Origin of the sequence: Marininema halotolerans (assembly GCF_900116235.1) — a bacterium.
In the GTDB taxonomy this organism is placed as follows: Bacteria; Bacillota; Bacilli; order Thermoactinomycetales; family DSM-45169; genus Marininema; species Marininema halotolerans.
This window is the reverse complement of the sequence record NZ_FPAA01000001.1, coordinates 230,686-346,028: the sequence shown is the minus strand read 5'-3', so window position 1 is coordinate 346,028 and position 115,343 is coordinate 230,686. Positions and strand designations below refer to the sequence as shown.

Annotated in this window: 117 protein-coding genes and 1 riboswitch (2 of these 118 only partly in view); of the genes, 104 read left to right on the top strand and 13 right to left on the bottom strand. The window is 46.2% G+C overall.

What is annotated here, in order from left to right; translation table 11 throughout:
• The 4 genes from rho to CHX35_RS01730 form a co-directional block, all read left to right on the top strand.
• Positions 1-263: the 3' portion of a transcription termination factor Rho gene (gene rho / locus CHX35_RS01745; RefSeq protein WP_425435289.1), read on the top strand. Its footprint begins 988 nt before the window's first position; only the last 263 of its 1,251 coding nucleotides appear in the window; its start codon lies beyond the left edge, outside the window; its stop codon occupies positions 261-263.
• A 281-nt stretch (positions 264-544) separates the two neighbouring features.
• A complete protein-coding gene (gene rpmE / locus CHX35_RS01740) occupies positions 545-742 on the top strand; it encodes a 50S ribosomal protein L31 (protein ID WP_091832895.1) in 198 nt (65 codons plus the stop codon).
• Positions 743-836: 94 nt separating this feature from the next.
• The gene (locus CHX35_RS01735) at positions 837-1,442 is read left to right on the top strand and encodes a thymidine kinase (protein ID WP_091832892.1); all 606 of its coding nucleotides are present in this window, start codon (positions 837-839) and stop codon (positions 1,440-1,442) included.
• 29 nt (positions 1,443-1,471) lie between these two features.
• Entirely contained in the window at positions 1,472-1,963 is a 492-nt protein-coding gene (locus CHX35_RS01730; RefSeq protein WP_091832889.1) for a hypothetical protein, read from the top strand.
• 106 nt (positions 1,964-2,069) lie between these two features.
• Here CHX35_RS01730 and CHX35_RS01725 read toward each other — a convergent pair whose 3' ends face one another.
• On the bottom strand, positions 2,070-3,092 hold the full coding sequence (locus CHX35_RS01725; RefSeq protein ID WP_091832886.1) for a CPBP family intramembrane glutamic endopeptidase: 1,023 nt from the start codon (positions 3,090-3,092) through the stop codon (positions 2,070-2,072).
• Between the two features lie 280 nt (positions 3,093-3,372).
• Here CHX35_RS01725 and prfA point away from each other — a divergent pair, with 280 nt between their 5' ends.
• From prfA to spoIIR, 3 genes are all read left to right on the top strand, one after another.
• The gene (gene prfA, locus CHX35_RS01720; protein WP_091832883.1) at positions 3,373-4,440 is read left to right on the top strand and encodes a peptide chain release factor 1; all 1,068 of its coding nucleotides are present in this window, start codon (positions 3,373-3,375) and stop codon (positions 4,438-4,440) included.
• A 62-nt stretch (positions 4,441-4,502) separates the two neighbouring features.
• Positions 4,503-5,399, top strand: a complete 897-nt coding sequence (gene prmC, locus CHX35_RS01715; protein WP_176391826.1) for a peptide chain release factor N(5)-glutamine methyltransferase — start codon at positions 4,503-4,505, stop codon at positions 5,397-5,399.
• Positions 5,400-5,497: 98 nt separating this feature from the next.
• Complete coding sequence (gene spoIIR, locus CHX35_RS01710; protein WP_091832877.1) at positions 5,498-6,193, top strand: stage II sporulation protein R; 696 nt, start codon at positions 5,498-5,500, stop codon at positions 6,191-6,193.
• Between the two features lie 69 nt (positions 6,194-6,262).
• On the opposite strand, the gene CHX35_RS01705 is transcribed toward spoIIR, so the two are convergent.
• A complete protein-coding gene (locus CHX35_RS01705) occupies positions 6,263-6,769 on the bottom strand; it encodes a hypothetical protein (protein WP_091832874.1) in 507 nt (168 codons plus the stop codon).
• A gap of 120 nt (positions 6,770-6,889) precedes the next feature.
• On the opposite strand from CHX35_RS01705, the gene CHX35_RS01700 reads away from it, so the two are divergent.
• Positions 6,890-7,396 (top strand): GNAT family N-acetyltransferase, encoded by a 507-nt coding sequence (locus CHX35_RS01700; protein WP_091832871.1) that lies wholly within the window; start codon positions 6,890-6,892, stop codon positions 7,394-7,396.
• 53 nt (positions 7,397-7,449) lie between these two features.
• Complete coding sequence (locus CHX35_RS01695) at positions 7,450-8,505, top strand: L-threonylcarbamoyladenylate synthase (RefSeq protein ID WP_091833452.1); 1,056 nt, start codon at positions 7,450-7,452, stop codon at positions 8,503-8,505.
• 62 nt (positions 8,506-8,567) lie between these two features.
• Here the strand turns inward: CHX35_RS01695 and CHX35_RS01690 are convergent, their stop codons facing one another.
• From CHX35_RS01690 to CHX35_RS01680, 3 genes are all read right to left on the bottom strand, one after another.
• Positions 8,568-8,987 carry a hypothetical protein gene (locus CHX35_RS01690; protein WP_091832868.1) on the bottom strand — a complete coding sequence of 140 codons (420 nt, stop codon included), beginning with the start codon at positions 8,985-8,987 and terminating at the stop codon, positions 8,568-8,570.
• A 199-nt stretch (positions 8,988-9,186) separates the two neighbouring features.
• The gene (locus CHX35_RS01685) at positions 9,187-9,573 is read right to left on the bottom strand and encodes a hypothetical protein (RefSeq protein ID WP_091832865.1); all 387 of its coding nucleotides are present in this window, start codon (positions 9,571-9,573) and stop codon (positions 9,187-9,189) included.
• Positions 9,574-9,885: 312 nt separating this feature from the next.
• Complete coding sequence (locus tag CHX35_RS01680) at positions 9,886-10,545, bottom strand: TetR/AcrR family transcriptional regulator (protein ID WP_091832862.1); 660 nt, start codon at positions 10,543-10,545, stop codon at positions 9,886-9,888.
• 153 nt (positions 10,546-10,698) lie between these two features.
• On the opposite strand from CHX35_RS01680, the gene CHX35_RS01675 reads away from it, so the two are divergent.
• The 19 genes from CHX35_RS01675 to CHX35_RS01585 all read left to right on the top strand — a co-directional run bounded on the left by CHX35_RS01675 (position 10,699) and on the right by CHX35_RS01585 (position 25,723).
• Positions 10,699-11,670: an aldo/keto reductase gene (locus tag CHX35_RS01675; RefSeq protein WP_176391825.1), complete on the top strand. Its 972-nt coding sequence runs from the start codon at positions 10,699-10,701 to the stop codon at positions 11,668-11,670.
• 103 nt (positions 11,671-11,773) lie between these two features.
• Complete coding sequence (locus CHX35_RS01670) at positions 11,774-12,508, top strand: SDR family oxidoreductase (RefSeq protein ID WP_091832859.1); 735 nt, start codon at positions 11,774-11,776, stop codon at positions 12,506-12,508.
• A gap of 128 nt (positions 12,509-12,636) precedes the next feature.
• Positions 12,637-13,200: a manganese efflux pump MntP gene (locus CHX35_RS01665; protein WP_091832855.1), complete on the top strand. Its 564-nt coding sequence runs from the start codon at positions 12,637-12,639 to the stop codon at positions 13,198-13,200.
• 10 nt (positions 13,201-13,210) lie between these two features.
• Positions 13,211-13,927 (top strand): ZIP family metal transporter, encoded by a 717-nt coding sequence (locus tag CHX35_RS01660; protein ID WP_091832852.1) that lies wholly within the window; start codon positions 13,211-13,213, stop codon positions 13,925-13,927.
• 253 nt (positions 13,928-14,180) lie between these two features.
• Positions 14,181-14,822 carry a low molecular weight protein arginine phosphatase gene (locus CHX35_RS01655; protein WP_091832849.1) on the top strand — a complete coding sequence of 214 codons (642 nt, stop codon included), beginning with the start codon at positions 14,181-14,183 and terminating at the stop codon, positions 14,820-14,822.
• A gap of 76 nt (positions 14,823-14,898) precedes the next feature.
• Positions 14,899-15,348, top strand: coding sequence for a ribose 5-phosphate isomerase B (gene rpiB / locus CHX35_RS01650; protein WP_091832847.1), 450 nt, complete (start codon positions 14,899-14,901; stop codon positions 15,346-15,348).
• Positions 15,345-15,911 (top strand): TIGR01440 family protein, encoded by a 567-nt coding sequence (locus tag CHX35_RS01645; RefSeq protein ID WP_091832844.1) that lies wholly within the window; start codon positions 15,345-15,347, stop codon positions 15,909-15,911. The genes rpiB and CHX35_RS01645 overlap by 4 nt, the downstream gene beginning before the upstream one ends.
• A gap of 108 nt (positions 15,912-16,019) precedes the next feature.
• Complete coding sequence (locus tag CHX35_RS01640) at positions 16,020-17,267, top strand: serine hydroxymethyltransferase (RefSeq protein WP_091832841.1); 1,248 nt, start codon at positions 16,020-16,022, stop codon at positions 17,265-17,267.
• Positions 17,268-17,358: 91 nt separating this feature from the next.
• Positions 17,359-17,988 (top strand): uracil phosphoribosyltransferase, encoded by a 630-nt coding sequence (upp, locus tag CHX35_RS01635; RefSeq protein ID WP_091832838.1) that lies wholly within the window; start codon positions 17,359-17,361, stop codon positions 17,986-17,988.
• 340 nt (positions 17,989-18,328) lie between these two features.
• Positions 18,329-18,544, top strand: a complete 216-nt coding sequence (locus CHX35_RS01630) for an AtpZ/AtpI family protein (RefSeq protein WP_091832835.1) — start codon at positions 18,329-18,331, stop codon at positions 18,542-18,544.
• Positions 18,545-18,675: 131 nt separating this feature from the next.
• Entirely contained in the window at positions 18,676-19,068 is a 393-nt protein-coding gene (locus CHX35_RS01625; RefSeq protein WP_091832832.1) for an ATP synthase subunit I, read from the top strand.
• A 9-nt stretch (positions 19,069-19,077) separates the two neighbouring features.
• Positions 19,078-19,827 (top strand): F0F1 ATP synthase subunit A, encoded by a 750-nt coding sequence (gene atpB, locus CHX35_RS01620; RefSeq protein WP_091832828.1) that lies wholly within the window; start codon positions 19,078-19,080, stop codon positions 19,825-19,827.
• 61 nt (positions 19,828-19,888) lie between these two features.
• On the top strand, positions 19,889-20,119 hold the full coding sequence (gene atpE, locus CHX35_RS01615) for a F0F1 ATP synthase subunit C (protein WP_091832825.1): 231 nt from the start codon (positions 19,889-19,891) through the stop codon (positions 20,117-20,119).
• 103 nt (positions 20,120-20,222) lie between these two features.
• A complete protein-coding gene (gene atpF, locus CHX35_RS01610) occupies positions 20,223-20,711 on the top strand; it encodes a F0F1 ATP synthase subunit B (RefSeq protein ID WP_245838573.1) in 489 nt (162 codons plus the stop codon).
• A complete protein-coding gene (locus tag CHX35_RS01605; protein ID WP_091832822.1) occupies positions 20,708-21,253 on the top strand; it encodes a F0F1 ATP synthase subunit delta in 546 nt (181 codons plus the stop codon). Before atpF ends, CHX35_RS01605 begins: the two co-directional genes overlap by 4 nt.
• 28 nt (positions 21,254-21,281) lie before the next feature.
• Positions 21,282-22,796, top strand: a complete 1,515-nt coding sequence (atpA, locus tag CHX35_RS01600) for a F0F1 ATP synthase subunit alpha (RefSeq protein WP_091832819.1) — start codon at positions 21,282-21,284, stop codon at positions 22,794-22,796.
• A 64-nt stretch (positions 22,797-22,860) separates the two neighbouring features.
• A complete protein-coding gene (gene atpG / locus CHX35_RS01595) occupies positions 22,861-23,733 on the top strand; it encodes an ATP synthase F1 subunit gamma (protein ID WP_091832818.1) in 873 nt (290 codons plus the stop codon).
• 147 nt (positions 23,734-23,880) lie between these two features.
• On the top strand, positions 23,881-25,290 hold the full coding sequence (atpD, locus tag CHX35_RS01590) for a F0F1 ATP synthase subunit beta (RefSeq protein WP_091832815.1): 1,410 nt from the start codon (positions 23,881-23,883) through the stop codon (positions 25,288-25,290).
• Positions 25,291-25,318: 28 nt separating this feature from the next.
• Positions 25,319-25,723, top strand: coding sequence for a F0F1 ATP synthase subunit epsilon (locus CHX35_RS01585; protein ID WP_091832812.1), 405 nt, complete (start codon positions 25,319-25,321; stop codon positions 25,721-25,723).
• A 186-nt stretch (positions 25,724-25,909) separates the two neighbouring features.
• Here CHX35_RS01585 and CHX35_RS01580 read toward each other — a convergent pair whose 3' ends face one another.
• Positions 25,910-26,236 carry a DUF2834 domain-containing protein gene (locus tag CHX35_RS01580; RefSeq protein ID WP_091832809.1) on the bottom strand — a complete coding sequence of 109 codons (327 nt, stop codon included), beginning with the start codon at positions 26,234-26,236 and terminating at the stop codon, positions 25,910-25,912.
• A gap of 461 nt (positions 26,237-26,697) precedes the next feature.
• Here CHX35_RS01580 and CHX35_RS01575 point away from each other — a divergent pair, with 461 nt between their 5' ends.
• The 10 genes from CHX35_RS01575 to CHX35_RS01530 all read left to right on the top strand — a co-directional run bounded on the left by CHX35_RS01575 (position 26,698) and on the right by CHX35_RS01530 (position 35,688).
• Positions 26,698-27,072: an NADH-quinone oxidoreductase subunit A gene (locus CHX35_RS01575; protein ID WP_091832805.1), complete on the top strand. Its 375-nt coding sequence runs from the start codon at positions 26,698-26,700 to the stop codon at positions 27,070-27,072.
• Positions 27,063-27,581, top strand: a complete 519-nt coding sequence (locus CHX35_RS01570; protein WP_091832802.1) for a NuoB/complex I 20 kDa subunit family protein — start codon at positions 27,063-27,065, stop codon at positions 27,579-27,581. The genes CHX35_RS01575 and CHX35_RS01570 overlap by 10 nt, the downstream gene beginning before the upstream one ends.
• The gene (locus CHX35_RS01565) at positions 27,578-28,384 is read left to right on the top strand and encodes an NADH-quinone oxidoreductase subunit C (protein WP_091832799.1); all 807 of its coding nucleotides are present in this window, start codon (positions 27,578-27,580) and stop codon (positions 28,382-28,384) included. Before CHX35_RS01570 ends, CHX35_RS01565 begins: the two co-directional genes overlap by 4 nt.
• A 50-nt stretch (positions 28,385-28,434) precedes the next feature.
• Positions 28,435-29,400, top strand: coding sequence for an NADH-quinone oxidoreductase subunit NuoH (gene nuoH, locus CHX35_RS01560; RefSeq protein WP_091833443.1), 966 nt, complete (start codon positions 28,435-28,437; stop codon positions 29,398-29,400).
• A gap of 88 nt (positions 29,401-29,488) precedes the next feature.
• Positions 29,489-29,926 (top strand): NADH-quinone oxidoreductase subunit NuoI, encoded by a 438-nt coding sequence (nuoI, locus tag CHX35_RS01555; protein WP_091832796.1) that lies wholly within the window; start codon positions 29,489-29,491, stop codon positions 29,924-29,926.
• Positions 29,926-30,438 carry an NADH-quinone oxidoreductase subunit J gene (locus CHX35_RS01550; protein ID WP_091832793.1) on the top strand — a complete coding sequence of 171 codons (513 nt, stop codon included), beginning with the start codon at positions 29,926-29,928 and terminating at the stop codon, positions 30,436-30,438. The genes nuoI and CHX35_RS01550 overlap by 1 nt, the downstream gene beginning before the upstream one ends.
• On the top strand, positions 30,438-30,743 hold the full coding sequence (gene nuoK, locus CHX35_RS01545; protein ID WP_091832790.1) for an NADH-quinone oxidoreductase subunit NuoK: 306 nt from the start codon (positions 30,438-30,440) through the stop codon (positions 30,741-30,743). Before CHX35_RS01550 ends, nuoK begins: the two co-directional genes overlap by 1 nt.
• Positions 30,744-30,783: 40 nt before the next feature.
• Positions 30,784-32,652, top strand: coding sequence for an NADH-quinone oxidoreductase subunit L (nuoL, locus tag CHX35_RS01540; RefSeq protein ID WP_091832787.1), 1,869 nt, complete (start codon positions 30,784-30,786; stop codon positions 32,650-32,652).
• Between the two features lie 2 nt (positions 32,653-32,654).
• Complete coding sequence (locus tag CHX35_RS01535; RefSeq protein ID WP_091832784.1) at positions 32,655-34,163, top strand: complex I subunit 4 family protein; 1,509 nt, start codon at positions 32,655-32,657, stop codon at positions 34,161-34,163.
• Positions 34,164-34,167: 4 nt separating this feature from the next.
• Positions 34,168-35,688 (top strand): NADH-quinone oxidoreductase subunit N, encoded by a 1,521-nt coding sequence (locus CHX35_RS01530; protein WP_091832781.1) that lies wholly within the window; start codon positions 34,168-34,170, stop codon positions 35,686-35,688.
• Between the two features lie 123 nt (positions 35,689-35,811).
• Here CHX35_RS01530 and CHX35_RS01525 read toward each other — a convergent pair whose 3' ends face one another.
• Positions 35,812-36,159 carry a hypothetical protein gene (locus tag CHX35_RS01525; RefSeq protein WP_091832778.1) on the bottom strand — a complete coding sequence of 116 codons (348 nt, stop codon included), beginning with the start codon at positions 36,157-36,159 and terminating at the stop codon, positions 35,812-35,814.
• A gap of 147 nt (positions 36,160-36,306) precedes the next feature.
• Here CHX35_RS01525 and CHX35_RS01520 point away from each other — a divergent pair, with 147 nt between their 5' ends.
• The 5 genes from CHX35_RS01520 (at position 36,307) to fabV (ending at position 41,218) form a co-directional block, all read left to right on the top strand.
• Positions 36,307-36,549, top strand: a complete 243-nt coding sequence (locus tag CHX35_RS01520) for a DUF1146 domain-containing protein (RefSeq protein WP_091832775.1) — start codon at positions 36,307-36,309, stop codon at positions 36,547-36,549.
• Positions 36,550-36,635: 86 nt separating this feature from the next.
• Positions 36,636-37,373 carry a YwmB family TATA-box binding protein gene (locus CHX35_RS01515; RefSeq protein WP_176391824.1) on the top strand — a complete coding sequence of 246 codons (738 nt, stop codon included), beginning with the start codon at positions 36,636-36,638 and terminating at the stop codon, positions 37,371-37,373.
• An 18-nt stretch (positions 37,374-37,391) separates the two neighbouring features.
• Positions 37,392-38,699 (top strand): UDP-N-acetylglucosamine 1-carboxyvinyltransferase, encoded by a 1,308-nt coding sequence (gene murA / locus CHX35_RS01510; protein ID WP_091832769.1) that lies wholly within the window; start codon positions 37,392-37,394, stop codon positions 38,697-38,699.
• 156 nt (positions 38,700-38,855) lie between these two features.
• Positions 38,856-39,896, top strand: coding sequence for a stage II sporulation protein D (gene spoIID / locus CHX35_RS01505; RefSeq protein ID WP_245838572.1), 1,041 nt, complete (start codon positions 38,856-38,858; stop codon positions 39,894-39,896).
• A 131-nt stretch (positions 39,897-40,027) separates the two neighbouring features.
• Entirely contained in the window at positions 40,028-41,218 is a 1,191-nt protein-coding gene (gene fabV / locus CHX35_RS01500; RefSeq protein WP_091832765.1) for an enoyl-ACP reductase FabV, read from the top strand.
• Between the two features lie 141 nt (positions 41,219-41,359).
• Here the strand turns inward: fabV and splB are convergent, their stop codons facing one another.
• A complete protein-coding gene (gene splB / locus CHX35_RS01495; RefSeq protein ID WP_091832762.1) occupies positions 41,360-42,385 on the bottom strand; it encodes a spore photoproduct lyase in 1,026 nt (341 codons plus the stop codon).
• A gap of 349 nt (positions 42,386-42,734) precedes the next feature.
• Between splB and CHX35_RS01490 the strand changes: the two genes are divergently transcribed.
• From CHX35_RS01490 to fabZ, 6 genes are all read left to right on the top strand, one after another.
• Positions 42,735-43,409 carry a M23 family metallopeptidase gene (locus CHX35_RS01490; RefSeq protein ID WP_091832759.1) on the top strand — a complete coding sequence of 225 codons (675 nt, stop codon included), beginning with the start codon at positions 42,735-42,737 and terminating at the stop codon, positions 43,407-43,409.
• A 178-nt stretch (positions 43,410-43,587) separates the two neighbouring features.
• Positions 43,588-43,881, top strand: coding sequence for a sporulation transcriptional regulator SpoIIID (gene spoIIID, locus CHX35_RS01485; protein ID WP_091832756.1), 294 nt, complete (start codon positions 43,588-43,590; stop codon positions 43,879-43,881).
• Positions 43,882-44,268: 387 nt separating this feature from the next.
• Complete coding sequence (locus CHX35_RS01480; RefSeq protein WP_091832753.1) at positions 44,269-45,168, top strand: DNA-directed RNA polymerase subunit beta; 900 nt, start codon at positions 44,269-44,271, stop codon at positions 45,166-45,168.
• Positions 45,169-45,286: 118 nt separating this feature from the next.
• Positions 45,287-45,808: a CDP-diacylglycerol--glycerol-3-phosphate 3-phosphatidyltransferase gene (gene pgsA, locus CHX35_RS01475; RefSeq protein ID WP_091832751.1), complete on the top strand. Its 522-nt coding sequence runs from the start codon at positions 45,287-45,289 to the stop codon at positions 45,806-45,808.
• 87 nt (positions 45,809-45,895) lie between these two features.
• Positions 45,896-47,179, top strand: coding sequence for an NAD-dependent malic enzyme (locus tag CHX35_RS01470; RefSeq protein WP_091833437.1), 1,284 nt, complete (start codon positions 45,896-45,898; stop codon positions 47,177-47,179).
• A 230-nt stretch (positions 47,180-47,409) separates the two neighbouring features.
• Positions 47,410-47,847, top strand: coding sequence for a 3-hydroxyacyl-ACP dehydratase FabZ (gene fabZ, locus CHX35_RS01465; protein WP_091832748.1), 438 nt, complete (start codon positions 47,410-47,412; stop codon positions 47,845-47,847).
• 103 nt (positions 47,848-47,950) lie between these two features.
• On the opposite strand, the gene CHX35_RS17945 is transcribed toward fabZ, so the two are convergent.
• The gene (locus CHX35_RS17945) at positions 47,951-48,079 is read right to left on the bottom strand and encodes a hypothetical protein (RefSeq protein ID WP_281252039.1); all 129 of its coding nucleotides are present in this window, start codon (positions 48,077-48,079) and stop codon (positions 47,951-47,953) included.
• 186 nt (positions 48,080-48,265) lie between these two features.
• Here CHX35_RS17945 and wecB point away from each other — a divergent pair, with 186 nt between their 5' ends.
• The 17 genes from wecB to CHX35_RS01380 all read left to right on the top strand — a co-directional run bounded on the left by wecB (position 48,266) and on the right by CHX35_RS01380 (position 69,553).
• Positions 48,266-49,339, top strand: coding sequence for a non-hydrolyzing UDP-N-acetylglucosamine 2-epimerase (wecB, locus tag CHX35_RS01460; protein ID WP_091832744.1), 1,074 nt, complete (start codon positions 48,266-48,268; stop codon positions 49,337-49,339).
• 46 nt (positions 49,340-49,385) lie between these two features.
• Complete coding sequence (locus CHX35_RS01455; protein WP_091832741.1) at positions 49,386-50,606, top strand: glycosyltransferase family 4 protein; 1,221 nt, start codon at positions 49,386-49,388, stop codon at positions 50,604-50,606.
• Positions 50,607-50,974: 368 nt separating this feature from the next.
• Positions 50,975-52,012 carry a Gfo/Idh/MocA family protein gene (locus CHX35_RS01450; RefSeq protein ID WP_091832738.1) on the top strand — a complete coding sequence of 346 codons (1,038 nt, stop codon included), beginning with the start codon at positions 50,975-50,977 and terminating at the stop codon, positions 52,010-52,012.
• The gene (locus CHX35_RS01445) at positions 52,009-53,124 is read left to right on the top strand and encodes a DegT/DnrJ/EryC1/StrS family aminotransferase (RefSeq protein WP_091832735.1); all 1,116 of its coding nucleotides are present in this window, start codon (positions 52,009-52,011) and stop codon (positions 53,122-53,124) included. The genes CHX35_RS01450 and CHX35_RS01445 overlap by 4 nt, the downstream gene beginning before the upstream one ends.
• A gap of 111 nt (positions 53,125-53,235) precedes the next feature.
• A complete protein-coding gene (locus CHX35_RS01440; RefSeq protein WP_091833434.1) occupies positions 53,236-54,543 on the top strand; it encodes a nucleotide sugar dehydrogenase in 1,308 nt (435 codons plus the stop codon).
• Between the two features lie 71 nt (positions 54,544-54,614).
• Positions 54,615-55,355 (top strand): acyltransferase, encoded by a 741-nt coding sequence (locus CHX35_RS01435; protein WP_091832732.1) that lies wholly within the window; start codon positions 54,615-54,617, stop codon positions 55,353-55,355.
• A 20-nt stretch (positions 55,356-55,375) separates the two neighbouring features.
• Complete coding sequence (locus tag CHX35_RS01430; RefSeq protein WP_091832729.1) at positions 55,376-56,839, top strand: lipopolysaccharide biosynthesis protein; 1,464 nt, start codon at positions 55,376-55,378, stop codon at positions 56,837-56,839.
• Between the two features lie 6 nt (positions 56,840-56,845).
• Positions 56,846-58,258 (top strand): O-antigen ligase family protein, encoded by a 1,413-nt coding sequence (locus CHX35_RS01425; RefSeq protein WP_091832726.1) that lies wholly within the window; start codon positions 56,846-56,848, stop codon positions 58,256-58,258.
• Positions 58,231-59,385 (top strand): glycosyltransferase family 4 protein, encoded by a 1,155-nt coding sequence (locus CHX35_RS01420; protein WP_091832723.1) that lies wholly within the window; start codon positions 58,231-58,233, stop codon positions 59,383-59,385. Before CHX35_RS01425 ends, CHX35_RS01420 begins: the two co-directional genes overlap by 28 nt.
• Before the next feature lie 44 nt (positions 59,386-59,429).
• Positions 59,430-60,689, top strand: a complete 1,260-nt coding sequence (locus CHX35_RS01415; protein WP_140413517.1) for a glycosyltransferase family 4 protein — start codon at positions 59,430-59,432, stop codon at positions 60,687-60,689.
• Positions 60,690-60,857: 168 nt separating this feature from the next.
• Positions 60,858-62,312 (top strand): NAD-dependent succinate-semialdehyde dehydrogenase, encoded by a 1,455-nt coding sequence (locus CHX35_RS01410; RefSeq protein ID WP_091833431.1) that lies wholly within the window; start codon positions 60,858-60,860, stop codon positions 62,310-62,312.
• 385 nt (positions 62,313-62,697) lie between these two features.
• A complete protein-coding gene (locus CHX35_RS01405; protein ID WP_091832716.1) occupies positions 62,698-63,621 on the top strand; it encodes an NAD-dependent epimerase/dehydratase family protein in 924 nt (307 codons plus the stop codon).
• 183 nt (positions 63,622-63,804) lie between these two features.
• Positions 63,805-64,455 carry a sugar transferase gene (locus CHX35_RS01400; protein WP_091832713.1) on the top strand — a complete coding sequence of 217 codons (651 nt, stop codon included), beginning with the start codon at positions 63,805-63,807 and terminating at the stop codon, positions 64,453-64,455.
• A 679-nt stretch (positions 64,456-65,134) separates the two neighbouring features.
• Complete coding sequence (locus CHX35_RS01395; protein ID WP_091832710.1) at positions 65,135-66,589, top strand: lipopolysaccharide biosynthesis protein; 1,455 nt, start codon at positions 65,135-65,137, stop codon at positions 66,587-66,589.
• Between the two features lie 266 nt (positions 66,590-66,855).
• Positions 66,856-66,970: riboswitch (SAM riboswitch) on the top strand.
• A gap of 71 nt (positions 66,971-67,041) precedes the next feature.
• Positions 67,042-68,055, top strand: coding sequence for a methionine ABC transporter ATP-binding protein (locus CHX35_RS01390; RefSeq protein WP_091832707.1), 1,014 nt, complete (start codon positions 67,042-67,044; stop codon positions 68,053-68,055).
• Positions 68,048-68,704: a methionine ABC transporter permease gene (locus CHX35_RS01385; RefSeq protein WP_091832703.1), complete on the top strand. Its 657-nt coding sequence runs from the start codon at positions 68,048-68,050 to the stop codon at positions 68,702-68,704. The genes CHX35_RS01390 and CHX35_RS01385 overlap by 8 nt, the downstream gene beginning before the upstream one ends.
• A 57-nt stretch (positions 68,705-68,761) precedes the next feature.
• Positions 68,762-69,553 (top strand): MetQ/NlpA family ABC transporter substrate-binding protein, encoded by a 792-nt coding sequence (locus tag CHX35_RS01380; RefSeq protein WP_091832700.1) that lies wholly within the window; start codon positions 68,762-68,764, stop codon positions 69,551-69,553.
• Between the two features lie 82 nt (positions 69,554-69,635).
• Here CHX35_RS01380 and CHX35_RS01375 read toward each other — a convergent pair whose 3' ends face one another.
• Complete coding sequence (locus tag CHX35_RS01375) at positions 69,636-70,280, bottom strand: YigZ family protein (protein WP_091832697.1); 645 nt, start codon at positions 70,278-70,280, stop codon at positions 69,636-69,638.
• 160 nt (positions 70,281-70,440) lie between these two features.
• On the opposite strand from CHX35_RS01375, the gene CHX35_RS01370 reads away from it, so the two are divergent.
• A complete protein-coding gene (locus CHX35_RS01370) occupies positions 70,441-70,740 on the top strand; it encodes a hypothetical protein (protein ID WP_091832694.1) in 300 nt (99 codons plus the stop codon).
• 100 nt (positions 70,741-70,840) lie between these two features.
• Here CHX35_RS01370 and CHX35_RS01365 read toward each other — a convergent pair whose 3' ends face one another.
• On the bottom strand, positions 70,841-71,881 hold the full coding sequence (locus CHX35_RS01365) for an LCP family protein (protein ID WP_091832691.1): 1,041 nt from the start codon (positions 71,879-71,881) through the stop codon (positions 70,841-70,843).
• Between the two features lie 273 nt (positions 71,882-72,154).
• Here CHX35_RS01365 and CHX35_RS01360 point away from each other — a divergent pair, with 273 nt between their 5' ends.
• The 15 genes from CHX35_RS01360 (at position 72,155) to CHX35_RS01285 (ending at position 89,398) form a co-directional block, all read left to right on the top strand.
• The gene (locus CHX35_RS01360; RefSeq protein WP_176391822.1) at positions 72,155-74,089 is read left to right on the top strand and encodes a S8 family peptidase; all 1,935 of its coding nucleotides are present in this window, start codon (positions 72,155-72,157) and stop codon (positions 74,087-74,089) included.
• Positions 74,090-74,369: 280 nt separating this feature from the next.
• A complete protein-coding gene (locus tag CHX35_RS01355; protein WP_091832684.1) occupies positions 74,370-76,064 on the top strand; it encodes a right-handed parallel beta-helix repeat-containing protein in 1,695 nt (564 codons plus the stop codon).
• Positions 76,065-76,436: 372 nt separating this feature from the next.
• Positions 76,437-77,636 (top strand): methionine adenosyltransferase, encoded by a 1,200-nt coding sequence (gene metK / locus CHX35_RS01345; protein ID WP_091832678.1) that lies wholly within the window; start codon positions 76,437-76,439, stop codon positions 77,634-77,636.
• 127 nt (positions 77,637-77,763) lie between these two features.
• Complete coding sequence (locus tag CHX35_RS01340) at positions 77,764-78,153, top strand: glycosyltransferase family protein (RefSeq protein WP_091832675.1); 390 nt, start codon at positions 77,764-77,766, stop codon at positions 78,151-78,153.
• A gap of 34 nt (positions 78,154-78,187) precedes the next feature.
• A complete protein-coding gene (locus CHX35_RS01335; protein WP_091832672.1) occupies positions 78,188-79,888 on the top strand; it encodes a helicase-related protein in 1,701 nt (566 codons plus the stop codon).
• Positions 79,885-80,592 (top strand): ComFC family protein, encoded by a 708-nt coding sequence (locus CHX35_RS01330; protein ID WP_091832669.1) that lies wholly within the window; start codon positions 79,885-79,887, stop codon positions 80,590-80,592. The genes CHX35_RS01335 and CHX35_RS01330 overlap by 4 nt, the downstream gene beginning before the upstream one ends.
• A 150-nt stretch (positions 80,593-80,742) precedes the next feature.
• Positions 80,743-81,015 (top strand): HU family DNA-binding protein, encoded by a 273-nt coding sequence (locus tag CHX35_RS01325; RefSeq protein WP_176391821.1) that lies wholly within the window; start codon positions 80,743-80,745, stop codon positions 81,013-81,015.
• 277 nt (positions 81,016-81,292) lie between these two features.
• The gene (locus CHX35_RS01320) at positions 81,293-82,063 is read left to right on the top strand and encodes a basic amino acid ABC transporter substrate-binding protein (RefSeq protein WP_091832663.1); all 771 of its coding nucleotides are present in this window, start codon (positions 81,293-81,295) and stop codon (positions 82,061-82,063) included.
• 266 nt (positions 82,064-82,329) lie between these two features.
• Positions 82,330-83,022: an amino acid ABC transporter permease gene (locus CHX35_RS01315; protein ID WP_091832660.1), complete on the top strand. Its 693-nt coding sequence runs from the start codon at positions 82,330-82,332 to the stop codon at positions 83,020-83,022.
• Positions 83,009-83,731: an amino acid ABC transporter ATP-binding protein gene (locus tag CHX35_RS01310; protein WP_091832657.1), complete on the top strand. Its 723-nt coding sequence runs from the start codon at positions 83,009-83,011 to the stop codon at positions 83,729-83,731. Before CHX35_RS01315 ends, CHX35_RS01310 begins: the two co-directional genes overlap by 14 nt.
• Positions 83,732-83,857: 126 nt before the next feature.
• Positions 83,858-84,058, top strand: coding sequence for a cold-shock protein (locus CHX35_RS01305; RefSeq protein ID WP_091832654.1), 201 nt, complete (start codon positions 83,858-83,860; stop codon positions 84,056-84,058).
• 200 nt (positions 84,059-84,258) lie between these two features.
• On the top strand, positions 84,259-84,816 hold the full coding sequence (gene hpf, locus CHX35_RS01300; RefSeq protein WP_091832651.1) for a ribosome hibernation-promoting factor, HPF/YfiA family: 558 nt from the start codon (positions 84,259-84,261) through the stop codon (positions 84,814-84,816).
• A 213-nt stretch (positions 84,817-85,029) separates the two neighbouring features.
• A complete protein-coding gene (secA, locus tag CHX35_RS01295) occupies positions 85,030-87,582 on the top strand; it encodes a preprotein translocase subunit SecA (RefSeq protein ID WP_091832648.1) in 2,553 nt (850 codons plus the stop codon).
• A 102-nt stretch (positions 87,583-87,684) separates the two neighbouring features.
• Positions 87,685-88,792 (top strand): peptide chain release factor 2 gene (gene prfB, locus CHX35_RS01290; RefSeq protein ID WP_140413516.1). Its coding sequence is split into 2 segments (ribosomal slippage): positions 87,685-87,756 and positions 87,758-88,792, totalling 1,107 coding nucleotides; the frame shifts between segments, so codons are not numbered across the junction.
• Positions 88,793-88,951: 159 nt separating this feature from the next.
• Entirely contained in the window at positions 88,952-89,398 is a 447-nt protein-coding gene (locus CHX35_RS01285; protein WP_091832645.1) for a hypothetical protein, read from the top strand.
• A 227-nt stretch (positions 89,399-89,625) separates the two neighbouring features.
• Here the strand turns inward: CHX35_RS01285 and CHX35_RS01280 are convergent, their stop codons facing one another.
• The gene (locus CHX35_RS01280) at positions 89,626-90,411 is read right to left on the bottom strand and encodes a DUF1963 domain-containing protein (protein WP_091832642.1); all 786 of its coding nucleotides are present in this window, start codon (positions 90,409-90,411) and stop codon (positions 89,626-89,628) included.
• 209 nt (positions 90,412-90,620) lie between these two features.
• Here CHX35_RS01280 and CHX35_RS01275 point away from each other — a divergent pair, with 209 nt between their 5' ends.
• The 14 genes from CHX35_RS01275 (at position 90,621) to CHX35_RS01210 (ending at position 106,338) form a co-directional block, all read left to right on the top strand.
• On the top strand, positions 90,621-91,760 hold the full coding sequence (locus CHX35_RS01275) for a conserved virulence factor C family protein (RefSeq protein ID WP_091832639.1): 1,140 nt from the start codon (positions 90,621-90,623) through the stop codon (positions 91,758-91,760).
• A gap of 532 nt (positions 91,761-92,292) precedes the next feature.
• Entirely contained in the window at positions 92,293-93,078 is a 786-nt protein-coding gene (locus tag CHX35_RS01270) for an enoyl-CoA hydratase/isomerase family protein (protein ID WP_091832636.1), read from the top strand.
• 216 nt (positions 93,079-93,294) lie between these two features.
• Entirely contained in the window at positions 93,295-93,492 is a 198-nt protein-coding gene (locus tag CHX35_RS01265; RefSeq protein ID WP_091832633.1) for a hypothetical protein, read from the top strand.
• A 372-nt stretch (positions 93,493-93,864) separates the two neighbouring features.
• A complete protein-coding gene (locus CHX35_RS01260) occupies positions 93,865-94,143 on the top strand; it encodes a c-type cytochrome (RefSeq protein ID WP_176391820.1) in 279 nt (92 codons plus the stop codon).
• Positions 94,144-94,435: 292 nt separating this feature from the next.
• The gene (gene argC, locus CHX35_RS01255) at positions 94,436-95,467 is read left to right on the top strand and encodes an N-acetyl-gamma-glutamyl-phosphate reductase (RefSeq protein WP_091832627.1); all 1,032 of its coding nucleotides are present in this window, start codon (positions 94,436-94,438) and stop codon (positions 95,465-95,467) included.
• 39 nt (positions 95,468-95,506) lie between these two features.
• Positions 95,507-96,748, top strand: a complete 1,242-nt coding sequence (gene argJ, locus CHX35_RS01250) for a bifunctional glutamate N-acetyltransferase/amino-acid acetyltransferase ArgJ (protein WP_091833425.1) — start codon at positions 95,507-95,509, stop codon at positions 96,746-96,748.
• Between the two features lie 23 nt (positions 96,749-96,771).
• A complete protein-coding gene (gene argB / locus CHX35_RS01245; protein WP_176391819.1) occupies positions 96,772-97,575 on the top strand; it encodes an acetylglutamate kinase in 804 nt (267 codons plus the stop codon).
• Positions 97,544-98,728, top strand: a complete 1,185-nt coding sequence (locus CHX35_RS01240; protein WP_091832621.1) for an aspartate aminotransferase family protein — start codon at positions 97,544-97,546, stop codon at positions 98,726-98,728. The genes argB and CHX35_RS01240 overlap by 32 nt, the downstream gene beginning before the upstream one ends.
• Positions 98,706-99,770 carry a carbamoyl phosphate synthase small subunit gene (locus tag CHX35_RS01235; protein ID WP_091832618.1) on the top strand — a complete coding sequence of 355 codons (1,065 nt, stop codon included), beginning with the start codon at positions 98,706-98,708 and terminating at the stop codon, positions 99,768-99,770. Before CHX35_RS01240 ends, CHX35_RS01235 begins: the two co-directional genes overlap by 23 nt.
• Complete coding sequence (gene carB / locus CHX35_RS01230) at positions 99,763-102,996, top strand: carbamoyl-phosphate synthase (glutamine-hydrolyzing) large subunit (protein ID WP_091832615.1); 3,234 nt, start codon at positions 99,763-99,765, stop codon at positions 102,994-102,996. Before CHX35_RS01235 ends, carB begins: the two co-directional genes overlap by 8 nt.
• Positions 102,993-103,958 (top strand): ornithine carbamoyltransferase, encoded by a 966-nt coding sequence (argF, locus tag CHX35_RS01225; RefSeq protein ID WP_245838571.1) that lies wholly within the window; start codon positions 102,993-102,995, stop codon positions 103,956-103,958. The genes carB and argF overlap by 4 nt, the downstream gene beginning before the upstream one ends.
• Before the next feature lie 328 nt (positions 103,959-104,286).
• Entirely contained in the window at positions 104,287-104,736 is a 450-nt protein-coding gene (locus CHX35_RS01220; protein ID WP_140413515.1) for a hypothetical protein, read from the top strand.
• Between the two features lie 13 nt (positions 104,737-104,749).
• Positions 104,750-105,091, top strand: coding sequence for a hypothetical protein (locus tag CHX35_RS01215; RefSeq protein ID WP_091832610.1), 342 nt, complete (start codon positions 104,750-104,752; stop codon positions 105,089-105,091).
• The gene (locus CHX35_RS01210) at positions 105,088-106,338 is read left to right on the top strand and encodes a glutathionylspermidine synthase family protein (protein ID WP_091832608.1); all 1,251 of its coding nucleotides are present in this window, start codon (positions 105,088-105,090) and stop codon (positions 106,336-106,338) included. The genes CHX35_RS01215 and CHX35_RS01210 overlap by 4 nt, the downstream gene beginning before the upstream one ends.
• Before the next feature lie 58 nt (positions 106,339-106,396).
• Here CHX35_RS01210 and CHX35_RS01205 read toward each other — a convergent pair whose 3' ends face one another.
• On the bottom strand, positions 106,397-106,915 hold the full coding sequence (locus CHX35_RS01205; protein WP_091832605.1) for an acyl-CoA thioesterase: 519 nt from the start codon (positions 106,913-106,915) through the stop codon (positions 106,397-106,399).
• A gap of 240 nt (positions 106,916-107,155) precedes the next feature.
• On the opposite strand from CHX35_RS01205, the gene CHX35_RS01200 reads away from it, so the two are divergent.
• The 8 genes from CHX35_RS01200 to CHX35_RS01165 all read left to right on the top strand — a co-directional run.
• Complete coding sequence (locus tag CHX35_RS01200) at positions 107,156-107,611, top strand: SRPBCC family protein (RefSeq protein ID WP_091832602.1); 456 nt, start codon at positions 107,156-107,158, stop codon at positions 107,609-107,611.
• Positions 107,612-107,765: 154 nt separating this feature from the next.
• Positions 107,766-109,028: an argininosuccinate synthase gene (locus tag CHX35_RS01195; protein ID WP_091832599.1), complete on the top strand. Its 1,263-nt coding sequence runs from the start codon at positions 107,766-107,768 to the stop codon at positions 109,026-109,028.
• A complete protein-coding gene (gene argH, locus CHX35_RS01190) occupies positions 108,979-110,382 on the top strand; it encodes an argininosuccinate lyase (RefSeq protein ID WP_091832596.1) in 1,404 nt (467 codons plus the stop codon). Before CHX35_RS01195 ends, argH begins: the two co-directional genes overlap by 50 nt.
• Before the next feature lie 352 nt (positions 110,383-110,734).
• A complete protein-coding gene (ftsE, locus tag CHX35_RS01185) occupies positions 110,735-111,421 on the top strand; it encodes a cell division ATP-binding protein FtsE (RefSeq protein WP_091832593.1) in 687 nt (228 codons plus the stop codon).
• Positions 111,411-112,304 carry a permease-like cell division protein FtsX gene (ftsX, locus tag CHX35_RS01180; protein ID WP_091832590.1) on the top strand — a complete coding sequence of 298 codons (894 nt, stop codon included), beginning with the start codon at positions 111,411-111,413 and terminating at the stop codon, positions 112,302-112,304. Before ftsE ends, ftsX begins: the two co-directional genes overlap by 11 nt.
• 32 nt (positions 112,305-112,336) lie before the next feature.
• Positions 112,337-113,458, top strand: a complete 1,122-nt coding sequence (locus CHX35_RS01175; protein ID WP_091832587.1) for a murein hydrolase activator EnvC family protein — start codon at positions 112,337-112,339, stop codon at positions 113,456-113,458.
• 276 nt (positions 113,459-113,734) lie between these two features.
• On the top strand, positions 113,735-115,201 hold the full coding sequence (locus CHX35_RS01170) for a S41 family peptidase (RefSeq protein WP_091832584.1): 1,467 nt from the start codon (positions 113,735-113,737) through the stop codon (positions 115,199-115,201).
• Between the two features lie 87 nt (positions 115,202-115,288).
• On the top strand, positions 115,289-115,343 hold the 5' end (the start) of the coding sequence (locus CHX35_RS01165; RefSeq protein ID WP_091832582.1) for a PDZ domain-containing protein. Its footprint extends 1,091 nt past the window's final position; 55 of the gene's 1,146 nt are visible here — the first part of the coding sequence; it begins with the start codon at positions 115,289-115,291; its stop codon lies beyond the right edge, outside the window.

The following is a 115,343-nucleotide window of genomic DNA, read 5'->3' as shown; positions in this document are numbered from 1 at the left end:
ATCTTGAATTGCACCTGGATCGCCGTCTATCTGAACGGAGAGTCTTCCCTGCAATTGATATTCGACGTTCAGGTACCCGTCGTGAAGAGTTATTGCTTACCGAAGATGAAATGGATAAAATTTGGAGCTTGCGTCAAGCCCTTGCTGAAGGGCAAGAGAATACGGAAAGTATCCTCAAAAAGCTAGCGCATACCCGAAACAATGAAGAATTCCTCGCAACATTAGAAAACCACTCGGATACTCGTCATTCTTCCTCTGCATAAATGAAGATGCTACTGTTACCGATCTCTTTCATCGTATGGATAGGGTATTTCAACGAAGGATTCTACTGTGGAATTAGGCCTTACCATGGTTAGAAAATCCAAGGTAGGGATTTGTCTGAAGAGGCAATAGAGGAAACCTTTCGTAATGAATCGGTTTTCTATTTTGTTCCGAATGAGTTAGACAATGACGATGGTTGCTCCAACCTGTATTACATGCTATACTCAATAGTGTTTGCATTTGAGCGTGCAAAAGTTTGGACCCGGAAAAGAGGTGAGAATCTATGAAAGCAGCGATTCATCCTGAATATAAACAAACAACGGTCACCTGTGCTTGCGGAAACACCTTTGAAACGGGTTCCACGAAAGAAAACCTGCGCGTGGATATCTGCTCTGCTTGCCATCCTTTCTACACTGGTAAACAGAAGCGTGCAAGTGCTGGTGGACGCGTGGATCGGTTCAAAAAGAAATACAACATGTAATACAAATAGATATTGGTTTTTAGGAGAGAACAGGCAAGCATCGCCGCTTGCCTGTTCTCTTTATGGAACTATATAGGGGAGGATCGAACTGGCTATGAATATGATTGCCAGGGATGGATGGATCGAGATCATCTGTGGTGGGATGTTCTCGGGGAAGAGTGAAGAGTTAATTCGTCGGATTCGACGAGCGCGTATTGCTCGTCAAAACGTATCGGTTTTTAAACCTGTGATTGATGATCGCTATCGATTGGACGCGATCACTTCCCACAATGGAATCCATGCTGAGGCGGACACCATTGACCAAGCAAAAGAAATATTAGCCAAACTAACCACCGGTACGGATGTAGTGGCAATTGATGAGGTTCAATTTTTGGATGAGGCAGTTGTTGAAGTTGCTCAATCCCTTGCGGATCAAGGTATTCGGGTAATCTGTGCCGGATTGGATCAGGATTTTCGAGGCCGTCCCTTTGGACCGACACCTGCGTTGCTTGCTGTGGCGGAATATGTTACGAAACTTCAGGCAATTTGCATTCAATGTGGGGGAGCTGCTAGCCGCACACAACGGTTGGTTCAACCTACCCCTTCTGACTCTGAAGAATCCGTGATACAAGTCGGTGCTTCAGAGCAATACGAAGCCCGTTGTCGCCATTGCCATCAAACGAACCGGCAATCATTGCCGGAGAACTTTTCATCTTCCTGACGCAAACTAGCGTTAGGGAGGTGTTTTTTATGTGGGGAAGAATCCTAATGATCTTGTTAACGGGTCTCTTTGTATGTACGACGGGTTGTGCCAAGACGAACATGAGTGGTCAAGAAAAGAGTTACGATCATAAAGAAAAGTTGGGCACCGAATCCAATCGTCGTTTTGAAACCAATAATTATGATTACATGCATGATGATGGGCGCTTTGGCATTCGAAACGCGAGTCCTAACTTGGATACAAGTGATTGGGCTCAACCAACCGATATGGATGATAAAGCACGAGTGGAACGCTCGATATTGCAAATGGATGGCGTCAACAATGTTGAAGTGAAAATTTTGGGGGGGCATTTAGCAATCCGTGTTATGCCTACTAAGGATATTGCCCAATCCGATTATGAAAAGCTTCGTCGGAGGGTATGGGAGCGCATTCAAAAAGAGATGCCCCGCTATGAGATACGGGTTCGTGTAGGGAGAAGTCGCTGGGATCCACGATCGTATTTACCTTGGTGGAATGGGTGAGCTCGTGCCTGAGCAATTAACAGGCTCGGGCTTTTTTGTGGATCAAAAAAGAATAAGGCAGAATCCTTATAGGATTCGCCTTATTCTTTGGCTGGATTCGCTGTCGTTATGTTGAAAAAAAAGCAATCATTCCGAGGGTCATATTATAGGTAGCGTGAACCACCATCGTAGTGCTTGTGTTATACCGATTGCGTAAAAAGCCAAGAGCGAGACCCACAACAAAAACGATGGCAGTTGAAATACTAAATCCATAATTGCTATGGACGATCGCAAAGATAAAGGCAGTAAACACTACACCAAAGCGGGGTTGGAGAGCGCCACGAAAAATGGATTCTTCCCCTAAGGCTGCTGATAAACCAAGTGTTAAAATGCCGGCTACTGAGCCATACAGCGGTCCGAGCATATCTTCAGTAAGCTTTCCAACCTGTGGATCGGTACCAATGCCAATCAGTTGTCCTAAATGTTCAAGGATGGGGCCAACAGTAACTAAGAGGAGACCTGAACCCAAACCGATGGCGATCTCTTTTAGGGAAGGTTTTACAAGTCCTAAGCGAGCCAATGCCTGTGTAAAAGTACGACGACCACTTAACCACCCAACACCCATCATGGCAATAAAGAAAAAGCAAATTTGCTGTGTCCATAATGGAACAATGGGATTTCCCTCGGTGGATTCAGTCGAGAGTTTCGCCATATTTTCTATCCCAAAGGATAGGAAAACAAAAAAATAAGCGATCACAAACATTAAAATCGAGAGGGAAGTGGAATGAACGCGATTCTTTATATCCAGGGAAAATGGGAGCGCCACACCTCGTCGAATGATGGGGATAAATAAAAGGAAACCCAAGATTGCAGGTGCGATTAAACTCCAGCCCATAAGGGATATTCTTGGACCCATATCAAAGGGAAGGGAAATTGTATCAATGGCGTTAGATGACGCCATTATGAGAAAAAGTAATCCACTCATTAATAAAAGTAAAAAGCCTAGGCCAAGCAGAATAGAAGAGGTAATGACCCAACCCATACCGGAACCCTCTGATTGATTTCGACGGGCTTCTCCTTTATTGGCTAACCATAGGACGAGAATTAAAGGAATGAATTGAAGAATGGTTAAAAGTACATCAGAAATCATTGAATTGTCTCCTTATCAGCGGGATTTTTCCGGGATAAGTACTTTTGGGAAAATGGAAAGGAATCCGGTTGCTTCCACTTCGTTAAAATGATCATACCATAGAAGGAGTTAGGGAAAGCACATCTTTGAAGCAATCGCGCTGTTATTCCCTGGGAAATAGGACTTTTGACGGTGAACAGGGGGTTCACCTATAATAAACATAGTGATTTTAATTACGATAGGAATGATCCATCGGTCGATGGTGACGGGGATCTCATCAGACGTTTAGGAGTGAAGCAGTGTGTTGGAGCGTTTAGAATCGATCCGCAATCGTTATGAGGAATTGAACAGGCTATTGAGTGACCCGGATACACTTTCTGACTCAAAAAAGTTACGGAAATACTCGAAGGAACAATCGGATTTAGAACCAAAATACCATGCATATTGTGAGTATAAGGAAGTCAGCGCCCAGTATGCCGATGCGAAAGAAATGCTTGATCAGGAGAGTGATCCTGAGATGGTGGAGATGGTAAAGGGTGAGCTAGTTACCCTGGAGAAACGCAAAGTGGAATTAGAAGAAGCGATACGCATCTTGCTGTTGCCGCGCGATCCGAATGATGATAAAAATGTCATTGTGGAAATTCGTGGGGCGGCGGGTGGAGATGAAGCAGCCTTGTTTGCAGCGGATCTCTATCGGATGTATACCCGCTACGGTGAGCGGCAAGGATGGAAATCAGAAGTGATGGAAGCCAATGCGACTGGGATGGGTGGCTTTAAGGAAATTATTTTTTCGGTGCAAGGTCAAGGCGCTTATAGCCGCTTAAAATATGAAAGTGGTGCACATCGAGTACAGCGCGTTCCTGCAACCGAATCAGGTGGGCGGATTCATACCTCTACAGCGACGGTAGCGATGTTGCCAGAAGCGGAAGAGGTCGATATTGACATTCACGATAAAGATATTCGCATCGACACCTTTTGTTCCAGTGGTCCTGGGGGGCAAAGTGTCAATACAACCAAGTCTGCTGTGCGGATCACCCATATCCCCACCGGAGTGGTCGTCTCTTGTCAAGATGAAAAATCTCAGATTAAAAATAAAGATAAAGCCATGCGAGTGCTTCGTGCACGGTTACTTGATCGTAAACAACAAGAGGAAGCGGCACGAATGGCTGATGCACGTAAAACCCAAGTAGGAACTGGGGATCGAAGTGAGCGAATTCGTACTTACAATTTTCCACAGAGCCGAGTGACGGATCATCGCATTGGGCTGACTTTACACAAGCTGGATATGGTATTAGATGGAGAACTCGATGAGGTAATTGATGCCCTTGTCCTTGAGGAACAATCAGCGTTACTAAAAAATGCGGAATAAGCTTTCCGTAGGGTCGATCCAGGCAGATGCCTGGTTTTATTTTGTTGATGGGAGGGATAAAGGTGGCGGATAAGAAGCCATGTACATTAAAGGAAGTTTGGCATCAGGCTGGTCAACGATTAATTAACGCGGGCTGTGAGGGAGGCACTTTTGAAGCAGAAGTGATGCTTCGTACTTTACTCGGATGGGAGCGGTCCCAATTTTTTCTTCAGCTAGCGACTATTTTTCCAGAATCCTTAGAGCAGAAACTTGATGGATGGATTCATGCTCGGATCGAGGGTGTGCCTTTACAACACTTGACAGGGCAGCAGGAATTTTATGGGCGATCCTTTGTGGTCAGTCCCCATGTATTGATTCCACGTCCCGATACCGAGATTTTGGTGGAAAGTATCCTGCATCAAGCGGATTCACTTTCTAAACGCAATTCCCCTCTCCACTTTGTTGATGTAGGAACAGGGAGTGGAATCTTGGCGATTACACTCGCCGCAGAATGTCCGGAATGGAAGGTTACGGCTATCGATTGTTCCGCCGAAGCTCTTATGGTAGCAAAAATCAATGCTGAACGGCATGGGGTGGGTGATCGAATTCAATTTCTTCAAGGAGAGTGGTTAATGCCATTACAGGCGTCCCAACAGAAGGTGGACATGGTGGTTTCTAATCCTCCTTACATTCCATCCATTGAAGTGGAGAAGTTGGATGGTGAAGTGAAGGATTATGAGCCCCGTCTCGCTCTAGATGGGGGCGAGGATGGGCTAAACCCCTACCGAATCCTTCTTCAACAAATTCCACAGATTCTTAGGCGTCCTGGTTACGTTGCCTTTGAAATTGGTTGGGATCAAGGGGTAGCCGTCACCGAACTTGTGAATGCCCTCTCTTGTGTAAAAAACACCAAGGTGATTCCAGATCTTGCGGGTCGAGATCGTGTGGTTACCTTTTCAATGACGGACTGTGAATCGTAGAAACTCGATAGAGAATGGTTTTTTTCGTGTATTTTATGATTAAACTTCCCCTGGGTTGTCCATACTGACGGAAGAGACCGAATGGGGAGGATTTGATCATGAATTTTCGCACTATTATTTTCTTCATCCTTAGTTTAGGTGGCGTGTTCTTCTTACTTGTTGGACAAGGGGAAGGGTTTTTATCTGGAGAAGAAGCGGTTACGGTATCAGCAGAAGGAAAACAAAGCATTCCTAAACAAGCGATTCGCCTTCGTATTTTGGCCAATAGTGATCGCACCCAGGACCAATGGTTGAAGCGTCAGGTGCGAGATGCCATTTTGAAAGAGATGGGAACCTGGGCGCAAAAGCCAAACACCATTGAGGAAGCTCGTAGAATGGTACGTACGCACCTCCCAATCTTACAACAAATTGCAAAAAATACAGTGGATAAGCATGGCTATTCGTATCCTGTAAAAATGGATTTTGGTAAAGTACCTTTTCCAACGAAATTATATGGGGATCAAATTTATCCCGCTGGAAAATATGAAGCACTGTTGGTGACGATTGGTGAAGGGAAAGGGGACAATTGGTGGTGTGTACTATTTCCTCCTCTCTGCTTTGTCGATATGAGCAATGGCGATGCCGTACCGAAAGATGAGAAAGGGGGGGCCACTACACAAGCGTTGGCTTCTAATCAAGCGTTAGCCGCCCCAATGCAAGAAGTTGCTTCTTCCGATCAGAATAAAAATACCCTTGAAGTTCGGTTGTTTTTCTTAGATTCGTTAGAGGAATTTTTCTCCGGTTTATTCAGTTAAAAAGAATCCCCTTTTCCAGAGCAACAAGGAAGGGGGGATTCTTTACTTGCGAGTGAGGAGATTATGAATTTAGGGGGTATCTTCGGATACCTCCGTGCGAATGCGTACCTCGCCTCGATCACCATTGATTTGACCAAGGGGAAATACCTCGGTTCGTATTTGTTCACTATGGGTAAGAAATGAAAAATCACGGCGATCCAATAATCTTCGTCGCTGATGTAGTTCTGCCGTACCTCGAAGTTGAACTTGACCGTCCATAAGGAAACTGGCGCGCATCCAGGATTTTAAGATTAATGAACCAGAACGAATCTCACAGGGCCATGTTGACGGAAGAAGTGGCCCCCCTGAAGGGCGAACACGGACATCATAGGTTAAACGATGACTTTGATGATCCCAGTAAAACTTTCCAGCTTCTTGTCCTCGCGCGTTGTGAACAGAGGAAACGGCCTCCCGACTGATCGCGAGTAGTTCAATGAAAATCGAAATGCTTATCAATGGGGTGTTTTGTTTTGTGAAATTCCCTCCCCGTAAGAACCATCGTTCGTTTCCACGTTGAAATTCATCGGGTACCGACATGGGTTCACCTCCTATTACGTTGTTGCTTCTATAGTTTGAGGAGAGAAAGTGCGGTTTACCCGAGGAAATTCCTGCCCTGCCTTCATTAATCAGTTCTAAAAGGGACAAGCAGGGCATAAGGTGGAAAGAGAAGAATTAGGCTGGGAAGGGGTGTATGACTTGTTTACAGTGCGTAGAGCGAAACCGGAAGATATCTCGGAGATTGAAAAATTGTTGCTTCACGCTGGTTTGAACGAACGAGGGATCGAGGAACATTTGCCTTTCTTTTTAGTCGTAGAAGATCCCACATTCGAACCAACACGATTGGTTGGAACAGCAGGCATGGAGGTATATGGAAACCGTGGGTTATTGCGTTCCTTTGTCATGGAAAATCACTCTTGGAATGCAAAATCAGCCTTGGAGTTAATTGAAACCGTGCTTGCCTTTGCGAAGAAAAGTGGATTAACGGAGGTCTATTTATTAGCCGGGATATCAGGCAATATTTTTGAGCATTTTGGTTTTCGGCCGGTGGTGTGGGAGGAAGTTCCATTAGAGATACGGGAATCGAACCACCTCTATCAATCAGAGATGGCAGGAAAAGAGTTGGTCGTATTTAAGGGTGAGCTGGTAACTAGTGGATCAAGTTGATTGTGGTATGATGATAAAAATGAAGCGTCAGAGATAGAAAGGGCTAGGGATTGATGAAGACGAAGTTGTGGCGAGTCAATGAACAATGGGATGAGGCAAAATTACTTGACGATCCAAGTATTCAAGAAGCAGCTGCCCTGATACAACAGGGGCGGCTAGTGGCTTTTCCTACAGAAACGGTGTATGGCTTAGGAGCGAATGCTCGCTCTGGGGAAGCGGTGACTTCGATCTTTACAGCGAAGGGGAGGCCATCGGATAACCCACTGATTGTACATATTGCTGATACGAGTGCCCTTGATGATTGGGCAGAGATGCCCTCGCAAGGGACTACCTTATTGCAAAGGTTTTGGCCGGGGCCACTCACATTGGTGATTAGGCATAAAGGGACTTTGGCACAAGAAACAACAGCAGGCTTGACAACGGTAGGCGTGCGGATTCCCTCTCATCCGGTGGCACGGGCGTTGTTGCGCTGTGCAGCTGTGCCTGTCGCTGCTCCCAGTGCCAATCGCTCAGGGAGGCCGAGCCCAACTACTGCGGAACATGTATGGCAGGACTTAGCAGGACGAATCGATGGAATCGTTGATGGTGGGATGACCGGTGTGGGTGTAGAATCTACGGTGGTAGATGTGACAGGGGAGGTTCCCGTGTTGCTCCGCCCAGGAGGCATTACCTTGGATCAATTGCGCTCGGTTGTTGGAGAGGTGCAAGTGGATCCAGGCCTTGAACGAGAAGGTGAAGTACCACGTTCTCCAGGTATGAAGTACCGTCATTATGCTCCCCATGGCCAGATGTGGTTGGTTGCTGGAAGTGGGGATAAGCAACGTACAAAAGTGAAGCAATTAGCTAACGAAGCCATTCAACAGGGAAAACGGGTGGCGATTCTGACCACAGTGGAGAATAAAGATGCCTATCCCACAGGGCATGTCCTTTCACTAGGTAGTCGTGAAAATCCTGCCTCCGTCGCTCAAGGGCTCTATGCGGCGTTACGTACCTGTGATGATATCGGAGTGGATATCATCTACGCAGAAGCATTTCCTGTGGAAGGCCTGTATCATTCCGTAATGAATCGTTTGCTGAAAGCGGCAGAGGGGCGGATAATCATCGATTAAAAATAATGAAAGGGAGATTCCATCGAAGGTGGGATCTCCCTTTCATTAGATAGGCTTGATGATTATCGATTTTTCGATCTGAAAAAAGTGGACTTTAGATCGGCGCTTTGCGCAACCACATAGACAAGCCGATCCTTTAGATTGGCAACGACTGGATCCATTGCTTGAAATACTCCTGTAGCAATATTGGTTAAGCTCGGAGAATAATTGACACGAAAGACGGGATACGGAAAGCAGTTAGCTGGAAGAGGTACTCCTTTTTGCGCGAGGGTATGTTGATTCCATGCGGCCCCTATCGTTTCATTAAAAATTCGACGGATGATTTCTTCATTTACAGCAAATTCCTCAACGGGTTCCCCTCCTCTTTCTAAATCTTGGACACCTAAACAAATACGTTGGAGCGGATTTTGGGTTAATCGTTTAAGTGATGTCAGGTATCTTGGGGTGGCGAGCTCTATTTCGATTGTACCGATGATGGCCATGTTAAGGTCTCCCTTCCTATGTTGTGTTGATAATACATGTACGTCTAACCAGGGGGAAATGATTGGGCATGGATGAATGAGCGGATACCCTGTATCGATGGATATTTATTTTGCGTTCTTATGTAGACATTGTTGGAGAAGAATAAAACCCGTAATTCCTATTTAAAAGAAATTATGGGCTTATTAAAATTATGCAGGGCTAGCTAAAGCGAGTGACTCTGACATCTTCGCATTGAGCCGTTACAAAAACGAGTTGATTACCCATTTCTGTGATAATCGGTTGCATTGCTCCAAATACGGCGGTGGCAATATTGTTTAAAGTGGGGTCATAGTTGACTAGAGCTGTCGGATAAGGGAAGCAATTCGCTGGAAGAGTGATGCCCCTCTGGGCTAAAGTATGTTGATTCCATGCCGCACCAATGGTTTGACCGAAAATTTGACGAATCAATCCATCGGCTACACTCTCCCCTACTCCAGCAATGCCTAAAGCGATTCGCCGTAAGGGTTTTTGGGATAATCTTTTAAGTGAAGTATAGTATCTCGGCGTATCGAATGCGAAGTCAATGGTTGTGATATTTCTTGCCATGATGTGTTCGATCCTTTCACTTGGTACTCTGTTGCTGGGTTATAGTATGTTGATAGAAGTGAATAAGTTTGGACATTCTTGTAACATATCAAATATTCTGATAGTTAAGTATCGGGGGTACTTTGAGGTTTCGATGTCATATGCCGATGATTACAGCAGTCAAGTATAAAAAATTTAGGCGTATCTACTATTGAGATGGTATATAAAAATGTAACCATTATAAAGATAGATATAAATGTTATTATACCCCTATGTAATGGTTTAAATAATAAAAGAGAGCGGATATCCGCTCTCTTTTATTATTTAAAATCATTACAGCCCCAAAGTAACTTTATTTGCCATATAACGAATATAGGATTCCATGGCATCATCATCGACGGCTTCGAGCTGGTCATCCTTAAAGAGTTGAAATTTTTTCAGCTGATAATACTCCCGTAGAGCTTCTTCGAGGGTTAAACCCTGCTGAAGAAGATAAATGGGATCCACAATCTTACGCAATACGATTTCATCTTGCAACATGAACATTTGGGCATGGATAGGATGAAAAATGTCTTCTGCCACGCCATTTGCATAAAACTTCTCGAGGTTGTGTCTACGCTCTGCTTGTGCATGGGAAATTTTCTCAAAACCAACTGGATGAATGTCCTTTAAATCAGCCAGAAAGTTTTCTGTTACATAAAAAGCGATTAACAGGGATTGTTCAAACACCTTTTGAAAACGTGTACCATGGGGAGTTTGATCATTCATGATCAACTCATCAATATGTTGAATGTACTTCACATACGTATCGACAACTTCACTAACGATATCTGCCTTTGATGAGAAGTATTTATATAATGTAGCTTTACTTATATCCATAATACGAGTAATTTCATCCATTTTCAAGGATGCAATCCCGTGTTTTCTAAGGGTGGGAATCAACTTTTGAATATACTTCTCACGTTGTTTATTCCCTTCCATTTCTTTTGGCATAAAGATACCCCTTCCTGTACATCGTAACCATTATAGCAAATTTAAACGTCGTTGACCAACGACACTAAGTGAACTTTTTTTATTAAAAGTGTTTACTTAGTGTTCTTGGTGTGTTATTCTGTCCATGCTTGAAATTTTAAGGAGGGAATCAATTTGAAGATCGTTAACTTGGGGACACAAGGGCTCAAGGTTTCCCAACAAGGGTTAGGGTGTATGGGCATGTCCGAGTTTTATGGCGATACAGATGAAACCCAAGGCATTCATACGATTCATCGAGCGATTGAGCTAGGTGTCACGTTTTTAGATACAGCAACCGCATATGGATATGATGATGAAGGGCCAAGCTCCAATGAACGTTTGCTTGGCAAAGCATTAAAAGGGAAGCACGACCAAGTCGTCATTGCCACCAAATTTGGTCCCCTCCGTTCCAAAACGGAACATTTAGGGCTTGATGGCTCTCCTGAGAATGCGAGGAAAGTATGCGAACAGAGCCTTAAAAACTTGGGGACAGATGTGATCGATCTTTACTATTTACATCGTGTCGATCCCAATATTCCGATTGAGGAAAGTGTTGGTGGGATGGCTGACCTTGTGAAGGAAGGGAAGGTTCGCTATTTAGGTTTGAGTGAAGTGACCGTGGATCAACTAAAACGAGCACAAGGGGTTCACCCGATCTCAGCAGTTCAAACAGAGTACTCCTTGTGGTCGCGAGATGTTGAGGAAAATGGGGTATTGCAAGCCTGTCGAGAATTAGGTGTCGGCTTTGTACCGTATAGCCCACTCGGTCGCGGTTTTCTAACCGGGAGTCTAAAGGATCGTGGTCAACTCAAAGAAGGCGACTGGCGATTGCATAATCCACGTTTTACTGACGATGCCTTTGCAAGCAATCTTAGAATTGTAGAAGGCATCGAGAAAATGGCAGCGGAGAAAGGGTGTACCCCCGCACAACTTGCGTTGGCCTGGGTTCATGCTCAAGGGGAGGACATGGTTCCCATTCCGGGAACGAAGCGGATAAAGTACCTCGAGCAAAACATTGCTGCCTTGGATGTTCAACTAACCCATGAAGATGTACAACATCTTCAGACGTTGGCTCCGGTTGGCCAAACTGTAGGAGAAAGATACTGAGTTTGGTAGCCAAAGAAATTACATGAAATCAATGGGATCCATCTGTTCGACTTAAGAACGGTTGGTTGATATAAATATCAAAGGGAAAAAGGAGCAGTCATCCATGTCTAAAGTAGCGATTATTACAGGTGCAAGTAGTGGAATTGGTCATGCAACAGCTTTAGAGTTAGCGCAACGGGGCTTTCCGGTGATGTTAGCTGCTCGGCGGGAAGAACGGCTTAAAGAACTACAACAAGAAATCGAGGCGATTGGGGGGAAAGTCTCCTATCGCGTGGTGGATGTTACCTCTTACGCTGAAATGGAAGCCTTGGCAAAGGCAACCGTTGATGAGTTTGGTAGGGTGGATATCTTAGTGAACAATGCAGGGGTGATGCCGATTTCATTCCTTAATAAACGAAAGATCGATGAATGGGATCAGATGATTGATGTGAACATCAAAGGGGTCTTGTATGGAATTGGGGCCGTTCTTCCTTATATGGAAGCTCAAAAATCAGGTCACATCATCAACATTTCTTCTGTCGCGGGTCATATTGTAGGGCCTGGTAGTTCGGTATATAGTGGGACGAAATATGCAGTTCGAGCAATTACAGAGGGACTGCGTCAAGAAATGAAGTTCGGTCAGAATGTCCGTACCACGATTATTTGTCCAGGTGCTGTAGAGACAGAACTAACCAACACCATCACGGATAAAGACCTTGATAGAATTCGGGAACAGTTTAAGAATATGAAGGTCCTGGAAGGCAAAAACATCGCAGATGCCATTGCCTATGCAATAGAGCAACCCGAGCATGTTGATGTAAACGAAATTATTGTTCGCCCGACAGCACAATCGATGTAAGTTGGATGATCAAGCAAGGGCCTTAACCTAAGGCCCTTGCTTTTTTTGTGCTTTTGAATGCATGTTCTTTTTGGACAATCCCGTGCATAACCTTGTCACAGACAAGCAGGGTGGAGGGAGAGTAGGGGATGGAATTGTCCACGCCTCAGTGGGGGCAGCTTGTCACTTTATTGATGGTCGCTGTAGCCCTGGGGATGGACGCTTTTTCCCTGGGAATCGGAATTGGCATGCGTGGGATTTTACAGAGGCAAATTGTAGTGATCAGTGGAACCATTGGACTTTTTCACATATTGATGCCTTTAATGGGGTTTGCGATCGGTCGCTATTTGGGGAAGGTAGTGGAAAACATCGCTGTGATGACAGGTGGCGGAGTCCTTTGCTTCCTGGGGATCAATATGATTTGGAACGCTTTTCGCAGTGAAGAAGAGGCTCGGGTGATCAATACAAGATCAATGATGGGAGTCTGCCTCTTTTCGATTAGTGTGAGCTTAGATTCATTGTCAGCGGGTCTTTCCCTTGGATTGTTTTCAGCGGATATTTGGTTGACCGTTATCCTTTTTGGCATGATGGGCGCAATAATGGCGGGAGCAGGACTTTTTTTAGGGCGTCATGTTGGCACATGGATTGGCGACTACGGAGAAGCGGTTGGGGGAGTGATTTTATTTTTCCTCGGTCTGCGTTTCCTATGGTGAGGGAGAGTTTATGACAGAGTCCCTGTGGCTAAGTACGGCGGTTGGTATGTCTGCATTCCTAGGCGTTGGGATCGTCCTCGTATGGCGCAACCTGTCAAAACGATTAATTGCGTGCTCCCTTAGCCTATCGGCTACAGTAATGTTGAGTGTTGCCCTTTTCGACCTATTACCCGCAGCGGTGAGTGCACAGGGAGGGTTTGTCCACTTAGGGCTTGGGATGGGAGCCGCATTAATAACGATGCTGGGTCTACATCGTATGTTGGATTCCCAGCAAGAAGTGGAGAATCCTTATAATCGACTCGGTGGCTACCTTGCCGCTGCGATTGTTGTCCATAATATCCCTGAGGGTGCCGTGATCGGAGTGGGTTACGGCGCAGAGCCAGAACTTGGTTTCACCCTGGCCATAGCGATGGCGATTCACAATATTCCTGAGGGAGTGGGGTTGGCGGCTCCGTTACTTGCAGGGGGTCGTTCACCGATAACGATTTTAGGCATTAGTTTGATCGCGGGAGGGGCATTGCCCTTTGGTACATGGTTAGGGGAAATCTTTTTAACGGATTCACCCGATTCCGTCGCAGCAGGCTTGTTTTTTGCCGCAACGACAATGATTTGGGTCGTCGTAAAAGAAGTGATGCCAAGGTCTTGGCAAATTGAGCCAAAGGCAAGTGCATGGGGATTCGGTCTAGGGTGTATGCTTTCTTGGGTAATTCATCTTTTTCATCATTGAGAAAACAGGGAAGCGATGAATCGGATTACTTTTTCTCCTTTTAAGGGATAATAAAAGGCAATTTGAAACGTAACGGCCGTAAGGCCGTTTCTATTTGTGTAAAAGGCGGTAAAGGATAATGAGGGGAAGCCATTTGAATCAAAAGCACTTTTCTTTGATACAGTGATGAGATGAGTACGCTGTTGTGTTCAACATCGTTGCGATGAATTACAATCAAGATACAAGGGTGGCTCGAGCAAGGAGGTAACGGGATATGAAAAAGGTGCTCTTTGTCTGTACGGGTAATACATGTCGTAGCCCAATGGCAGCAGCGATGTTTGAGAAAATGGCTGAAGAAGCTGGCTACGATGTAAACGTGCGCTCCGCAGGTGTATCCGCATTTCCTGGAGGAACTGCATCAGAGCATGCAATCAAGGTATTACGAGGACGAGGGATCGATGGGACATTGCACCGTTCCAGTCCGCTAACCCGAGAATGGGTAGAATGGGCGGATCATATTTTTACAATGACAAGGGATCACCGACGGATGGTTGTATATACGTTCCCTGAAGCAGCGGATAAGGCGGATACTTTGAAGGGCTATGTACAGGGAAGCACTTCGGTATCCCGATTGGATCAATTGGTTGCTGAATTTGAAGCCAAACGAGCTTTATTAACAAATAGCAATTTGGCACAGGGCTCTCCCGAACGAATGCAAATGGAAGTTGAAGTGAAGCGACTGGAAGAATCCTTGCAAAAGGAATGGCGACGATCTGCTGCGATGGAAGGAGATATCGTTGATCCCTTTGGGGGCAATCTGACAGAGTATCGACGCTGTGCTGAAGAAATCGAAAAATTATTGCTGCAGATTCTTGCAGGCTGGAAGCAAGAAGAGGAGAACCCTCCATCTTCATAATGGAATTTTGGTACGATGGAAAAGAAGATTTTTAAACGTGAATGATAATGAACAGCTTATTCAGGGGGTTGTAACGATGAAAGTGATTATGGGATCCGATCATGGTGGGATTCAATTGAAAGAAGCGCTCAAGACGGTGTTAGATGAATTGGGCGCGGAGGTTGAGGATGTCGGGTGCAATTGTACCGATTCCGTGGATTATCCCGATTATGCTGAGCCCGTGGCAGAACGAGTAGCAGCTGGTGAATTTGATCGAGGAATCCTGGTCTGTGGTACAGGAATCGGGATGTCGATCGCAGCCAATAAAGTAAAGGGGATTCGCTGTGCAGTGGTGAGCGATGAATTTTCTGCTCAGATGAGTCGAGAACATAACGATGCCAACATCTTAGCGCTTGGTGAACGGGTAGTGGGCGCAGGTCTAGCAGCAAAAATTCTTCGTACCTGGCTAACGACGGAATTTACTGGAGGTCGGCATAGTCAACGTATCACTAAAATTGACCGAATTGAGGGAAGGGAAGAAGGGTGAGGAGTGGGTTTCATCACGAGATTCGAGAACGCGTTATACAAGTAACAGAAGAGCTTTTAGCAGAGATACCACTGGGTCCAGGTCAAGTGTTAGTCATGGGCGTTAGCACCAGTGAAGTGGTAGGGAGCCGCATAGGAACCGATGGAAATGATGAGGTTGCTACTGCGATTCTAGAGGGAGCCAACCATGTGCAGGTACGGCATGGTTATCACCTTGCCTTCCAATGCTGTGAGCATTTAAACCGTGCATTGGTTGTGGAAAGGGATACTGCCAGCGTGCTAGGGTTGACAGAAGTGAGTGCAGTTCCTGTTTACCATGCAGGAGGAGCGATGGCATCGCGGGCATTTCGCGGGTTTACCAAGGGGATGCTGGTGGAATCCATTCAAGCCGATGCAGGGATCGATATTGGAGAGACCATGATTGGTATGCATCTAAAGCCCGTCGCGGTTCCCGTACGTCCCACTCTGCGTCAGATCGGGGAGGCCCGGGTGGCTATGGCACGGACACGTCCTCGTCTAATCGGTGGTGCACGCACCATCTATGTATTGGATAAGGAAGATTAATTTAATTAAAGGGGAGTTCCATAAACCGATCCCCGAAAGTTCATAAGGATCTGTTACAATGAAGCGTGACATCACCATTTTGCATGGAGAGATAGAGGGGGAATTTAGTTGGAACATGTACGGCAAACGGATCCAGAAGTTGCAGCGGCGATAAGCCAAGAATTGGGTCGGCAACGAGGGAAAATCGAATTGATCGCATCGGAAAACTTTGTCAGCCGCGCAGTATTGGAAGCCTTAGGTACCGTGCTGACCAACAAATATGCAGAAGGGTATCCTGCTAAGCGGTACTATGGTGGCTGTGAATTTGTGGATGAGGTAGAGGATTTAGCGCGAGAGCGTGCGAAAGAACTGTTTGGTGCGGATCATGCCAATGTTCAACCCCATTCAGGTGCGCAAGCAAATATGGCGGTTTATTTTGCGGTATTGGAACCAGGTGATACCGTACTCGGCATGGATTTGGCGCATGGTGGACACCTCACTCATGGAAGTCCGGTAAACTTTTCGGGTAAGCTGTATAATTTCGTAAACTATGGCGTTGATGAGACGACGCATCATATTAACTACGATAAGGTAAGGGAAATGGCAGTCAAGCATCAACCGAAAATGATTGTTGCAGGTGCGAGTGCTTATCCGCGTACGATCGACTTTGCTAAAATGAAAGCGATCGCTGATGAAGTAGGCGCGATGCTCATGGTGGATATGGCCCACATTGCGGGCTTGGTAGCCACAGGGAATCACCCAACTCCAGTTCCTTATGCTGACTTTGTCACGACCACCACCCATAAGACGCTTCGTGGTCCCCGTGGGGGAATGATTCTTTGCAAAGAAAAATATGCAAAGGCGATTGATAAGTCCATTTTCCCTGGTATCCAGGGAGGACCCTTAATGCATGTCATCGCTGCCAAAGCAGTGGCATTCAAAGAGGCACTGGGGGATAATTTCAAAACATACTCCAAACAAATTGTCGACAATGCCAAGCATTTGGCTGAAGCACTTATGGAGCGTGGCTTTGACATCATTTCTAAGGGAACGGATAACCACTTGATCCTGATTGACGTTCGTAATACCGGTCTTACTGGAAAAAAAGCAGAACATCTCCTCGATGACGCAGGAATTACTGTCAACAAAAATGCAATTCCCTTTGATCCGGAGAGCCCCTTTGTTACAAGTGGAATCCGCATTGGTACAGCGGCTGTCACCTCACGTCATATGAATGAAAGTGCCATGATAGAGATTGCGGATATTATGGCGCAAGTCCTTAAAAACCCTGAGGATGATCAAGCGCAACAACAAGCCCGCCAGCGGGTGGCGGAACTCACAGCAAAATTCCCCTTATATGCTGATATGGAGATCTAATTCGAGCAATATTAAGAAAGCACACCCTCGTAGGGGATCTGCGTTGGGGTGCTTTCTTTCGAGTGAATGAAGGCGATTGGAGGCTTCTCTTTTGAGTAACGTATATGTATTTGACCACCCTCTTATCCAACACAAGCTTACTTATATTCGCGATAAAGAGACAGGAACCAAAGAGTTCCGAGAATTGGTGGACGAGGTGGCCGCGTTAATGGCCTATGAAATTACCCGAGACATGCCATTGGAGGGAGTAACCGTAGAAACACCCGTCATGGAGGCTTCTTGCAAGGTGTTATCAGGGAAGAAGTTAGGTCTTGTTCCGATACTCCGGGCAGGACTTGGGATGGTGGATGGCATACTACGCTTGATCCCCGCGGCAAAGGTTGGGCATATCGGGCTTTACCGTGACCCTGAAACCCTTGAAGCCGTTCAATATTATGCAAAGATGCCTTCGGACATTGGGGAGAGAGAGCTGATCGTGATTGACCCCATGTTGGCCACCGGCGGATCGGCTTCTGAGGCCATTCGTATGATCAAGGAAATGGGAGCGAAAAATATTCGGATGATGTGCCTAATTGCCGCCCCTGAAGGAATCGAACGGTTGCAGAAGGATCATCCCGATGTCGATATCTATGTCGCTGCGGTGGATGAAAAGTTGGATGAAAAGAGTTATATTGTACCCGGACTCGGTGATGCAGGAGATCGTCTCTTTGGTACCAAGTGAAGTGTGAATAACCTTCTTCTTTTCCGGTGAGAAATTACCGAAGAGAGAAGGTTTTTATTTTATTCAGGATGAATTTTTCTTGCGAATAAAAAGAAGAGGTTACGTGCTTACTAGTCTGAGAAGAACCTGATTCAGTTAGGAGAATTTGGGGTCAATCGTTTCTCCCTGGTATTTGTGACAATGTGTTCATAATCCTAGGCCGGGAAAGCGTTGACATGGCGCAGAATCCTTCGGTAGTATTAAACAGGGAACACTTATGGGTCTAAGGGACTACGCACCGTGAAGGCGCTCCAACCAATTGCAACACCTCCCATTCTATGAATGAAGCGTGGTGTGTGATGTGAACAAAAAGAGTGACAACCCCTGGAAGATGGTAGCGGTCCTCAGTGCTTTAGGTATTGAGGTCGTCATCCTTACGCTTGCAGGGGCTTGGACGGGAAAAACCTTAGATGCACAGTGGGAAACGGAGCCGGTCTTCCTAGCAGTTGGAGTTCTCGGAGGATTGGCGATCAGCTTTATTGGTGCGGCCTTTACCATCCGGTCCTTTTTGAAATAGAGGAAAGCCGTTCTGTCCCAATAGGTGTCCCGACAGTGTTCCGCCCCGTTTGGCCAGTTGTTAGGGAAGTGCCCTCTTTTCGGTAGAAACCCCTGGGATTCAAGGGACATGACGACAAGGGATGATTAGCCATGGAAGCATTGGATCTCAGAAGACGCCGTATTACGATTCTCTCAATCATTCCTCTTATTATTTTTTTGCTACTTTGGATGATCACACCTTATCAACCCTTTTTTGCCGGATTGACTTTGGGTGCAGGCATCAGCCTGTGTAATATTCTCTACCTAGCCAGGCGGATTCGCATCATCGGCGAAGTGGCGGCGGCAGGTTCCCAGCCTCGGTCGGGAACGGGACTTCTCACCCGAATCCTGTTGGTGGCCTTCGGCATTGGCCTCACTTTCCGCTATCCAGAGTGGTTCGACTATCGCTCGTTCCTACTCGGTTTGCCGATGAGTTATGTGCTCCTAATCATTGTGGAATACTGGAGCATAGGCAAGGAAAGATTATCCAATAGAAAGGGGTGAGCTAAACAAATGGAAGCAACACCGAAGGTGGAGTTTCTCGGTCTCACCTTTGACGTCACGGTTATTGCCGGTTCCCTATTCACTGCTGCGTTAGTTCTATTGATTACCATTCTTGGAACTCGTGGTAGGGCGATGCGGCCTGGCAAGTTTCAAAACTTCGTGGAGATGGTCCTGGAGTTTATCCGCGGCGTCAACAACATGAGCTTTGATTCAAAGAAAGCAGAGCGGTACATTGGGTTTTCCTTAACACTATTCCTCTTTATCTTTATCGCTAACCAGTTGGGCGTTCTGTTGATGATCTCCGCAAAGGTTGATGATCCGATCCCTTGGCTTGGTTTGACAAAAGAGGTGTTGGAATCATCCCACGATGAAGTTGCATTTTTCAAATCACCGACGGCGGATATTAATGTTGCCATTGCGTTGGCACTGGCAATCACGCTCTATGCGCACTTTATGGGGATGCGTAAAAACATAAAGGGATACCTTTCCCATTATGTGAAGCCTTACTTCTGGATGCTGCCCCTCCATCTGATTGATGAGTTGGCAAAACCCGCTACCCATGCCATGCGGCTATGGGCAAACATCTTTGCTGGGGAAGTGCTCATCGTGATCCTGCTGGGTTTCGCCAAACCGCTGATCACAGGTGCACCTTTGTTGGTTTGGATCGCATTTTCACTCTTCGTCGGTACGATCCAAGCATATATCTTTACCGTGCTAGCAACGGTATACATTTCACAAAAGATTTCCGACGAACATTAATTTCGATATGGCCCGCTGTTTCCTAGAAAAAAAGCGGTTTATAAAAAGGAGGATGCAACAAATGGAATTAGGAATTCTCGCAGGTGGAATCATGATCGGTCTTGCTGCATTGGCTGCTGGTATTGGTAACGGTATCTTGTTCAGTCGCTACTTGGAAGGAATTACTCGTCAACCTGAAGCGCAGAGTCGTCTCTTTGGTCAAGCGATGATTACCCTTGGTCTTGTTGAAGCGTTGCCAATTATCGCTATCGCTTTTGGTATCCTGCTACTCTTCAGAGTCATCGGAGTATAAGGCAGAAGAAGTCGCCAATAGGCGGGGGAGTGTTGATCCCCGCCTTGCTTGATGTAATGCTGGGTAGCACGAAGAGCAACGGGATCGAAGGGAGTGAACTCTGTTGTTATCATTAAACTTGGGTACGATGTTGACCCAACTTGTTATTGTTCTCGTCTTGATGTTTCTCGTCACCAGATTTGCGCTGAGACCGATGCTCAGCACCATGCAGAAACGGCAAGATCACATTGAAGAACAGATTTCTTCTGCTGAAAACAACCGCAAAGAAGCGGAGAAGTTGTTAGCTGAGCAACGTGAGGCACTAGACGCGGCTCGCGTTGAAGCAAAGGAGATCCTTGAGCGCTCCAAAGTACAAAAGGATCGTGAAGCGACTGAAATCATTCGTGAAGCAGAAGAACGTGCCAACCGCATGGTGAAGGATGCTTCCTCGGAGATCAACCGAGAAAAAGAAAAAGCCCTAGCTGAACTACGTGATGAGGTGGGTCGTCTCTCGATCTTACTCGCTTCCAAAGTGATGGAAGAGGAGATGAATGAGAGCCAGCAAGCCAAGCTGGTGGACCGTTACCTTGAACGGGTAGGCGAATTACAATGAGCCAATCCATCGTAGCAAAACGGTATGCAAAGGCATTGTTTCAAGTTGCCTCTGAGAAGGGTCGTCTCGATGAAGTGGCACAAGAGTGGCAAAGTGTTGTGGATGCACTTGACCATCATCCAAAGTTGATTGGGTGGCTCACTCATCCCCGTGTGGCGGCGGAAGAGAAGAAAGTTCTCTTTGGTAAACTATTTGCCAATCTATCCGATACGACTCGCAACCTACTGTTCTTACTCATCGACCGTAACCGTGAAGATGTGATTGAAGCAGTGGGGACCGAGTATACGAAGTTGGCACATGAAAGTAAGGGAGTCGCGGAGGCAGAGGTGGTTACTGCCCGTGCCCTAACAGAAGAAGAAGAAAAAGAATTGATTGCCGTATTCCAAAAACAGATTGGAAAGTCACTGATTGTAAAAAATCGTGTGGATTCTGATCTATTGGGCGGCGTGATTGTAAAGATTGGCGATCGTCTCTATGACGGTAGCCTTGCCGGCAAATTGGAGCGGTTTAGAAAACAACTAACCAGCTCCCGCGCAGGCTAACTCGGATCGGAAGGATAGGGGTGAAACCATGAGCATCAAACCTGAAGAGATCAGCTCGCTGATTAAACAGCAGATCGAACAGTTTCAAGGGGACATCGAAGTCGTTGACACGGGGACCGTTATTCAAATCGGTGACGGGATTGCTCGTGTCCATGGACTTGCAAACGTTATGGCTGGTGAGCTCTTGGAGTTCAACGGTGGCGTCATGGGTATGGCGCAAAACTTGGAAGAAGCCCACGTTGGTGTAGTAATTCTTGGACCCTACACGGATATCCGTGAAGGCGATCAAGTAAAGCGGACGGGCCGCATCATGGAAGTGCCTGTTGGGGATGCACTCCTTGGTCGTGTTGTGAACCCGCTTGGTCAGCCAATCGATGGCAAAGGCCCAGTGGAAACCTCCGAATACCGTCCAATTGAATCCCCCGCACCGGGTGTTATGGATCGGAAATCGGTTCATGAGCCCATGCAAACCGGGATCAAAGCGATTGACTCCCTCATCCCAATCGGCCGTGGCCAGCGGGAGTTGATCATTGGTGACCGCCAGACGGGTAAAACGACAGTGGCTGTGGATACGATCATCAACCAAAAAGATGAGGATATGATCTGTATCTATGTCGCCATCGGTCAGAAACAATCGACGGTGGTTGGCGTCGTTGAAAAACTGCGCAAAGCGGGTGCGATGGATTATACCATCGTTGTATCGGCGAGTGCATCTGAGCCTTCACCGCTCCTTTACCTCGCACCTTATGCTGGCTGTGCAATGGGTGAGTATTTCATGTATCAAGGCAAGCATGTTCTCGTTGTATACGATGACCTGACAAAACAGGCAGCTGCCTATCGTGAACTTTCACTCTTGCTCCGTCGCCCGCCAGGTCGTGAAGCGTTCCCTGGGGATGTTTTCTATCTGCACTCCCGGCTCCTTGAGCGTGCAGCGAAGCTCTCCGATGAAAAGGGTGGCGGCTCCTTGACCGCACTTCCCTTTATCGAAACCCAAGCAGGCGATATCTCCGCTTATATTCCAACGAACGTGATCTCTATCACCGATGGACAGATCTTCCTCGAGACGGATTTATTCCACTCCGGGGTACGTCCTGCTGTTAACGTCGGTACCTCCGTATCCCGGGTAGGTGGGGATGCACAGGTTCAGATCATGCGCAAAGTAGCCGGCCCGCTAAGAGGTGAATTGGCTCAGTTCCGCGACCTTCAAGCCTTCGCTCAGTTTGGTTCTGATTTGGATAAAGCAACCCAAGCGAAGCTGGCTCGTGGGGAGCGTCTCGTTGAGATCATGAAGCAGGGTGAAAGCGCTCCGCTCGCAGTCGAGAAGCAGGTGCTTTCCATCTATGCGGCTACCCGTGGGCATCTTGACGATATCGCTGTCGAGGATGTTCGCCGCTTTGAAGCCGAACTTCTTTCCTTTGCCGATGCCGAGAAGTCCGATCTGATGCGCAAAATCCGTGAGGAGAAGAAGCTCACCGAAGAGATCGAATCCGGTATGAAGGAAGCGATTACGGACTTCAAGAAGGGGTTTGCTCCTTCTAACTGACGGCCTAGCTGTCTCCACTGAACACGGGTCGGCATGACCGACGGAGGAAAGGCGGTGAACTACCATGGCAGAAAACATGCGGGATATTAAGCGGCGGATCGGCTCCACTCAGAACATGAAGCAGATCACCAAAGCGATGAAATTGGTTGCCGCTGCAAAACTGCGTCGGGCGCAAGAGCAAGCGCAGGCATCCCGGCCTTACACGGATAAGATGCGGGAAGTAATCGCATCCGTCGCCGCTGGTGCAAAAGGAATTCAACATCCCATGTTGATTTCCCGTCCAGTAAAGAAAACAGGGTACCTGGTGATCTCTTCTGATCGAGGTCTAGCAGGTGGATTTAATGCGAACCTACTCCGTTCCTTGATGAAAAATATTAAGGAGAAGCATCAAAGCCCTGAGGAGTATGGGATCTTTGTGATCGGACGCAAAGGTCGCGACTTTCTAAAACGGCGGGAGTATCCACTTATTGCAGAGGTTACGGGTCTTTCTGATTCCCCTCAATATGCGGATATTAAACCCATTGCACAGCAAGCTGTTCAAATGTTTGCTGAGGGTGCCTTTGATGAGCTTTATCTTGTCTATAATGAGTTCATCAATCCGGTAACCCAGCGACCTGTTCAAAATCGCCTCTTGCCATTAGCGGAAGTAAAGGCAGAGGAAGAGTCAACAGGGATCCAAGCACTTTACGAATATGAGCCTTCACCTGAAGAAGTACTGGAAGTGATTCTGCCTCGTTATGCAGAAACCCTCGTTTACAGTGCACTTTTGGAGTCGAAGGCCAGTGAGTTTGGTGCACGGATGACAGCCATGAGCAGTGCGAGCGATAACGCCACGGATATGATTGCTAAATACACGCTTCAGTACAACCGGGCGCGTCAAGCAGCGATCACCCAAGAGCTGGCGGAAATCGTCGGCGGAGCGAATGCCCTAAGCTAAAGCTTCTGCTTTGTTAAATAGAACGGATCGGAGGCGAGTAGGTTCGTCTTCGATCAACCAACTGTTTGTTATCACGTTCTGTGCTAGGCATGGGACAAGAGAATCTGCTGGCGAACATTTGCTAGTGGACTTTAAGGAGGGAAACGGATGAGCACCGGACGCGTCAGCCAGGTAATGGGCCCAGTCGTCGACATCGAGTTCGATCGTGGTCACTTGCCGGAGATCAACAACGCGATTACCATTCAACAAAAAGCGAAATCCGAGAACGAATCGGATATTAACCTGACTGTGGAAACGGCCCTCCATTTGGGGGACAACATGGTACGTTGTATCGCCATGTCTTCCACCGATGGTTTGGTCCGTGGAACAGAAGCGATCGACACAGGAAAAGCTATCACGGTTCCTGTAGGTCGCTCTACCCTGGGCCGCGTTTTCAACGTAGTGGGTGACCCCATCGATGAGAAGGGCGAGGTCACTTCGGAGACCAGCTACTCCATTCATCGTTCGGCTCCAAGCTACGAAAACCTCTCTACCCAAGAAGAAATTCTCGAAACGGGAATTAAGGTCGTTGACCTCCTAGCACCCTACGCCAAGGGTGGTAAAATTGGTCTCTTCGGTGGTGCGGGTGTAGGTAAAACTGTTCTCATTCAGGAGTTAATTCACAACATCGCGCAAGAACATGGTGGTCTTTCTGTTTTTGCTGGTGTGGGTGAGCGTACCCGTGAAGGGAACGACCTCTATCATGAGATGAGTGATTCTGGCGTTATTGAAAAGACCACCATGGTCTTCGGTCAGATGAACGAGCCGCCAGGTGCCCGGATGCGCGTAGCGCTTACAGGTCTTACGATGGCGGAATACTTCCGTGATGAAGAAGGGCAAGACGTACTCTTCTTCGTGGATAACATCTTTCGCTTCACCCAAGCGGGTGGTGAAGTGTCCGCGCTTCTCGGCCGGATGCCTTCTGCGGTAGGTTATCAGCCCACCTTGGCAACGGAAATGGGTCAGCTCCAAGAGCGGATCACCTCGACCAAAAAAGGATCGGTTACGTCGATTCAGGCGATTTACGTGCCTGCGGATGACTACACGGACCCAGCACCAGCTACCGCCTTTGCCCACTTGGATGCGACCACCAACTTGGAGCGTTCCTTGGCAGCAAAAGCGATTTTCCCAGCTGTGGATCCATTGGCATCCACCTCTCGGATTCTCTCCCCAGCGGTTGTCGGACAGGAACACTACGACGTCGCTCGCGGAGTACAGCAAATCCTGCAACGTTACAAAGAGTTGCAAGATATCATCGCCATCTTGGGTATGGATGAACTTTCGGAAGAGGATAAACAGATCGTTGCCCGTGCACGTCGCATCGAGAAATTCCTCTCCCAGCCAATGAACGTGGCTGAACAGTTCACCGGCCAACCTGGTAAATATGTACCAGTAAAAGACACGGTGCGAAGCTTCAAAGAGATCTTGGAAGGGAAGCATGATGACCTTCCTGAAGATGCTTTCTATATGGTTGGTAGCATTGAAGAAGCGGTAGAAAAGGCGAAGCAGCTCGCTTGAGGCTAGGAGCTGAAAGGAGAGAATGTCCATGAGTACCACGCAATTGGACATCGTGACACCCGAGAAGAAAGTGTACTCGGATCAGGTAGACATGGTGACCGCCCGGGCAGCCGAAGGGGATATCGGGATCCTTGCGAACCATGCCCCCTTTATCAGCCCGCTTCAAGTGACTGCGGTCAAAGCGAAGAAAGATGGTCAGGACATCCTTATTGCCATCACTGGTGGCTTTATGGAAGTGCATGACAACAAGGTTACCATCCTTGCTGAAACGGCAGAACTACCATCCGAGATCGATGTGGATCGAGCCATTGCCGCTAAAGAGCGCGCCGAAGAGCGACTCGCTGGCAAGAAACAAGAAAACGTTGATTTCGAACGCGCACAACTTGCACTGCAACGAGCTGCCGTTCGGATTAACGTTGGGAAAAGCCGTTAAAAGGATTTTCTATAAGGTTAGGAAAAAGACAGGTGGGATACTCCCCGCCTGTCTTTTTATTTATTGCGGATGTCGGGTGTTGTTGGTTAGTCGTTCGGATGGAGCAAAAAGACGGATTCCTCTAAAAAAGGCAGTGCAAATAACTGAGGTCAGTCCAATCGAGTCGACATAACAAACGTCTATCTTTTAAACTTTATGAGCAGATCGGTTAATATAAGAGTGCCTAAAATATAAAAATAACGGAAAAGCTGCTGATAAGCCAGTTACGAATAGAACTACAAGACAAATCCACTTCTCTTTTATGTTATATTTGCGTGATTCGTTGAACATAAAGATTATAAAAACAAAACAAGATAGTAAAAAATCAGCTACGAAAGAAGACGAAACGGGGTTATCAAATAACAAAGTGACTATTAATTTAAAATCAAAATCATTTGTTATAAGAAACTGCGAAAAGATGTAATAAGGGAGGATTGTGCCCACTACCACTAGAAATAGATAAATTTTTCTCATTTTTTATACTCCTTTACAGATCGTGATGGTCGGTTAGCCTTTCTATCTCTTCATACTTGCTCATCCATCTATTCGGGGGAATTCTTTTAAAAACCTTTTTCATTCCTCCTACAATGGCGAATTTCTCCCAATGTAACGAGTATAAAAATTAGGGGATCGACAAAATGAATCGGTTGGCTAAGCCGGATGTTAAAGGTTCCCTCATTAAGGGATGTTCGAAGGGTATGCGCTAGTAATTAAGATCATTCCTGCTATAATCATACTTCTGTTCTATCACTTGTTCGGTTTAAAGTGGTTCGATGAGGCATTATTTGATATAATCAGAACTGGACGAAAAATGGTAGTCCTAAAGTTTGTATTATCTCCCCTGTAAAAGGCCTAGAGTTGTGGTGGGTCGCTTCGAATCCCTGCCTTATGGGGAGGGTGATAAGGTGTGTGCAACGAGAGGATGGAGGGGTACGATGACGTATACCGCAAGTTATTTGGCGGTGGCTGTTTTTTTCCTCTTGGGTCTAGCCTTACCGGTAGTGGCGTTGACGGCGGGGCGTTTTTTGCGTCCTGATAAACCTTCAGCGGAAAAGTCCATCTCCTATGAGAGTGGGGTTGATCCTACTGGGGATAGCTGGGTTCAGTTTAATGTACGTTATTACCTTTTTGCGCTACTCTTTGTCGTTTTTGATGTGGAGACGGTATTTCTTTATCCCTGGGCGGTCGTATATGATGCGTTGCGAGCCGATATGGGCTTATTTGTCCTGGGTGAGATGCTGTTCTTTGTCTTCTTTTTAGTGATTGGTCTCGCATACGCCTGGAAAAAGAAGGTGTTGGAATGGACCTGAAACTGGAGGGAATCTCCCCTGAATTAGAAGCGGAAATCAAACGGAATGTCTTTACCACCACATTGGATCAGGTGAAAGCCTGGGCCCGTAGTAATTCCCTCTGGCCGATGACCTTTGGGTTGGCTTGTTGTGCAATTGAGATGATGGGTACGGGTGCGGCCCACTATGATTTGGATCGGTTTGGCTCCTTCTTTCGAGCTTCCCCACGTCAGTCAGACGTGATGATTGTAGCGGGAACGGTGACGAAAAAGATGGGGCCTTTATTGCGCCGTCTCTATGATCAGATGCCAGAACCCAAGTGGGTGATTGCGATGGGTTCCTGTGCAACAGCAGGTGGCCCCTATGTAAAGTCCTATGCGGTGATTAAAGGGGTGGACCAGATTGTACCTGTGGATGTTTATATTCCTGGGTGTCCACCTAATCCTGCGGCGTTAATTTATGGGATCAATAAGTTGCAGGAGAAGATTCGCTATGAGGCAAGGACCGGACAGGGGGTAACTGAGCAGTGACGAAGGAAGAAGAAAATCAATCGAATAAAAAATCAAAATCATCAGTCGATAAAGAAAAAAACCGCTTTTCGTCTCGTCAAGGTGAAGAGAAGCAGGCGTCTGTCGAACAAGCGGGTTCTGAGGAAGAAGCTTTCAAGGAATCCCCTTCAAAACAAGAAGAAAAACCAGCGGCAAGGGTTTCGCCACAAGTGAATTCCGCGAACCCTTCGGAGCTAAAAAGGAAAGCGGCAGCGGCTGCAAAGGAGGCAGCCTCCTCCAAAGTAAAGGCGGGAGCTGCTCGTAAGCGGCCGGTTGTAAAGCCAGTCGCAGAGCCATTGGAGCCTTCACCGAAGCAACCCTTACTCGATACCTTTCTACACCGAGTAAAGGAGGAATTGGGGGAGGAAGTGGTACTTGAAGGGTTTATCAATCGGTTAAACGGACACTTGCCAACCATGATCATCCCTGCAAGTCATTGGCGCGAAGTTGCCTATTTTCTGCGTGATGAAAAAGATTTTGCCTTCGATTATGTGCAAAATTTTTCTGGGGTGGATTATGAGACGCATATGGAAGTGGTCCTTCATCTGTACTCCTTAGCCAACCAGAACCGCCTGTGTATTCGAGTGAAAACCGAGCGGGAATCGCCGGATGTTCCCTCGGTGGTAGAGGTTTGGCCTGCGACAAATTGGCACGAACGAGAGACTTATGATTTGCTCGGGATTCAGTTTTCAGATCATCCGAACCTCTGTCGGATTCTCATGCCGGATGATTGGGTTGGGTATCCGCTACGAAAAGATTATCAGCCTTACGATCAAGAGATCTAAGGAATGCTATTTATCCATGGAACGGGGAGGTGGGTGTCACTTTGCATGCCATGACCTTCATCGGGCCAGTGATTCTGCTGGGCGTTGTGCTTGGTTTCGTCACGATGGCCATTCTCTTTGAACGGAAAGTGATCGGATGGATGCAGGGGCGTCATGGTCCGAATCGTGTAGGGCCATGGGGAGTTTTGCAATCGGTTGCGGATGTTTTGAAGTTGTTACTGAAAGAGGATATTATTCCGCATCAGGCGGATCGACCGCTTTTTAAGTGGGCACCAATCATTGCTTTTGTGCCAGCCTTTGCAGTACTTGCGGTGATTCCCTATACACCCACGGTGTACTTTGCTGATATCGGAGTAGGACTTCTCTACTATATAGCCATTTCAAGTATCACGACGATTGGAGTACTTGCAGGGGGATGGGCCTCCAACAATAAGTACGCACTTCTTGGAGCAATGCGTTCCGCAGCGCAGATGATCAGTTATGAGATCCCGTTGGTGATGGCGGTGATCGGCGTCATCATGAGTGTAGGTTCTTTAAACTTGATGACCATTGTAGAGGCGCAGAAGAACCTGTGGTTTATCCTTCCACAATTTATTGGGTTTGCTGTGTTCTTTGTCGCATCGTTGGCTGAATTAAACCGAACACCCTTTGATTTGCCCGAAGCAGAGTCGGAGCTGGTCGCTGGGTATCATGTGGAGTACACAGGCTTTCGCTTCGCCTTTTTTATGCTGGCAGAGTATGTCTATGTGTTTGCCATGGCAGGACTGACAACGGTACTGTACCTTGGCGGCTGGAATCCACTCTTTGGGATGACGTTTATCCCACCGATCATTTGGTTTGTTTTCAAGTTCTCGCTGATCGTTTTCTCTCTCTTTTGGATAAGGGCGACACTTCCCCGAATACGGATTGATCAATTGATGCAGCTTGGCTGGAAAGTCCTTCTCCCACTCGCATTAGCCAATATCTTTCTCTCTGCGATCCTTAAGGAAATTCCTTGGATTGGACAATTTTATTGATCGGAATACCCTGACAAAAGGGGATCAAATCCGACACTTTCTCAATTGCCTACACATTCAACGACTATGGGTACAAGGAGGATGAGCGATGAAAGGTTTGCTCAAAGGGATGGGCGTTACGCTGAAAACCATGACAAAGAAGAAAGTGACACACCATTACCCTGATGAACCCTTACCATTGCCGGATCGGTTTCGTGGCATACAACATTTTGATCCGGAAAAATGCATCGTGTGCAATCAGTGTGCACGGATATGTCCCACTGACTGTTTGACATTGACAGGCCGAAAACACCCGGATCCAAGTAAACGTGGCAAAATTATTGATACCTATGATATCAACTTTGAGATTTGTATCCTGTGTGATCTTTGTACAGAAGTCTGTCCTACCGAGGCGATTGTGATGACCAATCACTTTGAGATGGCTGCCTATAGTCGTGATGATCTATTTAAAAACATGGAATGGCTCCATGATAATAATCGCCATATTCGTAAGGAGAACAACCTCAATGCAAAGGGGGTGAAGTGATGGTGGTCACTGGAGAGTCCATTGCCTTCTTTGTTCTTTCCATGATGGCAATTGGTGGCGGGATGATGATGATTAGTGCAACAAAGGTGGTTCATATGGTATTGTCGCTCGCATTCAGTTTGTTGAGTATTGCCGGGATCTATGTGCTCTTGCATGCTGAATTTTTAGCGGTGGTTCAAGTGTTGATTTATACGGGCGCCATCTCCATTTTAATGCTTTTTGGAATCATGTTGACAAAACACCATGTTACTGAAGAAGATGATCAGTCGCCTCGGCGATGGCATCCCTTCCTTAGTTTTTTAGGGGTAGGGGCTCTCTTTGCCATCATCATGGGGGTGATCTATCAGACTCCCTTTGCCAATAACGAGGAAGTAACCCAATCCTACTCGTTAGAAGCATTAGGAAAGGCCGTATTTAAGCAGTATGTGATTCCCTTTGAACTTACCTCGATCCTGTTGTTAGTTGCTCTAGTAGGAGCAGTGATTCTGGCGAAAAAGGAGGCCGATTCCTAATGCCAGCGACGTCATATCTTGCCCTGGGTGCGATTTTATTTTGTATTGGTCTTTATGGCGTATTGACGAAGAGAAATGCCGTGCTTGTGCTTTTTTCCATCGAGTTGATGCTGAATGCTGCCAATATTAATCTCGTCGCCTTCTCCAAATTTGGATTATATGCGAATCAGATGGGGCAGGTTTTTACACTGTTCACGATCACCATTGCTGCAGCAGAGGCGGCAGTCGGAATTGCGATTTTGTTTGCCCTCTATCGTAATCGGAATACAACCCATGCGGATGAATTCGATACGATGAAAGGCTGAATGTCCACGCTTTCACTTTGATTGAAGGTCGGGTGATTCCATGTCAGATTTTGCGTGGTGCATACCACTGTTTCCGTTGTTGGCCTCACTCCTGTTGACGATGGGTGCCCGTCGTTATTCGGATGGTGTGGCTTCGTTGATCGCTTCTTGCGCCGTATTCATTTCAGCGGCGATTTCCATCGGTGTGTTGATGGAAACGTTGAATACAGTTGTTCCCACCGTTCATCATTGGCGCTGGCTTTCCTTTGGCGATCAGTCGATTACGGTTGGAGCAGAAGTTAACCAATTGAACGCCCTTATGCTGGTCATTGTGAGTCTCGTCAGCTTTTTAGTCCATCGATATGCCCGTGGCTACATGGCAGGGGATCGACGGATGGCTACGTTTTATGCCTATTTGTCTCTCTTCACGTTTTCGATGTTGGGCCTCGTTATTTCGCCGAATCTATTGCAATTGTATGTTTTTTGGGAGCTGGTAGGTGTGTGCTCCTTTCTGTTAATTGGTTTCTGGTTCTATAAACCTGAAGCAAAACGGGCGGCAAGAAAGGCATTCATCCTGACTAGAATCGGCGATGTAGGCCTTTTTATTGCGGTAATCCTTACCTTTTGGCAGGTTGGAAGCTTTGAGTGGGAAGCAATTTTTGCCGCGATTTCCGCGAACAAGATACCACCGGAGATGATCACCCTCATTGCGCTACTCATCTTTGTGGGAGCCGTGGGGAAATCCGGCCAGTTTCCACTACATAGTTGGTTACCCGATGCGATGGAGGGGCCTACCCCTGTGAGTGCACTGATCCACGCTGCGACGATGGTAGCGGCAGGGGCTTACCTGGTGGCTCGGGCATTTCCTATATTTGCGGCATCGGATGTTGCACTCGGTACGGTCGCTTATGTGGGTGCCTTTACCGCGATTTTTGCAGCAACAATCGGATTGGTACAAAACGATATTAAGCGAATTCTTGCTTGGTCAACCGTGAGCCAGTTAGGCTATATGATGCTTGCCCTCGGTTCTTCTGGCTATGTTGCGGGTATCTTTCATTTGACCACCCATGCCAGCTTTAAAGCGCTTCTCTTTTTAGCAGCAGGAGCCATCATCACGATGCTTCATCATGAGCAGGATATCCGTCGAATGGGTGGGTTGTGGAAAAGCCAACGAAGGATTGGTTGGTTGTTTTTAATCGGGTGCCTTGCGATCACGGGGATTCCGCCGTTTTCAGGATTTTTCTCAAAGGAAGAGATTCTTACTGCGGCCTGGTTAAGCGGGCGGGTGGATTTATTTTTGGTCGGAGTGGTTACCGCTTTTCTTACCGCTCTTTATATTTTTCGTCTCTTCTTTCTCGTATTTATGGGGGAAGAACGGGGGAAGATTGCGCCAAGTCAAATTCCGCGGGTGATGATTTGGCCAATGGTGTTGCTTACCATTCCAGCGATCGGGGCAGGATTCCTGGCATGGATACCTGCCCATGGATTTAGTGACTGGTTAACGAAAGGAACAGGCATATTGGCTGCACCCCAAGGGGAAGCACCTGGTTGGATCCCGCTTTTAACCCTTTTGCTTTCTTTAGCAGGGGTGGGTGTGGCATGGCTTCGATATGGGCGTGGAGCCGTCACGATACCGTCACAATCCCAAAGCGTTACTGGAATCCATCACCTGCTCAGCCGTGCTTATTTTGTGGATGATCTTTATCGATGGGGAATTGGGAAGCCCTATCGTTGGCTAAGTATCTTACTGTCATGGGTGGATCAACAAATCATCTCTGGAATCGTCTCGGGGGTTGGTGCGTTGTTTCAGGCTGGAGGGCGAATCGGATCCCGAATGCAAAATGGGCAAGCCCAGACCTATGCCCTCGTGAGTCTACTTGGATTGGTGATCGTGATTGTGGGACTGACTGCGGGGAGGTGGTTTGGTTGAACATGTGGCTGAGTGGCATGCTATTTTCACCGTTGATAGGTGTTGTCGTCCTTTTATGCTTACCAAGGAAACGAGGTCAGTTGCACCGTGTGATGGGGTTATTCGGTACATTGCCTCCGTTACTTCTCGCCTTCTATATCGCCTTTCAGTACAACATTCAGCAAGGCGGCATCCAATTTCGCGAGCATCTACCCTGGTTCAGCATTCCATTAGGTCAAGGACAATCGTGGGAGTTTGCTTATCAATTGGGTGTTGACGGATTATCCCTCTCCCTGATCATCATGACGGTGATCATTACGGCATTAGCAGCGATCGCCTCCTTTGTCATTAAAAAGAGAGAAAAAGGGTACTTTCTTCTCTTTCTATTGTTGGAAGTAGGGGTATTGGGTGTATTCTGTGCACGTAACCTTTTTCTCTTTTTCATCTTCTTTGAAATCACATTAGTAACCATGTTCTTTTTAGTTGGGATTTGGGGTCAGGTGAATCGCGAGCGTGCAGCGAATCAATTCCTTCTTTATAATGGTGTCGGCTCCGCTTTGATGTTACTTGGCTTTATTGGGATCCAGTCACTCTTTCAGACGATGGATATGGATCAATTGCTTGGGATTATGAGTAATCAGCAAATGATGCTCGCCCTTGCCCACAATGAAATGGCACAACGGGTGTTGATGGGATCCTTTGTATGCATCGTCCTCGCCTTCGCCATAAAGCTTCCCATATTTCCTTTCCATACCTGGATGGTCAAGGTACATACCGAGGCCCCGCCGGCCGTGGTGATGATCCATTCGGGTATCCTACTAAAGATGGGAGCGTATGGATTGATTCGGTTTGGCGTAGAGCTATTTCCTGCGCAGGTCAAAGAGATTGCCTTTATTTTGGCCATCTTGGGATTGATCAATCTGTTAGTTGGGGCGGTGCTTGCCTTTAAGCAGACGGAGTTAAGGCGCATTCTTGCCTATTCCAGTGTGAGCCATATGGGGATCATCCTATTTGGCATCGCTTCGCTCAATCTATCGGGATTAACGGGTGCGGTTTTCCAGACGGTGTCCCATGGTTTTATTTCCGCTCTATTGTTCTTCTATATCGGTCGACTGTATGAGCGGACGCGGACAACGGATATCACAGAGTTAGGTGGACTTGCTGCACCGATGCCCGTGATGACAGGAATCCTTCTGATTGGAGGTTTAGCACTGCTTGGATTGCCAGGTATGTCTGGTTTTATCTCTGAGTTTCTGGCATTCCTGGGTCTTTTTCATACACAGCCCACGATTGCCGTTATCGGGACAATGGGGCTTGTATTCGCTGCGGTTTATACCTTACGAGCCGTTTTGACGATTGGATATGGACCGACGGAACCCCGCTGGCAAAAATTGACCGATGCTCGTTGGACGGAACTTATCCCCATGCTCACAATGGTTGGGGGAATCCTCCTGATCGGGATATGGCCAGCTGTATTGGGTGATCCCATCCAGTCCACGCTCACCCAAATTGTCGCCCGAATAGGAGGGTAGAGGGATGAAAACATTGATCGACTTCGATTGGACCGTTATGGCTCCCGAATTAACGATTGCAGGGATGGCAGCCCTCTTATCGGTCATCGACCTGTTTCTCCATCCGAATAAAGATCGCCGGTTTTTCATGTGGCCGACACTGATTGCGATTGGAACGGCAATCGGGTTTGTGGCTACGCAATGGGGAAAGCCAGCGTATCAGATATTAGCGGATACGTATCGGGTGGACGATTTTGCATTCGTCTTTAAAATGATCCTCCTTATCGGAACGGCACTGGTTGCGGTCATCTCCTATGGAGCTTTTCGAAGGGAGAAGGGGTTTGCAGAGGGGGAGTATTATTATCTCCTTTTAGTGGCCCTCTTGGGTGGCATGGTGATGACTTCCTCTGGGGATCTCATCACGCTCTTTGTCGGATTAGAGCTCCTTTCCATCGCCACCTATATTCTCGTTGGGATGCGAAAGCGCGCCATTACTTCCAATGAGGCCGCTTGGAAGAATGTTGTATTAGGTGGGGTAGCGTCCGCTTTTATTTTGTATGGCATGTCCTTTTTATACGGGCTTACTGGGAGTACCAACCTCTTCACGATGAAGGAGCGGTTAGGGGAAGCCCTGACAAGTGGGTACGACCTATATGCATGGTTGGCGTTGTTTTTGATCGTATTTGGCTTTGGTTTCAAAGTAGCGGTCGCCCCATTTCATATGTGGGTACCCGATGTGTATCAAGGGGCACCTACACCCATCACCGCTTTTTTAGCGGTTATCTCAAAAACCGCTGCTTTCGCATTGATGTTGCGGGTTTTCCTTACCGGCTTTTTACCGTTGTTTCAGGGGGGTGGAGGAACCCTCGTCGATGAGGAAACGGGAGGGAGGCTTCTTCTGACTATGGCGGGACTTTCGATGATCCTTGGGACGGTGATCGCCTTGCGCCAACAAGATGCCAAGCGGTTGCTCGCCTACTCCAGTATCGCCCAAGCAGGGGTTATCCTCGTTCCCATGGCGACATGGGGACCCTTTCTCTTTCCCAGTACCGTATACTATCTAGTGGGTTATTTATTTACAACACTCGGTGCATTTACCGTATTAATGCTGATTGAAGGAGATGCAGGAGATAGCAAACTGTCCTCCTTTGCGGGTCTTTCCCGGCGCGCTCCCCTTACCGCTGGGGCGATGGCCCTCTTCCTCCTTTCGTTAGCAGGGATTCCCGTAACCGTTGGCTTCTTTGGCAAGTTTTATATCTTGATGAATGCGATCGTGACCGGATCCCCTGAGCACTGGGCAATGTATCTCATTGCTGGCATCATGTTAATGACCACGGTTGCCTCCTATTTCTACTACTTTGGGATTATTCGCATGATGTATTTCCGTCCCCCTCAACGAAGAGAAGGTTTACGGGTTCCAGTCGGTGCCATGATGGTCATTGGCATCGCATTTATTGCGACCCTCGGTCTCGGTTTAATGCCTCAGTGGATATTGGGTATCCTGGGGAATTTGGATTGGGGAGCAGCCTTATCGCCAGTGAAGTGACGGAGTAATTTTTGTGGTCGGACCATAAATATAAGCCGCTGATGGGCGGCTTTTTCTGTGGTCAGATGGACCGGTAATCATCCACCCTTTATATGCTTTTGCATTACCTACAAGACTTTCTGCTTATTTTGTTGCTTCTTGGAGATGAATGACACGATAAAACATCCACTCTAAAGCGGTTAATAGGAGCCCCATTGTGAGAGCCGCAGAGTGGCTGATGAAGAACCATGGAATGGCGTAGGAGATACCGAGTAGTACCCATGCGTATAAAATAAGATCGATCAATAATAAGGTTGAGAGGCTACGGGCGGGGGTAAGGAGATAATAAACCGCAGTGCCGACAAAGGAGAGACAAAGAGCGATCATGACCAAAATTTGCGGTGGTCGTGAAGCAATCTCTGAAAGTAAACGGTCGGCCAATACTAATACCATCCAGCAACTAGCCCAACGAACAAGGAAGGAGAGGATCATCCAATAATGCCTCCATGGTTGTGATTTAACCGTAGTATACCACTAGATTAGTATCCGATGTCATTAATAGGAAATCGTTGCGTTCAGTTTCGATTTGAGGTAGCATTGGAATATCTTGAATTCAACTATACAAGGAGTGCATGGGATATGGATGGAGCGACGGGCTTCGCTATGACTGCACTCGTCAATATTGTAATTTCTCTTGCCTGTATTGCTTTTTGTTGGTGGATGTTGCAAAATATCCGCTTGGATGTGTTTATGCGAGAATCCCAAGGCGCAAAAGGAAAGGCCTTGTTAGTCGTACTTTCGATTGTACTTGGCCATGGGTTAGCTGTGTTTATAATTGATTACACAAGTTGGTCCCGACTGCTTCCGCATTTAGTCGGTTAGGGACTCCCTGGAACATTCTCGGTTGACCGTATATCCCGTTGATCCCTCGTACAGAATGGTGGAAAAAGGGTTGGGAGACGGTAATGATGAGAACACGAGAGTGGATTCGTAGGGGACTAATCCTTGTGTCGGCTGTTTTTTTGCTTGCGACGACCCCACAACCACAGGCTGAAACAACATTGACAGAAGCACTGATTAAAGCGGGTGCTACACCTGAAAAATACATGTTGCATCATGGCAGTCGAATGCCTAATTCAATCTCCTTGAAAAGCCTTCCCCATCAAGTGGATCGCCTTGCAAAGGATTTTGGCTTAGGTACGATGCATAAAGCGCCGGTGGCTGAGGGTCTCAGGTGGACAGCTGAGGGCACATGGGGACGAAACTTGACCGTGGAATGTAACGTTATTGTTGATAAGCCAGAGGACGCCTATGTAAAACCATATCTATCCATTCAAGTAAAGGGGCATGGGCGTCCCGATGAAGGGCTGATTCTTGCCCGGGACCACATGATTCAAATTCTCCGACAGTATCATATTCAACCTCGCACTCATTTTTCTATCCAAGGTACTTTATCCAAATTGACTGATTCCTATGGGCAAAAAGATAAGACGATCCAGCAAGTGCTCACACGGCTTGGGGCACGAAAAGTGGAGTCCATGAATACGGATCGTACGACCAGTGTGTCCGCGTATACTCCTCTTTTTTCCGGGGGGCTGGTAACTAAAGGTGGAGAGATGAATGTCCAGGCGGCTGCCAAGGTAGCTACCGATGACCGACATGTAATCTTGACCCTGGGTACCCCGATTATCACGATTGAATATTAGTTCGCGGAGGGAATAGCTTTGGAAAAAATCATTGTTCGGGGCGGCAATCGCCTCAAAGGACGCGTTCGTGTACACGGAGCGAAAAACGCGGTCCTGCCTCTGATCGCAGCCTCCATCTTGCCATCCCGAGGAAATCTTGTTATTCAAGATGTTCCGATGTTGGAGGATGTAAAAACCATTTCAGAAGTACTCAGAAGCTTGGGCGTGCAGGTTGACCTAGATGAGGAACGCTCAACGATTCAAATTAATGCGGAAGCATTGACTAGCACCGAAGCTCCCTATGAATTGGTTCGTAAAATGCGAGCTTCTTCATTGGTAATGGGTCCTCTTCTTGCGCGAAAAAAGCATTGTCGGATTCCTTTGCCAGGTGGATGTGCAATCGGAAGTCGTCCCATCGATCAGCACCTTAAAGGATTGAAAGCTTTAGGTGCGGAATTTGAAATTGGGCAGGGCTTTATTGAGGGACGTGTGCCTGATCGTTTGCGTGGAGCTAAAATTTATTTGGATGTGGCAAGTGTAGGAGCCACCCAAAACATTATGATGGCGGCGGCTCTTGCTGAGGGTCGAACCATTATCGAAAATGCTGCATGTGAACCCGAAAACGTCGACTTAGCTAACTTTATCAATGCGATGGGTGGACGGGTTCGTGGTGCCGGCACGGATACGATCCGCATTGATGGTGTCGACTTTTTACATGGAACAGAATACTGTGTGATTCCGGATCGTGTAGAAGCAGCTACCTATATGGCAGCCGCTGCGATTACCCGTGGCGAAGTGTTTGTAGAAGGTGCCCTCTCTGATCACTTAAAACCCGTGATCGCAAAGATGCGTGAAATGGGTGTTGAGGTATTGGAGGGTGAGAATGGGATCCATGTACGGGCAGAAGGGGATTTAAAGCCGGTCAATGTGAAAACCCTACCCCATCCTGGATTTCCAACAGATATGCAGTCGCAAATGATGGCTCTTTTGCTTACTGCGAATGGTAACAGTACGTTAACGGAGACGGTTTTTGAAAACCGTTTTATGCATGTGGAAGAAATGAAACGAATGGGTGCCAAGATGAAAATCGACGGTCGCACAGTGATGATGGAGGGCGGACATTCCCTCTCTGGTGCAACGGTTCGTTCTACCGATCTACGTGCAGGGGCCGCGTTGGTATTGCTTGGCTTGATTGCAGAAGGTGTTACCGAAGTGACAGATCTGTTTCATATTGACCGAGGCTATGTGGACTTAGTCGGGAAGCTTCGTGGTTTGGGTGCGAAAGTGGAACGTATATCAGAGGAAACAGGTCAGGAACGGATGCAAGATCAGCACTCATACGCATAACCTATTTGCTTACAAAATACCGCAGATCCCTGCGGTATTTTTATTTTTGTAACACGGGGTAGCCAACTTTTTTGCTCAGCAACTTCTACCGTTTCTTGATTCGACATAAGGTGGTAAAAGAGGTTGTCCTTATGCGACAAAGAGGAGGCGAAAGGGTTGCACAAAGGAATGTTCTTGGTGGGGTTGCTATTAGTTGGGGTGATGGTTGCGATACCAGCACTGCTGGTACATCATACAGCGAGTCCAACTCTTGTCGAGCAAGGGACACAAAGTAAGGGCGGCATGAAAAAGTCTAGTTTAGAGAAGAACGACGTGTTAAATGAGCCCAGTGTTACCGTTTACCTCAGCCACGAGAAACGAAGGATTACTTTACCTTTGGAGAGGTATATTCGCGGGGTAGTGGCAGCAGAGATGCCTGCGGACTTCCATGTGGAAGCGTTAAAAGCACAAGCGCTTGCTGCGCGTACCTATATAGCCAATCGCCTATCAAAGAATAGTTTTCCCGATATGAAACAATGGGGAACCAAGGCGAAGGGTGCACAGGTAACCGATACCGTACAACACCAGGCCTTTGTAACGGACACCGTATTACGGGAAAAATGGGGAGCAAAGTACGATGCCTTATCAAAGCGAGTCAATGAGGCAGTCGCATCAACTGGGGGTGAAGTCATCCAATATAACGGGAAACCCATTTATGCTGCTTTTTTTTCTACGAGCAATGGTTATACCGAGAACTCAGAGGATTATTTCACCGAAAAGATGCCTTACTTGCGCAGTGTAGCATCTCCCTGGGATCGTCAGTCCCCGAAGTATGAAACGAAAAAAACCTTTAGTCTCGCTGAATTGACCCAACGCATTCAAAAATCGACTGGGAAACAAATTGCGATGGCTACCTCCACGGGAAATGGCATCATGCAGGTAAAGGATCGAACACCTGGAAATCGAATTGGTCAGCTTCGCATTGGGGATCAGCTTTTTACTGGTCGTCAGGTGAGAGAAGCGCTTGGGCTTTCGTCCTCGGATTTTTCCTGGAAAGTAAAGGGGAAGGATATTACTTTTACAACGAAAGGGTACGGGCATGGTGTCGGGATGAGTCAGTGGGGCGCTAACTTGATGGCCCAGCAGGGAAAGAGTGTACAGTCGATCATCAAACATTACTATCAAGGGGTGGCCATAGCGAAAGGAAATTGGAAATAGATCGTCCATCTTTTGCTCAGTGGAGGATTCTCCCTGTCATGAAATTATGATCAGGTACTAATTTTGTGGTACAATCATGGCAGTGAACGAGGAGTTTGTGTCACCACTTTGCAGAAGAGGGGATTATCGACATGATCATCCAACCGAAATTCCGCGGATTCATCTGTACGACAGCTCATCCCGAAGGATGTGCAACCCATGTTCGTGAACAGATTAACTATGTGAAAAATCAACCTTCCATTCAGGGGCCGCGCAATGTTTTGGTGATTGGGGCATCGACTGGCTATGGATTGGCCTCACGAATTAGTGCAGCCTTTGCTGCTAAAGCTGCCACTGTGGGGGTCTTTTTTGAAAAGCCTGCCTCAGGTAAACGAACAGCGACTGCAGGTTGGTATAATACCGCAGCATTTGAAGAAGAAGCCCACCGCGAAGGGTTGTATGCAAAAAGTATTAATGGGGATGCTTTTTCCAATGAGCTAAAACAGGAAACCATTCATTTAATTAAACAAGATTTAGGACAAGTTGATTTAGTGATCTATAGCCTTGCATCGCCCAAACGGAAGCACCCTGTAACAGGGGAAGTCTTCTCTTCGGTACTTAAGCCGATTGGCGAGTCCTATACGAATAAAACTGTTGATTTTCATACAGGAACGGTATCAGAGGTGAGCATTGAGCCTGCCAATGAAGATGAAATTAGGCAGACGGTTGCTGTAATGGGTGGAGAAGATTGGGAGATGTGGATCGATGCCTTGGACAAAGCGGGTGTACTCGCAGAAGGGGCGACTACCCTTGCTTACTCTTACCTTGGTCCATCCTTGACGTGGCCGATCTACCGCGATGGCTCGATTGGGAAAGCCAAGATTGATTTAGATGCGACATCTCATCGATTGGATCGTCGTTTAAAGGAACAGGGTGGGCGTGCTTATGTCTCAGTAAATAAAGCGGTTGTGACCCAATCCAGTTCTGCCATTCCTGTTGTTCCACTTTATATATCCATTCTCTTTAAATTGATGAAAGAACAAGGAACCCACGAAGGTTGTACAGAACAAATCTACCGTTTGTTGGCAGAACGTTTATATGGCGGAGAAGCTACAGTCGATGAAGAGGGGCGCCTCCGCATTGATGATCTTGAGATGAAGCCAGAGATACAAGATGCGGTTACCCGTCTCTGGTCAGATGTAAAGACGGAAAATATTAAGGATATCTCGGATCTGAAAAGTTACCGCGAAGAGTTTTTCCGCCTATTTGGTTTTGAATTTGAAGGGGTAGACTATGGGGCGGATGTTGATCCGGAGGTAAAGATACCGAGCATCAACGAATAATGAGTGCGGGTCATACAGTGATAAGAAATTAATACAGCCCAAGGAGCGGGATGGATTAACATAGATCCTACACCTTGGGCTGTTCACTGTACACTTTTTAAGATCTGCGGGTGTCAACACACGATTAGAACGGGAAGGCGTTCATGTAAAATAGCTGATTTCACTCGCAGGAAAATACTTAGTAATCACGTTTTCAAGGTGATCCCTTAGTTGTTGCATTTGATCCTTTGGATAGACGTATTTTGAGCGTCCATATCGTCCCCATTTTTTTTGACGCTCTTCTTCGTTCATATTTAGCTTGGTTTTGGGATAGCGCTCTTGTATGATGTTCTTGGCTGTTTTGGTAAACCGATGGGTAATTAACTCAAAATGAAGGTCAGACAGGGCGTCATCGGGTAGGCTCTCACGTAATTTGCGAAAAAGTTCCTCATACCCCTCTTCCCATCCTTCATGGATCATGATGGGAGCGACGATAAAGCCAAGGGGATAGCCTGCTTGTGCTACTTTACCAGCGGCTTCAATTCGCTCGTTTAAAGGGGAGGTGGATGGTTCGAAGTATTTAACCACATAATCCGTATTAATGCTAAAGCGGAAGCGTGTGTGTCCATGATGCTTTGCGTCCAACAGGGGATCCACATGGCCAAATTTGGTGACAAAACGAAGGCGACCGAGTTCTTGCTCGCCCATAAATTCCACGGCTTTTTTTAATGAGCCCGTTATATGTTCAATCCCCACAGGATCTGAAGTGCATGCAGCTTCAAAACGGGTAATTTCAGGAGCTCTTTCGTCGATATATTTTTTAGCGGCTGCAAAGATTTCCTCTAGATTAACATAGGCTCTCACATAGGGGCGATTGCCCATGGTTGTTTGCAGATAGCAATAGTGACAGTGTCCCATACATCCTGTTGCAAGGGGAATTGCATACTCAGCCGATGGCTTTGACTGGTCAAAGCGCAAAGTTTTTCGCACCCCGATGACGAGGGTGTTTTTTGCATTGCGATACTTTTGTAGTTCGGTCTCGCCAGGTATCCCTCGTACTTGATTATGGGAAGTGGTTCGTGAGATTGGTATACCAGAATCTTTATAGCGTTGATAAATTTCTTGCCCTAAAGGATATTCAAGGGCGCGGGGTTCAAAAAAGAGTAGATCGGGTTCGAAGGGTTTCATTGTTATCACCTGCAGTTAGCATAACCTGCTTCCCTGTGGTGATACGGTCATATCTACATCCCAAATATGGTAAACGTATTGCTTGGTACGATGACCCAGCTGTTTTTTATACCAAGTTACTTTTCTCTTTTAATTTTGTTGCAACAATTACCTGAATACTTAAGTAGGGCGCTCAAATGTATTCATACAAAAATAGAATGCTTTAATTAATCAATGCGCTTTAAAGGGGTGTTTCACCCTTCTCATTACCAAACTAATAATCTATCGACGAAAAAAATATGAAAATAATTGTTTGGTTGGTATGAAAGTTTGATTTTGTGTCGAGAATGGTTGCTGAGGTGATAACCTAATGAAACCAGAAGACAATAAACCGGTAAAGCCGGTCCGTAAAGTCTCCAGTCTCAAGTGGAAACGCCTCTTTGCTAAAAAGTGGTTTTTCCCAGCTGTCTATCTTGCGACTGCAGCACTTATCCTAAGTCTGGTATGGTGGTATCAAGGCGCCCAAAACTCCGGCGTAAATAAGACCAATACCAGCTGGGAAGATTCGTTCAAACAGGAAGAACCCACAATTGGCAAGAGCGAACACATGAAGTCTCCAACAAAAGAGATTTCAAAAACGGTTGAGTCCATGGGTTACTATGATGAAGCTGCTTCTGAAAAGTCAAAAGAGGCTGCTCTTGTAAAATATTCTAACACCTATTGGCCTCACCCGGGTCTGGACTATGCACGAAAAGATGGGAAGTCCTTTGACGTATTGGCGGCGATGGGCGGTAAGGTTCTCCTTGTAGAAGAGAACCCGTTAACGGGACATCAAGTAGAAATTCGTCACAACGACGGAGTCGTGACGATCTATCAAAGCTTAGCTGACGTGTCCGTTAAAAAAGGGGATACGGTTTCGCAAGGGGATACGATTGCAAAAGCGGGTCGCAATAACTTTGAAAAAGAAGCAGGGATTCATCTGCACTTCGAAGTTCGAAAAGATGGTGAGTCGGTTAACCCTGCGCAATATCTAGGGAAACAGTAATTCGATTTTCTAGGATTGATTCATCGCCACCTCCTTTTGAGGTGGTTTTTTTTTGGTGCTTTCGGCTGAATAGACGGAAAATTTGCCTGAAAACGGCTTGTCACGGCCTGTCAGGTGAGAATAACCGCTGACACGTCTCATATAATGTACCAGACATTGAGAGAGGGAGGCGAGGGGAGTGCACGATTACATCAAAGAGCGGACAATCAAAATTGGTCGCTATTTCGTGGAAACCCGGAACACCGTCCGCACGATTGCCAAAGAGTTTGGGGTTTCCAAGAGTACAGTACACAAGGACCTAACCGAGCGACTACCCGAAATCAACGCCGAATTGGCCAACCAGGTTAAAGAAATATTAGAGTACCATAAGTCAATCCGTCATTTACGAGGTGGCGAAGCCACAAAGATTAAGTATAAACGTACTCGTCCCCAGAAAGAAAATAAGGATTTAGAGACGACGATTAAGGTTTAAATGAAATAAAGGCATCGTAACCTCGCCTGCTCTTGTAGGAAAAGAGTGAAATTTTCCGGGCTCCGGTTGAAATACATAGCGATGGAAGGACCGGTTCCAAAGGGCCGGTTCGCCGGTCCCGGCAAGGTGATAAACAACCATTGATGGAGATGAGGATGCACCCTCGTTTCTTTTTGCTAACCAAATAGGGAAAGGATGTAATTTCCTGGAGTGGATGACTTAGAGTGTAGACTTGTACTTCCAGTTACGATATATTTTATCTATGGAGCAAGTGCAACTGACAGGATTTATCAAGCCGTACATATAGAAGAATGCGGTTTTTCGGTTGGACGAGCTACCCGATGTTTGCGTTAACCAACTTTTTGCTGCTCGGAGAGGATAACCAACATGCAGGGGAACGATGACAAGCAACCCCGTGTGCGGGAAGACGGCAAAGCGGATAAGCAAAGGGTGGCCTCCCACGAGGGCGGGGACAAATCGCTGCCTCGGCGGGAGGGCTCTCACGTCCCTGAAGCCGAGAAGGAAACAGACTTTCCCACAGTGCGGGATGACATGAAATTAGCAGACCATAAGAAAGCGATGGATGTTCCGATGGAGGACCCTAAAGCGGCATCAAATAGAGACGTTCACGAGGGTCAACGGGAGGGAGCCACAGTGTCCCAATCCAATGATGATGAGAAGACATATGCCTCGGAGAAGGCGCATCACTCTCACGAGGATGATCATCAGGATCAATCACAAGCTCATGAACAGGTCTCTTCTACAGAGAAAAACTGGGATGATCTCAAAGTGGATCAGAAGGATGGTATAAAGAATCACGATCAAGATGACTGGAATGAACCACTCCAGAATTGGGAAGGTCATTTGGATCAAGACTGGGGTGTCTCTCCAGAATCAGAAATGGATGAAAACCGTCCCAAACCTGTTGGTGAATTAAAATGGAAAAAAGAAGAGGCTGTGGGGGAGAACGAGGAGATCGTCTCTGCCATGGATCAACAAGAAGAACTCCCGTCTGACCCAAATCCTTCTCAAAAGGATAAGGATGACGAAAGTAACTTTTCATCACCCGAACCAGAGGATCCATGGACCGAGGTCGAACCACCTGGGAAAACCAAGAGGACGCGGCGTAAGGTGTTAATGTTTACCTTGGTTTGGCTGCCTGTGTTATCTCTTGGTATGCTGATTGGTGGTGTGCTGATCGGATACAGTGTGATTGGCGAAGGATCAGCTGGCGATGTATTTAGTACCCAGTTGTGGGAGCACTTATACAATTTGATTTACGGGTAAAGGGGTATGAAGAAAGCCCGGTCATGCTATCCAATGGATGGCTTGGGCGGGATCTTTTATGGTTGGGCAGTGCTGTTAGTGTGGGGCGGATCATGAAAAGTAGGGAGGAGGGATCCCGATGAATGTGCCCAACCTGCTTACCATTTTTCGGATCGTTCTCATCCCAGTGTATTTAGGTTTATTTTTCTCCGATTTACCGAATCGTCTGTTGTGGGCATTCGGTGTATTACTATTAGCAGGGTTAACGGATGTGTTAGACGGTTATTTAGCCCGCCGTCATCAGCAGGTGACTCAGATAGGTGTCATGCTGGATCCCCTTGCGGATAAACTGATGATGTTAGCCGTGTTTCTTTCCTTATTGATTTCCCAAATGATCAGTATCGCTGCTGCTGCTGCGATATTTACCCGTGATGTGGGGATGATTTTATTGTCTGCGTTTTTTCACTTTCGTGGCAAGTTAACCGTCCCTGCTAACTTAATGGGAAAATTGACAACCGTGTTATACTACGTAGCCCTCTCGCTCTTAATGTTTGAATTCCCAGTGGGGAGCGAATTCTTATGGGGTGTAATTATTTTCTCCTTCATAACATCATTAATCTATTTGCTACAATTTAAGATGTTGAACCAACGAACGATGTAAAGAAGGGTATCGAGGGATGCCCTTTTTTTCTGGAAATCTTTACCGGGGGTGTCAGTGTTGGCTGAGAAGAATGTCATTCGGGCGTTGATGGTACAAACGCCCTCTTTGCCTGGGAATTTAGGCAGGGTAGCAACAACAATTGGACAGATCGGAGGCGATATTGGGGAGATCGAAACGGTTCAGGTAGGTCCTACATGGACGATGCGTAATATCACCGTTCATTGTGATAGTGAAGCACATTTGCAGGAAATATTGGAGGCACTCACGCTACTGGAAGGCGTCATTATTCACGCAGTTTCAGATGATGTGCTTCAAGCGCATGAAGGTGGAAAGATCCATATGAAAAGCCGTCTGGATATCCGTTCGATCTCAGATTTGCGACGAGTATATACGCCAGGGGTCGCTCAGGTGTGTCGTGAGATTGAGGAGGATCCAGAAAAGGCACGGATTTATACAAGCATAGGGAATACCGTTGCCATTGTAACCGATGGCACTGCGATTTTAGGGTTGGGAGACATTGGGCCTGTTGCAGGAATGCCTGTAATGGAAGGCAAAGCCGCACTATTTGACCGATTTGTAGGGATTAGTGCCATTCCGATTCTTTTGGATACAAAAGATCCCGATGAGATTGTACGGACGGTAAAAAATATTGCACCAGGCTTTGGGGGGATTTTGCTAGAAGATATTGGATCTCCGCACTGCTTTGAGGTGGAAGAACGATTAAAAGAAGAGTTGAACATCCCCGTCATGCATGATGACCAACATGGTACCGCCGTAGTTACCTTGGCAGCGGTTATTTCAGCTTGTCGAAGTGCAGGGATTGAGTTGAAAGATGCATCCGTCGGACAAATCGGACTCGGGGCTGCGGGGCTAGCTATATGCAGGATGTTTAAAGCTTATGGGGTAAAGGAAGTAATGGGTGCTGATTTATCTGACGAGGCCAAGGCACGTTTAACCCACTATGGTGGTGAGCCTGTTCATTCCTTAACGGAGTTGATGGAGCGCTGTGATATTGTGATTGCTACGACCGGTGTTCCAGGATTAATTAAAAAAGAGTGGATTCGTCAGGGGCAAGTGATCCTTTCTCTTTCCAATCCTAAGCCGGAGATTGAGCCGGAAGATGCCTTAGAAGCGGGAGCTTCCTTCGCAGCTGATGGTCGTCTAGTCAATAATTTATTAGGCTTTCCTGGCATTTTCCGTGGAGTACTTAATGCGCGATCAACAAAAATAACGGAACCGATGTTAACTGCAGCGGCGGAAGCAATTGCAGCTTGCACGAAGCTAGGCCACCTTGTGCCGCATCCATTGAATCAGCATGTGCATCAAGTGGTTTCTGAAGCCGTTGAAACCGTGGCACATTCAAGTGAGTGAGACAAAGTTAGGGCACCGAGTTCGCTCTCGGTGCCTTTATTTTAAGCCATCGCCACTAGTAAGCGAGGGACCATCTATAGTCTAAGAACCGAATCCTTCTTTCATACATGGAAAAAGGGCGCTTTCTCATCAGGATTTGGCATGATGTGCTACAATAAATGGGTGATTGTCCACGAAGCAATCAATGAATTGGATATACCTTGGCATCGATTGTGAAGGGAGCGAAAAAGATGGAAATGAATAATCAACAAATCCAGGAGATACTCCCCCACCGATATCCATTTTTGATGGTGGATCGCATCTTGGAATGTGAGATGGGTAAACGCGCAGTGGGATTAAAAAACGTGAGTATTAATGAACCGTTTTTTCAAGGACATTTTCCTGGATATCCAGTCATGCCAGGCGTACTCATTGTCGAGGCTTTAGCCCAGGTAGGGGCTTGTGCTGTACTGGGAATCGATGAAAATCAAGGGAAGCTTGGGTTTCTAGCAGGAGTTGATGGTTTTCGTTTTCGTGGTCAAGTGAAGCCTGGGGATACCCTTACACTCGAAGTCGAATTGGTCCGCTTACGCGCTTCGATGGGTAAAGGAAAAGGGGTAGCGAAGGTGGATGGTCAAATCGTTGCCGAAGGGGAACTACTATTTGCAATTGCTGATCCTAATGGCTGATTTTAAATGATATGCACATAAGAATGGATAGAAACAATCAACCGGTTGGTCCTTTCGGTACACAAATCGTGTGCAGGGAGGGTCAACCTTTTTTTAGGGGGAATTACCAAACGCGAAGAAGAAGATAAAGGAGACCCCATAAAAGGAGGGCTATAAAGCTTGCATTGAACATCCCGATTACCGAATCAAGGGGGTCAGGCTCACCAGGTGTACGGTTGTGGGTTGCGGACATGATCGATCCCTCCGTTCTTATGAGGCAGATATCCTTAGCTTCACACACCGATTCACTCACAATTCCCTCCATTCTTTGTAAAGAATTAGTTAACTTCAGGATTATCCCGTAGTTCAAAAGACCTTTTATCTCGTTGGCAAGGGGGAAGGGGAATGATCAACGAGAGAAAGAGAGAGGTGTAGGGTTGTGAAAACGGTAACGATCGTAGGTGCACGTCCTCAATTTATTAAAGCCGCTCCAATTTCTCGAAGTTTGCGAAAACAAAGTAAAGAGATCTTGGTCCATAGCGGACAGCATTATGATCAGGCGATGTCGGACATCTTTTTTAAGGAACTGGATATTCCTACACCTGATTATCACCTTGGAGTGGGTTCAAAGGGTCACGGTGCTCAAACGGGAGAAATACTGGCTCAGGTCGAGGAGGTTTTATTTCGAGAGAAGCCGGATTGGGTGTTAGTCTACGGTGATACAAACACCACGTTGGCGGGGGCACTTGCAGCGGCTAAGTTGCAAATACCCGTCGCTCATGTGGAGGCTGGTTTGCGTAGTTTTAACAGAAAGATGCCAGAGGAAGTAAACCGAGTGTTGACTGATCATATGTCGACTCTGCTCTTTTGTCCTACGGATACCTCGGTTCATCATTTAGCAACGGAAGGAATTACACAAGGGGTCATGCAAGTCGGTGATGTGATGGTGGATGCGATTCGTTATAATCGGCTCATTGCTGGTGAATCTTCTCAAATACTTGAACGAATCGGTTTAGAGAAGGGATCTTATGTGTTAATTACCCTTCATCGTGCAGAAAATACGGATGATCCTAAGCGATTAAGTGCAATTGTTCGAGCCCTTAATCAATTGTCTGTTCCCTCTGTGCTCCCTCTTCATCCGCGCACGCGAGGCAGAATGAAGGAACATGGATTGACTTTCAATAATCCAAATTTGTTAGTAATTGAACCCATCGGGTATTTAGACATGCTATATCTTGAATCACAAGCTCTTAAAATTTTGACTGATTCGGGCGGGGTACAAAAAGAAGCGTTCATATTAGAGGTTCCCTGTATTACTATGCGTGATGAAACGGAATGGACAGAGACCATTGAACAAGGTGCCAATTGTTTAACAGGTGCGGATGAGTGGCGGATTATCGATTCAATCGAAGGGTTTTCAGCAGATTTTACCCATGTCCCACCTGTATTTGGAGATGGGTATGCGACGGACCGAATTGTCGATCACCTCTTGAACTACATGAAGGTAACATAAGGTTATACCGCCCTGTTGCCTGAGAAAGGAAGATGGGTTGCTGACTATGAATGTAAAGGCATTGATTATTTCTCATATGTATCCAAATCCAGCCAACCCGATGGCGGGGATATTTGTTCACAACCAAGTAAAAGCGCTTCGAGAAGAAGGGGTCGAGTGTCGTGTTCTTTCTCCAATTCCTCACTTACCCTTCTATCCAAAATGGCGAGACTATCAACGATTTCCCCGGACAGCAACCATGGATGGGATTCCAATCCGATATGTGCCGACATTTATGGTCCCTGGTGGATGGTTTTTTTCTGCGTACGGATATTTTTATTTTAAGGCGTTGCAAAACGAAGTAGCAGAATTGCGTAGACAATTTTCCTTTGATCTTATTCATTGTCATACCATTTTTCCAGATGGGTATGCGGGTACAAAATTAAAAGATGCATTTTCAACGCCTGTCGTTAGTACAATTCATGGATCGGATATTCGACTATACCCCCAACAATCCAAAGGGGTATATCGAAGAACGGAAGAGGCTTTGCGGAGAAATAATCATGTCATTACCGTGAGTGAAGAACTAAAGCGCGATGCACAAAAGCTCATTGCTGGAGTCGAAGCGTCAACGGTTTATAATGGCTTTGATCCCCATCGCTTTTCACCCACGTGTCAAAAAGAAGCCCGGGATCAATTAGGGGTTCCCCAAGATATAAAATCGATCCTGTACGTGGGCAACTTATACAAGGTGAAAGGACTTCATGTCCTGATTGATGCCTTTGCCAGACTGGCAGCAACCGATGATCAAGTTGCTCTCTACCTTGTAGGGGGAGGGCCATTGGAGGGGGAGTTACAAAGACAAGCAAAGCAAGCAGGCGTCCGTGAGCGCATTCATTTTATAGGACGACGCCCCCATGAAGAGATCCCCATTTGGATTAATAGTTGTGATGTTGTGGCATTAACGAGCTTGAGCGAAGGAATGCCCTCGATCATTATGGAAGCCATGGGTTGTGGCAAACCAGTCGTGGCAACGGATGTCGGTGGGATCTCTGAGGTATTGCAACATCGTCGGACGGGCTTCTTAGTAAAGCCGGAGCGACCCGAGGAAACGGCACAATGCTTATCCATTCTTTTAGCGGAGAATGAGGGACTTGCCTACGATATGGGGGAACGTGCATTTACAGAGTCAGGGGCACTTACTTGGAAGCGAAATGCTGAACAAATCATTAGTTTATATGAGCGAGTATTAATTGATCATAAGCATTCAGTAAAAAATAGAGGGTGATAAATAGTTATCAATATGGTATATTGTCTTTGTTATATTTGAAATATTATACATCAACCCCAGTTAAACCCTGGAGGGAGATAGGGATGTGTGGGATAAAAGGATGTGGCTTGGAGAATCCTTTTTAATTCGTGATTAAATCCTTCCTATTTCATTCATCATTTGTTCTAGTCGGCGATCGATCTCCATAAGCTATTAGGTGAAGGGAGCGGTGGCCGATTTTTTTAATGAAGGGGATATTGTGATTTTTGTGCATTTTATGTAAAGAAAGATTTAAAAATCCATGGAAATGATTCTCCGGTTCACTCCCCTATGGTACATTGAACGCGAGTTTTGTCAGTTGATGTAGACAGAAGAGAGGGAGACGATTGATACGGTATGGAATCGTTGGGTGTGGTCATATTGCAAAAAAACATGTGGAAGCCATTCAAGCGACGGTGGATGCAGAGTTAATTGCTATTTGTGATCGAGACAATAATCGCCTTTCCCGCTGGTTAGCGGATGGAGTGAGAGGATATACAGATGTTGAAACGATGTTGCAAGAGTCTCCGGTTGATGTGGTATGCATCTGTACGCCCAGCGGGACTCATGCAGCACTGACGATTCAAGTGGCGCAGGCTGGAAGACATGTCATCGTCGAAAAACCGATGGCACTATCCCTTGCAGATGCTGATCGAATGATTGATGTATGTAGAGAACAAGGGGTCAACCTTGCAGTGGTTCATCCCAACCGTTTTCGGCCAGCGATGGAAGTGTTGAAAAAACGAGTGAATGAAGGTGCTTTCGGCACCTTTAGTCATGCAAACGCAACGGTTCGATGGAATCGCGATCAAGCATACTTTGATCAGGATCCTTGGCGAGGCACCAAGGAGATGGATGGCGGAGTCTTGATGAATCAAGCGATTCATAACCTTGATCTCTTGATATGGATGATGGGGGAAGTCGAAGAGGTATCATCGTATCAAGCGACACGGCTGCGAGACATTGAAGTAGAGGATGTCATGGTTTCGGTGCTTCGTTTTCGTAGTGGGGCACTAGGAGTGATTGAAGCGGCGGTTACCCTTTATCCCAAAAATTTAGAGGAGACGCTTTCCCTTTTTGGTGAAACGGGAACCGCAGTGGTTGGGGGACCAACGGCAAATTGGATTCAATCTTGGCAATTTGCTGATCTTTCGCAAGAAGAGGCAACTGAAACCATACAACAAATTACGAAGAACCCCTATGGAAAACCCGGGCATCAATGCCTCATTGAAGATATGACAACAGCTATCAAAATGGGTCGTCCCCCTATGATTACAGGGGAAGATGGAAGACGTGTTCTTGCTTTGGTAAATGCTTGTCAACAAGCAGCTGCCACAGGACAACCCGTTCGATTGGATGAATCGATAGGAGGGATAAAACGATGAAAACTCCTTTGATGGATCTGAAGGGACAGTATGAGTTGATCCGTGAGCAGGTGAACCAAGCGATTTTACGTGTGTTAGATAGTGGTCAATATATATTGGGACCTGAGGTAAAGAAGTTGGAAGAAGAGGTTGCGCACTTTGTGGATGCTTCTTATGGCATTGGTGTAGCCAACGGGACCGATGCCTTGGTTCTCTCTTTAGATGCTGCGGGAATTGGACCGGGTGATGAAGTGTTAACCACGCCCTTTACCTTCTTCGCTACGGCTGAAGCAATTTCTCGTGTAGGTGCAACACCGGTATTTGTTGATATTGACCCAAAAACCTATAACTTGGATCCTGATCAATTGGAGACCCATCGAACAGAAAAAACCCGAGCGATTCTTCCTGTTCATATTTTTGGTCAAGCAGCAAATATGGTCGATATCATGGCTTGCGCCCGTGATCACCATTGGTTTGTGTTGGAAGATGGTGCACAAGCGATCGGAGCAGAGTTTAAGGGGCATAGGGTTGGTTCATTAGGGCATGCGGCTACCTTCTCCTTTTTTCCTACGAAAAATCTTGGGGGATATGGCGACGGTGGCATGATCGTTACTAACGATGAACATCTTGCTACAAAAATCCGTAGCCTCCGTGTGCATGGTAGTGATCCCACTAGCAAATACATTAATCGACAAATTGGCTATAACAGTCGCCTCGATGAATTACAGGCAGCTGCCTTACGTATTAAATTAAAATATTTAGAAGAATGGAATCAAGCACGCAGAGAATGTGCTCAGTTATACGATCATTTACTATCAAATCTACCGATTGGTACGCCTCAGGTATTGGAAGGAGCCACTTCCGTCTATCACCTCTATATCATTCAATCCGAAGAGCGCGATGCTTTGATGGCTCATTTACAAAAGCGAGGGATGGCTACCAATGCGTACTATACCGTTCCTCTTCATCTACAAATAGCCTACCGTGAACTGGGATACCAAGTGGGCTCCCTTCCTCATGCGGAGGCACTTGCAAAACGCACATTGGCTCTTCCCCTCTACCCAGAAATGAAGGAAGAGACCATCTACCAGGTTGCAGATGCGGTGAAGGAATTTTACCAAGGGACGGTGTAACTGATGCCAAACATCAATCGTATGGTTCCAAACAATGATGCCGACTTCCTCGTAACCATGAATCCTGTTTCAGGTGGGGTGTACCCAGATATCCGTGATCGATCACTGCAGATGGAGAAAATCCTGGAAAGAATCAATCGTAAGAATGCAGTGATTGGTGTCATCGGTTTGGGGTATGTTGGACTTCCTTTAGCTCTTGAAAAGGCGAAGGCGGGTTATCATGTCATCGGTTTTGACATTCAAGAAAAACGAGTGGACATGGTGAACCAAGGAATCAATTATATTGGGGACATCATTGATGAAGAGTTGGCTGACACCGTGCGCCGTGGCGGCTTAAAGGCAACAGCGGATTATGCTGACCTTGCAGATATCGACGCCGTAGCTATCTGTGTCCCTACCCCGCTTGACCGATACCAACAGCCGGATACATCCTATGTGGAAGCTTCTGCGAAGGAGATTGCAAAACGGTTGCATCCGGGAATGCTCGTCGTATTAGAAAGTACCACTTATCCAGGCACGACAGAGGAAGTGGTTCTACCGATTTTAGAAGCGGGAGGGCTCAAGGTTGGCGAGGACTTTTATCTCGCCTTCTCTCCTGAACGGGTGGATCCTGGAAATAAGGTTTTCAATACCAAAAATACGCCCAAAGTGGTTGGGGGTGTTACTCCAGCTTGCACACAAGTGGCTGCAGCATTGTACCGCAATGTCCTCGAGGGTGAGGTGGTAGAGGTATCGAGTCCGGCGGTTGCAGAAATGGAAAAGATTTTAGAAAATACCTTTCGGAACATTAACATTGCGCTAGCCAATGAAATGGCTGTTCTCTGTAATAAAATGGGAATCGACTACTGGGAAGTGGTCGAAGCGGCAAAATCAAAGCCCTACGGCTTTATGGCCTTTTACCCAGGCCCAGGTCTAGGAGGACATTGTATCCCGATTGACCCCTATTACTTAACTTGGAAAGCTCGAGAGTATAAGTATCATACGCGGTTAATTGAATTGGCAGGGGAAATTAACAACTATATGCCGGATTTTGTTGTGGAACGCTCGATGCAAATTTTGAACCGTTACCAAAAATCGATGAGTGGTGCAAAGGTACTTATTTTAGGAGTGGCCTATAAACGGGATATTGATGATATGCGCGAGTCACCTGTGTTGGAGATCATTGAGAAGCTAGAGAAATGCGGTGCTGAGCTATGGATCAATGATCCGCATATCCCTGCATTTACAGTGAAAGATCATCACTATGAAAGTATGGAGTTAACTGCGGATTTACTTCAAAGTGCGGATTTGGTTTTAATTACGACCGATCATACGGATTATAATTATGATATGATCGCAACCCATGCGCGGGTAATTTTTGATACAAGAAATGCAATGAAAAATACAAAAAACATTCAAGGGGACTACGAAAAAATATAATGAGTTAATTCAATGGAACTATTAAAAGTGCTTTAGAAATAGGTAGATGATTCGTCGAAAGGAGGGGTACAATGAACCAATGGATCCATCCGTCAGTGAAGATTGGGAATGGAACCACTGTGGGGTACTTTAGCGTTGTTGAAGAAGATGTTGTTTTGGGCGATAATGTCACCGTTGGCAACCACGTGACCGTCCATGCAGGTACCCATATTGGAGACGGGACGATGATCGCTGATAACGCTGTGATTGGTCGGTGGCCTCGCCCGGCTAAGACGAGCACGGTTAAAGTGGATGCTGATCTCCCTGGTTTAAAGATTGGGGGAGGGGGAACCATTGGGGCAAATGCGGTTCTCTATCGGGGTAGTACCATCGGCGACAATGTCCTTATTGGTGATCAAGCGCTGGTTCGGGAGAAGTGCCTGATTGGCGATGACGTGGTAATTGGATGTCAAGTCGCGGTGGAAAACCAAGTGGAGATTGGATCTCGAACGAAAATACAGACCAATGCGTATATTACTGCTTATTCTCGGCTTGAAGAAGAAGTTTTCATCGCACCTGGAGTAACGACAACCAATGATAACTTTATGGGTAGGACAGAGAAACGCTTTCAATTGATCCGGGGTCCTATCATCAAACAAGGGGCCCGAGTAGGGGGAGGGGCGATACTCCTCCCAGGCGTTGTTGTTTCTACAGAAAGTTTTATTGCAGCGGGTGCAGTCGTTCACCGAGATACGGAACCGGCTACGGTGTACATCGGAGTACCTGCCCGTTCTCATAGACCGGTACCGAGGGAGGAGATACGCAACGGTTAGATACGGTAAAGGGGCCAACTATGCTTTCGAAGATTAAACAGCTGTTCTCGGACTCAGCAGCTTTTGCAATGGCGCTGATGGGGAACAAAATTGTGGCTTTCTTATTGGTTCCGGTTTATACCCGTTACCTGATGCCCTCACGCTTTGGGGATTGGGATATGACCAATACGATTGCGATGGTAATCACGTACTTTTGTATCTTGGGGACGGATACGGCCTTTGCTTTTTATTTCTTTGAAGCGAAAGATGAAGAAGATCGCAAGGGGTATTTTACCGCCGCCGTCTTTTTCCCATTTGTGATCAGCCTATTCTTCTTAGTGCTTTCATTCTTTCTCAGTGAACCATCAGCACCATTCATTTATGATTATCCTCAAGGGTATTCCCATCTCATAACATTAGCCATCCTAACCATTGTGGCGAATGTCATTATTCAGCAAACCTTGGCTTACGCACGTTTTGCTCGCCAGGTAAAAACCTTCATCATTGGAACCATGACCTTCGTTATTGGCTCCAGTTTAGCGAGTGTGTGGTTTTTGGTTGAAGGGAAGATGGGTGTCCTCGGTATTTTCTACGGTCAAATCGTGGTGCAATCGGTGGTTGCCGTGGCACTTCTCTGGCATTATCGTCATCAATTTACTCGTCACGTAAAGAAAAAGCATGTGATGGACTTGGTGAACTATGGTTTTCCGCTTCTTCCTACTCTCCTCGCTTTTTGGGTGATGAATGCGGTGAGTCGCCCGATCATATACCATTTGGTGTCTGCAGAGGCAGCGGGGGTATTTGGATTAGCGGTTCGTTTTGCTAGTATTATTGCTTTAATAACATCGGCATTTCAGCTTGCTTGGCGTCCGTTCTCTGTCTCAATCAAAGATCGTGATGATGCACAGCGGATCTATAGTTTGCTTGCGCGTGGATTTCTCGTGCTTGGTACGTTCTTTATTATGGGTCTTACTTTTTCGATTCAACCGGTTATCAAATGGATTGCAGGGAAACCTGAATACTATGATGCATATCCCTATGTTTGGATGCTTGCCCTGGGTATTCTTCTCAATACCATGCATTTACTCGTGGGTGTTGGATTATTGATTAATAAACTGACCAAAACGATATCAAAGACCTTTATGGTTGCTGCAGCCATCTATCTGGTCGGTAACCTTGCTCTGGTACCTATTATTGGTGCTTGGGGAACCGGTGCGATGACCGTTCTTACGTATTTGTACATCTTTCTATCGATCTATCGGAAAGGTCAGGCGGCTTATCCCGTTGATTTCCGTATGCGATCCATGATGACGTATCTTACGCTATTTATTGGTGTGATGATTGGTATCACTTGGATGCAAGTGCATCATTGGGCGGGTTTGTGGCTTTGGTATCTGGCAGCAATCGCACTGATGTCAGCTGCAATTGTTGTAACCGGTGTGTTTAATAAAGACGCTGTAAAAATGATTAAAGGTTTGCCTTCTAAACTCATGAGTAAAAGGTGAGTGTTGATGACTTCCTTACGCCTCCCCCGACAGCAACGTCTTCACCAACTTTTTCACTTGATGATTGTGTTTGCCGTATTGGGTCCGACATTCGGAGTCCCAATGGGTAATTTCAAGATGACCTTTTTTCGCATGATCTTTCTGTTGCTGATGGCTGGCGTACTGATTCGCTGGACAACACAACGGCATATGGAATCTTCCCATATGGGAGCAGTCCGTTGGCATGTCGCATTCTTCGCTTTTTGGATTATCTATGCCCTCGCCTCTGTTGGTTGGGCGGGACACCTTCAATATGGCTTAAAGTACAGCGTTTTTCTCGTGATGATGATCGTACTTTGTCTCTTATTCCCTTTCTTTTTGCAGGATGTCCGTTCATTAGCGCAAACATCGCGTGTATTATTTGGCGCGTTCTTTATCATCGTCACCTTTGGGCTTGTCGAATCATTAACTTTTTGGCACTTGCCCGCATCCCGTTATTGGCAACGGGATGCTCCTAACCCCACTTCCTTTTTTACCAATCAAAATGATTTTGCTACGGTACTCACTCTCGGATTGCCTTTTTTAATCACAGCCCTTTATATGCTCCCCATTTCACGGAGGGCACAGGGCTGGATTTATGCAACAGGGATTGTTACATTGTGTGATCTCTTTATTACAGGTTCACGAAGCAATAGTGGTTTTGCTCTGCCGTTGTTGTTAGTGACTTGGCTTATCCTCATACCCTTTACGGTTGCAAAAGAAGATCGCAACCGTAAAAATTTGGCGAAGGGGTTTGGGCTCGTCGTATTAGCTGTACTAATTACGACGTTGCTCCTCTCTTCTGTTCTCTCTCAGCAGACGCGGGATAAACTGGGGAGTACATTGGGAATCTTTCAGCATCTACAGTCCTGGAGTTTACCTCAGGACGATGAAGTGCTGGATGGAGACGAGGAGCAGAGTCGGGATCAAAGTGTTTCCATCCGTAAAAACTTAATTTTACACGGCCTTCACTTCCTAAAAGATAGTCACTATATGGGAGTGGGTGCAGGCAATATTGAGTTTTACATGAAGGATGCTTCTGGAGTGGGTACAAAGGTAAACATGCATAATTGGTGGGTAGAAATTCTAGTTAATTTTGGTGTCCCGATCTTCCTTCTATACATGGGCTTGTATGGGTGGCTTTTATGGAGGCTACTGCGATTGGCTCGAATCAAAGGAAATGCCCAACTCCCTTTGATTATTCGCTGGGGAGCGACTGCTAGCTTCATCGCTCTGATCGGATACTTTTTTGGTGGCATGTCCCCGAGTACAGCCATTCATTTTACACCCATGTGGATCGTATACGGTTTCGCGCTGGCTGTCGTGGCGATTGGAGAGCGTAAACGATGGGCTGATGAGGGAGGAGGTGCTTTATGGGCGGAGAAAAAGTCATGGTCATGAGCTCAGTTCATGGATATAACGACTCTCGGATTTTTCATAAGCAAGCTTGTTCATTGCACCGGGCGGGTTATCAAGTGGAGTTGCATGCTCTGGCCGATTTTCGTGAAAAAGAGTTGCAGGGGATTCGCATTGTCGGCCTTCCTATTCCTAAAAACAAATGGGTGCGTTTATGGGGAGGTTGGCGTCTTTTTCAACGGGCAATAAAAAGTAAGGCAGCTCGCTTTCACTTCCATGATCCAGAGCTATTACCATGGGGCGTACTCCTTCATTGGATCACGCGACGCCCTGTCATTTACGATGCCCATGAAGATCTCCCTAAGCAGATTAGCACCAAACCCTGGATTCCAAAAGGGTGGCGTAGACCACTTGCACGGGTGGCCGATTGGGTGGAGAAGGGGTTGGCGAGTCGACTTTCTGCAGTCATCACAGCCACGGACCCGATCGCTTCCCATTTTACTTGGAACCGTCACGTCGTCACAGTGAAAAACTACCCCGTCCCATTTGAAGAGAGTACCCTTGCTAAGAAGGTTAGTGAACGCGAAAATCAAATTGTTTATGTGGGTGGAGTTTCTTATTTACGGGGGTATAAGGAGATGATTGCGGCCATGGATCATCTTTCTCCTGACTTAAACGCAGAGCTTCATCTGATCGGACCCTTGCAACACATCGATCCATCGGATCGGGTAGAAGAAGAATTGCGTAGCAAAAACGTAACGTTACATGGACGAATTGCCTTTGAAGAAGTGGGGACATGGTTGACAAAAAGTAAGGTAGGGCTTGTTTGTCTTCATCCGATTGAAAATTATCGGGAATCCCTACCGATCAAACTTTTTGAATACATGGCAGCAGGCCTTCCTGTTGTGGCAACGGATTTTCCCCTATGGCGACAGATCCTTGAATCCAGCGGGGCTGGATGTACAGTCAACCCCTTGAATCCAAGGGAAATTGCGATCAAGATTGAAGAAATCCTAAGGGACTCCTCATTACAGGATCAATTATCTAAAAATGGACAAGAAGCCCATCGGCGTGTTTATAATTGGCAGGTAGAGGAGAAGAAGTTATTGGCGTTATATCGTGACATGACACCGCTTGCAGGACACAAAGGGGGAGCCGTGAGTCGGGCTTAAGTTTATAGGGCCCGCTACTTTGTCTGAACAAGGATGTGAAACCGTTGCGTATCTGGATAGCTAACCATTATGCGGTACCGCCTCGGCTTGGAGGAATTACCCGTCATTATGAATTAGCAAAGGAATGGGTTGAAGAAGAAGGGGCTGAAGTTACCCTTTGGCTTTCTTCCTTCAACCATTCACGGAGGCAATTCGTTGACGAAGCGTTCAGGAAAGAGAAGGAACCTATAAAAGGCCTTCGCATGAAATGGCTATGGTCGTTTCCTCATCGTCAAAACGATCTGCGTAGAATGGTGAACATGGTTAGTTTTGCAGGACTCTTTTTCATTGCTGGCTTGTTTCGGACAGGGCCTGATGTCATGGTCGCCTCCTCTCCTCATTTATTAACGCCATTTGCTGGATGGTGGTTGTCTCGTATAAAAGGATGCCCCTTTGTCTTAGAAGTGAGAGATTTGTGGCCGGATACCTTGATTAAAATGGGTGGGCTAAAGAAACCATGGATGGTGAAAGCGCTCACGTGGATGGAAGGCTTTCTTTATCGAAAAGCGGATAAAATTGTGGTGCTGACAGAGCATCAACGTCGTTTTATTATCGATAAGGGCATCCCAGAAGATAAAGTGACCTTAATTCCAAACGGAATTCTTCGCAGTGCTTGGAAGCCTTCAGAGGAGCGGCGTCTTCATGCACGTCAACAGATGGGTGTGAAGCCACATCAATTTGTTGCCCTTTACGCAGGGGCGCACGGACCTGCCAATGCTCTGGAATTCGTACTGCGTGCCGGAAAAGAACTCCCTCCTGATTGTGCCATTGTATTGATTGGAGATGGTCCAGAGAAGAAGAAGTTATTGCATATCCGGGAACAAGAGCAGATCAGTAATGTTTTCTTTCTTGATCCTGTCACAAAGGATGAGATTTATGATTACATGGATGCGGCAGACTGTGGAATCATTTCCCTCGCCAATAATGAAATCTTCCGTGGGGCACGCCCTAACAAATTGTTTGATTACTTATACACTGGGAAACCCATATTGACGACAGTGGATGGGGAAGTGCGGGAGATTCTGGAGGAGAGTGGAACCGGAATCTTTAGTGGAGCAGAGGATTCCCAAGGAATTGCCAAGGGAATATCGCGTCTTCGCGAGTTATCGTCCACTGAAAGAAAAGAGATAGAAGAGCGGGGGCTTCAGTATATCGACCAATATGGTGACCGGGAGAAATTAGCCCAACAATTTTACGAAAATCTTCGCTTCTTTATGCGTACGCAAGACATCGAGTCGATGGAGGAAATAAAAGCGAAGCATTGATGTATTCATGTCAAAATGTTAATTGGGAACCCCTTGGTGAATGCGCCTAGGGGTTTTGATTTTTGCCCAAGGCAGGGTTTGTTAAATGAGTCGAAGGGAACAACAGTCATAGAGCAGTTGTTTGTTGGACATACACGGTAATTCGATGGAATAAGGACGGTGAATCCTTTGAAACGATATGGCTTATTTATTAATGGCAAATGGATTGAAGCGACAACGGATGAACGTTTTGAGGTGACAAATCCAGCCACTGGCGAGATCGTAGGCAATTGTGCAGACGGAGGCGAAGCAGACGTTGAGCGGGCGATCACAGCGGCGCATGAAGCTTTTCCCGCATGGTCTAATCAGACAGCAAAGGAGCGGGCAGAAATCTTGCGCCGTGCCTATGAGTTGATGATTGCACACAAAGATGAGTTGGGAGAAATTATGACCTTGGAGCAAGGAAAACCCATCCTGGAAGCGAAGGGGGAAATACAATATGCTGCTGACTTTGTAGAGTGGAGTGGAGAGGAGGCAAAGCGAATCTATGGTGAGACGATCCCTGCTTCCGCAACAGATAAGCGAATTTGGGTACATAAACAACCGGTGGGTGTTGCAGCCGCAATAACCCCTTGGAATTTCCCAGCGTCGATGATTACGCGTAAAATCGCACCTGCCCTTGCGGCGGGATGCACCGTGGTAATTAAACCTGCCCAACAGACTCCTTTAACCGCCTGTCGTATTGTGGAATTGTTTCATGAAGCGGGGGTACCAAAGGGTGTCATTAACTTAATCACGAGCACGCATGCCTCGACGGTAGGCGAAGCATTGCTTAAGGATGAGCGTGTACGTAAGGTTGGTTTTACGGGTTCGACAGCGATAGGAAAGGTTCTCATGAAGCAAGCAGCGGATACGATGAAAAAGATTAGCCTTGAGCTAGGGGGTCATGCACCGTTTATTGTATTTGCTGATGCGGATCTGGACCGAGCTGTGGATGAAGTGCTTTCAAGTAAGTTTCGAAATGCAGGACAAACCTGCGTCTGCGCCAATCGTATTTATGTTGAACAAAGTATTGGTCAAGCCTTCGCTGAGCGACTTGCGCAAAAAACGAAGGAATTAAAGGTCGGAAATGGTATGGAGGAAGGGGTAGCGATTGGCCCATTAATTGATAGTGCTGCTGCTGATAAGGTGGAAGGACAAGTGAAGGATGCCGTTAATAAAGGGGCAAAAGTGATGACAGGGGGTCATCGCCATACCAAAGTCGGAAAGCACCCTGGTCAGAAGGCTCATTTCTTCGAACCGACGGTCTTGCTTGACGTAACCGATGAAATGGAAGTGATGCGAGAGGAAACCTTTGGGCCAGTGGCTCCCATTCAATATTTTTCATCCGAAGAAGAGGCCATAGCAAAGGCCAACCATAGTCGCTATGGGCTAGCTGCTTACTTTTACACGGAAAACCTTGCTCGGGCGATTCGTGTATCCGAGAAACTAGAATTTGGCATTGTTGGAGTGAATGATGGCACCCCTTCAACGGCACAAGCTCCCTTTGGTGGATTCAAAGAGAGTGGGCTTGGACGCGAAGGGGGAAAATATGGCGTGGAAGAATATTTGGAGACTAAATATATCTCCGTGCGTATCCAATAAAATAAGGAATTGCTTCATGCCATTGAGTTTAAAAGAAAGCCAGGGTGAATGAAATGCTCTGGTTTTTTTGTGCCGATAACAAAGGGGACGGGTGTCCCATTCATCAAATTGTCAAATTGTAATCCAACCTTTGAATCGAAATATTGTACGGTGGAGGGGATATCAACCGAAAGTTCTAGTTGGTTAATCATCGCGCATAAGTTCAATCGAGGAGTATGGACAGCCTGATCTGATGTATACGAAGGGTATTTAGGAATTTTTAGGGGAACTTTTTTACAGGATAACCGTTTAGCTATACAGAAGCCTATGTAAGGAGAGTGGACTTCCTTCAGGTCCGTCACCGATAACCGCTCACATCGTTGGGCGAAAGGGAGTGTTTGTAACAATGAAAGTGCTGGTTACTGGAGGAGCTGGCTTTATCGGTTCCCATACCGTTGAATTATTATTAAAAAAAGGATTCCAGCCGGTGGTTGTGGATAACCTCAGTACAGGACAAGAGGACTATCTTTATGGCGAGGTTCCCTTTTACCGGCTTCCTATACAGGATGAAGGTTTAATGGAAGTATTCGAGAGAGAACGCCCTCATGCAGTGATTCACCTTGCGGCCAATGCGAAAGTTACCACGTCTGTCAAGGATCCACAAGCCGACGCAGCGACGAATATCATGGGAACCCTAAGGGTGTTAGAAGGGTGTCGTCAATATGGGGCGAAAAAAATCGTTTATGCGTCCTCTGCCGCGGTGTATGGGAATCCTCAGTACCTTCCCATCGATGAAAATCACCCTGTAAATCCCCTATCGCCTTATGGTATTTCTAAATATACACCGGAATCCTACTTACAGGTATATAGTCAGCTATATGGACTTCGTTATACAGCCTTTCGTTACGCTAATGTCTACGGTGTTCGCCAGCTACTGGGTGGGGAAGCCGGTGTCATTCCGATCTTAATGAACCAATTGATCGCAGGGGAGACCTTTACGATTGATGGAGATGGTGATCAATCGCGAGACTACATCAATGTGGAAGATGTGGCGGGTGCGAATGTCCTTGCTCTCGATAAGGGTGATAATGAAATCTTTAATCTAGGAACGGGTCAACGAACGACCTTAAATGAACTGATTGCTTTAATGGAATCGGTTTTAGGAAAAAAAATAGATACGGTGCATGGACCTGATCGACCAGGGGATATTAAGGATAGTTATTTTGACATTCAACGGGTGACGGATACCTTAGGTTGGTCTCCTCACGTCCATTTATCGGATGGCCTCACACAGACCTATGATTATTATCAAGAATTAGCCCTGGGATAATTGAATGACAGTGCTAAGGTTCTGTAGGGTTGTTGTTAAATCGTTGTAAAATCGCCATGGTGACATATTGTAAAAGAGAAGAGACTCAAGTATACTGAGTAGCAGTTGAAACATAGAAAAGTTTGGTTGGAGTTCCCTTTTGGGGAGAGCCTACTATTTATTTACGGCAGGAGTGGTTTGCGGATGCGATCAAAAGCAACGGCTTACGAAAGCGATTCGCAAGCGCGACCGGAACCGATGCAGAACGGAAAATCAGGCTGGTATCCCCTTGTGAAGCGGGGGTTAGAGATTGCTTTTTCGATCGGACTATTACTCTTTACTCTGCCTGCGTTGGTTCTGACGGCTATTGCGATTAAAATCGAATCCAAGGGCCCGATCTTCTATAAACAGGAACGGGTGGGACTGAACGGACGTCGGTTTCATATTGTAAAGCTCCGCTCAATGCGGACGGATGCGGAAAAGAATGGACCTCAGTGGGCGGCAAAAGATGACCCACGAGTTACTCGTGTAGGGCGCTTTATACGTAAAACGCGTATTGATGAAGTCCCACAGATAATCAACGTGCTACAAGGGGACATGAGTTTAATTGGTCCCCGACCGGAGCGGCATGTATTTACGGAAAAGTTTTCTGAGGAAATTCCTGGATTCAAACAACGGCTTTTGGTGAAGCCAGGATTGACAGGATGGGCCCAAGTCAACGGGGGCTATGATGCAACCCCGGAGGAAAAATTTTCGCTTGATATGTTTTATATCCAGCGTCAATCCTTAGCCCTTGATTTAAAAATTCTTTATCGAACGGTTTGGGTCGTGTTAACCGGAAGCGGAGCTCGATAAAATATAGGGTGTAAAAAGAGGGTTGCCATGGATTGGCGACCCTCTTTGCGAATCATTATTTATGAAGGATAGAACATCCCTATATTAATCATCCATTATATTTTGGTATCCCCAAATTCTCCCCATGGTCCTTGATTAAGAAATCAGCCAACGTAGGGATAGGTAGAAGAGCAACCAAAGGGGAACGCTCATAAAAGCTGCGTTGAAAATGCCCAACCAAAAGGTTTTGCCGACTACCATGTAGTTCATCAGGGGCACCTCCGATACCTCTTAATGACTATATTATACGGCAAAGTCCGTTGAAATAGTGAGCATTCGGGGAAATGTAAAGGAAATGTAATCTCCTGGAGATCTTAATTTCATGGAGTGTAAAGCGCGAAGCTCATTGTAATAAATAATGAGTGTATAAGGTGTTTATTAACATACAAGTATGTGTCATTTAATGAATTTAGTGATGATTAAAATAAATAATAAGTGTTTATCGATTGATTATATAATTGAAAACGTTGCGGGATCTGTTAAAAGGATAGGGGTTTGTCATCGATGCTTTGGGTACTTGGAATTAAAGAGGTACACGATGGTTTCTTAGCATGACGAGAAGAAGTCGAATTCAAAATAAAAAGAAAATCCTTCGCATAAAGGGAAGTGCAGAATGGGTGAAGGGGATAAGGAGTAGAGAATGTACGCAAAGATGAAACAACTATTTTCAGATTCAGCGGCGATTGGCATGGCACTGATGGGAAATAAAATTGTGGCGATGTTGTTATTTCTCGTTTTTGCTCATTATCTCAAAGATCCTCAATATGCAGATTGGGATATGACGAACACGGTTGCGATGATTGTTACTTATCTTTGCGTGATGGGTACGGACTCGGCATTTGCTTATTATTTCTATGAGGCTAAGGATGAGCAGGATCGGAGGGGGTACTTTACTGCTGCGGTGTTTATGCCTTTCTTCATCAGTCTGCTTTTCCTAGGGGTAACGTGGATGATCGGATCACCCGCTGCGACATTACTGTATAAGAACGCAGATGGTTACCAACATCTCCTGCTGCTAGCGATGCTGACGGTAGTCGCCAATGTGGTGATTCAGCAAATCCTCGCCTATGCAAGGTTTGCGCGTCAGATGAAAATCTTTATGGTGGGTACGATGGCCTTTGTGATCGGATCAAACCTGATCAGTGTCGGCTTTGTTCTGCAAGGAAAGGGCGTTGTCGGAATTTTTTATGGGCAAGCAATCGCGCAAACGATTGTGGCACTGCTGCTACTGGGATATTTCCGTAAGCATTTGACGCGTCATGTTACCCGAACCCATGTGATGAACTTAATACGATATGGCTTACCGCTTTTGCCAACGTTACTCACCTTTTGGGTGATGAATGGGGTGAGCCGTCCCATGATTTATCACCTTTATTCGCCTGAGGAAGCGAGTATATATGGAGTTGCCGCCCGGTTTGCCAGTATGATCGCATTACTTACTGCATCCTTTCAATTGGCTTGGCGCCCCTTTGCGCTGTCCATCAAGGAGCGAGGGGATGCGGCTCGGATATATAGTGTAATTGCGCGTGGATTTCTTGTTGTCGGTACATTGTTGATTTTATTGCTCACATTTATCATTCATCCGCTCATCCTTATCGTTAAAGAAGATTATGGTCCGGGTGCTTACCTGGTGTGGATGATCGCCTTTGGTGTGATCATGAACACGATGCACTTAATCGTGGGTGTGGGTTTGCTCATTGATAAGCAGACCAAGGCGATTTCAAAAACCTTTCTCATGGCAGCCGTCCTCTTTTTCATCGGGAATGTGGTTCTTGTCCCTTGGTGGGGCGCTTGGGGAACGGGAGTGATGACGGTAGCGTCGTATCTCTATGTGTTTTTCGCGATTTATCGCAAAGGGCAACGTGCATACCCTGTAAATTTCCGCTTCCGTTCGATGGGGATCTACCTTATTATCTATCTCACGGTGATGAGTGTGATTTCGTGGAGCCAAGTAAATCACCTACCGGGATTATGGATGGAGTATCTTGTCGCAACGTTCTTATTGATTGCTTCTGTATTTGCGTCCGGGTTGTTTCATATGGACTCCATTCGCTTCATCCGTCAGCGACTTCCTCGATTGGTCTTCCCCCGGTAGGGGATTGTATTGATCTTCCATAAGATAGGAATGATCAAGGGTGTCGATTAACCTAATAATAGAAGTGGTTAGGAGGCGTGTGAGGGCAAAAAGAGCTTTGCCATTGACCTAGCGGAGGATTAGACGATGGCGAGCGTTTTGGGCATGAAAAGGATGATTTACTTCAACTGGATAATGGGATATTTATCCGTTGACAACGATAAACGTGGTGATATAGGATGAGTTCATTACATTTTCATAGTGCGCGACATGCTTTTTAGCGTGTTCTCTTATCAAGAGAGGTGGAGGGACTGGCCCGATGAAGCCCGGCAACCAATCGTTATGAAAATAACGATAAAGGTGCCAATTCCTGCAGAACAGTTATGTTCTGGGAGATGAGGGAGGAGAAATCAACTTGACGAATCCTTTCTGCATCTTGCGGAAAGGATTTTTATTATACAGGCGGTGAATTCATGATTCAGTTGAAAGAGATTGAAAAAATCTATCCCTCACGTAAGGGAACTACATCCGTGAGTGCCTTAACAGGGGTGGATCTGGATATTAAAGCGGGTGAGATTTTTGGTATCATCGGCCGAAGTGGGGCAGGGAAAAGTACATTGCTTCGACTGATTAATGGATTGGAAACTCCGACTTCTGGTGAAGTCTGGGTGGATGGAAAAGAAATGTCCCTGTTGAGTGAGAAGGAATTGCGACATGCGCGTACAAAGATCGGAATCATATTTCAGCATTTTAATTTACTATGGTCGCGCACGGTATGGGAAAATGTCGCTTTTTCCCTCGAAGTGGCAGGGAAATCGAAGGCGGAGATTCAAGGGAAAGTGAATGAATTGCTGGAACGAGTGGGTTTGTCGGATCGTGCTCATGCCTATCCTTCTCAACTTTCTGGGGGGCAAAAGCAACGCGTTGGCATTGCACGTGCCTTAGCAAATAACCCGACGGTTTTATTATGTGATGAGGCGACATCCGCATTGGACCCCGAAACCACGGCATCCATCTTACAACTCTTACGGGATATTCATCGCGATATGGGGATCACTATGGTATTAATTACGCATGAAATGAGTGTGGTACGTTCCATTTGTCAGCGCGTAGCCGTGATGGATGATGGTTACATCATTGAAGAAGGGAAGGTATCGGATGTGTTCAATCATCCGACTCATCCCGCGACCCGACAATTTGTGCGTCAAACAGAGATGGAAGAAGATGTCCAAGGGGTTGGCAAAGCGATCACCAACAAGGCATTGGGCACGGTTGTACGCGTTTGGTTCCGTGATCTTCCTTCTACGTGGAAGCAGCTTGGGGAGGAATCCGAGGCGAAAGGGGTTCATGTTCATGTTCTTGCCGGGAGTACGAAACCCTCGGAGGCCTGGACCTTTGATCTGGAGGGAAGTGGCGAAGGAGTAGCAGGTGTACTCGATCTTCTCAGGGAGACCGCTGTGAAGACGGAGGTGGTTACGGTTGTTTAATGAAGTCGATTGGAATTTAGTTTGGCAGTCGCTAGGGGAAACCGTTTATATGGTAGGAATCTCCTCGGTTTTCACAGCCCTCTTCGGTATTCCTCTAGGAATCCTGTTGGTAATTACAGATAAAGGGCACATCTGGCAACAGACTGGGTTGCAAAAGGCAGTGGGTGCGGTGGTTAATTTTTTCCGCGCGGTTCCCTTTATTGTGTTGGTACTGTTTTTGTTTCCGGTGGCAAAGTTCTTGATAGGAACCAGTTTAGGGCCCACAGCGGCCACGATCCCGTTAATTGCAGGAGCCGCCCCCTTTTATGCGCGGATTGTAGAGACTGCATTACGAGAGATTCCATGGGGAGTGGTAGAGGCCGCTCGCGCGATGGGGACTTCACGTTTGGATGTGGTTCGCAAAGTGCTGCTACCAGAGGCAACCCCTGCATTGGTTTCGGGGTTAACAGTAACCTGTGTCACCCTGATTAGCTTTTCTGCCATGGCGGGAGTTGTTGGAGGAGGGGGACTTGGTGATGCGGCCTTTCGCTATGGTTTCCAATCCTTTAATGATGGAATGTTGTATATGTGTGGGATTTTACTCGTCGCCCTGGTTTTTCTTGTGCAATGGATAGGGGATGCAATTACGCGTCGATTAGATAAGCGGTAATCCTTATGTAGGTAGAACGATGCAGTTTAAAAATTTGATGGTTGGAGGAAATGATTGATGAAAAAGAAACTTGGACTGATTGCCTTAGGTATTGCTTTGGTCGCCTCTTTGAGTGCTTGTGGGGGAGGCAATGAAAAAACGTTAAAAGTAGGAGCATCCCAGGTTCCCCATGCTGAAATTCTTAATCATGTGAAACCCCAATTGAAAAAAGAGGGTGTAAATCTTGAGGTCAAGGTCTTTCAAGATTATGTGTTGCCTAATAAGGCAGTAGAAGAAGGTGAATTGGATGCGAACTTTTTCCAGCATGTTCCCTGGATGAAGGCGACCAATAAAGAACGCGGATGGCACATTACCGATGTGACACCGGTTCACATCGAACCCCTTGGTGCCTATTCGGATAAGATCAAAAACAAATCGGAATTAAAAACCGGGGCTACCGTCGCATTTACCAACGCGACGAGTGAACAAACACGAGTTCTCTTGCTTTTGGATAAAGAAGGCTTGATCAAACTGGATAATCGCAAAGGCGATAAGACGTTGAAAAATATTGTTTCCAACCCTAAGAAGCTGAAATTTAAGCTGATGGAGGCGGCTACTTTACCACGGGTATTGGATCAGGTCGATCTTGCAGTAATTAACACAAACTATGCCCTGCAAGCGAAAATGGACCCGAAAAAGGATGCGATTTTCCGGGAAGGACCGGATTCCCCCTATGTGAATGTTCTGGCAGTAAAAGAGGGCAATGAAAATAAAGCAGCAATCAAGAAATTAGCTAAGGCTTTGCATTCCAAAGAGACAAGGAAGTTTATCGAAAAGAAATACAAAGGGAACATTGTTCCAGCTAAATAAAAAAAGGAGGGCGCCATTTAAATGGGGCCCTCCTTTTTTTTCGTGTGAATGAGTATTTGTCAGGACTGGGGGAGGGGTCTTGTTATGAATAACGAGGGCGGTACTCTTGTTTCCCCTTGTCTACATGAGCCATGCCACTCGTTTGTTCGGCGATTTGATCCAGGAGGGGTTGCTCCTCTCCCACAGGTATCCAGAGGGGAAACGATACGGTATCCGTAAATCGAGTGGATTCCATCTCGTAACCGCTTTGGCGTAATTCGTGCTCCACTTTTCCCATTACATGATAATCGACGGTAATGGTGAGATAACGATGGAGTATCCATTCAAGGGTTGGATTTTGATCCAATCCAGTAGCAGCGGAGGCGCTATAGGCACGAATTAATCCACCAGCACCTAGTTTAATTCCGCCAAAGTAACGAGTTACCACAATGACCGTGTCCGTCAGTTCACGGTTTCGAATGACTTCTAAAATGGGACGCCCAGCCGTGCCTGCTGGTTCGCCGTCATCCGAGGAACGTTGAAGATTCCCGTTCTCGCGAACAACATAGGCATAACAATTATGATTCGCTTCTCGATGCATTTTTGAGATCTCTTGTACAAAGGATTGTGCTTCGACTTCCGTGTCGACACGATTAATATAGGCAATAAAACGAGATTTTTGTATGTGGAGTTCGCTCTCACTATAGCCTGAAACGGTGAGATATGAATGAGATTTCGGCAATTTCATCCGCCTTTCTATGTCGGAAAATCCTTAATTGTTCTCGATGGATGAAAAAGGAACACTGGATATAGGAAGCTTTGTCGAAAGGGTAGCCGCATGATGAGAGCTTGATCTATTCTTGGAATCACCAACGGGCGAACTTGTCCCGGTGAAAGGATGAGTATCCATGGTCTTCATCGGTATATCTCCTATTTATCAAGAATGTGTAGATTTGAATGCCTTATCATTACGGTATGTCCCCCAACAAGAGCCGGTTGTATCGATTCAAGTGAACGTCTCGAAATTAAAACGGTATCGGGTGGGTTTGGCACCTCCACCGCATGAAAAGGATGGAAATCCTGAAGCCCCTTCCGAAACATCCCTTGCATATCAGCTAGACCTTTGGAGAGGGCCACCGTATAAAAAAAAGGGTCCAGACGATGCTGGCTCCCTATCAGTGAGAAAAGTAACACATCCCCCGATGTGAACTCATGGGAAGTTTGGAGGTGTACATCGAGTAAAGGTTTATGGTTTCATTCTTTAAATAAAGAGCTGAAGGGAAAGTGTACCCCAACCCCATGCCACTTTTATTCTTCAGACTTCGTGTGAAAGGGTTGGACCGGTTCCTTTTTCAACCCCAGTTGTGTTCGGAAAAGATCACTTACACGTTGACGCTCGGAATCTTTAACGAAGAAATACCACAGCTTTAATCGACGGTTTTCCCCCTGTAACCGTTCAGATTGAATCTGTTCTTTCGGAATCTTTCTGTAGATCGATTGTAGACGGAGTGCATCCTTTGGTGAGATGCTCATTGATAAGTTGTTGCCGACACTATCGAGTAGATCTCCGACCTTTGTAATGGAATTTAGGCTGACCGCAGAATCAAGTAATTGGGTGATCACTTCCTGCTGACGAAGGTTTCTACCTGCATCCCCTTGTGTATCGCCCTTTCTCATGCGAACATAGGCAAGGGCTTCGCTTCCATTCAAGTGTTTCGGGCCCGGCTTGAAGGAGGCAATTTTACCGCCGATCATTGCTTGTTTAAAAGGGAACTTGACGTTGACGTCTACTCCCCCTAAGGCGTCCACAACGTCTGTAAACCCTTTGAAGTTTACTTTAATGTAATAATCGATAGGCACATTGAGAACGTGCTCGACGGTTTCAGCGGTGTTTTTGATTGAACCAGGACCATTTGGGTTTACTTTCTTTCTCCCGAAATAAGCAGCGGAGTTAATTTTGTGATATTCTCCTCCCGTATTTGCGATCGGAACGTAAGTATCGCGAGGAATGCTCACAATCCGTACAGTGTGTTTACTCGGGTTAATAGCAGCGAGAAGGATGACATCAGGGCGCCAATTGGAAGTGGCATCACGAGAGTCTGCCCCCAAAAGAAGAATAGAAAATGGCTCATTCAGGGTGACTGCTTTCTCGCGCTTGTCCGTTTGATAGGGGTGATAGGTCTGGGTCATCGTTCCCCATACTTGATAGAGAAAAACCCCTACTAAGGTAAAGAGAAAAAGGAAGCTAAGTAATGTGATCTGTATCCAGCGCTTCCTCCGGTGCCTTTGTTTTTGGCGATCTGACCGACTACGGTTTACTCGGCTTTGCTCCATGCGGTTGTTAGCCATTGAAATCCCCACTTTACGTCTATTCAGAGATTCCCCCCACGTATCCAGTATCTTTCTTCATGATACTATCCCCGTTAGGGGTGCTCAAGAGAGAAAGATCATTGTTAAGAAAAAAGTAGAAAGGCCCACTCCCCCAGGGCCTTTTTTTAATTGGATATTACGGAAATACCAAGGTCATCTCTACTTCTTAGCATGGACTGTTCTCTGCAGATCATGTAATTTCGTGATAAGCTAACCCTATCCAATATGGAATGAGATGCGGAGTTGGATATGATGAAGAAGCAAGTAGGAATGGGGATACTTTTGTTAGTGCTGTTAGTATCCGTCTGGTTGTTTATCAATCACCGGGATGGTGTGTCAAAAAGAGATCAAGAGAATGATAAAGAAGCGGTACACCATGAATGGGTAATTAAATGGAAAAAAGGAAATCCGGATCCTGCGTTTTTAGATACGGTAGAGGTATTGCATACGACGGAGGAAGGCGTTGGAGGAGAGCGTATGCTTGTGCGTCTTCGACCGGGTATTAATGAAGATGATTGGGAAAAGCGGTGGTCCACCGATGAGGAAGTTGAGTATCTTCATCCAAATCTCAAATATAAAGTGGAACAGCTTGAGGATAGTACGGTAGGCGGGGTCGCTTCTCATTTGTATTTTTTAGATCAAATTAATGCAAAGGAGGCCTGGAAGTCCGTGCATCTTCCACAGCGGGAAAAACCTGTCACCGTCGCTGTGGTCGATACGGGCATTGATTTAAAACATTCTTTTTTGCAACCATGGCTAACGACAGGGAGTAATTTAAAGGAGCCTGCTAACGAGCCGCAGGATAAGTATGGACATGGAACACATGTGGCTGGCGTGATTGCAGAGGTTTTGCGTGGATTTCAAAAGAAAAAGAATGTCACCATCCCGATTCAAATCATGCCGATTAAGGTCATGGAAGGGAAAGATGATGGTGATGTTTACTATACTGCAGAGGGAATTCGGGAAGCGGTACGGAAAAAGGCGGATGTCATCCTTTTATCCCAGGGAAGTTGGACCTACAGTGAGGCTATGGCTGATGCGGTCACCATGGCTGAAAAAAAAGGGGTTATCGTAGTGGGGGCAGCTGGTAATGCAAGGATTGACCCACAAGGAGTGATTCAATATAACCGCCCACTCTATTATCCAGCTGCCTTTCCGACCGTATTGGGAGTAGCATCTTTGAATGCCGCAGGGAAGGTGGTTCCTACATCCAATGGAGGCGCTGGCGTCGATGTGGCAGCACCCGGTGATGAAATCTGGACGACTACCTTAAAAGGAAAGTTTGGCAAGGACTCAGGAACGTCCTTTGCTGCACCACAAGTGGCTGCAGTTGCAGCGCTTATTCGTTGTGAACACCCGGATATGACTCCAGCGGAGGTACGGAATCTCATTCGGCAGACGGCTAAACCGCTTGGAGAAGAGCGTTGGGATCTATTAAGTGGTTATGGGCGTCTCGATGTTAAGAAGGCACTTACTACGACATTAAAGCTCGATATTCATGAACCCAATGATACGAAATCAAAGGCCACCCCTTCTCTCCCTAATCAAAGGTTTGAGGGGGCGATTCAAGGGAGAACGGATCGGGATTGTTTACGTGAACATATCGAGGATGGCGGGACATTGACCTTTTCTACCCAAGCAGAACATCGAAACGATCTTGACTTATCTGTCCAATTGGAAGAAGGGGAACGAGCGACTTATCATGGGAGCGAGCTTCAAGAGGTGCGGTTAAGTATCCCACCAGGCGATGTCACTGCATGTTTCTCCACAAAAACGGAGAAAACAATTCCCTATCGTATCGATAGCCGCTTTCAACCGGGACCGGATATGTATGAGAACAATGATTACTCTTGGAATGCTGCGAATATCGACCTACCCCGCGGTTTTAGTTATGTAGAAGCCACGCTTCATAAGAAGGGTGACGATGATTGGTATCGTGTAAAGGTATCTAAGCCGGGGAAATTAAAGGTGCAGGTGGGTGTGATGACTCCGCGAAACGATCCTGTCCTTACCCTTTATGGTAAGGGAAAGAAGAAAGGGCAGTGGGATAAAAAAGGAGATGGGGAAAGCGAAGAAGCGACGCTCCAAGTTTCTCCTGGGATCTGGTATATACGCGTCTCGGATTATGGGATGAATATCGTGCCTACCCCCTATCATCTATTTATTCATTATGATGTAAAATCTTGAACGAGAGTCACTTTGCGAAAAAGGGTGATCGATTCCTCTTCAATTGCTCGAGTTTACCCTTTGCAAAGGGCAATGCTAATGCCCATACGATGGGGGTTATTATTCATAGGAAGCTTCCGAATAAAGGACTTATTACATCCTGGTATTGAATGCGAGCGATGACAGGGGTGGTAATTTCTGTTTTTTTATGGAAGATTTAAGAGAATCCGTTAGCCGTTACAGTCTCCCTTTCTATCCATAGACTAAGGTAGAAGAGAAAACAAGGGAGAGACGGCCACGAATGAAGACACGTGAACAAAAGAGAATCGAAGGGCGATTATCACAGAACCTTCGAGGAAGGAAGATGATTACACACCTTCCTTCTCGTGGGCTAATCATCGTACGGCCAGGGAATTATGTATTTGCAAAGGATCTGGTCTTTGATCCCCCAGTGGAAGGAAAAAACAATGTCGATACAATCAACGCGATTACGATTGCAAGTTCAAATGTTCAGATCAATTTAAACGGGTTTACGTTATCTCAGAAAGTGACTCCTCATCATGCTTTTCATTTACCTTTACAGAAGAGGTTTGTGGTGGGGATCCGCGTGTTGGACGGCGTGCGCAATACAGTGATTCGTAATGGGACGATCAGGGGATTTGCTTCCGTCGGTGTTAGCGCGATTAAACAAGACCGGAGGAACCCAGCGGCGATTAATGACCTTACCCTAGAAAGCTTGGATCTTCTGCGTAATGGAAGGACTAGCAATGTCAATCTTCCAGGGTTTTCTTCTGTTGCTGGGGGTTATGCAGTAGGAGGCGGCTATTTTCAACCGACCCCACAGGATGAGGAAGTCCTTGTTCAAAATAAAAACATACGCATATTCAACGTGAATGCCTCTGAAAATGGCCCCGACTATCCACAGCCCTTTACTCCGAACCAGTTCATAGACGCAGGAACCACCACCTTTTGTGAAAATGTCACGATAGGCAACTCCCAATTTAATCGCAATACGAGCACTGATTTTGCAGTGAATGGACTTTTTGCCTCGGATTGCACCAATGTCCTTATAAAGAACTGTGTCGGAAACGGGAATCGAGGGGTCATTGAAAGTATTGGTATTCTTGCAGCATTCATCAATAAAGTAACCGTTGAAGATTGTGTTGCAAATCGGAATATCATTGGTGGTTCGAGCAATGTGCAAAGCGGTTTTTCTGACTCTGCAAGCGCCGTAGGGTTCGCATTTGAACAGGATACTTCACTAACCGTACGGCGATGCACTGCCAAGTTTCAAGTGGCAAGCTTTAGTGCCCAACGATGTACTGGCTCACAATGTTTTGTCCCTTTTCTCATCACACGTGCCCATGGCTTTCGGTTTTTTCGTACGAAGCAAGCGTTATTTGAGAACTGTATAGCAAATGGCAATATCCTAACTGCCGGAGGTAGAACCCCTTCTTCTGCTGGAGAAGCAGCAGGGTATATGTTCAATGGAAGTCGAATTACCATGCGTGATTGTGTGGCGATGAATAACCGCGTCATCCTTACTTCTCAACCTGGTTTTACACATGGTGGTTTTGGTTTCTTCCTCGGATTGTTTGTCACCGACAGTGGGACCTTTGGACAGGTTCGAAATCCGATCTTCCCTTTGCTTTTTAATGTGCTATATGGACGTAACATTGCACGGGGAAATGGGTGGCGTTTGACTAATTGCAAGAGAATAACGCCAGGTACCCCTGCCTCTTCTGGTATCTATCTACAAAGTAATAAAGGGGCAGTGGTCAACGGTGCTACCTCATCAAGAAATTTAGGAAATGGATTGCGATTAGATACCGGTTTTGTCATCGTTAAACGGAATAGCCCCCCTGTTGAAATACCGACAACACAATCATTCATTTTAAACAACCGGTTCATTGATAATAAATGCAAAGGCATTAAAAATACCTCCCATGGAAGGAATGTGTTTTTTAACAATGTCGTAAAGAATAATGGAGTATAAATATTTTTTTAATGAGGTAGATTTTACGTCGATTGCACAGGAGGGTTCGATTTAGAGAACAGGCTCTTTGCTCACATAGGTGTGATAACGGCGTACATCCCTCTTGTATAAGCAAGGGGGGATTTTTGTGGGCATATGTCAAGTTATCAATGGGGTGAGGATATTCATAGAAACCGACAGTTTGACAAAGATGGGGGAACTGGGAAGAATAGTCTCCCTACTTGCCATGTTGATAGGGATCATGTATTCTAAAAATGGATTTCAAATGATAACGGACCCTTTATTTAGAGGGCTCAATGTCCGCTAATACCATGTTATACTGGGGAGTCTTTTTTTCTTTGGAATGATTGAGTTGAAGGGAGAGCTGCTCTGATGGATCACACCCGTCGCAGTCTATTTACTTCGGAATCGGTGACGGCGGGTCACCCGGATAAAATCTGTGATCAGATTTCCGATTCCGTCTTGGATGAAATTCTTTCTCGTGACCCCAATGCTCGTGTCGCTTGTGAAACGTCGGTAACCACCGGCCTTGTTTTGGTGGCTGGAGAAATTTCGACGAATTGTTATGTAGATATTCCACGGATTGTACGTGATACCATCCGTGATATTGGTTATACACGGGCAAAATACGGTTTTGATGCTGCAACATGTGCCGTTCTTACTTCGATTGATGAGCAATCTGCGGATATTGCCGCGGGTGTTGATGTGGCGTTGGAGAAACGGGAAGGTTCGATGAGTGAAGAAGAAATCGAAGCCATTGGTGCTGGGGATCAGGGGCTAATGTTTGGGTTTGCTGTCAATGAAACCCCTGAGCTTATGCCTTTGCCGATCTCATTGTCTCACCAATTGGCTCGTCGCCTTCATGAGGTACGGGTAGATGGCACCTTGGAATATTTACGTCCAGATGGAAAAACCCAAGTTTCTGTAGAATATGAAGGCAATAAACCCGTGCGCATTGATGCGGTGGTAGTTTCTACGCAGCATGCGGAAGAGATTACCCTTGGCCAGATTAAAGAAGATATTCAAAAACACGTGATCGAGCCTGTTGTACCACAATCCATGCTGGATGAGAACACTAAGTATTTTATCAACCCGACGGGCCGCTTCGTTATTGGGGGGCCGATGGGGGATGCGGGTCTCACCGGTCGCAAAATTATTGTGGATACCTATGGTGGATATGCACGCCATGGGGGCGGTGCTTTCTCTGGTAAAGATCCGACGAAAGTTGATCGCTCAGGTGCCTATGCGGCTCGTTATGTCGCAAAGAATATTGTTGCTGCGGGTCTGGCTGACAAATGTGAAGTGCAACTGGCCTATGCTATCGGGGTTGCCCGTCCAGTTTCTATTCGTGTGGAAACTTTTGGAACAGGTAAAGTAGACGAAGTAGAATTGGTCAACTTGGTTCGCAAGCATTTTGATTTGCGGCCGGCAGGAATTATTCGTCAATTGGATCTGCGCCGCCCAATCTACCGTCAGACAGCAGCTTACGGTCATTTTGGTCGTACGGATGTCGAACTCCCTTGGGAGAAAACCGATCTTGCGGAAGTTCTTCGCAAAGAATCCTCTCTTTAATTAAGAAGAACAGTTAAAACCGTAGCCCTGGGCTACGGTTTTTTATATGGGTGTTCTCGTGGATTGTACCCCTTGAACACCCATGTTCAGTGGTGCATATACTAGGGGCAAAAGGAGGGCATATCCCATGGCACTAATTCTGTGGACGGTTGTGGTTTACGGTGTGCTAAGGTGTCTTTTGGTCCTTTTTAGCGGAATATTCAGTTATAAACTATGTCCAGGTACCCATCGCCTTGTTTTAATGACGGAAAATAGCCAGGGTGCCATAGAAGGTGTAATTCGGGCCTACTTTCTTCGCCAACAGGCTCTTGGCTGTCGAGCGGAGGTCGTTTGTGTAGATACGGGGTCGTCGGATGATACTCAATCGATTTTAATGAGGTTGCAACACTATTATCCATCATTAGAGATTCGTATTCTTTCTGGAGGTGCGATGACGCATCCGTCTCTTTGGGGACAAGATGCATCGGTAATTGATTTACGCTGTCGAAACCAACGGGAGTGTTTTACGTATAACTAATCGAAGGGAATGGGGCGGAGAGAGGAGATCCAATATGGAGGTTATGGTGTATCAAGTGAAGGGATCATCTTGGATAACTCTTGACCGAACCATTGATCAGCTTTTTTGGGGAATGCAAGGGGTGGAAATCGTGGGGGGTGGGGTGCGGTTTCCATCCCTTGGACAAGCCTATGAGTGGATTGGAGAGCCATACTCTCGTAACGCTATTTCAGCAACTGCTTTGGAAATGGAAGATTGGAAAGGAAGAGCGCAACCAATCCAGCATCTCGAGTATCGAGCACAACGATTACAGAGATGGTTAGCTGGAAGGTCATTATTATGGCCAGAAGTACGGAGTTTCGTAGCCTATCAACAAGGAGCAAAGGTGAGGGAGGATAAATTACGATCCACCGTGCAGTGGCTTCATTTGACGGGACGTGCCGAACTTCTTCCTGGAGTCACTCAAACAAGGGCGCCGAAAAACCGTCAATGTTTGCGTTGCGGTGGCGGTCAGAGACGAATTCAACAGGTGGCGTGTGCACGTTGCAATGGTCCTTGTTTACTTTGTGAGTCCTGTGTGATGCTTGGCGGAAGCCGGTCATGTCTTCCCTTGATACGGATCCCTTTCACTTCCGAACAAAAAGGGGTGCAAAGGATACGACTCATTTCACCGCCGTTAACATCGGCACAACGAGATACGATGGAAGCTTGTCAACGTTGGTTCTCCAGCACAAGATCAGAATTACTTGTATGGGCGGTGACGGGTTCTGGGAAAACAGAAATGCTTTTACCTGTTCTTCAGCGCGTATTGGCTTCGGGTGGAACGGTTTTATGGACGGCGCCAAGACGAGATGTCATTAAAGAACTGTCACAGCGTCTTGGACAGGCTTTTCCTGGGGTTAAACAAGTGACTCTTCATGGGGAGAGCCAGGAGGTTTGGGAAATCGGGCAGTTATTTATTGCAACAGTGCCCCAATTGATTCGTTTCTATCAATTTTTTGATCTGGTGGTGGTTGATGAAGCCGATGCATGGCCCCTGTATGGGGATACCATATGGGAAGCGGCTGTGATACGAGCGACGGCGGCTGGCGGTAAGAGAGTAGCAGTAACAGCAACCCCAGCTACACCATGGAAGAAACAGGTGAAAGCGGGGGAACTGACGGCGGTGACCCTCCCCGTTCGTTATCACGGTTATCCTCTACCTGTTCCAAAGCTGATCAAGAAGCGATCATTGTGGGCACGCTTGCAACAAGGTAAGTCAATCCCTTCTCTTCTCTCTTTCCTTGATCAGGTGGTAGAAAAGAAGGGGCAAGCGCTATTATTTGTTCCGCGGGTGAAGGATGCAAAGACACTCCTTCGTTGGTTAAAGAATGCGCTTCCTTCTACCTTGTACCAAGGATGTAGCGTTGTCTCAGGAAGAGAAGAAGCCCGAGGGGAGAGAATTGCCGAATTTCGTCATGGGAAGCGTTGGTTACTGGTTACCACGACGATCTTGGAACGAGGCGTAACCGTTCCGCGATGTCATGTTGCTGTTTTGGGTGCGGATCATCCGATTTTTGACCAAGCATCCCTGATACAAATTGCCGGTCGAGTAGGGCGCTCCTCATCGTATCGCGCTGGCGAAGTACATTTCTTTACTACGCTTTATACGGATGTACAAAAGGATGCGTTACGTGAGATTGTCGCGTTAAATCAATTAGCAAAGCGTTGTGGGTATCTTGTAAAAGAGTATAAAGAGGAGGGAGAAATTCCGTGAGAAGCTGGTGGGAAACCCTGTTTCATACCCCGAAATGTCGCCTATGTGATTCTCCTCATTCCGCCCCCGCGTGGGCACCCATTTGGCGAAGGGTCTGTTCGCCGTGTATCGAGCGCTTGGCTCCTATTCAGGGAACAATTTGTCCCCGCTGCGGACGAGCACAGTTGGTCAGCGAGTTGTGTTGGGATTGCAAGAAATTAACTAATCCTCCCCTTACAGCTAATCGAAGTAGCCTCTCCTATCTTACATACTCACGAGCGTGTATTCATCGATTGAAGTACCAAGGTCAGGTAAGTTTAGCTCCACCCTTGGCTGAAATGATGGTCCATACCCTTTTAGAGGCACGATGGTGTGTGGATAGCATTACATTTGTTCCTCTCCATTCGACTCGTCTATTTGAGCGGGGGTTTAATCAAGCAGAGATGCTTGCACAGGAGATTGCAAAGCGTGTCTCGCTTCCCTTGGCTCATTGTCTGGAGCGGGTGATTGAGACCCCTGCCCAAAGTAGTCGGGGGAAGCGAGCACGCCAACAAACACTGGTGGGTGCGATTGTATTAAAAGAGGGATTGGAGCGTCATGTCCGATCAAAGCATTGGCTTTTGATTGACGATGTTTATACGACGGGTGCGACTTTACTAGAATGTGCGAGGACCTTGAAAAAGGCTGGAGCGAACAAGGTGTACTCATTGACCCTGGCGCGTTAATGGGGAAGTTCAATCCTGAAGATTGCTAGTTCAGATAGAGGGAGAGGCGAATGAAAAGGCAATAAAAAAGGTATAGGTGCGCGGTTATTAGGGAAGAAATGAAATTAGAGTTCTCCTAAACTACCATTTACGGAAAAGGAGTGTATGTCGTTGAATAAAGCGGAATTGATCGATCAGGTTGCAGAATCGATGGGAAAGACAAAGAAAGAGACAACGCTATTGGTGGAAGCCGTTTTGGATAGCATTTCTGAGGCATTACGCCAAGGAGAGAAAGTCTCGCTGATCGGATTTGGAAATTTTGAAGTAAGGGAACGGGCGGCTAGAACCGGACGTAACCCACAAACGGGAGAAGCCATTCAAATTGAAGCGAGCAAAGTCCCAGCATTTAAGCCTGGCAAACAATTAAAAGAAGCTGTCAATTAAGCCTTTATTACCGCCTACTCCATAGGCGGTTTTTTTGTTGTCAGAAGATGGGGGCGTTTTTTGGTTGACAAGAAACCACCTGTAAACGAAAATTAAAAAAATGGACTGCTATCCAAACATTCAATCAAAGAACAGGTTTAGGAGGATATTGGTAAGAGGGTAAACGGATGATCATTGTTGTACGATTCAATGATCATGATGAGGAAAAGAAAGCCTAATTAGTGAGGTTGAACACAGAATGTTTCGAATCACTCTACCTGTCAAGGAGGCGTTACCCATGAAAAAACGTCGGTTACTATGGCTTCCCTTACTACTCATGGTCACACTGATCTCTGGTTGTGGGCAGTCCAATGATGGTGGATCAAAGGATGTATTGGAAATCGGAACGGATGCAGCCTACCCCCCCTTTGAAAAACAAAAGGGTAACGGGGAAATCACAGGCTTTGATGTGGACATTATAAAAGCCATTGCAAAGGCTGAAGGGTTAAAAGTTCATGTTCAGCACACGGGTTGGGATCCGTTATTTGAAGCAGTGAAGCGTGGCAAAGTGGACGCAGGTATTTCAGCCATGACGATCAATCCTGAGCGGCAAAAGAAATTCGATTTTTCAAAACCTTACTTTGATGCTAAACAAACCATTCTCTTGCCCAAATCATCCAAGATAAAACGGTTGAAAGAGCTTAAAGGAAAAAAAATTGGTGTCCAATCGGGTACGACAGGTGAAGCCGTCGTTCAAAAAACCTTTGGGAAAACCTATCAGGGGCTGAAGGGGTATGAGGATACTCCAGGGGCTATTGATGATTTATATAATGGACGTGTTGATGCAGTCGTAGCCGATGATGGAGTGGTTAAGGATTACTTGAAGAATCGGATGAAGAATCAATTTCAAATGGTGGAGGATCCATCGTTTGAGCCCGAGTATTACGGAATCATTGTTAAAAAAGGCAATAAGGAATTGCTAGATAAAATTAATGCAGGCTTAAAGAAAATCCAGAGTAATGGTACCTATGATGAAATTTACACCCAATATTTCGGAGAGAAGAAGTGATTCTCCAATAATACAGGGAGTGCGATGCACTCCCTGTATTATTCCCTCTTTATTGAAGTGGGTGAGAGTAGGACAAGCTATTCTAGAAATCGGAGGGGAATGACACCGGTTTACTATCCAACCACACGGTTTGCAAAATCTGCATTTGCATTGAAGGGCTTCCTTCGGAGTGTGGATACTGTGGATAACTCTGTGCATAAGTTTACATTTGGAGAAAGAAAAAACTGCTATCCACCATTTTTAATCTGAGGAAAAGGGGATGCCTCATGGATTGGTCTGTCATCGTGGAGTATAAGGATTTGTTCATCCGAGGGCTATTTTATACAACCATATTAACAATTGGGGCAGTATTGACGGGTCTCGTGATTGGGTTGTCATTGGGGTTGATGCGGTTATCGAAGAAGTTAGTCCTTTATTTCCCGGCAAAATTGTATATCGATATTTTTCGAGGAACGCCTCTCTTATTACAGATCCTATTTATTCACTTTGCTGTTCTGCCAGAGGTAGCGAAGGTTTTTGGATTAAGTAGTCCAGATGCAATCTTATCGGGTTTTGTTGCCCTTTCTTTAAACGCAGGTGCCTACATTGCGGAAATTTTCCGCGGGGGTATACAATCGGTCGAAAAAGGTCAAATGGAAGCGGCACGTTCTCTAGGAATGTCGCATACACAAGCGATGCGCCATATTATTTTGCCGCAAGCCTTTAAACGTATGCTTCCTCCCCTTGGGAATGAATTTATCGCGTTGCTTAAGGATTCATCCCTTGTCAGTGTGATTGCGGTCAATGATCTGATTTATGCTGCACAAACCACTGCCAAGGTGACGTGGGAGAGATGGGTACCTTATATCACAGCCGGTGTGCTTTATTTTATCCTTACCTACCTGTTGTCGAGGGTCGTTTTCTGGTTAGAAAAACGGTATAGCACCGAAGGAGAAGGTAACCTAGATGATACAAATTGAAGGATTACACAAGCGATTTGGTAAGCTAGAAGTGCTCAAGGGGATTGACCTTCAGATTCGCAAAAAAGAAGTTGTCTCCATTATTGGTCCCAGTGGTTCAGGGAAAAGCACCTTGTTACGCTGTATGAACCTATTAGAAGAAGTGTCTGCTGGAAAAGTGATGGTTGATGGACAGGATTTAACCAGCACACATACCGATATGAATAAGGTGCGAACAGAGATGGGGATGGTTTTTCAACAATTTAACCTCTTTCCTCATAAGCGGGTCATTGATAATATTGCTCTGGCCCCGATGGAGGTTCGTAAATGGAAGCGAGACAAAGCTGAAGAAAAGGCATATGCCTTGCTTGAAAAAGTGGGATTACGGGAAAAGGCAAATAGTTGGCCAAGTCAACTTTCAGGTGGACAGATGCAAAGGGTTGCCATTGCGCGTGCGTTAGCGATGGATCCGAAGGTGATGCTCTTTGATGAACCGACATCGGCATTGGATCCGGAGATGATTGGCGAGGTGCTAGCAGTAATGAAGGCGCTAGCAAAGGAAGGAATGACCATGGTAGTGGTAACGCATGAGATGGGATTTGCTCGGGAAGTATGTGATCGCGTATTGTTTATGGATGAAGGAATCATTGAAGAAGAGGGTTCACCTGAACAATTGTTTTCTCATCCCAAAAAAGAGAGAACTCGGTCATTTCTGGGTAAAGTTCTCTGAGAAAAAATCTCCAATTAAAGTGTTTTTTCCTTGACTTTCCCTGAAGACGGGTGCTATAGTGTAGTGGCATGGAGAAGGGCTACATACTCTTTTACATGTGCATCACATTATGAAGGGATTGTTCTTATGCTGGGCAAAGTTAAATGGTTCAACGCGGAAAAAGGTTATGGTTTTATCGAGCGTGATGGTGGCGAAGACGTATTCGTACACTATTCTGCCATCCAAGAAGAAGGATTTAAATCGCTTGATGAAGGTCAAAGCGTAGATTTTGAAATCGTAGACGGACCGCGTGGACCCCAAGCTTCTAATGTAACGAAGGCCCTATAATCTAACATCGATTTCAACCCCTCTGGTGAGAACTAGGGGGGTTTTGGTTTTGGACGCACGCGCTACCCTTTGTTTGTCGCCATTTGTCGGAATCGTGTCGATTGGCATAAATTTCTGTTTAAATTTCGTTCAAAAAGGGAGGTATGTTTCTGAAAAAACGGGAATACATACAGTAGAAAGCGAGGAGGGGGAATCGCTTAATGAAATATAATGTGCGTGGGAACAACATTGAGTTGACTGATGCTCTCCGTGAGTATGTCGAAAAGAAACTGAGCCGGATGGAGAAGTACTTTGACTCCACCCAAACAACAGAGGCATTCGTTTCGATGAGTGTATTCAAAGACGAACACAAAGTGGAAGTGACTGTACCTTTTCCAGGTGTTTTGGTTCGTGCGGAAGAGGCTTCTGAGAATATGTATGCATCGATTGATAAGGTGCTTGAGAAATTGGAACGCCAAATCCGTAAATATAAGACGAAGGTCAACCGGAAGTTCCGGCAAGATAGCACACTTCGTAGTTTTGAAAATGGGTCATCCCCTGAAGCGCAGACAGCGACACTCGATGAGGAAGAGGATAATGAGTTTCAAGTCGTGCGTACGAAGCGCTTTAATTTAAAACCGATGGACATGGAAGAGGCGATCATGCAGATGGATATGCTGGGTCATAACTTCTTTGTCTTCTCAAATGCAATTACGGATCAGGTGAATGTGGTTTACAAACGGAATGATGGCCGATATGGTCTCATCGAACCGGAATGAGATCGGCGGCTTTTTCACCAAAAAGTAGCGGCTGTGGCCGCTACTTTTTGGTGTGGTTGATTAACCTTTTGTGAAAAGATGAAAATGAGGTCCTTTTTTTGTTAAACTAATAGATAGTATCTTCCATTCGGACATCCATTCGGAAATGAATTCAAACATGCCCTAATGGGTGTTAAGATGAGTACCTGAGCCTCATGAAAGGGATGACGGCTGATGTTAAATTTATTACGAAAAATATTGCCTAATGCGAATGAACGAGAATTAAAGCGGTGTTATCGAATTGCCGATCACATCGAGGAATTGGAAACAGACATTTCACCTCTCACCGATGAACAACTACGTGAGAAAACTGAAGAATTTAAAAAGCGTTTTGCTGATGGCGAAACCTTGGATGATCTTCTGCCCGAAGCCTTTGCGGTTGTACGTGAGGCAGCAAAACGTGTTTTGGAAATGCGTCATTTCTATGTCCAATTGGTTGGTGGAATTGTTCTACACAATGGAGACATTGCAGAGATGAAGACTGGGGAAGGGAAAACCTTGGTTTCAACGTTGCCGGCTTATCTAAATGCATTGTCTGGTGAAGGAGTGCATGTTGTTACCGTCAACGATTACTTGGCTCGTCGGGATAAAGAATGGATGGGTCAGGTTTTTCAATTCCTTGGCTTGACCGTGGGATTAAATTTACCTGATCTCTCTAGTGAAGAAAAGCGCGAGGCTTATCAAGCGGATATTACCTTTGGAACAAATAATGAATTTGGTTTTGATTATTTACGGGACAATATGGTGCTTTATCCTGAACAAATTGCCCAGCGAAAACTCTCCTTTGCCCTCATTGATGAAGTGGACAGTATCTTAATCGATGAAGCGAGAACTCCCCTCATTATTAGTGGGCAAGCCAATAAAGCCACCGACCTCTATTATGCAGCCGATAAGGTAGTCAGCCGTTTGAAAGAGGAAGAGGATTATACCGTCGATATTAAGACCAAGAGTGTTACGCTTACGGAGAAGGGTGCCGATAAAGTAGAGACCTTCCTCGGTGTGGAAAACCTCTTTGATGCAAAAAACATCACCGTAAACCATCATATCCAGCAAGCGCTTAAGGCGCATGTCATTATGAAGCGGGATTATGATTACGTGGTAAATGAAGATGGCGTGGTCATCGTGGATGACTTTACGGGTCGGTTAATGCAAGGTCGTCGTTACAGTGATGGTCTACACCAGGCGATTGAAGCAAAAGAAGGGTTGCAAGTGCAACGAGAATCGATGACGTTGGCTACGGTTACCCTGCAAAATTATTTTCGTCTGTATGATAAGCGGGCGGGGATGACCGGGACGGCAAAAACGGAGGAAGAAGAATTCCGTAAAATCTATGGCATGGATGTTGTCCAAATTCCTACGAATAAAGAGATGCAGCGGAAGGATCATTCTGATGTGATCTACAAATCGGAAAAAGGGAAGCATCAATCGGTCGTGGATGAAATTGTGAAGCGGCATGCGACAGGGCAACCGCTTCTCGTCGGTACCGTTTCCATTGAAAAATCAGAACAGATTTCCAAACTGCTGAAGAAGCGGGGCATCCCGCATCAGGTTCTTAATGCGAAAAACCATGCGAAGGAAGCGGAGATTATCTCTCAAGCTGGGCAACGTGGTTCAGTTACGATTGCAACCAATATGGCCGGCCGGGGGACTGATATCGTACTTGGTGAGGGTGTGGATGAGTTAGGTGGCTTGCATGTGATGGGGACGGAGCGACATGAAAGTCGTCGAATCGATAACCAGCTTCGCGGTCGGGCAGGTCGTCAAGGGGATCCAGGATCCTCCCAATTTTATCTGTCCTTTGAGGATGATCTCCTCCGTCGCTTTATACCAGAATCCTTTCAAACACGGATTATGAATATGAAGATTGATGAAGATACTCCGATTGAGGGACCAGGCATTACTCCAGCGATTGCGAATGCGCAAAAACGGGTGGAAGGAAACAACTTTGATGCTCGTCGTTGGGTATTGCAGTATGATGATGTTCTCAATCAACAACGGGAGATTATCTATGGGCAACGCCGGCAAGTATTAACGGGTGATTTGGCAGAGCTGCGAGAAATTGTTTTGGGTATGGGTAAAGGGTTAACGCAACATACGGTCGATGCCCATCTCTCAGATGATGACCTCCCAGAAGAGTGGGATATGGAATCCCTTGCAGATTATCTGCGAAATAACCTCTTTAATGAGGATGAAGAGCTTAATGTGGATGAGTTGGAAGGGTTAGAAAAAGGAGAATTGGTCACTGAGATTTATGAGCAATTTGAAGAAGCCTTTAAGGCACGGGAGGAATTATTAGGTCCAGAGCGAATGGAGGATTTCTCTAAAGTTGTGATGCTTCGCACGGTCGACCGAAAATGGATGGATCATATTGATGCAATGGATCAGTTGCGTGAAGGAATTCATCTACGTGCCTATGGACAAAATGATCCTTTGCGTGAATATCAATTTGAGGGACATGAAATGTTCCAAGAGTTGGTGCATGAAATCCAAGAAGAAGTTGTCCATTATGTGATGAAGGCAGAGTTTGAAGAGGATGAAGAGATCGAACGAGAAGAAGTGGCTACCCAACAAACGACTTCGGGTGGCGGTTCCCCCAGTAGTGAGGCTGAAGCTCCGAAAAAAGAGCCGATTCGTAAATCGGATAAAGTAGGGAGAAATGAGCCTTGCCCGTGTGGTAGCGGGAAAAAGTATAAACATTGTTGTGGTAAAGCCGTGAAAACTGGCTGACCTTATCAGGTCTCACCAGGGATCAGTTGATCCCTGGTGTTTTATGGTTGGGTTTGATATGATTCCGGTGGTACGTATTGAATGTCAAGGAGAGGGTAAGAGATGTTAATCAGTGAGTTACGGCAAGAGCTTACCAATACAGCCAAGCGTTTGGCGGATATCAGGGGGTCTCTTTGACCTCCCTAACAAAGAAAAACGGGTAGAAGAACTGGATCGAGAAATGACAGATCCATCGTTCTGGAATGATCAGGCATATGCGCAAAAGGTGATTGATGAATCCAACCGGTTAAAAGCACAGGTGCAAGGTGTGAAGGAGTTAGAAGCCGGACACGAAGATTTGGTTGTTATGGCGGAATTAATCGCAGAAGAGAACGATGATACATTGCTAGATGAAGCCGAAGAAGGGGTTAACGAACTGAAGAAGACACTGGATGTATTTGAACTCAACCTTCTTCTTTCTGAACCCTATGATAAAAACAATGCGATATTAGAACTTCACCCAGGAGCAGGAGGTACCGAATCTCAGGACTGGGCTGAAATTCTCTTGCGTATGTATACTCGCTGGGCAGAGCGTCGTGGCTTTAAAGTAGAGACGCTCGATTATTTACCCGGAGATGAGGCGGGTGTAAAGAGTGTAACCCTCCTCATTAAAGGACACAACGCCTATGGGTACTTGAAGGCCGAAAAGGGAGTCCATCGATTGGTGCGGATTTCTCCCTTCGATGCCTCCGGGCGTCGCCATACTTCCTTTGTATCGGCCAATGTGGTTCCGGAGATTGACGATGATGTCGAAATTGATGTACGGACGGACGATTTAAAAATCGATACCTACCGTTCGAGTGGTGCAGGTGGACAGCACGTGAATACGACAGATTCTGCTGTGCGCATCACACACCTTCCTACCGGTGTGGTGGTTACCTGTCAGTCTGAACGTTCCCAGATTAAAAACCGTGAACGAGCGATGAAGATTCTAAAGGGTCGATTGTTAGAGAAGCAATTGGAAGAGAAGAAACAACACCTACAAGATATCCAGGGGGAACAATCGGATATTGGATGGGGTAGCCAGATTCGTTCTTATGTTTTCCATCCTTACAGTATGGTGAAAGATCATCGGACTTCGGTAGAGTCAGGCAACGTGCAGGGTGTTGTCGATGGGGATCTGGATGCCTTTATCGAAGCGTACCTAAGAAAAATGATTGATGTTTCATAAAGTGAAATAAAGAGATGCCCCCTGGTTGCCTATGTATTCATGGCAATAAGGGGGCATTTTTCATTGAAACAAAAGGATTCTTAAATGGATTTTATGATTGATAACCAAAACTTCTTACGGGAAGAATAGCAACGATCTCGTGAAAGGGGTGGGCCGGAAGTGTCTCCAATCGGAAAAAAATATCGATGGCTGATTTCATGGATCATCGCCCTTTTTAGCATGAACCTTCCTTTGTCAGCATCTGCAGCGTATATCACATCGGAACAGGCCTGTAAGGATGCGAGATGTTGGCGGTTTTCTGCAAATGTGGAATATATCCCAGGAAAAAATGATGCCTTGCAACAAGGAAAAGTCTTCTACTTTAATGGGAAGCAGGGAAACCGGTTAGAAGGAAAGCTGTCTTCCGAAGCAGTACCATCCGAAGTAGTAACCGAGGTATATGATGAAAAATATCGTCCACTTTTTCAACGTGTGGTGAAAGCGAAGGGGAAGTCTGTTCATTTTTCGCTTCCCTTTCATGAAGTAGGAAAAGGGAAGCGATGCGTGTTTATCTATTTTCGCCAAGGGGGACCGAACACACGGTTAGAGGGGACATTGTGGTATTAACTTACATAGGATTCATTAAGAATCGGAATGTGCGAAGAGTGGATAAACGGCTTATTAGCGATTGATTTCCCTTTACGTAGATGAATCGTTCATCATTAACGTCCTCTACATTGACAGCCAGTGGTTGACTCGTACACGGAAAGGTCCTCGGAATTTAAATACAAGAAATAACCACACGTATCAATATGGAGTACTTGTTCGTGTGGTTATTTGGATTGGAGTCAAATTTAATGATGTTGTGCCACAAACCAAGTGCGGTTAAAGCGGTGAGTGAATAGATCTTCTTGGGGAATGCAAAAGTAGAGCATTCCCAACCCTGTCCCCTCATGCTCAAGAAGGCTCGTGTCTACTTGGAGAAGTAATACCCAATCATCGGTTGGAATACCTGAATGCTGAGAGCATTCCTGAATAACATTACCGGATATCTCCAGGGGTTGGCCAAAGGCTTGGTGGTCCCCATCCTCTCGTTCTTCAAGATCATAGAGTTGATCCATTAGATGGAAATATAGCTCATTCATATCGGTTGATGCTTCCACATCAGGCAGTTGTTTTTCCAGTGAAAACGTGATCGATCGCTCCGGAATTAATAACTCCCGGGACATTTCATCGGGAAGGAGCGCCGGTCGGAGGTCTGCTCCCATCGCTTCCCGATAAAAGACAACCCAGGCATCAGGTGAAGGTGGTGTTGGGCGATGGATATCATCCAAGGAAATAAAAAAGTAGAGCATCCCCCTTTTGGGAAGGGAGCTCACCGTGCCAGTTGCAGCAAGTTCCTCAAGATTGTACTGGGCAAGGAAACTGAGCATGCGACCAGGTACTTCTGGATACCGTTCATCCATCGGCAAGTCGGGGTATCCGCCAAATTTAGATGTGCCGATAGGCAGATCCTCCTCTTCCGCTCCTGGTTGTATTTGAAGATAAGGGATGAGCGTGGAAAGAATCTCCTCTTCCATCTCTTCCAAACCACTTTCAGTTAATACATGACGAATCTTATTTTCTATAGGTTGGGACATTGAACCATCGCTCCCTTCTCATCATCTTAACGCTTGACCCACATCCTAGAAGTCGCTGTCTCTATTTTACCTGAAAAGGGGGAGTCTCTCCAGGGAGGGTTACAGAGGTGAAAGCAGGTATACTTTTGTGTTAAGATCCAGGTATCTAAAAATGGGTAGAAGGAACCATGTACCCATGATTCGTGTGGAAGGATTGGGAGGGATAATGTTTGCAAATTAAGTCGATTGAGCCTACACCAAGTCCTCACTCCATGAAAGTGAATTTGGACCAAAAGGTATCAAAAGGAGCGACTTATACGGTTGATCGCAGTGAGGATGCTCCGGAGTATGTGAAGCATATTCTTGCGATTCAAGGTGTGAAAAGTATTTTTCACGTGGCAGATTTCTTAGCGATCGATCGGGATCCAAAAGTGGAGTGGCAACAAATTCTCCCACAAGTACGAGAAATTTTTGGGGAGAAGTCATCGGCAAAATCCTCTGAAGAAGGAACATCTTCTTCCACTGAGGAAGCCTTTGGTGAAGTGAAAGTGTTTTTACAAACCTTTCGCGGTCTCCCTATTCAATTAAAATTGGTCTCCTTTGGTGAGGAGAAGCGGTACTCTCTTCCGGAACGGTTTGCTAAAGCCGTAATGGAAGCGCAATCTGCTTCAGCGAATATGGTGATGGAACGTAAGTGGGAAGAGCGTGGTGTCCGATATGGAGAGTGGGATGAAGTAGGAAATGAAGCCGTACAAGAGATTGCGGCTGCCTATGATGATGCTCGTTTGCAAGAATTAATTAAGCAAGCCTTTGCTCAAGGGCCTGGAGATGCCTCACCCATGAAGCGGCATTCTTATCCGGTCACACTAGAGATGATGGAGGACCCTGATTGGAGAAAGCGTTATGCCGCTTTAGAGCAGATGAATCCAACGCTCTCCGATTTACCTGTCTTATCCCAAGCACTGTCGGATGAAAAGGCAACGATTCGTCGCTTGGCAGTCGCCTATCTGGGAAGTATTGAAGAGAAGGAAGTGCTTCCCCTCCTATTGAAGGCCATGCATGATCCGTCAGTTACCGTTCGCCGAACAGCAGGAGACTGCTTATCGGATTTAGGTGACCCCGAAGCGACACCTGTGATGATTGAAGCGTTACGTGATCCGAGTCGGTTAGTTCGATGGCGTGCAGCCATGTTTTTATATGAATCAGGGGATACCCGAGCCATTTCGGCGTTAAGCGATGCGCAAAATGATTCGGAGTTTGAAGTAGCGATGCAAGCACGAATGGCATTGGAGCGCATTGAAAAAGGCGATGAAGCAAGTGGTTCCGTGTGGCGACAAATGACCAATCGGAATCAATCATCGGAGGGGTAAGGGAAGTGTAATAAGGATTGCGTACAATGATCCGCCTCTTCTATTCTAGTGGATTGTAAAATGAAAATTGGGTTGGGTCGACATAGGGTGATTTGGCCTTAACAAGAACGGTGGATATCATCTGATATCCACCGTTCTTGTATTCCATCCCAGGTCATAAGCATTTTCTTCGGTCGTCCGATGAGAAGAGAGTATTTCCTACTCTCGCAAGTCTGACTTGGATTTGATAGAATCATAGTAACTCTATAAAAGCCGAAGATACAGGAGTTGTGAAGGGAACGTAGAGTTTTTTTGCTGTGGAGGTAGCGAGATTATGGGCAGGAGACTGATTTCGCCAGTAAATCCCTATACCCAACGGATTTTTCCAAGGGCCTTCATGTATGGGAGTGCTAAGATGAGTCGTTCCTCGATTGTATGGGTCCAGTTCTGTTGCGGAAAGAACCAGAGATCAATTTGGACAAACCTTGGTCATTTAGACGAATCATAAAAACATGCGAAATCAAGTCAATCTCATGAGTGGAGGCGAAAATGCATGGAATGGAAAAATATTGTTGTCGAAAAAGAGAGTGGTTGGGCACTTGTCACCATCCGTCGTCCAAAGGTTATGAATGCCCTTAATCAGGAAACGTTGCAAGAATTGAGTGAAGTATTGGATACGCTTGAAAATGATGAGGATGTTCGTGCTTGGATTTTGACAGGTGAAGGCGAAAAGGCCTTTGTAGCAGGTGCAGACATTAAGGAACTACGTGAAGTGCCTACCTCTGCCGAGGCGGAGCGATTGGCAAAGCGTGGACAGGCACTCTTCTCTCGCATTGAAGACTCGGCTAAACCGGTGATTATGGCAGTGAATGGGTTTGCTCTCGGAGGTGGGTTTGAACTGGCGATGAGTGGAGACATTTTATTGGCTGCAGAAAATGCTCGGTTTGGACTACCTGAGATCAATCTGGGTGTATTACCTGGATATGGCGGGACACAACGATTGGCTCGTTTGGTTGGTAAGACGACAGCTAAATATCTATGTTTAACAGGGGAAATGATCCCTGCCCAAGAAGCCCTTCGTATTGGATTGGCGCAAAAAGTCGTTCCAGGGGATCAATTGTTGGCAGAAGCGAAGAAATTGGCGAGTTTGTTAGCGACAAAGGCCCCAGTCTCGATGACAGCGATTAAAAAGACGATCAATCAGGGTGTAGAGACACATCTTTCAGTGGGGTTATCGTTAGAAGCCTCACAATTTGGCGTTGTTTTTAATACAGAGGATCGCCTAGAAGGTATGGATGCTTTTTTAGAAAAGCGTAAACCCACTTTTAAAGGCCGTTAAGTGCGAAAAATCGACCCGTTATGAACACGGAGTAAAACTTGTCGTTTCCCGGGAAATAATTGTTCGAAGGACCGTTAATTGCTGAAGCTTCGACAGGAAAATTCGCTCCCTTTGACAGCGTCTGAAAACCTTTCTCCGTACCCTTGATGACACTGGGCGAATGACAAGCATTTGCTGACCTGTTGCGATCGCGATAGGTATGAGGAGGAAGATATGATGAAAATGGTGAGTGAAGTCGTCCATACAGTTCCTACTTATCTATGGGCCCTTCTTTTATTCGTTGTGGTAGGTGGCGTCATAGTTAGTCAATTAAGTATTCGAAGGCGATCTGCAGAAGTGAATGAATTACAACGTGCCTTCGATGAGCCGTACACTCCCTTAGGGGAGAAAAAGAAACCTTCTTTGGATGACTGATGGAGAGTAGTTAGTGAATATCTAGGCACCATCCGGTGGAAGCCGGTATGAAAACGTCGGGTAAGGTGACCGGCGTTTTTTTTTGTGAAAAATTTGGGGTGTAATGGGATTGGTGAAGATTTGGCCTCCTGTACACCTCCAAATGCAGGTTATTCAACACGCCTGATCTCTATCCCTTATCAAAATAAAGGATCAGTATTTATTAATTATTTGCAGCGACATGCTTCCTTGTTATGATTCTCAATGAACGCTATGTAATTTCTGTTTAAGCTCAAATAGGGTATAATCAAATGACAAACTGACAAGATATTGGGGGAACTTTAAAAAATGAGAGGTTCCATGTGGAGATCAGTGCTAGTAGGAGCGTTCATAGTGGTTTCATTAACGGCGTGTAATCAAGAGCAAAGCAAAAATAACCAATCGTCAGCTTCCGCTTCACCAAAACAAGTATTTAGTAACAATTGTTCGAGTTGTCACGGGGAACAACTGCAGGGTGGGATGGGTCCCGATATCAGTAAAGTAGGAGAGCGTTATTCGGCGAAGGAGATCGCTGCGATCATTGAACATGGTCAAGGGCAAATGCCTCCGCAAAACCAACTGGAAGCGAAAGATCGGGAGAAGCTTGCTCAATGGCTTGCCCAAAAAAAATAGACGGTACGAATATCACAATGCTAGAAAATTAGCGGGTCTCTAAGACAATCACCTTGGTTGGGCACATTAAAAATGCCAAACCAAGGTGATTTATTTTATGGGTATAAATTGATGATAATCATATGGATATGCAAAAAAAATAAGCGATAAATAACGACGGGTCGAAAATTAATTGATGATTATAAAAATTATTACAGGGAAGAACTCCCTGAACAAAGGGTGAATTTCTCATTGAATAAATATTAATTGAGTTGTATAATCATACGAAATCGATTTTTTGGAGGAGAGAAGAATGAAAGTAGCCGTACTTGGGGCATCGGGTTATGGCAGTGCTGAATTGATCCGGTTGTTAGAAAACCACCCCCATGTTGAGATCGAAGCACTGATTTCTTCCTCCCAAGAGGGAGAAGGGTTGATGAATGTTTATCCACACCTTTCTCATATAAATAGGACCTTGGAAAAATGGGATGTAGAACAACTTTCCTCTCGGGTGGATGCGGTCTTTTTCGCGGCACCTGCTGGCGTGAGCAGTCAGCTGTTGCCAGAGGTTGTGGAACGTGGATTGATTGCTATTGATCTAGCGGGTGATTTTCGGTTAACACCAGAGGAGTACCGCGTTTGGTATGGGAAAGAACCTGCTATGAATTCATGGATAAGCAAAGCGGTGTATGGGTTGAGTGAATGGAATCGAGAGGAAATAAAAACCGCACGCTTACTAACCAATCCTGGTTGTTATGCCACAGCGACTTTACTAGGGCTTTTGCCACTAGCAAAGGCTGGAGCGATCGCGAAGGGGCCCCTTATCATCGACGGAAAATCGGGGGTATCTGGCGCCGGTCGCGGATTACAAACCAATCGTCTCTTTAGTGAGGTAGAGGGAAATCTTTTCCCATACAAGGTAGCGGAGCATCAACATACCCCGGAAATTGAGCACTATCTTGAGCGGATGGGTGGTGCTTCCCACGTAGTTACGTTTACGCCACAAATCGTGCCAATGAGTCGAGGGATTCTTGCGACGATTTATGCCCCGGTAGAAGCGGGATGGACGACTCATCAATTGCGGGAAGCCGTTGCAACTACCTATCATGAGCATCCATTTATTCGCTTATGTGAGCGAGGTCGTTGGCCGCGTACAAAGGACGTTACTGGCAGTAATTTTTGTGATTTGCAGGTCAAAGTGGATGAGCGAACAGGGATGATCATCACGGCGGTAGCGATTGATAACTTGATGAAGGGAGCAGCGGGCCAGGCGGTACAAAATCTGAATATCATCATGGGTTGGCAAGAAACAATGGGCTTAAAAATGTTGCCGCTGTATCCGTAAAGGAAACGGACGGAGAGGAGATAAGAACGGATGGATTCTATGGCATGGGTGGAACCCCATGAGAAAAAAAGTACTTTTACACAAGTGAAGGTGCCTACGATTACATCCCCTAAAGGTTTTACTGCATCCGGCTTACATGCGGGGATTAAACGCAAACGAAAAGACCTTGGCATGATTTATTGTGAGGTCCCGGCAGCTGCTGCCGTGGTTTATACGACGAATGCCTTTCAAGCGGCACCACTGGTGGTCACTCAAGATGGTATGAAAGTCGATGGGTATATGCAAGCGATTCTAGTTAACAGTGGAAAAGCCAATGCATGTACTGGAGAACCTGGCCTTCAAGACGCTTATCAGATGAGACAGTCGATTGCCACGGAGATGGGATTACCAGCATATCGAGTTGGAATTGCCTCTACGGGTGTTATCGGTGAACGAATTCCTATGGAACCACTGACGCGTGCCGTTCCTACATTGGTTGAGCAATTGGGAAAAGAAGGGGGCGATCCTTTTTCCCAGTCGATTTTAACGACGGATACAGGGGTGAAGGTTGTTGAAGTGCGCTTCTTTATTGATGGCAAAGAAGTACGCATTAGTGGAGTTGCCAAGGGGTCGGGGATGATTCATCCCAATATGGCAACCATGCTTGCCTTTATGACAACAGACGCTGTCATTGAACCTTCCCTACTACAAACCCTGCTTCGAGAGGTAACCGATGAGACGTATAACATGATTACAGTGGATGGCGATTCCAGCACAAATGATATGGTCGTTGCCATGGCAAGTGGGATGGCGGGCCATCGAAATCTTACACCAGAACATGAGGATTGGCTCACCTTTCAACAGGCATTTGCCTTTGTCTCAAAGGAACTCGCTCGGATGATTGCAAGGGATGGCGAAGGAGCGACCCGATTAGTTGAGGTGGAAGTAAAGGGGGCACGCACCTTAAAAGAGGCCCGGCAAGCTGCTAAAACGGTTGTGGGTTCGAGTTTGGTGAAAACGGCGGTATATGGGGCAGATCCTAACTGGGGCAGAATTCTTTCTGCAATTGGTTATAGTGATGCCACGGTTGTCCCCTCCCATACGCGTGTGTGGCTCGGTGATGTGGTCGTTGTTGATGGGGGGACCTCTGCCATCTATGATGAGAAGTTGGCTCGTAAGGCATTAGAACAGTCGGTGGTTCAAATCAAAGTGGATCTTGGTGCAGGCAAAGAGAGAGCGACTGCGTGGGGGTGTGATCTCACATATGATTATGTGCGCATCAATGCGAGTTACCGTACATGAATCGGGAGAAGGAGGCAGAAGCAATGAAGCGGGTTGTGATTAAAATTGGCGGAAGTGTATTGGAAAAGCTGGATGCTGCCTTCTTTTTAACGTGTGCTTCCCTGATTGAAAAGGGATGGTATCCGATGATTGTCCATGGAGGCGGGCCAGTGATCAATCAAATGCAGAAGCGTTTTGGACAGTCCCCTAATTTTGAAGAAGGTCTACGTGTGACGGATGATGCCTGCATGGAAGTCGTGGAGATGGTGTTATGTGGACGGGTGAATAAAATGCTGGTGAGTCAGTTGCAACAAGCTGGAACGAAAGCGGTTGGTATTTCGGGGGTAGATGGATCCCTTTTACAAGCTAGTCAGAAAGATCCCCGTCTTGGTTGGGTGGGGAATGTGGAGAGGGTAGAACCGCATCTACTGGAAACCTTGCTTTCTGAAGACTGGTTGCCAGTGATCGCTTCTCTGGGGGCAGATGCCAATGGACAACATTTTAACATCAATGCCGATAGTGCCGCGGCTGCTATCGCAGGGGCGATGAAAGCTGAAAGGCTTATCTTAGTTACGGATATGCCGGGGGTGTTGGATGGGCAAGGGGGGCGAGTATCCGAGCTGACTCCCACAAGGATTGCCAAGATGATAGAGGATGGAGAGATCCATGGGGGGATGATTCCAAAAGTAATGGCTGCATTGAGCGGACTCGCATCCGCCCAGGAGGTGTTCATTGTGGATGGGAGCAATACCCGATCCGTTGATGAAATGATCACAGGAGCCCATGGAACACGGATCAGGAAGGAGGAGACAGGAGATGGGGCTATTTCCTACCTATCAAAAAAGTGAAGTTCATGTCACCAGAGGGGAAGGGGCTTGTCTTTGGGATGAGCAGGGACGTTGCTATCTGGATTTTACTTCTGGGATTGGAGTGTGTAACCTTGGGCACGCCCATCCCCGGGTAAAGGACGCACTGATTAATCAAGCCTCCAAACTGTGGCATATCTCTAACCTCTTTCCCATTCAGGGACAAAAAGAAGTAGCCTCGACTCTCTTTCGTGGGACGGGTCTTGCCAATGCTTTTTTTGCGAACAGTGGTGCGGAGGCGAATGAAGCGGCGATCAAATTGGCGCGTCGTTGGGGACATCAAGTCAAAGGAGTTTCTCGGCCAGAAATACTCACCTTCTACGCATCCTTTCATGGCCGTACGTTAGCTACGTTAACAGCGACTGGACAAGAGAAGGTACAGGAGGACTGCGGCCCTCTTCCAGAGGGTTTTGCTTATGCCTTTTACAATGACATCGCCTCAGTAAAGGAGTCTGTAGGGGGAGAAACCGTTGCTATTCTCTTGGAGATCATTCAGGGAGAGGGGGGGATCCAGCCTGGAGAAATTGCTTTTCTGCAGGAGATCGAAGCCCTTTGTCGCGAGCGAGGGTATCTGCTCATGGTGGATGAAATCCAAACGGGATTGGGCCGAACCGGAAAGCTTTTTGCCTATCAAGAGGTAGGGATTCAACCGGATATAGTGACCTGTGCAAAGGGGCTGGGCAATGGTTTTCCAGTGAGTGTTATGTTGGGACGATCAGGGTTGGAGACATTCTTGGGTCCAGGAAGCCATGGGACGACTTTTGGTGGAAATCCACTGGCAATGGCGGTCGCTGGTGCGGTTTTGCAGGAAATGATGGAGACACCTTTGCTCGCGAAGGTGGAAGAGATCGGGGAATACCTAGGTGAGAAGCTCCAAGAAAGGCTTCTTTCCCTATCAGGTGTAAAGGCGATCCGCGGTCGCGGAATGATGTGGGGTGTTGAATTGGATACGCCAGTGGCTCCTTTTGTAAAAGTCTTGGCTGAACAGGGTCTCTTGGTTCTTACCGCGGGTCCAAGAGTGCTCCGATTGCTACCTCCTCTGATTATCACCAAAGAGCAAGTGGATCAGGCAGTCGACATCATCGTTACAACTTGGAGGCAGGTGGAAGTGGATGAAAGCTTATCTGGTATTTGAGGATGGTGAAACCTTCCAAGGTGAGTGGATCGGTACTCCCAAAACGGTTTCAGGCGAAGTGGTATTTACAACAGGAATGACGGGTTATCAGGAGGTCATGACGGATCCCTCCTATGCCGGTCAGATCGTGATCTTTACGTATCCCATGATTGGTAATTATGGTTTGGTCGCTGGCGAGAGTGAAAGTCATTTTCCCCCTTGTACGGGGGTGGTTATGAGTGAATGTTATCACGAGAAAGAACTAGGCAATTGGTTAGATCAGCATGGGGTGCCTGGAATCACGGGAGTGGATACACGGGCGGTAGTTAAAAAAATACGCGCCAAAGGGGCGATGCGAGGGCAGATCCATTCGAATCCGATTTATATGGAATTGAGGGAAGTATTACCGGATTCAATTCAGTGGGTGCAATCAGTGAGTGTGGATGAACCGGTGTTTTATAAGGCGAGTAATCCCCATGCTCCCCATGTTCTATTGATCGATTTTGGATATAAGGCATCGATCCTGGGATCGTTACAACAACTTGGCTGTAAAGTGACGGTGGTTCCATGGCATTGGTCGGTGGAAGAGATCCTTAAATTGCATCCAGATGGTCTCCTTTTTTCCAATGGACCAGGTGATCCGAAGGCACTTATACCCTGGCTGGAGGGGTGGAAAAGCTTAGCGATGCAGCTTCCTACTTTGGGGATTTGTTTGGGTCATCAGGTGTTGGCGATGGCTTTTGGTGCAAGGACCAAGCGACTTCCCTTTGGGCATCGTGGGAGCAACCATCCTGTACGTAATCAACAGACCGGCGAGGTTTGGATTACCTCACAGAACCATGGTTATACCGTGTGTGAAGATAGCTTGGATCCTGGGCAATGGATTTGGACCCATATCCACGGAAATGATGGATCAGTAGAGGGACTCATGCATCAAATTTATCCAGTAACGACAGTGCAATTTCATCCAGAAGCACACCCGGGTCCCAGTGATGCAGCCGGTTTGTTTCATCAATTTGTTGAGCAAGTGATGGAAAAGAAAGAGGTGAAGGGGGTTGGGTAAACAGAGAAAATGGGAGAGTGTACTCGTGATCGGGTCGGGTCCGATTGTTATTGGGCAAGCGGCGGAGTTTGATTATGCGGGGACACAAGCGTGTCTTGCCCTGAAGGAGGAAGGCATTCGAGTGATTCTCGCTAATAATAACCCAGCGACGATCATGACGGATGAAGAAGTGGCGGATGTCTTATACATGGAGCCACTTACTGCCGATGTGTTGTCAAAAATTATTGAGCAGGAACGACCCCAAGGACTATTAGCGACCATGGGTGGACAAACGGGACTCAACCTTGCAATGGAGCTGACAGAACAGGGAATATTGCAACAATACGGAGTGGAATTACTCGGGACACCTGTTGAGACCATCCGCAAAGGAGAAGATCGGGAAGCTTTTAAAGTGATGATGGAGGAAATCGGAGAGCCCGTTCCCAAGGGGCGCACGGTTGATAGTGTGAAGGATGCTCTTCGCTGTGCTGCAGAGATCGGTTATCCGGTTGTAATTCGTCCAGCGTATACACTCGGCGGATTTGGTGGTGGTACCGCAGAAGATCAAGAATCGCTAGCTCAAATTGTACGACAAGGGTTGGCAGCCAGTCCGATACAGCAGGTTCTTATCGAACAAAGTATCTTAGGGTGGAAAGAACTCGAGTACGAAATGATGCGAGATGCTTTTGGTACCTGTATCGCTGTGTGTAACATGGAAAATATAGATCCGGTCGGTACCCATACAGGGGATTCGATAGTTACGGCTCCTTCCCAGACATTGACCGATCGGCAATATCAATTATTGCGTAGCGTCGCCATTAAAGTAATACAGGAACTGAAGGTGGTGGGTGGATGTAACATTCAGGTTGCTCTTCATCCCGAAACCAGCGAGTATGCCATTATTGAAGTGAACCCGCGGGTGAGTCGCTCCAGTGCACTTGCTTCAAAAGCGACAGGTTATCCCATCGCGCGCTTGGCTACAAAACTATCGATTGGATATCGTCTGGATGAATGCATGAATCCGGTGACCGGTCATACCAATGCCTGTTTTGAACCAACGTTAGACTATGTGGCTGTGAAGATGCCTCGTTGGCCCTTTGATCAGTTTCCTGAAGCCAATCGTCGTTTGGGTACGCAAATGAAAGCTACCGGAGAAGTAATGGCTCTGGGGCGAAATTTAGAGACGGCCTTATATAAAGCGATACGTTCCTTGGATATGGGGAGATTCTCGCTCCTTTCCCAAGTAGAAAAGAGATGGACGGATGAAGAGCTGACAAAAAGGTTGGAATTCCCTGATGATCAGCGATTCTTTGCGCTAGGCGAAGCATTCCGTCGCTCTTGGAGCCTGGAGAAGGTGCAACGTTTGACTGGAATCTCTCAATATTTTTTAGAAAAAATAGGCGAGATGGCAGCATTAGAGTTGAACCTTGCTCAGTATGACTGGGCATCCGTACCGTATGCGCTATTGAAAAAGGCCAAGGGAATGGGTGTAGCCGATGCTTTTCTCGCTGGGCTCTATCAGGTGAAAGAGTCCATGTTGCGAAATCGGTGGCAACAGCTCAAATGGCAGCCTTCCTATAAATGGGTCGATACCTGTGCTGGGGAATTTAAAGCAGAGACGCCGTACTTCTATTCGTCCTGGCAAGGGGAAGATGAAGTAGCGATTTCTGCAGCGGCCCGTCGCGTCATGGTCATAGGCTCAGGCCCCATCCGTATTGGACAGGGAATCGAATTCGATTATTGCTCAGTGCATGCTGCAAAATCGTTACATCGGCATGGTGTGCAATCGGTGATTGTTAATAACAATCCAGAAACGGTGAGTACCGATTATATCACCGCAGACCGTCTCTACTTTGAACCATTGACGGTAGAGGATGTGGTGGCGATTGCCTTTAAAGAGCAGATTGATGGGGTGTTGGTCCAATATGGTGGGCAAACGGCAATCAAATTGATCAAAGGGTTAGAAGAAGCCGGGTGTACCATTTTGGGTACCTCTGCAGAAACGATCGACCGTGTGGAGGATCGCCAGCGATTCTATGAACTGCTACGAGGGTGTGGCATTCCACATATCGCTGCTCGAACAGCGTCAACACCTGAAGAGGTGATGGGGTTAGCGGAGGAGATTGGCTATCCGATTTTACTGCGTCCGTCCTATGTGATAGGGGGTCGTGGAATGCAGGTACTTCGGAATCCCCAGCAGTTGAGTGAATGGATGGATACGGGAAACCACAAGCTCTCAAAGGAGATCTATCCACTGTTGTTGGATCGCTATGTGGAAGGGATTGAAGTAGAAGTTGATGCTGTGACTGACGGAATTGATTTTGTTATTCCTACCTTGGTGCAACACATCGAACGTGCGGGCGTACATTCAGGTGATAGTCTCTCCATGTTAGCAACACCAGACCTTCAAGGTCACCAACGCGAAAAAATCGTCGCATATACCGCGCGTCTTGTGAAAGTTCTTTCTCATGTCGGTCTTTTAAATATTCAATTTGTCGTAACACCGGATGATGTCTTCGTGCTCGAAGTAAATCCGCGGGCTTCGCGTACGGTTCCTGTAATCAGTAAGGTAACAGGAGTTCCCATGGTGGATTGGGCAACCCGTGTGCAATTGGGAGAAGCATTGGCTTCCTTTGCACCCGTGGGGTTATTACCGCCTCCCAAAGAATGGGCGGTCAAGGGTTCGGTCTTCTCCAATACCAAACTCCCTGGTGTTGATCCTGCCCTAGGGCCGGAAATGCGGTCAACCGGTGAGGTGTTAGGATTAGGGGCAACCCTGCAAGAAGCGATTGCCAAAGTGCTTCCCTGGACACTCGGGACAAAAATCCCACCTTTGCATTCGGAGACGGCCCTTTTGCTTTCGGTTGCAGATAGCCAGAAGGAAGAGTTGACGTCCTTGCTTCCTGAAGTATTACGAAAGGGACTCACCTTATATGCTACACCGGGAACCGCCGACTGGATTGAGAAAAAGTATAAGGTGAAGACAAAAGTTCTCCCCCAAGCTGATTGGGTTAATTGGTTCCAAACTCCAGGAGCGAAGGTCATCTTTAACCTCCCCACCCAGGGGGGAGACGCCACAAGGGGTGGATTTCAATTGCGTCGATTTGCCCAAGAATGGCAAGTGCCTTGTTTTACTTCTCCGGATACCTTTACGTGGTTGTTCCAAACAGAGGAATGGCGACAGGTCTCCACGTGGACGATTCAACCTCTGTCGACCTTTCAAGGAAAGGAAATGATGAACCGATGAACCCAACCCAGCCCACTTGGATGGAGTACCCCCCTTCTCTATCTGGAAGGGACTGTTTACACCTGTCTGAATATACTCCGCAAGAGATCGAAGCGCTTCTCTCTTTGGCTCTTGAATGTAAAGAAAAACATAAACGAGGGGAAGTGTGGCAACCTTTACTTGGGAAAACTTTAGCCATGATTTTTGATAAACCTTCCACGCGTACACGGATATCCTTTGAAGCTGGGATGGCTCAATTGGGGGGGCATGCCCTTGCTTTGGATCGCAATCACTTACAACTGGGTCGAGGGGAGTCCATTGCAGATACTGCACAGGTATTTTCTGGTTTGGTGGATGGCATTTTGATTCGAACACACCGTCATCGGGATGTTGAGGAACTCGCTGACTATGCTTCGATCCCTGTGATTAATGGGCTAACGGATTTGCATCATCCTTGTCAGGCCCTTGCTGATTTGCTCACGCTGAAAGAGGTAAAGGGAAATCTAACGGGGAGAAAACTGGTGTACGTAGGAGATGGGAATAATGTCTTGCATTCCCTAGCAGAAGCGGCGGCTCACACAGGGATGCACCTTGTTGCCGCAACTCCCCCTGGCTATGAACCGCAGGGCAGTATCTTGGCGAAAGCAAAGGAAATTGCTAAACAGACAGGTGCCACAATTACCTGTACCCATGATCCAATGGAAGCGGCAGTTAACGCGGATGCAATCTATACAGATGTGTGGGCAAGTATGGGGCAGGAAGAAGAGAAGGGCAAGCGAGAGCGAGACTTTGAAGGATATCAAGTAAACGAAACCCTTATCAAACAAGGTAAGCCCGACGTTACGTTTCTACATTGCCTTCCCGCATATCGAGGGCTGGAGGTTTCACGTGAAGTAATTGATGGTCCTCATTCCGTTGTCTTTCAACAAGCAGAAAACCGACTGCACGCGCAAAAAGCCCTTCTTATGATGGTGCTAGGGTAATTGTAAGTCTAGCTGCGTGGGATGTTTCCATCATGAATGATTGATATAGAAAGGATGCACGCCTGTAAGAGCCTTCAGACGAAGGCTCTTACTTGCTGAGAAAGGAATGTGTTTCGGTATGATATAATTTAGTGTATTTCTCATTTTTTTGTGATCGATCGATCCATTTACTAACAGAGATATAAAGTTAACGAAGGTTCGATATTCGGAGTTCATCGAAAGCGAAAGAAGGTATGGGGGTGTAGGTCAGACAAGTTTTCGGCTGTGGATGGTGGCGATAACCGATTCCGGTACGGTACATTCGTGGGATGAATGGGGGAAGGTTAGCTTGATTCAATTGGAATATCGACTATATGACAAGATCAAGTCCCATCCACTTTTATATACCTATGAGAATGTGGATGAAGAAGAAGTCTCTGCTCGTATGGTATGTGATTGGTTTATAAAAGAGAATCAGGTCTTTGAACGGATGACGGTCGAAATGGCACCCCCGCGATGCATTATTTATGTACGTGCGGCGGTGGAAGAAGAAGTGATCAACCGGGAAGTACTTACGCATCCAGAATGGCAAGGCATGCGCCTGGAAGTTCGTCAATTTAAGGAAACCGCTATGATTTATCCTCTTATCGAGACCATCCATTTTACGCGAACGAGTTCGCTTCGCCTCTATATACAAAGTGATTATGTGTTCCTGCAAGATCAAAAATGGGAGAAGACCTCTGCGGAAATTGATGAAAACCGACGCGTATTTGTTTTATATGTCCGACCTGTCGGATAAGGAGGATATCGTTATGGAAGAAAAATTTAGCTTGTTAGAAAGGATTGCGGAAAAAGAACGAGAAACCAAGTATTCCAAACGTTTAACAAGTCTTTTTGCTGCGGCGATGTTCATTGTGGCGACGGGATGTTCCGATGATGAGGCGGATTGTGTCGATAAAAATCAGGATCACTATTGTGATAAGGAAACCTGTGAAGATGATGATCAAGATGGTGTTTGCGATGAGGGTAATGGCCGCACAGGAGGCGCCTATTATTATAAAAATGGGAAAAAGGTGTATAAGAAAATTTCAGGGATCTCCTCCGGTTCAAAAAAAGGAGGAATTGGTAGTTATTCAAGGAGCGGTGGGGGATGAGTAAGTTAAAAACTTCCTATAAGAGCTGTCGGCGGGAAATCTATGAACCGATGCAGAGAGAAGGTGTTTTTACGTGGGATCGGTGTCATGGAGCAGAGTATGCATTAGCTCAACCCGCCCCGATTTCAAAATCCTTGCGAAATGAGATGGCCGATGCGACTGAAGCGTTGGGGGCAATCTTTGCGCGAGTGACGAAGGTTGTGCAAGGCGGGGGAGTCTCTCTTCTACAAGAACTAGGTTTACCCGAAGCGACTTGGAAAGCCGTGCGGGTGGGGATGAATCATGAAAACGCGGTTACATTGATTGGTCGTTTTGACTTTGCGATGACGGATGTGGGTTTGAAAATGTTGGAGTTCAATAGTGATACCCCTACTGGAATTGTAGAAGCATTCTATGTCAATCAACGAGTATGTACTGCCTGGAGCGTACCTTCTCCAAATGAAGGCGAGGATCTCCGCCTGAAAGAAGCATTTACTAATTATTTATCACGGCTTCGCCAACAGGGAAAACAGGTGGATCAGGTGGTGTTTAGTTCCCTTGGATGGCATGAGGAAGATGCAGGTACAACACGATATTTAATGGAGCAATCGGGAGTGCATGCTCAATTTATCCCCCTCGATGAGTTGCGTGTATCGGGAGATCGTCTTTATACTTCCAATGAGGATCCGAGTGGGGTTGATGTGTGGTACCGTCTACATGCCCTAGAAATTTTGGCAGAGGAGACGGAGCAAGATGGGTATCCCACAGGGAAGCATGTGTTGGACCTTATTGCCCATGAAAAACTTTCTCTAATTAACCCTCCCTCAGCCTTTATCGCCCAGACAAAAGCGCTGCAGGCGTTGATATGGAATCTCTATGAGGCGAAGGTATTTTTAACGGAAGAGGAGTGCGAGACGGTCAGGAAGTATATGTTGCCTACTTATCTTTACAATGCATTTAAAGGCCGTACCGCCTATGTCGTTAAGCCCATCTTTGGACGAGAGGGTGGTGGTGTTCTTCTCTGTGATGAAGACGGAAATGTTCATCATCGAGATGGGGAAAAAAATGATTGGGAACAGTCAATGATCTGGCAGGAACGTGTATCGATGGAAGAAGTGGAAGCGGAAACATTAGCAGGGACTTTTCGTGGTCAACGATTGTGGGGGTCGTTTTTAATTGATGGAAAAGCCTCAGCAATTCTTGCCCGCTTAGACGGTCCGATCACGGGGAATCTTGCATTTTATCAGCCGATTTTCCTGACAAACTAATAAAAACACCCCTTCATGTTGCCGGTGATGAGTGATTCGGTAGCATGAAGGGGTGTCGTTATAATTGCTGATTTTCCGGCAGGTATTGATTGGCGCGAATTAAGGATGCTAGTCGTTTTTTTCGTTCCTTACGATGATCCCGTCGTTCAGGAGCTGTTGCATGAAGAAACTTCTCTTCTTCCGTTTCCGGGATGACTTGGGGGACGGGAGTAGGTTTTCCATCCTTATCGAAGGCAACGAATGTCAGAAAGGATGTGGTGGTCAGTTGGCGATCTCCCGTTGTTAAATGCTCGGAGGTAACTTTTACAAAGACCTCCATTGACGTTTTGCCACACCATGTGACAACCCCTTCAACGGTGACGGCATCTTCCATTCCTATCGGAGACAGGAAATCAATAGAGTCCATCGAGGCGGTAACGACAGGTTTGCGCGAGTGACGAGCGGCGCAGATTGCGGCTACTTCATCAATATAAGCACTCAGTTTTCCCCCGAACATCGTCCCATGGTTATTCGTATCCGGTGGTAAGACATGGGCGGTTTTTATCGTGCGGGAAAAGCGTGCAGGCCGGCCATTCATAGGACTTCTCCTCCTATTCTATTGATCATGCATTCTCTCCCAATGTACCCCTTTTGCTGAGGAGGTATGCAATGACGTCTAGTATAACGGTTCTCTTTCATTCTAGCATTCTTGTATTGATGGAGGTTCTGAGATTTGATTTTCTTTTTTCTAGCAAGGAATAGGTATTTACCCGGTGGTTTGTCCAGGGTAAGATGAAAGAGGTTGCTGGACTTTGTAATGATAGGGAGAAGCGATCAAATGCCCACCACATTGGAATTCGATATTAAAGCGACAAAAGAGCAGCTTTTCACTCACTTAGAATCCGAGGAGCACGTCAAGAAATGGTTTGAGACCCTCGAGAAGTTACAAATCGAATCGGTCATGCATGACGGAGCGATTCGTAAAGGCTCTCCCCTGACGATGGAGGTTCGCTCGGGTAAGGTGAGTCAAACCTTTCAAGGTGAAGTGATTGCCTATCGTAAACCCGAGTTGTTTGGGATCCGTCTTCAATTAACACATATCATTGTTGACCTTTTTATTGAGTTTATTAATAAGAAAAACGGCGTTCAATTACAATGTGATTGTGAAATTGGTATTCCAGAGGGTGCAAACCAAGTCCGAGCGCGGTTACGCTCGTGGCAAGTTAAACACCTCCTTTATACAAGATTAAAACGTTTAAAATCCATTGCCGAAAAAGAAAAAGTCTCTGTGTAGAAAAAGACCGACTCCATCTTCCTGGGTCGGTCTTTTTCTAGGAATCATGTGGCAAAAATTCCGCGAGATTTTCAACATTTGCGGGGTAGACTTTTTATACGACGGTATGTATAATAATACGAAATCATGAATTTTTATAAAGAGGTGTACGGGCATGAATAAAGGAAAAATAGTTCTCGCCTATTCAGGTGGGTTAGATACTTCCGTTGCTATTCAATGGTTAAAGGAAAATTATCATTATGATGTTATCGCGGTGGCTTTGGATGTAGGGGAAGGAAAAGATTTGGATTTTATACGGAATAAAGCGTTGCATGTGGGTGCAGTAAAGTCCTTGGTTGTTGATACCCGTGAGTGGTTTGCAAAGGAGTATCTGCTTCCTGCACTCAAAGCGAATGCTTTATATGAAGGGAAATACCCCTTAGTTTCTGCGCTTTCCCGCCCCTTAATTGCTCAGGTATTGGTAAAAGTTGCGGAGCAAGAAGGCGCTGTTGCAGTTGCTCATGGTTGTACAGGAAAAGGAAATGACCAAGTGCGGTTTGAAGTTGCGGTCAAAGCACTTAATCCCGACTTAGAAGTGGTCGCTCCTGTCCGTGAATGGGCGATGAGTCGAGATGAAGAGATTATTTATGCGAAAAATCATGGGATACCCGTACCCGTTGATTTGGAGAATCCCTATAGCATTGATCAGAACTTATATGGGCGTTCCTGTGAGTGTGGCGTATTAGAAAATCCCTGGGCATCTCCTCCGGAAGGAGCCTATGAGTGGACCGTTCCCGTATCGAAGGCACCTGATGAGGGAGAAGAAATTGAAATTACCTTTGAACAGGGGGTACCTGTAGCTTTGGACGGGGAGCGACTTCCCTTTTATGAGCTTTTATCTCAACTCAATAAACAGGCAGGAAAGCATGGAGTTGGACGCATTGACCATGTGGAAAATCGGCTGGTTGGAATTAAGTCCCGGGAAGTTTATGAATGCCCAGCCGCTATCACTTTAATTACGGCTCATAAAGAGTTGGAGTTTCTTACCCACACACGTGAAGTGACTCAATTCAAACCAAGTGCGGAACAACAATGGGCGCAATTGGTCTATGATGGGCTCTGGTTTTCACCCTTAAAAAGCGCGTTAGATGCTTTTGTAGAGGCTACACAACAAGTCGTATCCGGAGTCGTGCGTGTGATGTTATTTAAAGGGCAAGCGGTGGTGACTGGACGAAAATCGGATCATTCCTTATATCAGGAGGGGTTAGCAACCTATACACCTGAGGATACCTTTAATCACGAAGCCGCCGTTGGATTTATTCAACTATGGGGTTTACCGACTGAGGTGAATGCCAAGGTAAATGCTCAGAAAGAGGATGTGACATTCAATGAAACTCTGGGGAGGGCGCTTTACCAAGCCAACCAATCAACTCGTTGAGGAGTATACCTCATCGATTCAATTTGATCAGCGGTTAGTTGAGGAAGATATTCGGGGCAGCTTAGCCCACGTTCGGATGTTAGGGAAATGCGGGATCTTGCGTTCGGAGGAAGTTGATACGATCACAAATGGGTTGCAGAGGATTCAGGAGCGGGTTTTAGCTGGAGAAGTGGAATTTTCAATTGCCCATGAAGATATCCATATGAATATTGAAAAGCTATTAATTGAAGAAGTAGGGACGGTGGGTGGTAAGTTACACACAGGCCGAAGTCGAAATGATCAAGTGGCACTGGATATGCATTTGTTTGTTAGAAGATGTACGGTGGATGTTATTCAGGGGTTGACTACCCTTCGTCAGACGCTGATAGCCAAGGCAGAGGATCATATTGATACCATTTTACCTGGATACACTCATCTTCAGCGAGCACAACCAGTCCGCTTGGGTCATCATTTACTTGCCTATGTGGATATGTTCGGGCGAGACGTGGAGCGACTTCAGGATAGCTATAAGCGAGTGAATACGTTACCCCTAGGAGCTGGGGCCATTGCAGGTAGTACCTTTCCTATTCAACGGGAACACGTAGCGAATGAATTGGGTTTTTCACGGTTGTATGAAAATAGTATGGATGCGGTAAGTGATCGCGATTACTTGGTTGAGTTTCTCTCGTGTGCTTCTATGATTATGATTCATTTATCCCGCCTCTCTGAAGAATTAATCCTCTGGTCCAGTGAAGAATTTGGCTATATTGAATTAGATGATGCATTTTGCACAGGATCCAGTATGATGCCACAAAAAAAGAATCCCGATGTTCCGGAGTTGATTCGAGGGAAAGTAGGGCGAGTCATCGGGCATGGTGTCTCGTTATTAACAACTTTAAAGGCGCTCCCTCTCACATACAATAAGGATATGCAAGAAGACAAAGAGGGTATCTTTGATACAGTGGATACGTTGATGGGAGCCCTAGCTCTTACGGCTCCAATGATCGAGGGAATGAAGGTAAATAAAGAGAAAATGAGGGAAAATGCTGAAGGTGGATTTACTAATGCGACGGATTTAGCCGAATACCTAGTGACTAAGGGAGTCCCCTTTCGGGAAGCTCACGCGGTGGTAGGAAAGCTCGTGCTCCATTGCATTGAAAGGAAAAAATCACTCTTAGAGCTCTCGTTGCAGGAATATCAATCAGCTCACCCTCTTATCGAAAAGGATATATTTACTCGTCTTTCTTTGGAGGTTGTTACAGATGCCCGTGAAGCCGGTTGCGGGACTGCCCGAGTACGAGTAGTGGAGGCGATTCAAAAGAAAGAAAAGGAAATCTCTAATGAACGACATTGGATTAAACATGCACAAACGTAAAGTATCCAAGGAAACCGATACGAGAGTGGGGTTTCCTTGGATGCTTTTTTGTTGTGATTTGTTTTTTAAAGGGTTATAGGAAAATCTCTGAAACATTCTTTGGTGAAAATCGTTGAGTAAATATGGAGAATAAACGCTGCTAGAATGCGATATTCTGAGGTTAAACGGGGGTTCTGTGATCATTGAGTGACAAAATCCCAAGTTTCCTCTGGGAAAAAGACGGAATGATGATATAATAGAATAGAGTCTCCTCTTAATTTTTCATATTTTTCCTGAAGACTTGTTTCTCTCTATCATAAATAGCCATTCGAAAATCCGAGGGTATAAACCCCAGGCAGATGAAGGTGATCGCATGATTGAGATGCATGATGTATACAAGGTATATGGTAATGGTGTAAAGGCGTTGAATGGGATCAACGTGAAAATTGATCAAAGTGAATTCGTATATGTAGTGGGGCCCAGTGGTGCGGGTAAAAGTACGTTTATTAAGTTGATGTACCGTGAGGAAAAGCCAACTCATGGCGTTATCCTCATCAATGGTGTCAATGTGAAACGTGTTCGTAACTGGAAGATTCCCTACTTGCGTCGTAATATTGGTGTGGTGTTTCAAGACTATAAGCTACTTCCCAATATGACTGCCTATGAAAATGTTGCCTTTGCGATGGAAGCGGTAGAGACCCCTCATCGGAAAATTAGGCGCCGAGTGCAGGAGATGTTGGAGCTTGTTGGGTTGTATGACCGCATGAACGCGCTTCCCTCTCAGCTCTCCGGTGGTGAGCAGCAACGGGTTTCGATTGCACGCGCGATGGTGAACAATCCTGGTTTTTTGATTGCGGATGAGCCTACAGGAAACTTAGATCCTGAAAATTCATGGGATATCATGTATTTACTTGAAGAGATTAATGCTCGTGGTACAACCGTGGTGATGGCGACTCACAATAAAGAAATCGTAAATACCATGCGTAAGCGAGTAATCGCCGTGGAACAAGGCGTTATTGTCCGGGACGAGCAGCAGGGGGAATACGGTTATGAAGATTGATACGTTATTTCGACATACCCGAGAAGCCTTTCGCAGTTTAACACGGAATACGTGGATGACTTTTGCAGCTTCTAGTGCAGTTGCTGTAACACTCTTAATATTTGGTTTTTTTCTGGTCTTTGCTTTTAATATTAGCTATATGGCGACGGAGTTGGACAAGCAGGTGGCTGTTCGTGCATTCTTCCAGCCAAATGTGACGGATGATGATATTGATCAAGTAATTGCTCAGATCAAGAAGGATCCTGCTGTTGCCAAAGTGAAATTTGTGTCCAAAGAAGATGGACTTCGGCAAATGAAGGAGAATTGGGGAGACGATGAAAGCTTTTTTCGCGGATTAGAGAAGGGAAATCCACTTCCCGATGGTCTCGTGATTCAAGCGAAGGATCCGCAAAAAACAAAGGCGTTATCCGATTCCCTGGATAAGTACTCCCAAATTTCCGATAAGAGCTATGGTGAAGGTGTTACCAATAATATTCTGGGTATTTCTGAGTGGGTTCGAAATGCCGTTTTCATTTTTGGTTTAGGATTGGCCATTTTAGCGGCTTTCCTCATCTCCAACACGATTAAGTTGACGATTTTTGCCCGTCGTCGTGAGATTGAAATTATGCGGTTGGTTGGGGCGAGTAACTGGTTTATCCGGTGGCCCTTCTTTATCGAAGGAAGTATCATCGGGGTTTTAGGGGCAATTATTCCAACAGCGGTTACCTTAGTTTCATATAACGCTGTCTTAGGTATTTTAAATGCGGATGGGGCGTATAGCCTATTCAAGTTGTTGCCGATGTGGCCTCTTTCAATGTATGTAGCAGGAATTACAACCATCTTGGGCATCTTGATCGGTGTTTGGGGTAGTATGATCTCCGTGCGTCGTTTTCTTAAAGTATAAGAGCGCAGGCACAAGACAAAGGAGGAGAACTCGTGACGAAGCGCATGCTAGCATGTTTGACAGCATTCACCTTAACGATGACTCTCCTTGGAACTCCAGGAATCTCCTATGCGAATAACATCGATGATAAACAAGAGAAAGTCAAAAAACGAGATAAAGAGATTCAACGCTTAGAAAAAGAAAAGAAGCTGACAAAAAAAGAGGTTGAAGCAGCGTTAGTTCAATGGAAGAAACAGAAAGCAGAACTGCAGAAATTAAACCAATTGGTTTACGACACGGAAAAGCGGTTGGATGAAAGTAAGCGTAAAATTGAAAAAAAGAAAGAGCAGATTGCTTACCAAAAGGAGCAATACAATCAGCGGGTTCGTATCATTTATGAACAAGGGAATATGTTTTATCTAAAAATGTTATCGAATTCGAAAGATGTTGGTGAATTCTTAAATCGCCTTTCTCTGATTAAGCAGATCACCAAACGGGATCAGCGCTTGCTGGATAACTACCGCCAAGATCAAATCGTCTTATCTCAATCCCAACAAAAAATGAATGTTTTGCTTACAGAACAGAAGAAGCAAGCATCGGATGCTAATCAGCTGTATGAAAAATTGACAGCTGATTATAAGAAGATGGAGCGGGATCTTAAAACCATTGATGATAAACAATCCGACTTGGAAGAGGTCAATGAGCAAGAAAAGCAAGCGATTCGTGACTTGATACGGCAACAGCAGAGCAATAATAACAACGGTGATGCTGTAAAAGGGGATGGTGGAAAACTTTCAAAGCCGGTGAATGGATCCATCAGATCCCCTTATGGTATGCGTTATCATCCGATTTTGAAGCGTAATAAGCTTCATACGGGTGTGGATTTTGGCGGTGCTCTAAACACGCCGATTCATGCTGCGGCTTCCGGGAAGGTGATTGCTTCTCGTCCTGCTAAGGGTTATGGATACATTGTGATCATTGATCATGGTGGTGGAATCTCAACCTTATATGCTCATATGTTTCCCCAGAAGGTAAAGGTGAAAGAGGGAGAAACGGTAAAGCGCGGGCAATGGATTGCTGGTATCGGCAATAATGGTTGGTCGACAGGGCCGCATTTACATTTTGAGGTATTGAAAAATGGTAAAGCGACAGATCCAATGCCCTATTTAAAATAATTGAAAATAAAACGGACAGATTAGAAGGGAGTCTCAGCCGTCGTTTTCCTTCCAATCTGTCCGTTTTTTTATGCATCCTGGGAATCCTTGTGCCCGTTGTTTCACTATGCTAGAGTGTATCTTAAATACTAAGTTCTTCCTACTAAACATAGAATGGAAACAACCGATTGGTAATTTTGTTCCCGAAGAGGCGGCGTGGGTACGCCGGCGATTATTTATGCTTGGCGAAGATTGATTGGAGCGAAACTTTCCTGAATTGATAAAGGTGGTGTTGGGATGTACTTGCGTGGACGTACTGTTGCATTATTAATTGTGTTTGCTGTATTACTTTCAAGCTTGACGACAGCTGCCGTGGTTGGTGGCGGTGGTTTGCTTGCTGAAGTTACGGGTTCATCCTTTTTAGCCAATAATGGGGGACCGGCCGTAACCAAATCAGATACTAAGGGTTTTGAAGAAAATGCCGAGAAATTAAAGCAAACGTATGGGTTAATTAAATCCCAATACATTCACAAAGTGGACGATCAACAACTTGTGGACGGTGCGATCCGTGGAATGGTGGAGTCTATTAAGGATCCCTATTCATCCTACATGGATAAGAAAACGGCAGATCAGTTTATGTCCTCCTTAAAGTCCTCTTTTCAGGGAATTGGCGCTGAAGTTTCTATGAAAAAAGGGCGAGTGACCATCGTTTCCCCCTTTAAAAACTCTCCTGCAGAAAAAGCAGGCCTGCAACCAGAGGATCAAATTATCAAGGTAAATGGTACGAGCTTGGAAGGGCTTGACCTCAATGAAGCGGTTTCCAAAATTAAAGGCCCCAAGGGCTCCAAGGCGCATCTGGAAATTAATCGACCCGGTGAAAGCGGTACCCTTAAAGTTACCGTTGTGCGTGATGAGATCCCAATTGAGACGGTACATTCCAAAATGATGGATGATCAGATTGGAAAAATCGAAATCACTCAGTTTTCTGAGGAAACAGCGGATGAATTTGGAGATCAACTGAAGGCGTTGGAGAAAAAAGGGATGAAGGGCCTCGTTATCGATGTTCGTGGTAATCCCGGGGGATTGTTGCAGGCTGTTTTAAAAATCTCTGAGGATCTTTTGCCTAAGGGACAAGGGATTATGATGACAGAAGATAACAAAGGTAATCGGACGAAATACCTTGCCAAAGATGGAAAGAAGAAAAAGTACCCCATTGTTGTAATGACCGATAAGGGCTCGGCAAGTGCTTCTGAGATCTTGGCTGGGGCAATGAAGGGAGCAGGTTATCAGACGGTGGGCGTAACCACCTTTGGAAAAGGTACTGTACAAACGACGAATACCTTTAATGATGGTAGTAACCTTAAACTTACCATGGCAAAATGGCTAACTCCTGATGGGAAATGGATTCATAAGAAAGGGATTAAGCCTGATGTTGAATCAAAACTACCTGCTTATTTCAAAGCAACCATCATTCACTCCGACAAACCTTTAAAAAAGAATCAGAACTCTACGGAAGTGAAAAACCTCCAACTCGTCTTGGAAGGGTTAGGATACCGAACGGACCGAAAAGATGGTTATTTCAGCGAACAGACAGAAACTGCAGTGAAGGCATTCCAGAAAACCCACAAGCTTTCAGTAACGGGTGAAGTTGATAAGAAGACTGGAGCCAAATTGCAAGAAGCCTTTATCAAGATGGTTCGCAAACCCGAAGCGGATTTGCAACTACGCGTTGCAGAAGAGACTTTAAAGAAAAAAATAAAATGATGAAGGGTTTTCCCTTGAAATAGCGAAACTCATCCCACGATCCTTTTTCGTGGGATGCTTTTTTTATAAATAGGAGGAGGATGGTAAGTGGAACCCTTTTTTCTTCTATGGGAAAGTCCTTGGGGAGCTTGGAAAGTGAGCG

Coding starts and splice junctions, on each gene's coding strand:
- rpmE (WP_091832895.1), top strand. CDS start 545: ATGAAAGCAGCGATTCATCCTGAATATAAACAAACAACGGTCACCTGT.
- CHX35_RS01735 (WP_091832892.1), top strand. CDS start 837: ATGAATATGATTGCCAGGGATGGATGGATCGAGATCATCTGTGGTGGG.
- CHX35_RS01730 (WP_091832889.1), top strand. CDS start 1,472: ATGTGGGGAAGAATCCTAATGATCTTGTTAACGGGTCTCTTTGTATGT.
- CHX35_RS01725 (WP_091832886.1), bottom strand. CDS start 3,092: ATGATTTCTGATGTACTTTTAACCATTCTTCAATTCATTCCTTTAATT.
- spoIIR (WP_091832877.1), top strand. CDS start 5,498: ATGAATTTTCGCACTATTATTTTCTTCATCCTTAGTTTAGGTGGCGTG.
- CHX35_RS01705 (WP_091832874.1), bottom strand. CDS start 6,769: ATGTCGGTACCCGATGAATTTCAACGTGGAAACGAACGATGGTTCTTA.
- CHX35_RS01695 (WP_091833452.1), top strand. CDS start 7,450: ATGAAGACGAAGTTGTGGCGAGTCAATGAACAATGGGATGAGGCAAAA.
- CHX35_RS01690 (WP_091832868.1), bottom strand. CDS start 8,987: ATGGCCATCATCGGTACAATCGAAATAGAGCTCGCCACCCCAAGATAC.
- CHX35_RS01685 (WP_091832865.1), bottom strand. CDS start 9,573: ATGGCAAGAAATATCACAACCATTGACTTCGCATTCGATACGCCGAGA.
- CHX35_RS01680 (WP_091832862.1), bottom strand. CDS start 10,545: ATGCCAAAAGAAATGGAAGGGAATAAACAACGTGAGAAGTATATTCAA.
- CHX35_RS01670 (WP_091832859.1), top strand. CDS start 11,774: ATGTCTAAAGTAGCGATTATTACAGGTGCAAGTAGTGGAATTGGTCAT.
- CHX35_RS01665 (WP_091832855.1), top strand. CDS start 12,637: ATGGAATTGTCCACGCCTCAGTGGGGGCAGCTTGTCACTTTATTGATG.
- CHX35_RS01660 (WP_091832852.1), top strand. CDS start 13,211: ATGACAGAGTCCCTGTGGCTAAGTACGGCGGTTGGTATGTCTGCATTC.
- CHX35_RS01655 (WP_091832849.1), top strand. CDS start 14,181: ATGAAAAAGGTGCTCTTTGTCTGTACGGGTAATACATGTCGTAGCCCA.
- rpiB (WP_091832847.1), top strand. CDS start 14,899: ATGAAAGTGATTATGGGATCCGATCATGGTGGGATTCAATTGAAAGAA.
- CHX35_RS01625 (WP_091832832.1), top strand. CDS start 18,676: ATGGAAGCATTGGATCTCAGAAGACGCCGTATTACGATTCTCTCAATC.
- atpB (WP_091832828.1), top strand. CDS start 19,078: ATGGAAGCAACACCGAAGGTGGAGTTTCTCGGTCTCACCTTTGACGTC.
- atpE (WP_091832825.1), top strand. CDS start 19,889: ATGGAATTAGGAATTCTCGCAGGTGGAATCATGATCGGTCTTGCTGCA.
- CHX35_RS01605 (WP_091832822.1), top strand. CDS start 20,708: ATGAGCCAATCCATCGTAGCAAAACGGTATGCAAAGGCATTGTTTCAA.
- atpA (WP_091832819.1), top strand. CDS start 21,282: ATGAGCATCAAACCTGAAGAGATCAGCTCGCTGATTAAACAGCAGATC.
- atpG (WP_091832818.1), top strand. CDS start 22,861: ATGGCAGAAAACATGCGGGATATTAAGCGGCGGATCGGCTCCACTCAG.
- atpD (WP_091832815.1), top strand. CDS start 23,881: ATGAGCACCGGACGCGTCAGCCAGGTAATGGGCCCAGTCGTCGACATC.
- CHX35_RS01585 (WP_091832812.1), top strand. CDS start 25,319: ATGAGTACCACGCAATTGGACATCGTGACACCCGAGAAGAAAGTGTAC.
- CHX35_RS01580 (WP_091832809.1), bottom strand. CDS start 26,236: ATGAGAAAAATTTATCTATTTCTAGTGGTAGTGGGCACAATCCTCCCT.
- CHX35_RS01575 (WP_091832805.1), top strand. CDS start 26,698: ATGACGTATACCGCAAGTTATTTGGCGGTGGCTGTTTTTTTCCTCTTG.
- CHX35_RS01570 (WP_091832802.1), top strand. CDS start 27,063: ATGGACCTGAAACTGGAGGGAATCTCCCCTGAATTAGAAGCGGAAATC.
- nuoH (WP_091833443.1), top strand. CDS start 28,435: ATGACCTTCATCGGGCCAGTGATTCTGCTGGGCGTTGTGCTTGGTTTC.
- nuoI (WP_091832796.1), top strand. CDS start 29,489: ATGAAAGGTTTGCTCAAAGGGATGGGCGTTACGCTGAAAACCATGACA.
- CHX35_RS01550 (WP_091832793.1), top strand. CDS start 29,926: ATGGTGGTCACTGGAGAGTCCATTGCCTTCTTTGTTCTTTCCATGATG.
- nuoK (WP_091832790.1), top strand. CDS start 30,438: ATGCCAGCGACGTCATATCTTGCCCTGGGTGCGATTTTATTTTGTATT.
- nuoL (WP_091832787.1), top strand. CDS start 30,784: ATGTCAGATTTTGCGTGGTGCATACCACTGTTTCCGTTGTTGGCCTCA.
- CHX35_RS01535 (WP_091832784.1), top strand. CDS start 32,655: ATGTGGCTGAGTGGCATGCTATTTTCACCGTTGATAGGTGTTGTCGTC.
- CHX35_RS01530 (WP_091832781.1), top strand. CDS start 34,168: ATGAAAACATTGATCGACTTCGATTGGACCGTTATGGCTCCCGAATTA.
- CHX35_RS01525 (WP_091832778.1), bottom strand. CDS start 36,159: ATGATCCTCTCCTTCCTTGTTCGTTGGGCTAGTTGCTGGATGGTATTA.
- CHX35_RS01520 (WP_091832775.1), top strand. CDS start 36,307: ATGGATGGAGCGACGGGCTTCGCTATGACTGCACTCGTCAATATTGTA.
- CHX35_RS01515 (WP_176391824.1), top strand. CDS start 36,636: ATGAGAACACGAGAGTGGATTCGTAGGGGACTAATCCTTGTGTCGGCT.
- fabV (WP_091832765.1), top strand. CDS start 40,028: ATGATCATCCAACCGAAATTCCGCGGATTCATCTGTACGACAGCTCAT.
- splB (WP_091832762.1), bottom strand. CDS start 42,385: ATGAAACCCTTCGAACCCGATCTACTCTTTTTTGAACCCCGCGCCCTT.
- CHX35_RS01490 (WP_091832759.1), top strand. CDS start 42,735: ATGAAACCAGAAGACAATAAACCGGTAAAGCCGGTCCGTAAAGTCTCC.
- CHX35_RS01480 (WP_091832753.1), top strand. CDS start 44,269: ATGCAGGGGAACGATGACAAGCAACCCCGTGTGCGGGAAGACGGCAAA.
- pgsA (WP_091832751.1), top strand. CDS start 45,287: ATGAATGTGCCCAACCTGCTTACCATTTTTCGGATCGTTCTCATCCCA.
- CHX35_RS01470 (WP_091833437.1), top strand. CDS start 45,896: ATGGTACAAACGCCCTCTTTGCCTGGGAATTTAGGCAGGGTAGCAACA.
- fabZ (WP_091832748.1), top strand. CDS start 47,410: ATGGAAATGAATAATCAACAAATCCAGGAGATACTCCCCCACCGATAT.
- CHX35_RS17945 (WP_281252039.1), bottom strand. CDS start 48,079: ATGTCCGCAACCCACAACCGTACACCTGGTGAGCCTGACCCCCTTGAT.
- CHX35_RS01455 (WP_091832741.1), top strand. CDS start 49,386: ATGAATGTAAAGGCATTGATTATTTCTCATATGTATCCAAATCCAGCC.
- CHX35_RS01445 (WP_091832735.1), top strand. CDS start 52,009: ATGAAAACTCCTTTGATGGATCTGAAGGGACAGTATGAGTTGATCCGT.
- CHX35_RS01440 (WP_091833434.1), top strand. CDS start 53,236: ATGGAGAAAATCCTGGAAAGAATCAATCGTAAGAATGCAGTGATTGGT.
- CHX35_RS01435 (WP_091832732.1), top strand. CDS start 54,615: ATGAACCAATGGATCCATCCGTCAGTGAAGATTGGGAATGGAACCACT.
- CHX35_RS01430 (WP_091832729.1), top strand. CDS start 55,376: ATGCTTTCGAAGATTAAACAGCTGTTCTCGGACTCAGCAGCTTTTGCA.
- CHX35_RS01425 (WP_091832726.1), top strand. CDS start 56,846: ATGACTTCCTTACGCCTCCCCCGACAGCAACGTCTTCACCAACTTTTT.
- CHX35_RS01420 (WP_091832723.1), top strand. CDS start 58,231: ATGGGCGGAGAAAAAGTCATGGTCATGAGCTCAGTTCATGGATATAAC.
- CHX35_RS01405 (WP_091832716.1), top strand. CDS start 62,698: ATGAAAGTGCTGGTTACTGGAGGAGCTGGCTTTATCGGTTCCCATACC.
- CHX35_RS01400 (WP_091832713.1), top strand. CDS start 63,805: ATGCGATCAAAAGCAACGGCTTACGAAAGCGATTCGCAAGCGCGACCG.
- CHX35_RS01395 (WP_091832710.1), top strand. CDS start 65,135: ATGTACGCAAAGATGAAACAACTATTTTCAGATTCAGCGGCGATTGGC.
- CHX35_RS01390 (WP_091832707.1), top strand. CDS start 67,042: ATGATTCAGTTGAAAGAGATTGAAAAAATCTATCCCTCACGTAAGGGA.
- CHX35_RS01380 (WP_091832700.1), top strand. CDS start 68,762: ATGAAAAAGAAACTTGGACTGATTGCCTTAGGTATTGCTTTGGTCGCC.
- CHX35_RS01375 (WP_091832697.1), bottom strand. CDS start 70,280: ATGAAATTGCCGAAATCTCATTCATATCTCACCGTTTCAGGCTATAGT.
- CHX35_RS01370 (WP_091832694.1), top strand. CDS start 70,441: ATGGTCTTCATCGGTATATCTCCTATTTATCAAGAATGTGTAGATTTG.
- CHX35_RS01365 (WP_091832691.1), bottom strand. CDS start 71,881: ATGGCTAACAACCGCATGGAGCAAAGCCGAGTAAACCGTAGTCGGTCA.
- CHX35_RS01360 (WP_176391822.1), top strand. CDS start 72,155: ATGAAGAAGCAAGTAGGAATGGGGATACTTTTGTTAGTGCTGTTAGTA.
- CHX35_RS01355 (WP_091832684.1), top strand. CDS start 74,370: ATGAAGACACGTGAACAAAAGAGAATCGAAGGGCGATTATCACAGAAC.
- metK (WP_091832678.1), top strand. CDS start 76,437: ATGGATCACACCCGTCGCAGTCTATTTACTTCGGAATCGGTGACGGCG.
- CHX35_RS01340 (WP_091832675.1), top strand. CDS start 77,764: ATGGCACTAATTCTGTGGACGGTTGTGGTTTACGGTGTGCTAAGGTGT.
- CHX35_RS01335 (WP_091832672.1), top strand. CDS start 78,188: ATGGAGGTTATGGTGTATCAAGTGAAGGGATCATCTTGGATAACTCTT.
- CHX35_RS01320 (WP_091832663.1), top strand. CDS start 81,293: ATGAAAAAACGTCGGTTACTATGGCTTCCCTTACTACTCATGGTCACA.
- CHX35_RS01315 (WP_091832660.1), top strand. CDS start 82,330: ATGGATTGGTCTGTCATCGTGGAGTATAAGGATTTGTTCATCCGAGGG.
- CHX35_RS01310 (WP_091832657.1), top strand. CDS start 83,009: ATGATACAAATTGAAGGATTACACAAGCGATTTGGTAAGCTAGAAGTG.
- CHX35_RS01305 (WP_091832654.1), top strand. CDS start 83,858: ATGCTGGGCAAAGTTAAATGGTTCAACGCGGAAAAAGGTTATGGTTTT.
- hpf (WP_091832651.1), top strand. CDS start 84,259: ATGAAATATAATGTGCGTGGGAACAACATTGAGTTGACTGATGCTCTC.
- secA (WP_091832648.1), top strand. CDS start 85,030: ATGTTAAATTTATTACGAAAAATATTGCCTAATGCGAATGAACGAGAA.
- CHX35_RS01280 (WP_091832642.1), bottom strand. CDS start 90,411: ATGTCCCAACCTATAGAAAATAAGATTCGTCATGTATTAACTGAAAGT.
- CHX35_RS01270 (WP_091832636.1), top strand. CDS start 92,293: ATGGAATGGAAAAATATTGTTGTCGAAAAAGAGAGTGGTTGGGCACTT.
- CHX35_RS01265 (WP_091832633.1), top strand. CDS start 93,295: ATGAAAATGGTGAGTGAAGTCGTCCATACAGTTCCTACTTATCTATGG.
- argC (WP_091832627.1), top strand. CDS start 94,436: ATGAAAGTAGCCGTACTTGGGGCATCGGGTTATGGCAGTGCTGAATTG.
- argJ (WP_091833425.1), top strand. CDS start 95,507: ATGGCATGGGTGGAACCCCATGAGAAAAAAAGTACTTTTACACAAGTG.
- argB (WP_176391819.1), top strand. CDS start 96,772: ATGAAGCGGGTTGTGATTAAAATTGGCGGAAGTGTATTGGAAAAGCTG.
- CHX35_RS01240 (WP_091832621.1), top strand. CDS start 97,544: ATGGGGCTATTTCCTACCTATCAAAAAAGTGAAGTTCATGTCACCAGA.
- CHX35_RS01235 (WP_091832618.1), top strand. CDS start 98,706: ATGAAAGCTTATCTGGTATTTGAGGATGGTGAAACCTTCCAAGGTGAG.
- argF (WP_245838571.1), top strand. CDS start 102,993: ATGAACCCAACCCAGCCCACTTGGATGGAGTACCCCCCTTCTCTATCT.
- CHX35_RS01215 (WP_091832610.1), top strand. CDS start 104,750: ATGGAAGAAAAATTTAGCTTGTTAGAAAGGATTGCGGAAAAAGAACGA.
- CHX35_RS01210 (WP_091832608.1), top strand. CDS start 105,088: ATGAGTAAGTTAAAAACTTCCTATAAGAGCTGTCGGCGGGAAATCTAT.
- CHX35_RS01205 (WP_091832605.1), bottom strand. CDS start 106,915: ATGAATGGCCGGCCTGCACGCTTTTCCCGCACGATAAAAACCGCCCAT.
- CHX35_RS01200 (WP_091832602.1), top strand. CDS start 107,156: ATGCCCACCACATTGGAATTCGATATTAAAGCGACAAAAGAGCAGCTT.
- CHX35_RS01195 (WP_091832599.1), top strand. CDS start 107,766: ATGAATAAAGGAAAAATAGTTCTCGCCTATTCAGGTGGGTTAGATACT.
- argH (WP_091832596.1), top strand. CDS start 108,979: ATGAAACTCTGGGGAGGGCGCTTTACCAAGCCAACCAATCAACTCGTT.
- ftsE (WP_091832593.1), top strand. CDS start 110,735: ATGATTGAGATGCATGATGTATACAAGGTATATGGTAATGGTGTAAAG.
- ftsX (WP_091832590.1), top strand. CDS start 111,411: ATGAAGATTGATACGTTATTTCGACATACCCGAGAAGCCTTTCGCAGT.
- CHX35_RS01170 (WP_091832584.1), top strand. CDS start 113,735: ATGTACTTGCGTGGACGTACTGTTGCATTATTAATTGTGTTTGCTGTA.